The sequence below is a fragment of the Streptomyces regalis genome (assembly GCF_001509475.1).
In the GTDB taxonomy this organism is placed as follows: Bacteria; Actinomycetota; Actinomycetes; order Streptomycetales; family Streptomycetaceae; genus Streptomyces; species Streptomyces regalis.
This window is the reverse complement of record NZ_LLZG01000165.1, coordinates 1-86,998: the sequence shown is the minus strand read 5'-3', so window position 1 is coordinate 86,998 and position 86,998 is coordinate 1. Positions and strand designations below refer to the sequence as shown.

At 67.8% G+C, this 86,998-nt stretch carries 79 protein-coding genes and 1 pseudogene; 35 read left to right on the top strand and 45 right to left on the bottom strand.

Features of this window, described 5'->3' with window-relative positions:
* A partial coding sequence (locus ADL12_RS20755) for a hypothetical protein (RefSeq protein ID WP_159053232.1) occupies window positions 1–263 on the top strand: 263 nt, incomplete at its 5' end.
* A gap of 134 nt (window positions 264–397) precedes the next feature.
* On the opposite strand, the gene ADL12_RS20750 is transcribed toward ADL12_RS20755, so the two are convergent.
* Window positions 398–778: a DUF192 domain-containing protein gene (locus ADL12_RS20750; RefSeq protein WP_062704162.1), complete on the bottom strand. Its 381-nt coding sequence runs from the start codon at window positions 776–778 to the stop codon at window positions 398–400.
* Window positions 779–849: 71 nt separating this feature from the next.
* On the opposite strand from ADL12_RS20750, the gene ADL12_RS20745 reads away from it, so the two are divergent.
* The 3 genes from ADL12_RS20745 to ADL12_RS20735 all read left to right on the top strand — a co-directional run bounded on the left by ADL12_RS20745 (window position 850) and on the right by ADL12_RS20735 (window position 3,152).
* Window positions 850–1,734: an LLM class flavin-dependent oxidoreductase gene (locus ADL12_RS20745; protein WP_062704161.1), complete on the top strand. Its 885-nt coding sequence runs from the start codon at window positions 850–852 to the stop codon at window positions 1,732–1,734.
* Between the two features lie 76 nt (window positions 1,735–1,810).
* Complete coding sequence (locus ADL12_RS20740; protein WP_062704160.1) at window positions 1,811–2,314, top strand: GNAT family N-acetyltransferase; 504 nt, start codon at window positions 1,811–1,813, stop codon at window positions 2,312–2,314.
* 37 nt (window positions 2,315–2,351) lie between these two features.
* Window positions 2,352–3,152: a methyltransferase domain-containing protein gene (locus tag ADL12_RS20735; RefSeq protein WP_062704159.1), complete on the top strand. Its 801-nt coding sequence runs from the start codon at window positions 2,352–2,354 to the stop codon at window positions 3,150–3,152.
* 40 nt (window positions 3,153–3,192) lie between these two features.
* Here ADL12_RS20735 and ADL12_RS20730 read toward each other — a convergent pair.
* A pseudogene (locus ADL12_RS20730) lies at window positions 3,193–4,385 on the bottom strand (winged helix DNA-binding domain-containing protein).
* Window positions 4,386–5,139: 754 nt separating this feature from the next.
* Here ADL12_RS20730 and ADL12_RS20725 point away from each other — a divergent pair.
* From ADL12_RS20725 to ADL12_RS20710, 4 genes are all read left to right on the top strand, one after another.
* A complete protein-coding gene (locus tag ADL12_RS20725; protein ID WP_062704158.1) occupies window positions 5,140–5,913 on the top strand; it encodes an isoprenyl transferase in 774 nt (257 codons plus the stop codon).
* Between the two features lie 353 nt (window positions 5,914–6,266).
* Window positions 6,267–7,592 (top strand): RNA 5'-3' helicase PhoH2, encoded by a 1,326-nt coding sequence (locus ADL12_RS20720; protein ID WP_062704157.1) that lies wholly within the window; start codon window positions 6,267–6,269, stop codon window positions 7,590–7,592.
* A 418-nt stretch (window positions 7,593–8,010) separates the two neighbouring features.
* Entirely contained in the window at window positions 8,011–8,697 is a 687-nt protein-coding gene (locus ADL12_RS20715) for an aggregation-promoting factor C-terminal-like domain-containing protein (protein WP_167364417.1), read from the top strand.
* Window positions 8,698–8,943: 246 nt separating this feature from the next.
* The gene (locus ADL12_RS20710) at window positions 8,944–10,353 is read left to right on the top strand and encodes an AI-2E family transporter (protein ID WP_062704155.1); all 1,410 of its coding nucleotides are present in this window, start codon (window positions 8,944–8,946) and stop codon (window positions 10,351–10,353) included.
* Between the two features lie 24 nt (window positions 10,354–10,377).
* Here ADL12_RS20710 and ADL12_RS20705 read toward each other — a convergent pair whose 3' ends face one another.
* From ADL12_RS20705 to ADL12_RS54110, 6 genes are all read right to left on the bottom strand, one after another.
* A complete protein-coding gene (locus ADL12_RS20705; protein WP_062704171.1) occupies window positions 10,378–10,911 on the bottom strand; it encodes an alkyl hydroperoxide reductase in 534 nt (177 codons plus the stop codon).
* A 5-nt stretch (window positions 10,912–10,916) separates the two neighbouring features.
* Entirely contained in the window at window positions 10,917–11,486 is a 570-nt protein-coding gene (locus tag ADL12_RS20700; RefSeq protein ID WP_062704170.1) for a peroxiredoxin, read from the bottom strand.
* A gap of 212 nt (window positions 11,487–11,698) precedes the next feature.
* Window positions 11,699–12,595: a carbon-nitrogen hydrolase family protein gene (locus ADL12_RS20695; protein ID WP_244187989.1), complete on the bottom strand. Its 897-nt coding sequence runs from the start codon at window positions 12,593–12,595 to the stop codon at window positions 11,699–11,701.
* 505 nt (window positions 12,596–13,100) lie between these two features.
* On the bottom strand, window positions 13,101–13,310 hold the full coding sequence (locus ADL12_RS20690) for a DUF397 domain-containing protein (protein WP_062704153.1): 210 nt from the start codon (window positions 13,308–13,310) through the stop codon (window positions 13,101–13,103).
* Window positions 13,307–14,140 (bottom strand): helix-turn-helix domain-containing protein, encoded by an 834-nt coding sequence (locus ADL12_RS20685; RefSeq protein WP_062704152.1) that lies wholly within the window; start codon window positions 14,138–14,140, stop codon window positions 13,307–13,309. The genes ADL12_RS20690 and ADL12_RS20685 overlap by 4 nt, the downstream gene beginning before the upstream one ends.
* Before the next feature lie 527 nt (window positions 14,141–14,667).
* On the bottom strand, window positions 14,668–14,811 hold the full coding sequence (locus tag ADL12_RS54110; protein WP_159053231.1) for a hypothetical protein: 144 nt from the start codon (window positions 14,809–14,811) through the stop codon (window positions 14,668–14,670).
* Window positions 14,812–15,826: 1,015 nt separating this feature from the next.
* On the opposite strand from ADL12_RS54110, the gene ADL12_RS20680 reads away from it, so the two are divergent.
* The 5 genes from ADL12_RS20680 to ADL12_RS54105 all read left to right on the top strand — a co-directional run bounded on the left by ADL12_RS20680 (window position 15,827) and on the right by ADL12_RS54105 (window position 21,513).
* On the top strand, window positions 15,827–16,690 hold the full coding sequence (locus ADL12_RS20680) for a radical SAM/SPASM domain-containing protein (RefSeq protein WP_062704151.1): 864 nt from the start codon (window positions 15,827–15,829) through the stop codon (window positions 16,688–16,690).
* 284 nt (window positions 16,691–16,974) lie between these two features.
* Complete coding sequence (locus ADL12_RS20675) at window positions 16,975–17,856, top strand: methyltransferase domain-containing protein (RefSeq protein ID WP_341846368.1); 882 nt, start codon at window positions 16,975–16,977, stop codon at window positions 17,854–17,856.
* A gap of 186 nt (window positions 17,857–18,042) precedes the next feature.
* Window positions 18,043–18,510, top strand: a complete 468-nt coding sequence (locus ADL12_RS20670; protein ID WP_341846367.1) for an SH3 domain-containing protein — start codon at window positions 18,043–18,045, stop codon at window positions 18,508–18,510.
* Window positions 18,511–19,587: 1,077 nt separating this feature from the next.
* The gene (locus ADL12_RS20665; RefSeq protein WP_062704148.1) at window positions 19,588–20,052 is read left to right on the top strand and encodes a hypothetical protein; all 465 of its coding nucleotides are present in this window, start codon (window positions 19,588–19,590) and stop codon (window positions 20,050–20,052) included.
* 744 nt (window positions 20,053–20,796) lie between these two features.
* The gene (locus ADL12_RS54105; RefSeq protein ID WP_159053230.1) at window positions 20,797–21,513 is read left to right on the top strand and encodes a hypothetical protein; all 717 of its coding nucleotides are present in this window, start codon (window positions 20,797–20,799) and stop codon (window positions 21,511–21,513) included.
* A 94-nt stretch (window positions 21,514–21,607) separates the two neighbouring features.
* Here ADL12_RS54105 and ADL12_RS54100 read toward each other — a convergent pair whose 3' ends face one another.
* From ADL12_RS54100 to ADL12_RS20650, 4 genes are all read right to left on the bottom strand, one after another.
* Window positions 21,608–21,988: a 6TM ABC transporter family protein gene (locus tag ADL12_RS54100; RefSeq protein ID WP_159053229.1), complete on the bottom strand. Its 381-nt coding sequence runs from the start codon at window positions 21,986–21,988 to the stop codon at window positions 21,608–21,610.
* A 613-nt stretch (window positions 21,989–22,601) separates the two neighbouring features.
* Window positions 22,602–22,814, bottom strand: coding sequence for a hypothetical protein (locus tag ADL12_RS20660; RefSeq protein WP_062704147.1), 213 nt, complete (start codon window positions 22,812–22,814; stop codon window positions 22,602–22,604).
* Between the two features lie 507 nt (window positions 22,815–23,321).
* On the bottom strand, window positions 23,322–24,077 hold the full coding sequence (locus ADL12_RS20655) for a class I SAM-dependent methyltransferase (RefSeq protein WP_062704146.1): 756 nt from the start codon (window positions 24,075–24,077) through the stop codon (window positions 23,322–23,324).
* A gap of 225 nt (window positions 24,078–24,302) precedes the next feature.
* Window positions 24,303–25,094, bottom strand: a complete 792-nt coding sequence (locus ADL12_RS20650) for a GntR family transcriptional regulator (RefSeq protein ID WP_244187988.1) — start codon at window positions 25,092–25,094, stop codon at window positions 24,303–24,305.
* Window positions 25,095–25,352: 258 nt separating this feature from the next.
* Here ADL12_RS20650 and ADL12_RS50685 point away from each other — a divergent pair, with 258 nt between their 5' ends.
* The 7 genes from ADL12_RS50685 (at window position 25,353) to ADL12_RS20625 (ending at window position 30,144) form a co-directional block, all read left to right on the top strand.
* The gene (locus ADL12_RS50685) at window positions 25,353–25,724 is read left to right on the top strand and encodes a hypothetical protein (protein ID WP_079052171.1); all 372 of its coding nucleotides are present in this window, start codon (window positions 25,353–25,355) and stop codon (window positions 25,722–25,724) included.
* A 44-nt stretch (window positions 25,725–25,768) separates the two neighbouring features.
* Window positions 25,769–26,188 carry a hypothetical protein gene (locus ADL12_RS20645; protein ID WP_159053228.1) on the top strand — a complete coding sequence of 140 codons (420 nt, stop codon included), beginning with the start codon at window positions 25,769–25,771 and terminating at the stop codon, window positions 26,186–26,188.
* A complete protein-coding gene (locus ADL12_RS20640; RefSeq protein WP_062704143.1) occupies window positions 26,188–27,525 on the top strand; it encodes an FtsK/SpoIIIE domain-containing protein in 1,338 nt (445 codons plus the stop codon). The genes ADL12_RS20645 and ADL12_RS20640 overlap by 1 nt, the downstream gene beginning before the upstream one ends.
* Window positions 27,522–27,713, top strand: a complete 192-nt coding sequence (locus ADL12_RS20635) for a hypothetical protein (RefSeq protein ID WP_062704142.1) — start codon at window positions 27,522–27,524, stop codon at window positions 27,711–27,713. Before ADL12_RS20640 ends, ADL12_RS20635 begins: the two co-directional genes overlap by 4 nt.
* Window positions 27,714–27,778: 65 nt before the next feature.
* Entirely contained in the window at window positions 27,779–28,120 is a 342-nt protein-coding gene (locus ADL12_RS50680) for an SH3 domain-containing protein (protein WP_244187987.1), read from the top strand.
* Between the two features lie 108 nt (window positions 28,121–28,228).
* A complete protein-coding gene (locus ADL12_RS50675; protein WP_244187986.1) occupies window positions 28,229–28,573 on the top strand; it encodes an SH3 domain-containing protein in 345 nt (114 codons plus the stop codon).
* Between the two features lie 122 nt (window positions 28,574–28,695).
* Complete coding sequence (locus ADL12_RS20625; RefSeq protein ID WP_062704140.1) at window positions 28,696–30,144, top strand: replication initiator; 1,449 nt, start codon at window positions 28,696–28,698, stop codon at window positions 30,142–30,144.
* A 176-nt stretch (window positions 30,145–30,320) separates the two neighbouring features.
* On the opposite strand, the gene ADL12_RS20620 is transcribed toward ADL12_RS20625, so the two are convergent.
* Together ADL12_RS20620 and ADL12_RS57735 are read right to left on the bottom strand one after the other, a co-directional pair.
* Window positions 30,321–31,904 (bottom strand): recombinase family protein, encoded by a 1,584-nt coding sequence (locus tag ADL12_RS20620; protein WP_279617156.1) that lies wholly within the window; start codon window positions 31,902–31,904, stop codon window positions 30,321–30,323.
* A 181-nt stretch (window positions 31,905–32,085) separates the two neighbouring features.
* Window positions 32,086–32,214, bottom strand: coding sequence for a thioredoxin domain-containing protein (locus ADL12_RS57735; protein WP_279617157.1), 129 nt, complete (start codon window positions 32,212–32,214; stop codon window positions 32,086–32,088).
* A 135-nt stretch (window positions 32,215–32,349) separates the two neighbouring features.
* Here ADL12_RS57735 and ADL12_RS20615 point away from each other — a divergent pair, with 135 nt between their 5' ends.
* The gene (locus tag ADL12_RS20615) at window positions 32,350–33,345 is read left to right on the top strand and encodes a LysR substrate-binding domain-containing protein (protein WP_079052170.1); all 996 of its coding nucleotides are present in this window, start codon (window positions 32,350–32,352) and stop codon (window positions 33,343–33,345) included.
* Between the two features lie 123 nt (window positions 33,346–33,468).
* On the opposite strand, the gene ADL12_RS20610 is transcribed toward ADL12_RS20615, so the two are convergent.
* The 5 genes from ADL12_RS20610 to ADL12_RS20590 form a co-directional block, all read right to left on the bottom strand.
* Window positions 33,469–35,805, bottom strand: coding sequence for an ABC transporter permease (locus ADL12_RS20610; protein WP_062704138.1), 2,337 nt, complete (start codon window positions 35,803–35,805; stop codon window positions 33,469–33,471).
* The gene (locus ADL12_RS20605) at window positions 35,802–36,491 is read right to left on the bottom strand and encodes an ABC transporter ATP-binding protein (protein WP_062704137.1); all 690 of its coding nucleotides are present in this window, start codon (window positions 36,489–36,491) and stop codon (window positions 35,802–35,804) included. Before ADL12_RS20605 ends, ADL12_RS20610 begins: the two co-directional genes overlap by 4 nt.
* A complete protein-coding gene (locus tag ADL12_RS20600) occupies window positions 36,488–37,012 on the bottom strand; it encodes a PadR family transcriptional regulator (RefSeq protein ID WP_062704168.1) in 525 nt (174 codons plus the stop codon). The genes ADL12_RS20605 and ADL12_RS20600 overlap by 4 nt, the downstream gene beginning before the upstream one ends.
* A 105-nt stretch (window positions 37,013–37,117) precedes the next feature.
* Entirely contained in the window at window positions 37,118–37,384 is a 267-nt protein-coding gene (locus ADL12_RS20595) for a type II toxin-antitoxin system antitoxin (protein WP_062704136.1), read from the bottom strand.
* Entirely contained in the window at window positions 37,381–38,334 is a 954-nt protein-coding gene (locus ADL12_RS20590) for an SPFH domain-containing protein (RefSeq protein WP_062704135.1), read from the bottom strand. The genes ADL12_RS20595 and ADL12_RS20590 overlap by 4 nt, the downstream gene beginning before the upstream one ends.
* A 244-nt stretch (window positions 38,335–38,578) precedes the next feature.
* On the opposite strand from ADL12_RS20590, the gene ADL12_RS20585 reads away from it, so the two are divergent.
* Window positions 38,579–40,990, top strand: coding sequence for a transglycosylase domain-containing protein (locus tag ADL12_RS20585; protein WP_062704134.1), 2,412 nt, complete (start codon window positions 38,579–38,581; stop codon window positions 40,988–40,990).
* A gap of 59 nt (window positions 40,991–41,049) precedes the next feature.
* Here the strand turns inward: ADL12_RS20585 and ADL12_RS20580 are convergent, their stop codons facing one another.
* From ADL12_RS20580 to ADL12_RS20565, 4 genes are all read right to left on the bottom strand, one after another.
* On the bottom strand, window positions 41,050–43,191 hold the full coding sequence (locus ADL12_RS20580; protein ID WP_208614582.1) for a SpoIIE family protein phosphatase: 2,142 nt from the start codon (window positions 43,189–43,191) through the stop codon (window positions 41,050–41,052).
* Window positions 43,192–43,495: 304 nt separating this feature from the next.
* Window positions 43,496–44,191, bottom strand: coding sequence for a cytidylyl-2-hydroxypropylphosphonate hydrolase (fomD, locus tag ADL12_RS20575; protein WP_208614581.1), 696 nt, complete (start codon window positions 44,189–44,191; stop codon window positions 43,496–43,498).
* A 72-nt stretch (window positions 44,192–44,263) separates the two neighbouring features.
* Window positions 44,264–45,673, bottom strand: a complete 1,410-nt coding sequence (locus ADL12_RS20570; RefSeq protein WP_062704132.1) for a class II fumarate hydratase — start codon at window positions 45,671–45,673, stop codon at window positions 44,264–44,266.
* Between the two features lie 622 nt (window positions 45,674–46,295).
* Window positions 46,296–47,963, bottom strand: coding sequence for a fumarate hydratase (locus tag ADL12_RS20565; RefSeq protein WP_062704131.1), 1,668 nt, complete (start codon window positions 47,961–47,963; stop codon window positions 46,296–46,298).
* A gap of 152 nt (window positions 47,964–48,115) precedes the next feature.
* On the opposite strand from ADL12_RS20565, the gene ADL12_RS20560 reads away from it, so the two are divergent.
* Together ADL12_RS20560 and ADL12_RS50670 are read left to right on the top strand one after the other, a co-directional pair.
* Complete coding sequence (locus ADL12_RS20560) at window positions 48,116–48,841, top strand: DUF1707 SHOCT-like domain-containing protein (RefSeq protein WP_062704130.1); 726 nt, start codon at window positions 48,116–48,118, stop codon at window positions 48,839–48,841.
* Window positions 48,842–49,015: 174 nt separating this feature from the next.
* Entirely contained in the window at window positions 49,016–49,393 is a 378-nt protein-coding gene (locus tag ADL12_RS50670; protein WP_079052169.1) for a WhiB family transcriptional regulator, read from the top strand.
* Window positions 49,394–49,572: 179 nt separating this feature from the next.
* On the opposite strand, the gene glpX is transcribed toward ADL12_RS50670, so the two are convergent.
* Window positions 49,573–50,610 carry a class II fructose-bisphosphatase gene (gene glpX / locus ADL12_RS20555; protein WP_062704129.1) on the bottom strand — a complete coding sequence of 346 codons (1,038 nt, stop codon included), beginning with the start codon at window positions 50,608–50,610 and terminating at the stop codon, window positions 49,573–49,575.
* 128 nt (window positions 50,611–50,738) lie between these two features.
* On the opposite strand from glpX, the gene ADL12_RS20550 reads away from it, so the two are divergent.
* Window positions 50,739–51,266, top strand: a complete 528-nt coding sequence (locus ADL12_RS20550) for a DUF4245 domain-containing protein (RefSeq protein WP_062704128.1) — start codon at window positions 50,739–50,741, stop codon at window positions 51,264–51,266.
* 100 nt (window positions 51,267–51,366) lie between these two features.
* On the opposite strand, the gene ADL12_RS20545 is transcribed toward ADL12_RS20550, so the two are convergent.
* The 3 genes from ADL12_RS20545 to xseA form a co-directional block, all read right to left on the bottom strand.
* Window positions 51,367–51,957, bottom strand: coding sequence for a malonic semialdehyde reductase (locus tag ADL12_RS20545; RefSeq protein ID WP_062704127.1), 591 nt, complete (start codon window positions 51,955–51,957; stop codon window positions 51,367–51,369).
* Window positions 51,958–52,135: 178 nt separating this feature from the next.
* Complete coding sequence (locus tag ADL12_RS20540) at window positions 52,136–52,381, bottom strand: exodeoxyribonuclease VII small subunit (protein ID WP_062704126.1); 246 nt, start codon at window positions 52,379–52,381, stop codon at window positions 52,136–52,138.
* A gap of 9 nt (window positions 52,382–52,390) precedes the next feature.
* Window positions 52,391–53,623: an exodeoxyribonuclease VII large subunit gene (xseA, locus tag ADL12_RS20535; protein WP_062704125.1), complete on the bottom strand. Its 1,233-nt coding sequence runs from the start codon at window positions 53,621–53,623 to the stop codon at window positions 52,391–52,393.
* A 155-nt stretch (window positions 53,624–53,778) separates the two neighbouring features.
* Here xseA and ADL12_RS20530 point away from each other — a divergent pair, with 155 nt between their 5' ends.
* On the top strand, window positions 53,779–54,807 hold the full coding sequence (locus ADL12_RS20530; RefSeq protein WP_208614580.1) for a 4-hydroxy-3-methylbut-2-enyl diphosphate reductase: 1,029 nt from the start codon (window positions 53,779–53,781) through the stop codon (window positions 54,805–54,807).
* 29 nt (window positions 54,808–54,836) lie between these two features.
* Window positions 54,837–55,586: a polyphosphate--glucose phosphotransferase gene (ppgK, locus tag ADL12_RS20525; RefSeq protein WP_062704124.1), complete on the top strand. Its 750-nt coding sequence runs from the start codon at window positions 54,837–54,839 to the stop codon at window positions 55,584–55,586.
* A gap of 62 nt (window positions 55,587–55,648) precedes the next feature.
* Here the strand turns inward: ppgK and ADL12_RS50665 are convergent, their stop codons facing one another.
* Entirely contained in the window at window positions 55,649–56,053 is a 405-nt protein-coding gene (locus tag ADL12_RS50665; RefSeq protein ID WP_107119975.1) for a DUF6542 domain-containing protein, read from the bottom strand.
* A 680-nt stretch (window positions 56,054–56,733) separates the two neighbouring features.
* Here ADL12_RS50665 and ychF point away from each other — a divergent pair.
* The 3 genes from ychF to ADL12_RS20505 all read left to right on the top strand — a co-directional run bounded on the left by ychF (window position 56,734) and on the right by ADL12_RS20505 (window position 59,587).
* On the top strand, window positions 56,734–57,843 hold the full coding sequence (ychF, locus tag ADL12_RS20515) for a redox-regulated ATPase YchF (RefSeq protein WP_062704122.1): 1,110 nt from the start codon (window positions 56,734–56,736) through the stop codon (window positions 57,841–57,843).
* 416 nt (window positions 57,844–58,259) lie between these two features.
* Entirely contained in the window at window positions 58,260–58,778 is a 519-nt protein-coding gene (locus ADL12_RS20510) for a hypothetical protein (RefSeq protein ID WP_244187985.1), read from the top strand.
* A gap of 233 nt (window positions 58,779–59,011) precedes the next feature.
* Window positions 59,012–59,587, top strand: coding sequence for a hypothetical protein (locus ADL12_RS20505; protein WP_159053226.1), 576 nt, complete (start codon window positions 59,012–59,014; stop codon window positions 59,585–59,587).
* 119 nt (window positions 59,588–59,706) lie between these two features.
* On the opposite strand, the gene ADL12_RS20500 is transcribed toward ADL12_RS20505, so the two are convergent.
* Together ADL12_RS20500 and ADL12_RS20495 are read right to left on the bottom strand one after the other, a co-directional pair.
* Window positions 59,707–60,054 carry a hypothetical protein gene (locus tag ADL12_RS20500; RefSeq protein WP_159053225.1) on the bottom strand — a complete coding sequence of 116 codons (348 nt, stop codon included), beginning with the start codon at window positions 60,052–60,054 and terminating at the stop codon, window positions 59,707–59,709.
* Between the two features lie 316 nt (window positions 60,055–60,370).
* Window positions 60,371–61,213 (bottom strand): hypothetical protein, encoded by an 843-nt coding sequence (locus ADL12_RS20495; RefSeq protein ID WP_062704119.1) that lies wholly within the window; start codon window positions 61,211–61,213, stop codon window positions 60,371–60,373.
* Window positions 61,214–61,666: 453 nt separating this feature from the next.
* Between ADL12_RS20495 and ADL12_RS20490 the strand changes: the two genes are divergently transcribed.
* Complete coding sequence (locus tag ADL12_RS20490) at window positions 61,667–62,080, top strand: hypothetical protein (protein ID WP_062704118.1); 414 nt, start codon at window positions 61,667–61,669, stop codon at window positions 62,078–62,080.
* A gap of 30 nt (window positions 62,081–62,110) precedes the next feature.
* Here the strand turns inward: ADL12_RS20490 and ADL12_RS20485 are convergent, their stop codons facing one another.
* The 4 genes from ADL12_RS20485 to ADL12_RS20470 form a co-directional block, all read right to left on the bottom strand.
* On the bottom strand, window positions 62,111–62,374 hold the full coding sequence (locus ADL12_RS20485; protein ID WP_062704117.1) for a hypothetical protein: 264 nt from the start codon (window positions 62,372–62,374) through the stop codon (window positions 62,111–62,113).
* A 510-nt stretch (window positions 62,375–62,884) separates the two neighbouring features.
* Complete coding sequence (locus ADL12_RS57730) at window positions 62,885–63,502, bottom strand: hypothetical protein (protein WP_062704116.1); 618 nt, start codon at window positions 63,500–63,502, stop codon at window positions 62,885–62,887.
* Complete coding sequence (locus tag ADL12_RS20475; protein WP_062704115.1) at window positions 63,495–63,920, bottom strand: hypothetical protein; 426 nt, start codon at window positions 63,918–63,920, stop codon at window positions 63,495–63,497. The genes ADL12_RS57730 and ADL12_RS20475 overlap by 8 nt, the downstream gene beginning before the upstream one ends.
* Before the next feature lie 37 nt (window positions 63,921–63,957).
* Window positions 63,958–64,476 carry a hypothetical protein gene (locus ADL12_RS20470; RefSeq protein ID WP_062704114.1) on the bottom strand — a complete coding sequence of 173 codons (519 nt, stop codon included), beginning with the start codon at window positions 64,474–64,476 and terminating at the stop codon, window positions 63,958–63,960.
* 259 nt (window positions 64,477–64,735) lie between these two features.
* On the opposite strand from ADL12_RS20470, the gene ADL12_RS20465 reads away from it, so the two are divergent.
* Both ADL12_RS20465 and ADL12_RS20460 read left to right on the top strand, forming a co-directional pair.
* Window positions 64,736–65,833, top strand: a complete 1,098-nt coding sequence (locus ADL12_RS20465; protein WP_062704113.1) for an ImmA/IrrE family metallo-endopeptidase — start codon at window positions 64,736–64,738, stop codon at window positions 65,831–65,833.
* Window positions 65,834–65,844: 11 nt separating this feature from the next.
* A complete protein-coding gene (locus ADL12_RS20460; protein WP_062704112.1) occupies window positions 65,845–67,038 on the top strand; it encodes a hypothetical protein in 1,194 nt (397 codons plus the stop codon).
* Here ADL12_RS20460 and ADL12_RS20455 read toward each other — a convergent pair.
* The 10 genes from ADL12_RS20455 to ADL12_RS20410 form a co-directional block, all read right to left on the bottom strand.
* Window positions 67,023–67,634 (bottom strand): hypothetical protein, encoded by a 612-nt coding sequence (locus tag ADL12_RS20455; protein WP_208614579.1) that lies wholly within the window; start codon window positions 67,632–67,634, stop codon window positions 67,023–67,025. The genes ADL12_RS20460 and ADL12_RS20455 overlap by 16 nt on opposite strands.
* A 500-nt stretch (window positions 67,635–68,134) precedes the next feature.
* On the bottom strand, window positions 68,135–68,524 hold the full coding sequence (locus ADL12_RS20450) for a PIN domain-containing protein (RefSeq protein ID WP_027733428.1): 390 nt from the start codon (window positions 68,522–68,524) through the stop codon (window positions 68,135–68,137).
* Window positions 68,521–68,772, bottom strand: coding sequence for a hypothetical protein (locus tag ADL12_RS20445; RefSeq protein ID WP_062704110.1), 252 nt, complete (start codon window positions 68,770–68,772; stop codon window positions 68,521–68,523). The genes ADL12_RS20450 and ADL12_RS20445 overlap by 4 nt, the downstream gene beginning before the upstream one ends.
* Window positions 68,773–68,943: 171 nt before the next feature.
* The gene (locus ADL12_RS20440; protein WP_159053224.1) at window positions 68,944–69,645 is read right to left on the bottom strand and encodes an AbiV family abortive infection protein; all 702 of its coding nucleotides are present in this window, start codon (window positions 69,643–69,645) and stop codon (window positions 68,944–68,946) included.
* A gap of 1,133 nt (window positions 69,646–70,778) precedes the next feature.
* Window positions 70,779–71,306: a hypothetical protein gene (locus ADL12_RS20435; RefSeq protein ID WP_062704109.1), complete on the bottom strand. Its 528-nt coding sequence runs from the start codon at window positions 71,304–71,306 to the stop codon at window positions 70,779–70,781.
* A gap of 19 nt (window positions 71,307–71,325) precedes the next feature.
* On the bottom strand, window positions 71,326–72,615 hold the full coding sequence (locus ADL12_RS20430) for a NucA/NucB deoxyribonuclease domain-containing protein (protein WP_062704108.1): 1,290 nt from the start codon (window positions 72,613–72,615) through the stop codon (window positions 71,326–71,328).
* Window positions 72,616–72,670: 55 nt separating this feature from the next.
* Window positions 72,671–73,972, bottom strand: coding sequence for a hypothetical protein (locus ADL12_RS20425; RefSeq protein WP_244187984.1), 1,302 nt, complete (start codon window positions 73,970–73,972; stop codon window positions 72,671–72,673).
* Window positions 73,973–74,759: 787 nt separating this feature from the next.
* A complete protein-coding gene (locus ADL12_RS20420; protein ID WP_062704107.1) occupies window positions 74,760–78,071 on the bottom strand; it encodes an NB-ARC domain-containing protein in 3,312 nt (1,103 codons plus the stop codon).
* A gap of 1,203 nt (window positions 78,072–79,274) precedes the next feature.
* A complete protein-coding gene (locus ADL12_RS54090) occupies window positions 79,275–79,910 on the bottom strand; it encodes a hypothetical protein (protein WP_159053223.1) in 636 nt (211 codons plus the stop codon).
* 4 nt (window positions 79,911–79,914) lie between these two features.
* Window positions 79,915–82,065, bottom strand: coding sequence for an RNaseH domain-containing protein (locus ADL12_RS20410; RefSeq protein ID WP_244187983.1), 2,151 nt, complete (start codon window positions 82,063–82,065; stop codon window positions 79,915–79,917).
* On the opposite strand from ADL12_RS20410, the gene ADL12_RS50660 reads away from it, so the two are divergent.
* Window positions 82,059–82,334, top strand: coding sequence for a tyrosine-type recombinase/integrase (locus ADL12_RS50660; RefSeq protein WP_244187982.1), 276 nt, complete (start codon window positions 82,059–82,061; stop codon window positions 82,332–82,334). The genes ADL12_RS20410 and ADL12_RS50660 overlap by 7 nt on opposite strands.
* A gap of 1,072 nt (window positions 82,335–83,406) precedes the next feature.
* On the opposite strand, the gene ADL12_RS20405 is transcribed toward ADL12_RS50660, so the two are convergent.
* Window positions 83,407–85,707, bottom strand: coding sequence for an NACHT domain-containing protein (locus ADL12_RS20405; protein WP_159053221.1), 2,301 nt, complete (start codon window positions 85,705–85,707; stop codon window positions 83,407–83,409).
* Between the two features lie 363 nt (window positions 85,708–86,070).
* On the opposite strand from ADL12_RS20405, the gene ADL12_RS20400 reads away from it, so the two are divergent.
* Window positions 86,071–86,841 carry an IS5/IS1182 family transposase gene (locus tag ADL12_RS20400; protein ID WP_062704104.1) on the top strand — a complete coding sequence of 257 codons (771 nt, stop codon included), beginning with the start codon at window positions 86,071–86,073 and terminating at the stop codon, window positions 86,839–86,841.
* Window positions 86,842–86,998 lie beyond the last annotated feature (157 nt).

Sequence of the window (86,998 nt, the reverse complement as noted above, 5' to 3'; positions counted from 1 at the left end):
TCGACGCCCACCCCCAGGGTTCGCGGGACGCCCGCGCCCGGATCAAGGCGTACGGTGCACAGGACTGGGACGTCCGGTGGACCCGCACCTCGGAGTTCGCGGGCGTCTGGACCGTGGACGTGACCGGCACCGCGCGTGCCGAGCACAAGCCTGTCCGGGTCACCGAGACGATCACCTGGGAGGACGCGCACTGGGTGATGACCCCGCTGCCGGGCGTCGTACCGATGCCATCAGACGCGGCGGGGACGGAACCTCCGGGGTGAGCCCAGCCTCACCAGGCATATGACGTCGCCCGGAACACCGCGGGCGCCGGAAGGTCCTCCTACGAACCCTTCATGGAGCGGCCGGGGGACCTTCGTCTCACGGAGGCGGGGGAGCCTGTTGGTGCAGACGGGGCTCATGGGAGGGGAGCAGCAGAGCTGACGACCGTCACCCGCACCCCGACCAGCAGCCCCCACCCCGCCATGGCCCCGGCCTCGGCCTCCAGCACATGCCGCGCACGAAGCCGGGGCAGGCCCAAGCGCCCCGGCCTCATGGTGCGTACGGCGATGACGTTCAGCTTGCGGTCGAGGTAGGCGACGTCGATGGGGATGCGCATGCGGAAGGTGTGCACGCCACTCGCGGGCGTCAGCAGCATCGCCCCGTCGACGGAATCACGCCCCAGGAGCCCTTTCGTACGGGCCCGATAGGACGAGGCGACCTCCACGGGAACCGAGACCTCACCCAGCTCCCCGTGAACAACCAACGTCCCCCGCCCATCCCGCCACCGTCGTCCCACGCTCGGACACCTCCTGGGGGCCATTTCAAACTCTGTTGTCCGCCGGGCACAACCCGGGTAGGAAAGGTCCCATGACCGGACTAGGCGCAGTCTTCCGTCCCCAACTCGCCCCCGAACGACTCCGATCCGTCGCCCGACTCGCCGAGAGCGCAGGCCTCGAAGAGCTCTGGCTGTGGGAGGACTGTTTCCGTGAGGGAGGGATCTCCACGGCTGCGGCCGCCCTCGCCTGGACGGAGCGGATCAAGGTCGGCATCGGACTCCTCCCCGTTCCGTTGCGCAACGTAGCCATCACCGCCATGGAAGCCGCCTCGCTCCACCGTATGTTCCCCGGCCGTCCGATCCTCGCCGTCGGGCACGGGGTACAGGACTGGATGGGGCAGGTCGGAGCCCGGGTCGAGTCGCCGGTGACCCTGTTGCGCGAGCATCTCGACGTGCTGCGGGCCCTGTTGCGCGGGGAGCGGGTCACCACCGAGGGGCGGTACGTCACACTCGACGACGTCGCCCTCGACTGGCCGCCCGCCGAGCCGGTGCCCGTCATCGCCGGGGTCACCGGGCCCCGCTCGCTGCGGCTCGCCGGTGAGGCCGCCGACGGCACTCTGCTCACCGCCTCGGCTTCTCCCGACGTGGTGCGCAAGGCGCGGCAACTCATCGACGAAGGGCGGCAGTCGGCGGGACGCGCCGGTGCCGATGCCGAGCCGCATCGCATCGTCGTCTATCTGCTCGCCGCCACCGGGGCCGACGGTCCCGCCCGCCTCAAGGCCGAGCTCGCCGCGGAAGGGCTCGGCTCCGTGCCGGACCTCGGTGTCGCCGGGGACGCCGGCACCGTCGCGAAGGCCGTGCAGCGGCTCGCGGACGCCGGTGCCGACACCGTGGTTCTGCAGCCGACGGGGGATGAGCCCGACCCGGAGGGGTTCGTGCGGTTCGTGGCCGAGGAAGTGCGGCCGTTGGTGCCGTAGAGCGTCCGGGCGTTCGTGCGTTCGTGCGTTCGTCGGCGCGGTGGCGTTGTCAGTGGCTCCTGCCACACTCCTGGACATGCGCGAAGAACCGAACGACCAGGACCACGCAGACGTACGGCTCCGAGACGTGCGGGACGCCGACCTCGAGGCCTTCCTCGCCTACGAGCACGACCCGGAGGCCGTCCGGCGGTCGAGATTCGCGCCTCGGCCGCGCGACGCCTTCCTGAAGCACTGGAGGACGAGTGTGCTCGGGGACGAGACCTGCCTGGTGCAGACGGTCACGGTGGGGGACGACGTGGCCGGAAGCGTCGTCTCCTGGTGGCACGGCGACCGCCGCTTCCTCGGCTACTGGCTCGGACGCCCGTACTGGGGGCGGGGCATCGGCACCAAGGCCCTCGCTCTCTTCCTCGAACTCGAGCAGACACGCCCGCTGTACGCCGACCCCTTCCACGGCAACACCGCCTCCGTACGGCTCCTCGAACGCCACGGCTTCCAACGCGAAGGAACCCTCCGCCACGGCGACGACGAACACGTGCTGCTCGTTCTGCCCGCCCCAAGACCGTCCGCCGCAGGAAAATGAGCGGCGGCCACGGACCACGCCCTGAGACGATCACCGTATGAAGGAGCCGCGCCCGCAGCACAGCCGTACCTTCGAAGACCTCGTCGCCGAAGGCGCCGCCGTCCCCACCGAAGGCTGGGACTTCTCGTGGTTCGAGGGGCGGGCCACCGAGGCGCGGCCGTCCTGGGTATACGCCTCGTCCCTCGCCGAGCGGCTCTCCCACACCACCGCCGCCCTCGACATCCAGACCGGGGGAGGAGAGGTACTCGACTTCGCCCTGCGCCGTGCCGCCCCCAAGACACCCGTTCTCACCGTGGCCTCCGAGGGCTGGCCGCCGAACGTCGCCAAGGCCACCGCCCTCCTGCGCCCGCACGGCGTCGCCGTCGTCGCCTCACCCGAGGACGCCCCGCTGCCCTTCGCCGACGGTGCCTTCGACCTCGTCAGCAGCCGGCACCCGGTCAGCCCGCACTGGGCCGAGATCGCCCGCCTCCTCCAGCCCGGCGGCACGTACTTCGCCCAGCACGTCGGGCCCCGCAGCGTCTTCGAGCTGGTCGAGTACTTCCTCGGCCCCCTCCTGCAGGAGCAGAGCGCCGCCCGCCACCCGGACCGTGAGCGCGCCGACGCCGAGGCGGCCGGTCTGGAGATCGTCGACGTGCGGGCGGAGCGGCTGCGCATGGAGTTCTACGACATCGCAGCCGTCGTCCATTTCCTGCGCAAGGTGGTGTGGATGGTCCCCGGCTTCACCGTCGAGGCGTACCGCCCCCGACTCCGCGCCCTGCACGAGCAGATCCGGACCGACGGCCCCTTCGTCGCGCACAGCACCCGCCACCTTTTCGAGGCCCGCAAGCCCGACGCCTGAGCGTGCCCGACGCGATCCTCACACCTGTCCGGCACCGACCTCACGCATGCGGGCCGACCGTCACCTCCCCGACCACCAACTCCGCCTTCGCCTCCAGCACTTCGCCCACCCGCTCCACCTGCTCGCCCAACTCCCGCTCCTGCCGCGCCGACAGGCGCCGTCCGATCGGCTCCACCGTGACGGTCGTACGACGGCCCCGGCGGCGCTGATGCCAGACCCCGGCCACCACTCCGTCCACCAACAGCACCGGATAGTTCCCCGCCTGGCCGCCCGCGAGCGCCCGCCGGTACGCCGCCCCGGGGAACAGCGACTCCCGGGGCTGCGCGGCGATGGCGTACGCGTCGAAGTACGGCAGCAACCGCACGCCCCGCGCCGGCCCGACCGGGAACTCCGTGTCACCTGCCACCACCCAGGCCGCCGCCCCCTCGAACGCGACCTCCTCGACCTCCCCGGCCTCCGCCAGCTCTGTGAACAGGGCGACCGCCCAGCCTCCGGGCGCCGCCAGCCACTGGGCGAAGTGCTGGGGCGTCGCCGGCCCGTACGCGCGCAGATACCGGCGTACGAGCTCCCGCAGCGCCGCCTTCCCCGGCATCGGCCCCGGATCGAACTCCGGCGGCCGCGTGTACGTCACCTTCCGCCCCCGGTTCGGGCCGAAGCACAGCGCGCCCGACTGACCGGCCGTGGGGGTCCCCCCATGCCCTTAAGGCTATGGGGGAGAAGCACCTGCCGCCAGCGCGGCCACAGGTCCTGGAAGGCGGGCATCACCAGGTCACCGGCCCAGGAACCGGTGCGGGCGACCACCGCCTCGCCCAGCTCCTCCACGGTCAGACACACCCCGCCGAGGGCGTCCCCGATCGCCGCCACGATCTGCTCCGCCTGTTCCTCCGTCACCCGGACATCCGGTGGAAACGGGCTACGGCCCGTCGGAATCGCGGTCAGCGCACCGCACCACAGCGCCAGCTCGGCGGCGGGGAGCAGATGTACGGTTCCGCGCGGGCCGAACGTCTTCACCAGTGAGCGGTCGTCCCAGAGCGCGGCCCGTACGTCCGCCCGCGTCACCCCGGCGGCCCGAACCCCCACCGACACCTCGGCCGCGGACAGCACCTGCGCATGCGCGCCCAGCATCGCCCCGACCACATCGGCGACCGGCGTGCCGCGCTCGGCGGGACGGTCCAGGAACTGCCGCTCCAGCCGCCGCGCACTCGCCCGGCCCCACGTGACAGTGACGGTCATAGGGCGACGTTAGGCCGAACAGAGGTCAGATGCTGTCCGCTTGTGGCCTGCAGTGTGCCGTGCGGTGCAAACCGTGCATCCGTGGGCGAAGGCCCTTCACCTCCTGCGCATCAAAGGAGCCCCGACCTTTTCCACAATTGTTATGGCGGCCGACTCGCTTTCCCTCCGCCCCTCACTTAGGTTCAGACCAAGGTAATTCGCGTAAGCAAAGCTGCGCGACGGCACCGCGCAGCGGAGGGGGCTGCGCGGTGCTGTGCGCCGGTGCGCACCCCTGATGAACGCGCATCGCATCGGACCCGCGTCCGCCCCGCGCAGTCGTGTGCGACGTCAAGTGGCCGTTCGCGGTCGGGGTCACCCGGGCGAGGGAAGCGCGGACAAGTCACCGAGCGGGGCTCAAGATGCGGCAAACCCTCCGGATCCGGCCGGATCCCCCGCGTTTCCCCTGGGAATCGGCCCCCATCCCGTCGTGAATCCGCCACGAAAGCGCCCCGTCATGGCTACCGGGACGTCGCCGAGTGATTTCGGAGAGTGATTGTGGCACGCCGATGCGCGCAGCATCCCTTACGAAGGGTTATGGTGGAAGCCCCCCCTCGGGCCGGTCCGTCTCCCCCCCACGGACCGGCCCGTTTTTTGTGCTCGCACCAGCCACGAATCACCCGCAGCCGCCCACGCACCCCAAACACCGCCCCACCCAAGGCGCAGGGGTAAGCTCACGGCGCGGGGACCGTATCCGTACGGAGGGGCTGACAATCACGTGAACCTGCGCGACAAGCTGCGCGGCCTGCTGGTCAGGCTGTACGCACGCCGGGTGGAAGGCCACCTGGACCACGCTCAGGTGCCCAAGCACATCGGCGTCATCATGGACGGCAACCGGCGCTGGGCGAAGGCCGCGGGCTCCTCCACCGTGCACGGCCACCGGGCCGGGGCCGAGAAGATCGAGGAGTTCCTCGGCTGGTGCTCCGAGACGGACGTCGAGGTCGTCACCCTCTGGCTGCTGTCGACGGACAACTTCGACCGGCCGCAGGACGAGCTCGTCCCGCTCCTCGGCATCATCGAGGACGTCGTCCGTACCCTCGCCGCCGACGGTCGCTGGCGGGTGCACCACGTCGGGACGCCCGACCTGTTGCCCTCCGGGATGCAGACCACCCTCAAGGAGGCCGAGGAGGCCACCGCACACGTCGACGGGATACTGGTCAACGTCGCCATCGGCTACGGCGGACGCCAGGAGATCGCCGACGCCGTGCGGTCGATGATCGTCGACGCGCACGACAAGGGCACCTCGATGGAGGACCTCGCCGAGTCCGTCAGCGTCGACCTGATCGGCCGCCATCTCTACACCGGTGACCAGCCCGACCCGGACCTCGTGATCCGTACCAGCGGCGAGCAGCGGCTGTCCGGATTCATGCTGTGGCAGACGGCGCACTCCGAGTACTACTTCTGCGAGGTCTTCTGGCCGGCCTTCCGCAAGGTCGACTTCCTGCGCGCCCTGCGTGACTACGCGGCCCGGCACCGGCGTTACGGCGGCTGATCCCCCTTCGGCGCTCTCACCGCCGTATCCGGGCGCGACGAAACTCACCCTCTCCGGGACAGAAGTAACAAGGAGTTCACCAGCGCGCCGTCATATGCGCTGGCATGGCACCGCATGTTCGAGGGCATAAGCCAAGCAGGTCGACACCCGAACCACGGGTGTCGTATCTCAGCGGGCGGCGCCGGAGCCGTCCGCCCGGGAGGCCCTTTGCACCAGCCCTACCGTGCGGTCACGGCACGGAAGAAGCAGTGGAGGGCCGGTTTTCGGCCCGTGCATGGCGTGCAGGGCGGCCGACGACCGGTCCAGCTCCACTCCGTCGCTCCCCGACCTCATCCGAGGGGGTACGTCCTTCCGTGGTGACCAGCACAAAGCGCCACAAGCCAGACCGGCGCACTTACGTTCTCGACACCAGCGTCCTGCTGGCCGACCCGCACGCCCTGAACCGCTTCGACGAGCACGAGGTCGTGCTCCCCATCGTCGTGGTGACGGAACTGGAGGCCAAGCGGCATCATCCCGAACTCGGTTACTTCGCCCGGCAGGCACTGCGCCTGCTCGACGAGTTCCGGGTGAAGTACGGCCGTCTCGATGCCCCCATCCCGACCGGGGACCTCGGCGGGACCGTCCGTGTCGAGCTCAACCACTCGGACCCCAGCGTTCTGCCGACCGGCTACCGCCTGGGGGACAACGACTCCCGCATCCTCGCAGTGGCCCGCAATCTGCAGGCCGAGGGGTTCGACGTCACCGTCGTGTCGAAGGACCTGCCGCTCAGGATCAAGGCCTCGTCCGTCGGTCTCCTCGCCGAGGAGTACCGTGCCGAGCTCGCCATCACGGACTCCTCCGGCTGGACCGGAATGTCCGAACTGACCCTGCCCGGCGAGCAGGTGGACATCCTCTTCGAGGAGGGACACGTCTACGTCCCCGAGGCCGCCCGGATGCCCGTGCACACCGGACTGACCATCCAGTCCGAGCGCGGCAAGGCGCTGGGCCGGGTCACGCCCGAGGGTAACGTCCGCCTGGTACGGGGCGATCGGGAGGCCTTCGGCATCAAGGGCCGCAGCGCCGAGCAGCGGATCGCGCTCGATCTGCTTCTCGACCCGGACGTCGGGATCGTGTCCATGGGCGGCCGTGCCGGCACCGGCAAGTCGGCGCTGGCGCTGTGCGCCGGTCTCGAGGCCGTGCTGGAGCGCCGCCAGCACCAGAAGGTGATGGTCTTCCGGCCGCTGTACGCGGTGGGCGGGCAGGAGCTCGGCTATCTGCCCGGCTCCGAGGCCGAGAAGATGAGCCCCTGGGCGCAGGCGGTCTTCGACACGCTGTCCGCGGTCACCAGCCGCGAGGTCATCGAGGAGATCACCGCCCGCGGCATGCTGGAGGTGCTGCCCCTCACCCACATCCGCGGACGCTCGCTGCACGACGCGTTCGTGATCGTGGACGAGGCACAGTCGCTGGAAAGGAATGTCCTGCTGACTGTTCTGTCCCGAATTGGCGCTAATTCGCGGGTGGTTCTCACCCATGATGTGGCCCAGCGGGACAATCTGAGGGTCGGGCGCTACGACGGTGTCGTCGCCGTCGTGGAGAAGCTGAAGGGACATCCGCTCTTCGCCCACGTCACGCTGACGCGGTCCGAGAGGTCCCAGATTGCCGCCCTTGTGACCGAAATGCTGGAGGACGGGCAGATCTGACCCAAGTGCTCAACTTGCGGTAGCTACTCGTTGGTTGGCGCCGTTCGGAAAGGCAGGGAGCCTATCCGGGCGGCGCCTCGGCGTGTGCGGCTTTCCGTAAAACCCCTGGCACAAACAAGGTGTGAGCTTTCACACGCAACACAGAATTGCCTTGCGGCGTCCGGGTGCGGCAGAGTCTCTCTCCTGTCAGGCCCCGCATACGACACACCTGTACCCCCAGCGGTACGGCACCACAGCAACACCACAGCCAACTGCATAGCGTCGTCGTATGCCGCCCGAGTCTTCACGCGGCGCTCTCGTCATGAGAGTTGCCCACCGGGTCCGTGCCTCCCGTGACCCCGCAGTTGGGAGGCCAGAGCCAGGGGCACGATTGCGTCCGCCAGGGTCACCGAAGCGGGCGATGCTGGAAGGAAACCGTGTGAGTCCGATTTCGGTCAGGGGATTCGCAGTGGCCTCGGCCACCGCGGTCACCGCTGTCGGAAGCGTCGTCGGCGTTGCCTCGGGCAGCACCGCGCAGAACAACGACGCCGAGACGACGGCTGCCGATTCGACGCTTCTCGCGGACATACCCGCGGGCCAGCAGGCCCAGGTGCAGACCGAGTCCCTGACGGCGCAGGCCAACGTACAGGCCATCGCCGCGGACGTGAGCGCCAAGAAGGATGCTGAGGAGTCGGCCCGCAAGGCCGCCGCCCAGACGGCGATCGAGAAGAAGCAAGCCGCCGAGAAGGCGGCGCAGGAAGCCAAGGAGCGCGAAGAGGCCGAGGCGAAGGCCTCCCGGTCCTCCTCCGCGGACTTCCCCGTTCAGAGCTCGTACACCATCGAGCAGATCCAGGCGATGGCACGGCAGATGGTGCCGAGCGACCAGTTCCAGTGCTTCAGCAACATCGTGGACCACGAGTCCAGCTGGAACTACCGGGCCGTCAACCCCTCCTCGGGTGCCTACGGCCTCTTCCAGGCCCTGCCCGGTTCCAAGATGTCGTCCGTCGGCTCGGACTGGCAGACGAACCCGGCCACCCAGATCAAGTGGGGCCTGAACTACATGAACGAGCGGTACGACAGCCCGTGCGGTGCCTGGTCCTTCTGGCAGGCCAACCACTGGTACTAGGCGCTCCGCTGGTCTAGCCGCGATACGTCGTTATTTGTCTGCGGCGCCGTTGTGGCTTGTCGCGCCCGCGCGGCGGAGCCGCATATTCGACACAGCCCCGCGCCCCTTAGGGACGTTGCTCAACCCTGCGAAGCCTCTCACCGTCCTTGTGGTGAGGGGCTTTCGCTGTTCTCCGGCGACGCATGTACGGTCGGACGGACGACTCCAGGGGGAGTGGTGGGGAGAGACGGGGGAAGAGGACGGATCATGTCGCGAGTGCCAGGGTGGCTCGGTCGGGTCGGCGCCGGACTGACCGAGATGAGTGAGCGGTTGGACGAGCGCCGCGCCGCGGTGGAACGGGAGAGCGGCGAGCTCCAGCCGGTGCGGCGGTCCCCCGTCGAGGTCACGTCCGAGTCCTCCGCCGGCGACGCCGTCTCACCCCCCGCCGACCACGTCCCGCGGCCCCCCGACTACGCGCCCGCGGCTCCGCCGCCCCGGCCCGACCCCACGCAGGTCGTGCCGTGGGGGGTACGGGTCGCTGCGGAGGCAGGCTGGCGGCTGCTGGTGCTGGCCGGCACGGTCTGGGTGCTGATGCGGGTCATCAGCGCCGTCCAGCTGGTCGTGCTGGCGTTCGTGATCGCCCTGCTCCTCACCGCGCTGATGCAGCCCTCGGTGGCGTGGCTGAGGCGGCGTGGTGTGCCGCGCGGGCCCGCCACCGCCCTGACCGCGATCCTCGGGTTCGTCGTCATCGGGCTGATGGGCTGGTTCGTGACGTGGCAGGTCATGGAGAACATCGACAACCTCTCCGACCAGGTCCAGGACGGCATCGACGAGCTGCGCAACTGGCTGCTCAACAGCCCCTTCCACGTCACCGACAAGCAGATCAACGAGATCGCGGAGAACCTCCGGGAAGCGATCGGCGCCAACACCGACGAGATCACCTCGGCCGGTCTGGAAGGCGTCACGGTCGTTGTCGAGGCCCTCACCGGCATTCTGCTCGCCGCCTTCTCGACCCTCTTCCTGCTCTACGACGGCAAGCGCATCTGGGAGTGGACGCTGAAGCTGGTGCCCGCCGCGGCCCGGCCCGGTGTCGCCGGCGCCGGCCCGCGCGCGTGGGCGACGCTCACGGCGTACGTACGCGGCACGGTCCTCGTCGCCCTGATCGACGCCGTCTTCATCGGCATCGGCATCTACTTCCTCGATGTGCCGATGGCCGTCCCGCTGGCCGTCTTCATCTTCCTGTTCTCCTTCATCCCGCTCGTCGGTGCGGTGGCCTCCGGTGCCCTGGCCGTGGTCGTGGCGCTGGTGACACAGGGCGTCTTCACCGCGGTCATGACCCTCGCGGTCGTCCTCGCCGTGCAGCAGATCGAGGGGCACGTACTGCAGCCGTTCATCCTCGGCCGAGCCGTCCGCGTCCACCCGCTGGCGGTGGTGCTGTCGGTGGCGGCCGGCGGCCTGGTGGCGGGGATCGGGGGTGCGGTGGTGGCCGTACCGCTGGTGGCGGTTTCGAACACGATCGTGGGGTACCTGCGGGCCTACTCACAGGAGCCGGCCCCGCGACAACCAGCCCGTCCGGCCATTGAGGACGAGGCCGTTCAGGCCGGAGCGGGGTCTGCCGGGGGCCCGGCGTCCGGGGACGCCGACGAAAACGCCGAAGGCCCCGCCCACCAGGGGTGAGCGAGGCCCGCAGCACAGACCGGCCTACTCGGACAGCACGGCCTCGGCATCCAGCGTGACGCCGACCGCCTGGATCACGGACGCGATCTTGAACGCCTCCTGGACCGTCTCGCGGTCCACGCCCGCCTTGCGCAGCACCTGCTCGTGCGAGTCGAGGCACAGGCCGCAGCCGTTGATGGCGGACACAGCGAACGACCACAGCTCGAAGTCGACCTTGTCGACACCGGGGTTGCCGATGACGTTCATACGGAGCCCCGCGCGCAGGTTGCCGTACTCGTGGTCGGACAGCAGGTGCCGGGTCCGGTAGAAGACGTTGTTCATCGCCATCACCGCGGCCGCGGACTTCGCCGCGCTGTACGCCTCGGGCGTGAGGTTGGCCTTCGCCTCCGGCGCCAGCTCGCGCAGCACGATCGGGGAGCGCGAGGCGATCGCGGTGGCGAGCACTGTGCCCCACAGCTGCTGCGCCGGGAGGTCCGAATTGCCGATGACCGAGCCCAGGTTGAGCTTCAGGTCCTTGGCGTAGTCCGGCATACGGGACTTGAGGGAGTCGAGGGACATGCCGGTCACTCTCCCGCGAGGAGCTTGACCGGGTCCAGGGTGTCCTCGCCCTTGGTCCAGTTGCACGGGCACAGCTCGTCCGTCTGGAGGGCGTCCAGGACCCGCAGGACCTCCTTGGGGTTACGGCCGACGGAGCCGGCGGTCACCATGGAGAACTGGATCTCGTTGTTCTGGTCGACGATGAAGACGGCACGCTTGGCGAAGCCGTCCTCGCCCTCGATGCCGAGGTCGCGCATCAGCTCGTGCTTGGAGTCGGCCATCATCGGGAACGGCAGGTCGCGCAGGTCGTCGTGGTCCTTGCGCCAGGCGTGGTGCACGAACTCCGAGTCACCGGAGAAGCCGAGGACCTGCGCGTCGCGGTCGGCGAACTCCTCGTTCAGCTTGCCGAACGCCGCGATCTCGGTCGGGCAGACGAAGGTGAAGTCCTTCGGCCAGGCGAAGACCACCAACCAACCCTTCTTTTCCCGGTTGAGCTTAAGCCATTCGGCGTCGATCCGCTCGAACTCCTTGCCCTTCTCCAGGGAGACGCATGCCATGAGGTCGAAGTCAGGGAACTGGTCACCGACAGTAAGCACGTACAGGCCCTTCAGGTATTGCATGGGTTGGACAGGTGTAACCCTGTCAGACGCTGCTGTCACAGGTGAAATCGATCAATCTGGTCAAAGTGATCAGCAATGCCGATCAGTGCGGCATGCCGGGCGGACGGTTGGCTGAGACTGAATCCGAGGTGTTCGCGGCACCGGGAGCCATTCCGTGCGCGCGAACCCCTTGGATTCTGCTTTCTGAGCTAGAAGGCCGCCGTCCGGTCTTCGCTGCGCGGGTCGCTCACCTGATGCTCCGTGTAGATGCCCGAGCGCGCCTCACGACGCCAGGGACGCCCGTAGGTCACTGCGTCGGCGGCGGCATCGGAACTGTCGTCGAGGTTCACGACGGCTACCGATGGCGAACCGTCCGCGCGGCACCGCGCAAGCCAGTCGCCGTTGGGAGCGACGATTCCGGACGGTGCGCTGTGCTGTGAGGGCACTGACAAGCTGACCCAGTAGCTGTTGACTGTGGCGTGGCCTTGGGCTTGGGCAGCGGTGTTGCCCGGGGTGCCGCTTGTGGAGAACAGGACGCAGTCGACATCCAGCTTCTCGTATTCTGCGAACAACTCCGGGTAGTGGATTTCCATGCCGAGCAGGCAGCCGAAGCGCACACCGTCGACCTCGAAGGTCACCGGTGAGACGCCCGGCGAGTACATGTACGAGACCTTCGTCTTCGACATCAGTCGCTCGTCATAACGCGTGACGACCTCGCCGCCGTCGGAGATGACGTAGAGGCTGTTGTGCGGACGGTTCGGGCCGGTCAAGCGGTGTACCGATGCGATCACCGTCCACAACCGCAGCTCGCGGGCCAACTCGGCGATCGCAGCCAGTTCCGATTGGAGCACCGGCCACTGGCACCGATCCCAGTCCGCCGGGCCGACCACGGCCGGGCCGTCGACGGACATGACGAACTTGCTGGGAAAGCAGATCGCGCCTTCCGGGAAGTGCACGATCCTCGCTCCCTGAGCACTGGCCTCGCGCATCAGAGAACGGACCTCACGCCCGCTTTCGCGCAGCGCTTCAGCGTCTCGGGGGTCTTCGCGCACGGAGTTCTGCGCTACGGCGAGCCGCACGCTTTTGTGATTCCTTGCTTCCGACATGACGTCTCCTGATGGAGTCGGAAGGAAGTGCCGGAGGGCGGACGTGTAGGACTCGCCGGTCTTGGCGGCGCGGGCACGCACCTGGCGCTTGAAGTTCCTACGGGCTGTCATCGCGGCCTTCCACGCCTTGAGCGACAGCTCCCCAGCAACCTCGCCCGAGGCGATCTGGCTGCAACAACGGCCTGAGACGCTGGTCCCTTTGCCTCCGATAGGAGACCGTGCTGGGGACGGTCGCGGGAGGTTCGGCGTAGGCCACGCAGTCGGTCATCATGCCGTCACCCGCAGATTCCGTCAACATCCGTCAACACGTCCAGCGCACCGTGGAATGGCTGGCTGCTGGAGAGAAACACCTCAGTTCAACACGCTCAATTTGACAGAGAACGCCCCGGCTGCCGCGTCGCAGTCGGTGTCCGCGCTGGTCCGCCGGGACCGGGAAACAGCGAGATGCCCCACCGCAGTCTGCACGATGGGGCAGCCGTGTACCGGTGCATGCCGGAGAGGGCGGTCAGATGGCGTCAAGCTCTCCGGCCTTGACGCTTGCCACGAAGGACGAGAACACATCGGCAGGGAAGCCCAGAACTGGGCTGCTCGGAACCTTGGAGTCACGGACGGGGACCACGCCGCGCGAGGCGACGAGGTTTCCGGCGACCTCCACGCAGGCGCCGCCGTTGTCGCTGTAGGAGGACTTGAACCAACGAGGGGACTCGGTCGTCACGGGGTGCCCTTTCGCAACTGGTTGATCATGGCCACAGATGCCGCCTGCGAGCAGGCTTCGGCCTGTAGTTGATGGTAGGCCGCCAACAAGGGCAGTACGAACGAGCTTTCCCGCTCAAGATGGCCTCGGTGCGCGGACTCGGCGTACGACATGAGGGAGCGGTCCGGCATCGTCAGGATGTAGAGCGGCAGATTGAACGTGCGACGCGCCCCCATGTCGTACGGGGCGACCTGAAGCACGGTGTTCGGTAACTCGGCGAACTCGGCCAGACGCTCCAACTGGGCGTCCATGACGGGGGGCTCGCCGATGGGCCGGCGGATGCAGCTTTCATCCAGCATGACGAAAACCAGGGGTGAAGACGGGCGGACGAGTGCGGCTTGCCGTTCGGCGACGAGCGTCACCTGCTCGTGCGCCTGCTCGGTGGTGATCGCTCCTCGCTTGACGGCGCTGTCTGCAAGCACCTCTGCGTACTCGGGTGTCTGGAGGAGCCCGGGGATGATCCCGATCTCAAACAGCCGGATTTCCGCTGCTCGGCCCTCGTGCCCGACGTACTCGGGGAAGCCCTCCAGCAAGGAGCCCTGACGAAGTTCACGGAACTGCCGCTCGAACGTGTCTGCACCCTCGATGCCGAAGGCGTGGTCTGCACTACGCGAGAAACGAAGGGTTGGAGACTTCCGCCCAGTTTCAACCGCTGAAATATGCACACTGGAATATTCCATGCGTTCGGCAAGGTCATCTTGGGTCCAGCCGCGAGCTTCTCGCAGACTGCGTAAACGCGCCCCGTAAGCCGCTTGGGGTGAGGCATCGGGGTTCAACTCCTTGCGATTCAAGGGTGGTTGCACCAACCTTTCGTTCCTTTACGGCAAGTTGAAGTGTTCCCAGGTGTGGGCCACGCTGAACCTGCTTGGTAGTGGCGGCACTACGGAGAGGAGCGGTCGTGTCTAGTAGGCGCAATCTCAGAGAACGGCATGTATCCCCCGGCCTGCGGCCCCCAGCTGACGACGTGGCGGCGCTGGAAGCACACATAGCCGCCGGCGGGTTCTGGCGCCTGGCCCCGGACTGGGTACCGCGCGGCGGTTACGCCATGCGGACTCCTTCGCTACTGCGGGCGGTTGAGAACGGGCTCACCAGGAGGTTGAGCGATGAGCGGTAGCTCGCCGGCGCTCCGCACCTCGAAGCTTGAGCCGGTACCTGTGGAAGGCTGCCGCATCTGTCTGGCAGCCGCCAACAGACGCTCGGCGTCTCGCTGCCGTGGCGACATGGTCGGGATCCGGAACTTCAACGACATGATCCGGCAGCACCCCCACCGACGAGCCACGGACGGCAGGGGAGCAGAGGTGAACGCTGACTATCCGGGTTACGACGAGCCGCCGATCCGGTCGGCGCTGTGCTTCCCGCCGTGCCAGTGCGGCGTGGCGGAGTGTCCCGACGCGGAGTCCACCGTGGCGGACAAACCGCCGAAGTACGAGGGGCCTGACGACAGGTCATGCAGCCCGACCATGCAGCGGCTTCGCCCCAGCGTCGAGAAGGAAAACCGGCGTTGGGGGTGGGGGTGTTGACCGCTGATACGGCCGAGCAGACCACCGTGGATTTCAAACAGTTCCCCGCGTGCGCGTGTATGCGTGACGTGCTCGGCACGGCCGTTCTTTGGGTGACCCGAATGCGGCGGGCGACCTCGTGCGCGTCATGAATTCGCACATAGTCAACAAATATTCGAGGTGCGCGCGAACACGGGGGTGCATCAATGCGTGACGCCATTCAGTCCAAAATATCGGTCGGATCGATCGTCTACGACCGGCATTACGATATGGTCGCGCGGATAAGGGAAATCAACGGTCCGTTGATACTCCTTGCTCGTCCCAGCGGTCTCAATTGGTCCAGGCATAGGCGTTCCATTCGACTGGCCACGGAGTGGGAGCAGAAGCAGCTGCGGGCGCTTGCCAAGCTTCACGCACAGCGTCAACGGGGTCTGAAATCCCCGACCTAGACTCCCGTCCCTGCCGGACGTACCGAAGCCCTTCCTCCATGGCAATGCGGAATCTCGGCAGGGACGGGTATCACCTCCGCCCCGACTGCCAATAGCAGGAAGGCTTAGGGCGGTTGGGTCGGAGCAACAAATGCAGCCGATAAGGAACAGCAAGGAACGGTACCGAGTGGGCAAGAGCAAGAAGACCGTTGACGCCGCCAAGGGGCGCCGAGACCGAGACTCCAAGGAAGCTGGGGCACACACCCCGCAGGAGAAGCAAGAGATGGTGTCTCAGCCTCAGCATAGGAAGGGGGCCCGCGAAAATCGCTGGTACGCGGACTGACCATCGGCCCTTTACAGCTCAGTCAGGAAGAGCGCTGAACTCGCGCGTTTTCTCCAAAGGGCGACGCACACAGTGAGCCCGGTTCGAGCCTGGGCAAGGGCACTGATCGCCTTTGGTGGATCAATCCGCAACGGGCCTTAAGGCAGGTCGAGTGCCGCCAGGGCCCGACACGTTAGTGCACGACACGACGCGAAGGAGAGTGTGGCTGTGACAGTCATCATGGAGAGCCCTGCAAACGCCCCGGTGGCGGGGATCGAGTCTCTTGAGCTGGAGCTCACGGGTAAGTGCCAGCTCAGCTGTACGCACTGTCTGTCCGAATCCAGCCCGCAGGCCACGCACGGCTCCATGACCCCGGCGGACTGGCGCGCGGTCATCACGGACGCTGCAGCGCTCGGGATCCGAACCATTCAGCTCATCGGCGGGGAGCCGACTGTTCACCCGCACTGGCGGGAGTTCACGGAACTCGGACTCTCGCTCGGGCTGCATGTTGAGGTGTACTCCAACCTGTTCCATGTGGCGCCAGACTGGTGGGAGTTGTTCGAGAGGGACGGCGTGACGCTGGGTACCAGTTACTACAGTGACGACCCCGACGAACACGACAAGATCACCGGTCGGCGAGGGAGCTACGCCCGTACGCGGTGCAACATCCGGGAAGCGGTCATGCGTGGGATCACGGTTCGAGTGGGGATCGTGGACATTCTGCCGGGGCAGCACGTTGCCGAGGCTCGCGCGGAGCTGGAATCCATGGGCGTGAAGCACATCAACACGGATCGAATGCGCGCGGTCGGACGGGCGCAACTGCCTGGAGTCGTGCCGACGCTGGAGGAGATGTGCGGACGGTGCACCCGTGGCCGTGCGGCGATCCTGCCGAACGGGGACCTCGCCGGCTGTGTGCTGTCGCGCGACTTCCCGGCGGGCAACGTTCGGGAAATCCGGCTCGCCGACCTGCTCAGCGGCTCGAAGTGGTCGGAACTCGCCGCGCGTATCCCCGCCCCACGTGCTGCATGCGGCCCGGACGACTCGAACGACTGCGATCCCGCCAACACGACAGCATGTGACCCCGCGTACTGACCCCCGAAAGGCTCGGCAGCATGGAATGGAACGAGCAAGCGGAACGGCTCGCGCATCGGGTGGCCGACCCTGATTCCCGATGGCTGGCACCCGTGGCCCGTGTTCCTCGGCATGCGTTGGTTCCCCGTTGGTGGGAGATGAGGGACTCGGGCGGGTGGGTCCTGCGGGACGGGCCCAGTGATCCCGAGGCCTGGGAGGAAGCTGCCTACGCGGATCGCTCCCTGATCACCAGGGTCGGCACGCTCCATGCCGACTTGGCGAAACCTGGTGATCAGCCTTCGGGAATGCCCACGTCGTCCGCCACGCTGCCGAGCCTGGTCGTGCGCATGCTCCGCCACGCCAGGCTGGGGGACGGGCTGCCGCTCCTGGACCTGGGCACAGGGGCCGGCGGGCTCACCGCGTATGCATCGCATCGCATCGGGGACGGGTGCGTGACGAGTCTGGACGTGGACTCGTACCTGACGAGTGTGGCGGGGGAACGGCTCGCGTCCATGGGCTACCACCCGAAGTTCGTCACAGCGGATGCCACCAAGCATGTGCCCGGCACGTACGAGCGCATCGTGTGCACGGTGGCGCTTCCGCCTGGTCCTGGACTGCGGGCTGTCCTCGCGGCCCTGGTGCCTGGGGGGCGAATCGCGACAACCCTTGCGCGTACCTCCCTGATTGTCACCGGGTGGAAGCACACGAACGGGGATGTGATTGGGCGGGTAGAGCGGGACATGGCGGGCTTCATGCTCACCCGGTCCGGCGACGATTATCCGCCCGCTCTTGCAGAGCTGTTCTCCGTTGCCCGTGAAGCCGAGGGAGAACAGAGGTGCACCGGCCGCTATCCCGTGGTGGACGTGGCCAACGCATGGGAACTGCGATCCATGCTGGAAGTCACCACACCGGGCGTCGAACTCGGCTATGAGACACACGGCCGAACTCGCACCGCATACCTGGTGCACCCGGACGGTTCATGGGCTCGCGCCTCCGCCGAGTGGACCGACGCGCCGGAAGTGCACCAGGGCGGCCCGCAACGACTGTGGGAAGCACTGGAGCGCATCCGCAACAGGCTCAACGCAGAAGGGGCGTTGCCGCTGCTCGGCGCGCACGTCCGGATCACGCCCGATGGCGTCTGCCACCTGTCACGCGGGCGGTGGCACACATCCATGGGCGCCCTGTAAGGCCCGGCATACAGGAGTCTCTCTACCCTCCGGTGTGCCGGACGGCGGCGTTCCCCGAGCGTTGTCACACCGTCCCGTCCGTGCGCTTCCCCCTGTGGCGCGCGGGCGGGACTTCTGGGTCTCCTGCCATCACATGCCCGACCTCTCCAAACTCATCCGGATAAGTGGTTGACCTGTCCGCGTTACATGCCAGATGCTGGCAACTCATCCGGATGGGTTGCTGGGCTTCGCGCAGTGCGAAACCGGGGCTCTCATGCTGTTTCGAGCGAAGGGAAGTTGATCATGGGGCGTAAGGCTCTGCGGGCGCTGGTTGTGTCGGGTGCGATGGTGGCGGGTGTCGGCCTGGTGGGTGTGTCGGCGGCGTCGGCGGTGGTCCCGTCGGATCCGTCGGGGTCGAGTCGCGGAGGGGTCGTCTCGTCCGTGAACTACGCGACGGTGCGTACGGCGAGTGTGGATGGGCTCCGGGTGCGCCTGGGGCCCGGTGTCGGGTCGGGGATCCTCGGTCAGATATACGCGGGTGAATCGGTGCAGGTCATCACCTCTGCGCGTGACAGTGGAGGGCAGTGGTGGGATCTAGTCGTGTTGCAGTCCGATTCGGCTGGCGGCCTGCCCGGGGGTTACGTCGGGTGGGTCACTGAGGAGTACCTCTATTGATCCGGCACCCTGGGTGGTGAGGTGAGTGGGCGGCCCCCTCTCGGCTTCGGCGGAGAGGGGGCCTCTTCATGTCCTATGCCGCTGGCATGTGTGCGCCGGACGGGTGGGGCGTGTAGAGCACGTGTTGATGCAAGCGTTTTCCAGAGGTTGACGGACGGTAATGGTGCGTGCGCGAGAGGCTCGAAGTAGACTGCGTGTCCTGTTTTAGATTTGCACAAACGTTCGGCATGGCTGGGATGGCCGGTCGTATCTGACCAAGACGGCTGGGGCTGGGGTGAGTTGAGCAGTGGCAGAGGACTCGTCGCCGGAGGGCGGGGGATACGGCGACATTGAGGATGCCTTGTTCGTTGCGGGAGTTGACTACGTGTCACCGTGGCGGGAGGCGAACGAAGTTGCCGAGGAGCTGAACGCGGCCATGGCGGCGTTGGGCGTAGACGTGCGGCTGTTGCGGGCGGCGGCGCATGTGGGTCCGCGCGGTGAGCCGGTGGTGTGGCTGCGCCCGGAGGGTGCGCGGTGGGTTGCCCGGCGGCTGCGCGGGACGGGCGGTGTGGTCAGGTTCCAGCGGCTGGCGGACGAGAAGGAAGGGGAGTTACGGGCATGGGGCGGCGTGATGACTGGCGGACGGCGGCGGGCTCGCGCGTGTGGATCGAGACTGACAGGCGCGGGGAGTTCATCCGGTGTGAAGGGTGCCGAGGTCCGATCCTGATCACGGGTCTAGGTCCTGCACGGTTCGCGGCTCAGCAGCACGCGGACACCTGCCGGAGGTAGCGGTCAGCAGCACCCTGGGCGGCGTTCGCCGGCGCATGGCAGGAGGTCGGACCGGTACCAATCGACGGGGGAAAGGTGCTGGTGACGTGCGTGGTGACCTCACGCGCGCACGGATATGGACCACGACGAAACCCGCATTCGCGCGTGAGGTTGCCACGCTGGGCGGGGTCCAGGGGCGCGCTATAGCGCCCCTGGTACCACCGGCCGGAAGTACGTTGGCCTTGGTGACTTGAGGGGAGCAGCTCGCCGACCGGCCTCGGCCCTCACGAAGCTGCCTTCCGAGCTCAACATGCAAGGAAAGGGGAAACGGTGAAGTGGGGCAAGCCGAAGAAGAGCTTGGAGGACTTGCTCAAGGCCGAACGGGAAAGGGCCGTCGGGCACGAGGAGCGGGAGCGTGTACGGAAGGCCTGGGACGATGCGGCGAGGGAGGTCGCGCGCATGATCCGGCAAACTCCTATCGGAAGTTACGCCCGCCTGCATTGGGACGGCTCCACCCCGCCAGATGTCCCGGAGGAGAAGGGGTACATCGGGTGGGACCTCAGCCTACGGCTGCCTTTTACGCCGGACGCCGCTGGGCGCAAGGGCGTGAAGCGGATCCTCCATGATCTCGAGGATCTGCATGAGCGGCTGGGCGGGAAGGTGAGCGTCGAGGAGACAAGCAGTATCAGGAACTACGACTATCCGGATGAAGTTCAGTTCACCCTGGTGACTGTGACGATCACGTGCACGGTGCAGGACCGCCCGGTGCGAGTGACGGCGCGCTACTCCCGCTGAACGGTCCAACCGGTCCGTCAGTAACCACACGGACAGCCGCGCGTAGGTCGTGGCCACTGCTGACTGCTGTGTGATCGCGCGGAGTTGGCGCTCGTCCTTGGGGGAGTGCGGGCCTCGTCGGTCGTGTGGCTCGCTTCCCCGGTGACTGACAGGGCAGACGATAAAGCCCTCCGCGACGAAATCCGCGGGGGCTTTTCTGCTTGGTCGGGTGCGGTTGGTGGTGTCGGGCGGCTGGCCGTCCGGACGGGACCGGCCGGAGGCCGCACGCCCGGCCGAGGCGGCCGGAGCCGCCCGGCGCGCCGAAGGCGCGCCCTTGAACAAGTAAAGAGAAGTTACGCCGATCGGGCTCGACACGGGTCAGTGGCGGGCGGCGCGCATCGGAGGCTGCCGTCGTCGGCGCCATTACGAAGGCGAGCCGGTAGGTGGCGGCAGGGGTCTTCAGCTCCTCACACGAGTTCAGCGAAGTTGATCGAGATGCGCCAAACGAGTGACCGTGCTGTCCTGGAAGCAGAGCCCGGTACTGCGGCCTCGCTTCCTGAGCAGTCGATCGCATTCGGTCGGTAACGACCTCGGAGGCGTGATGAGGAACAGCAATCTGCGAAGTGTGCCTGGCCCTGCCAGCAAGCGCGAAACGATCAGGTTCTGTCGCGAACTTGAAGATCTGTGCTTGTAGTCGTAGCAAGACTCCAAATGCTGCCAGACCAACGTGGGGCCTCTCATTTTGGCGGAGAAGGTGAACCAGCTGTGAAGCGATCTATCGCAGGATTCACCGCCGTCTCCACCCTGACGGCCGTTGTCCTTATCGGGGGAGCTGGCGAGGCGGGAGCCACCTCTACGACCTTTGTATTGAGCTCGAAATCCGGCTGGGTGAGAGTTCCTCTGTCGCTGGAGCGAGGCCATGAGTATACGCTTAGCACCAGCGGCAGTTGGACGGTGGACCACCGAAACTTTCCCAGGGTTGAGTCAGGCGGCTACAGTGAGGGCACTGACGCCAAAATCTTCCAGGGCTGCAAGATTAACTCGAATCTCCCATATGGCATGCTCCTGGGTAAGTTTGGTGATGACGAGCCATTTGCAGCTGGGCCAGCAGGAACCTTCACCTATCAAGGTAGAGGGTCGCTTTTCGTTCGGATCAACGATGACGAACGCTGCTTCGGGGACAACGCAGGACAGATCACTGTCCGCGTGACTTCCCGCACCCTCCCACTCTCGGGTTCTGACAGGGCTCCGCTGATGACTCGGGACGCCCTCAACAGGGCCTGGGAATGTGGACTTTCCGCTGCTGAGACAAAGCTGCCGAATAATTTCCGGGTGCTCGTGAGAGCTGCGCAGGCCAGCCGCAATGCGTCGCAGGCGGTGGCGGCAGGCAACCTGATGGAAGCCTGGCTGAACATCGGCTTGCCACTGCTTCCGTTCAGCGAATGCATTGACCCGCTATTCCACCCACCCGAAGTCTCCTAAGGGTCGGTACTTCGGCGGTGGTGGCAAGGGGGATGAGGACGCGGCAGGCCCAGCGGGCGGCGGTCTCTGCGGGGCGTGGATCAGACGGCATCCTTTAGCTAGGCGGAGGCGGACAGTTCTCTTTGACTGCTGAGATCCACTTATCCAGTTGTTCCTGGCGATCATTCTTCTGCTTAATTACGAATGCCGTCAAACCACTTCCCGCCAGAGTTTCCAATACTGCCACCACGGCAAATACATAGTTCTTGTCCGGCACGGCGAATGCCATAACGATTAGAAAAATAAGCGCAATTACGGTGGCAATGGACAGTAGAAGGATGAGGGCTTTGTATCGCTTAACTTCGCGCGCTTCGTAGTTACGCTGTTGTTTAAGGAATTTGCAGTTGTCGTTGCGGTACATACTCACTGCGAGCTCAGGATCAGGATCGCCCAGCTCGGGAGTAAATTTGTCCGGCGTAGGGCCAGGCGTGCCCATGGGCGCCTCCAGGTATCGCGAATGTACTTCAATCATTCATGCTCGCGGCTACTCGGCGAGATTTGCTAGCCCACCTGAGTCACGTCCATCATCAGGAGTGTCCAGGCCTTGCAACGGAGTTGAGACGTCGAACACGTCCCTCAACGGCACGGGGGCCTTGTCCATTGAGGGATACCGGTCCCGTCACTTGGTCAGTGGCTACGCTGAAGATCCTCATTGAGTCCCATGACGAAACCTGGACTGGTGCAGGGTGCCAGCGCGTTCCCGAGCGGGGAACGCGCTGGCGGTGGAGACTGGCCTCTTTCGCACCGCCACTTGCGCGGCGACGGGGGCCAGGCGCGCCGACCGGGCTCCGTTGGAGACGTTCTTGCCGTAGCCGCTTGAGTTGTCCCTGCCGTAGCCGTTCGTGGTCGCAGTGATGACTGCGGTTGATGGTGGTGGGGTCGTGGCGGCGGGCGCCTTCGGCTCCTCGTACAGCAGGGGCGGCCCTGGTTGGCACCGGCGGTCACGTGGTGGGTGATCCGGATGAGCTTGTGACGTGATCGAAAATCAACAGCCCCCGACATGACACAGCATGCCGGGGGCTGCAAAGTATTGATGCTTCTCGTAACGATCAGAGTTCCGCCGGAGGGTTGACCGACTTCCCGTCGACCTTGCGCTCCTCCAGCGTGATCAGAACGTGGGTGCCTTCGGGGCTGTCAAGATCCCAGTACACCGAGGCGACGGTGTGTTCCTCGTGGTAGCGGTCGGGGCTCCATCCGATGTGGTCGCCCACGCGGGGAACTGCGGGCAGGGTGCGCTTGCACTCACGGTCGTTGGGAAGCACAAAGACAATGAGATCGTTTCATCTTGAACTCGCAGGTCGGGTCTCTGGCGTGGGTGGAGATTGACTCGCTCGTGCTGGTCTAGGACGTGATCATTAGCAGGTGATCGTCTGTCACGGGCCGGTTCGCGGGTTCTGGGGTGGTCCGCTTGAGGCGTCTCGTAGGTTCCGCAACGGGAGGGAGGCGCATGGTGGACGTGCTGACGTGGACGATCGAGCGGCGGATGCGACTGACTGAGCGGGCCGAGCTGCTGTGCAAGGAGCTGGCGGAGGTTGACGCCGAGCTGGGCCGGCTGGAGGCGGCCGAGGTGGTGTTCGGGCAGTGGGCCGAGGCGACGGACGGGGGACGGCGGCCATCGGGCATCGTGGAGCCGGAGCCGGAGCCGGAGCCGGAGCCGGAGCCGGAGCCGGAGCCGGAGCCGGAGCCGGAGCCGGAGCGCGTCGCGGCTGGGCCGGGTGAGCGTCCTGCGAGCAACCGCGCGGTCCTGCCAGGGACTGAGAGCCCGGTGTCTATACCTTGCTCGCGACCACCATGTAGTTCTCGGCCTCAAGATCGAACGTGCTCACTTCCGTCCGGAGTCCGACCCGGTGCAGCTCGACTTCGAGTTCCTCGTACCGGTAGGGCCAGCAGGACAGCAGTTCCGAGCGGACAAGAACCAGCCCAGTCGCATCAACTTGGGCGATCGCAATCTCGATGTGGTGCTCATCCTCCCAATGCGGCGCAATCTCCCAGCGGTAGACCACGACGGCATCGCGACCGTTTCGTCGGACGAGTCGGTCCCTGATGTCCAGCCGGGAACCTCTGGCCCTCACGAGTTCCCAAGTGCGGGATGTGAGCACCAAGCGCCCGCCAGGGCGCAGAAGCCGTGACATCGACTCCAGAGCAGCACCCCTGCCTGTCGCGCCCGCGGCATGGTGAAGCGAGTTGCCAACGCAGAACACCATGTCGAACGTGTCGTCCTCGAAATGATCGGGCAACTCTTCCCAGTTCGCCCGCACGGCCCGGACGGAGGCCCCGAACTCCTCAGACAGCTCTGTAGTCCGGCGAACCATCGCTTCGCTGGGGTCAGTTGCGACAACCTGCATGCCACGACCGGCGAGGCCAACCGCCAACTGTCCTGTTCCGCACGAACAGTCGAGGACGTGAGCGTTCGACGGCAGGAGACTGAGGACGTCATCGAACGACGCAGCGAACTCGGCGGGAGGCAACTTTGCATCCGAGATGAGCCATTCGTACACCTCGGCAAGCACGTCATATTCCGTCACAACCAGTACCTCCGTCACACAGCAGACTCACGGCGGGACGTCAGTCCATCGGAGGAGCAAGCCGGGCACCAATGGTTTTCGCAAGGACAACCCGTCCGCCCATGCCGCGGATAGCGCGAGCTGATTCAAGATGAAACGATCTCAATGGGAATCATTCATCCATCCTTTCTCTGATGTGGGCGGTGGCCGGGTTCCTTCTGAGGGGTTTGGTTACCCCGGTGAGGGTCACTTCCGGCCGGTGGGGCGCTTGGCGGCTGCCTTGGTCGGTGTCACGGGGAAAGTGAGCTGACAGGTGGCGGCGGGTGCCTTGAGCTCCTCACACAGAAGGGGGCGGTCCTGGTCGGCGTCGGCGGTCACGCGGTAGCTGATCAGGAGGGGGCTGGCGTCGTTGAGGCCGAGGGCGGCGCGCTCGTCCGGGTAGGGGGTGCGGGCGGTGACGTGCTCGGTGAACGACAGGCTGAGTCCGGCCTCGGCAAGCTGCCGGTAAAGGTCGGCTACCTCGGCGTCGGGCTGCTCGGCGAGAGTGGGCACGTCGGCGGCGGTTGCAAGCGGGATCAGCACACGGTGAGCCATCCGGGCGCCGGTCGCCGGGTCGTACAGCATGCGGTCGACGTTGATCGCGTCCTGGTCCTGCTGGTCCAACAGAGCTGCCGGCGGGCCGTCCAGCGTGCTCCTGCTGACGGCGGGCGCCCCAGTCTCCTTCGTCTCCGGCAGACGCCAACTCCCCTTCGTCGTCCGCTGGATGGACCGTTCAACGCGGGTGGCGGGGAGGACGCCGCCGATAGGAAGCACGATGCTGCCCTTGCCCTGCTTGGACTCGACCAGTCCCATGCGGCGCAGCTCGGCCACGGCAGAACGCGCGGTGTGCTTGCCGACCCCGTACATCTCGACCATCTGAGTCTCGGACGGCAGCACCTCACCGGCCTGGTAACGGCCGTTGCGGATGTCGTCGGCCATGCGCTGGGCAAGCTGCATGTACATGGAGGGGGCGCGTTCGATGGGCTCTCGCTCTGCCACGGCTGCTGTCTTTCTGGGTAGTTGAACGGGGCTCGACGTTTGCGGGGTGAGTCGTCGTGCCGCGTTGCTTGTCGGTGGGGCGTGGTGTAGGGCGCGCGTTGCACTCATGAGGATAAGTGGTTGGCTGCCTGGCGTATAGATCGAAACCACTCATCCGGATAAGTGGTTGACGTGATTCCGGTGTCGGGTGATGATGATCGCTCCAACTCATCCGGATGAGTGGCCGGGTGTGTGTGTTGTGGGATGAGGTGAACCCCCTTGGAAGACAAGCCGATTGATGTCGGACGGCTGGGCGTGATCCGCTGCCTGATCGCTCCGGAACCGCGTACGACGCTCGAAGGTGATCAGCGCAGGGACCGTGAGGGAAACCCGCTGTGGATCACGGGCCTGGTCGTACGCCAGCAGGAACGGCGGAGGCTGGAAGAGATCCACGTAACGACCAGTGGTCAGCCGCAGGGCCTCACGGAGGGCGGAGAGGTCAAGGTCACGAACCTGTGGGCTCGTGACTGGGCGCTGGAGGGCCGGACCGGTACAACTTACCGGGCTGACTCGATCACGCCCGTAACAGGCTCCGGTGGCGGCTCCGCTCCGGCGGCTGGGCCGCGAGGGAAGTCGGCTGGTGATTCCTGATGCCGCGCTATTTCTGGAACATCAGCGGCCCCAAGGGCGACGGCATGGCCTGCGTGGTGTGCGGCGCGAACTTCCTTGACGCACGGATCACGTCCGTGTCGGTGGGCCTCAATCCTGCTGACGAGTCACAGGTGTTCGCCTGCAAGGAACCGTGCGCCCTGGCGCTTGCCGAGGATGCCGAACGGATGGCCCAAGAGATGCGGGCGGCCGCCGGTTTGGATGACGCGGACGTGCCTGGTACGGACGACGATCCAGTGTTCTGCGTAGACGGTCACTTCGGCTCGCTCCTGCGGGATCTGCGGACGCTCGCGGGTACCGAGGCGCTGCTGACCACGTCCGACGACATCACCACCATCCGGTTCCTCCTCTCCCTGACAGCCCGTCACGCGGAGACGGCCATGATGCGCGCCCGGCTCGTGCTGGCGCGCACCAAGGCGCCGGACACCGAGGACGGTGACAACTGATGCCCGCCTCCCTGGTGGTGTGGATCCTGACCGCGCTCCTGATCGTGGGCGTGCTCACTCAGAAGTGGTGGGAACCGCGTCTGGAAGCGCGGGGAGTCCCGGTGCGGCGGTGGCCATGGCGCTGGTGGCTGGTGGGCTACCCCGGAACCGCATTGCGGATCGTGACGACCTGGCGGCGGCTGGCCTACCTCAACGGCCTGTCCGTGAGCATGTCGCCGAACCGTCGGGTGATCGGCCGTGACCTCGTGGTGCAGGGGCAGGCACTCAAGCCGAAGCCTCCCCGCCTGTCCTGGCCGGTGCCCACGGCAACGGGGCTGACGCTGAGGGTGCTGCTGCATCCGGGGCAGACTCCGGCGCCGTTCTACGCGGCGGCCCGTGCCATGGAACACACCTGGCGCGTGCACAGCGTGCGGGTCACCTCGCCTCGTCGGGGACAGGTCGTCATCGAGGTCACGGCCAGGGATCCGCTGGCCGATGACGCCCCTTCGGTGCGTGCGCCGGCTCACGTGCTCATGTCGGCTGACGTGGGCGTTTTCGAGGACGGCGGCCCGTGGCAGATCGACCTGCGGCGCACTCCGCACTGGCTGATCACGGGGGCCACACAGTCCGGGAAGTCCTCGCTTCTGGCGGCTCTGGTCCTCGCGCTGGCGCCTCAGCGGGTCGCCCTGGTCGGCATCGACTGCAAGGGCGGCATGGAGCTTGGCCTGTTCGGCGGGCGGCTCTCCGCGCTGGCGACCGACCGCACACAGGCGCTCGGCGTGCTGTCCGGGGTGGTCGATGAGATCCAGGCGCGGATGCGGTGGTGCCGCTCCTGGGGCAAGCGGTCCATCTGGGAGCTGCGCGAGGAGCAGCGGCCGGTGCCCCTGGTCGTGATCGTCGACGAACTGGCAGAGCTGTACCTGACGGACGGCTCCCGCGAATCGCGGGATGAGGCGGAGCAGTGCGGAACCCTGCTGCTGCGCATCGCCCAGCTCGGCGCGGCGCTCGGCGTCCACCTCGTCCTCGCCGGGCAACGGGTCGGCTCCGACCTTGGCCCCCGCGTGACCGCGCTGCGTGCCCAGCTCGGCGGACGCGTCGCCCACCGCGCCCATGACGCGGCGTCGGCCGAGATGACCTTGGGCGACCTCGACCCTGACGCCGTGGTCACCGCGCAGAACATCACCGAGGACGAGCAAGGCGTGGCGGTCGTCGCCATGGGCGGCCGGTGGATGCGCGCCCGCTCCCGCCTGGTCAACACCGACGACGCGGCCGAGATCGGCCGGAGTGATCCGCCGCAGGACCCGTTCCTGACCCAACCCGACCCCGTGACATTCGAGAAAGAGGGAGCAGTGGCATGACACAGACACATATCTGGGTCATCGACTCATTCCTGTTCCTGTACGTCGTCCTGACCGCGCGGTCACGGGAAATCCGGGCGTATCAGGCAACGTTGATCGCGCTGTTCGGATTCCTCCTGGCTGGTACGCCTTTCTCCTATCCGGTGTGGGCAATCGTGCAAGCCATCGGAAGCCTCTTTTTCGGCTGACCCCGGAAAAGGATCCAAGGAGCGGCGCAAGGCCGCATCGAAACTCTCACAAAGGAGAAAATGCAATGCAGATCCGTCAGACCCTCGTCCGCATTTCCGCTGCTGCCGCGACCACGGCTGTGATCGTTGGCGGAGCCGTGCTCACCGCTCCGGCCGCTTCGGCTGCATCGCTGCCCAAGTCGTGCACCTGGGAATGGGCTTGGCCGCAGAAGATGGAAATTACCAGCGATGTAAACCTGCGTAGCGGCCCCGGAAAGAAATACACCTCTCTCGGAATTCTGTACAAGGGCGCTCGATTTACTGAGTACTGCGACAAGAATCATTCCTGGAGTTATGGCAAGGTTACGAGCGGGCCGAACAACGGAAAATGGGGCTGGGTCAAGACCGATTACGTTGGCTGGAACTAAAAGGGGCAGCCCGCGCGGTCCTATTCACCTCCTTTTCGGCTGGCGCCGGAAAAGGAAGCAGTGAGGTGGCAAGAGGTTGCCTCAAAACTCTCTCAGAGGAGAAAACAAATGAAGCTCCGCCAGAACGTCGCCCGTTCACTCGCAGTAACCGCCCTCGGATTGAGCGTCCTCGGGGCCGGTATCACCACCGCCCCGGCCGCTTCGGCTGCCCCCCTGCCGAAGGGTTGCATTCCGACTTCCCATATCCCGAGCAAAACGACGGAAGCCGTGAACCTCCGCACCGGCCCCGGAAAGAAGTACAAGTCACTCGGGATCCTGTCCAAGGGAACCCGATTCAACGACTCTTGCATGACAAAGGATTTCGTCTGGTTCTACGGAAAGGTCGGAAGTGGCCCCAATAAGGGCAAGAAGGGCTGGGTCAACGGCCACTATTTGAAGGAAACGGGTTGGTAGCCCACACCGCCCCACTTTCCTTCTGGCTGATCAAAGCCAAGTCGCATTCATAGCTGAAACAAGCCAGAGCAGGCGTAGACCAATTGACCGCCGCGACTATCCCTCGCGAAAGGGGGCCTCCCGTGCATCCGATATCGGATGAGGCGCGGCGCTCAGTGCTCGATGAGGCTGAGCGTCTGCGCCTTCTTTCTCCCACCGAACGCGATCTTATCCGGCTCGTCCATGAGCCCGGATTCTCGCGCTGGCTCGAACAGATCAAATCTATAGGCGGGTGTGCCCACCCGATCTACCTCGCTGGACACACCACCACCCGTGACGCGGTCACCGGCGAGATGCTGCGTCGCTACTCCACCAGCGACGAACCCGGCGGCCGTATGCCGGTGCGCTGCCGCAACCGGCGAGAGACGCGCTGCGAACCGTGCTCCTACCTCCACGCGGGCGACACGTTCCAACTGGTCCGCTCCGGCCTCCTGGGCGGCAAGGGCGTCACAGACGGCGTGCAGCGCCACCCCCGGCTCTTCGTCACCCTCACCGCCCCCTCGTTCGGCGCCGTGCACCGTGCGAGCGGTCCTGACCGGTCCCTGTGCCGCCCTCGACGAGACGGCGGTACCTGCGAACACGGGCGGCCTCTCGGCTGCGGCCACCAGCACGCCGACACCGATTCCTTGGTGGGTCAGCCGCTCTGCCCGGACTGCTACGACTACGCCGGACACGTCCTGTGGCACGCTTCCGCCGGCTCACTGTGGAACCGCTATTGCCACATGCTCAGGCGGCATCTGGCGACTGCCGTAGGAATCACACAAACCCGCTTGCGCGAACACCTGACGGTGTCCTTCGCGAAAGTCGCCGAATACCAAAGGCGGGGGGCTGTTCACTTCCACGCGGTGATCCGGCTCGACGGTCCCGACGGCCCGTCATCGCCCCCGCCACTGTGGGCCACGACAGAACTCCTTGAAGGCGCCGTGAGGTCGGCTGCTGAACAAGTAGAGGTACATACGCCATATTCCCCGGCCACAGGTGAACGGGTCATCAAGTGTGGAAAACAGATCGACGTTCACCCCATCCGCAGCGATGCATTCACCGAATCCTCGGCGGTGACCGATAATGCCGTTGCGGCCTACGTCGCTAAATACGTCTCCAAGAGCGTCGGCGACGCGGGCGGAATCGACTACCGCATACAAGACTTCGACAGCATCCGCCTGGCTCCGGTAAGCCCCCACCTGCGCGCCCTCATGGCTGCCTGCTGGCGCCTGGGCGGCCTGGTGGAGCTGGAGGCGCTCAACCTGCGGGCCTGGGCTCACACGCTCGGCTACCGGGGCCATGTCCTCACCAAATCCCGCCAGTACTCCACCACTTACGGAGCACTCCGCGCCGTGCGGGCGGACTATCAAGGCGGCGGCCTGCTGGCCCTGGAAGACCGAGAAACCGTCACTGACTCTGCATGGCGATATGTGGGCTCCGGACACTCCCCGGCGGAAGCAGACTTCGCGTACGGCATCGCCGAAGACCTAGCCAGCCTCCGCGATATCAGAAGAGACATGATCGCCGAGGGGTGGAAGTATGCCGCGTGATTATCGCGTGGGATATGGGGGGCTTCCTTGACGAAGGAGGAATGGCTGGCGCGCGAGTTGGCCAAGATGCCCCAGCGGAGTGAGAAGTGGCGCGCGAAGGTGATGAGGACATGGGGCCTCAAGCCCCAAACGAATAAGGGGCAAGGCCCTCCCCCCAAGTGAGGGAGGGCTTCTCGTTATTCTGCGGTCGCTGCGGCCTTGGTCGCGCCAGTTCCCTCGTCGTCTTCCTCGCGCCAGACGATCTCAATGAACTCGGGGTCAAACCTCTTACCCCTGCCCATGGGGTGGATGATGACTGACTTGATGCTCTGTGTGAGGCGAGCCCGCTTCTCCGCCATTGAGAGTGTCGGCCATTCTCCTAGTGCGTCTGGAGAAAGGAGCTCTCTCTTCTTCTTCTGTTGGGAAAGGTTTCCCTTTTTCTTCTTGAGTTGATCACGTTCCTGTTCCAACTCCTCAATAAGGTCGAGGGCTTTGGACATGGAGATACGCCTAGCCTTGCGACGCTCATTCACCTGATCGATCTCGTCGTTGATCTCGCTTAGCCGCGCATCATGAATGGTCTCGTCAACCTCCTCAGCCGCCTTCTCGACGGCCTCACCAAGTCCCTGGCGGGTACCTGTGAGGAAGGCTTCCTCAACGAGGTCGTCGACGGGAGGACCGCACCGGGTGACACCCCCGCAGCCGCCTTGGTTCGTCAGGCAGGCATACCGAAAACCCCACTTCTCGTAGGAGCTGGTGCCAGGTGTGTAGGGGTTCGACCACATGGGAGAGAGGCACTTCCCGCACCGTGCGATACCTGAGAGGAAATACTTCACATTGGTGTCATGGACCTCGGTCTGGGTCCCCTCCTTGCGGTCGTCCTTACGCCGCTTGATCTCGTTGACGCACGCCCAGAACTCGTCAACGGAGCAAATACGCTCCCAGTCCCCCATGACGGGGTTGCCCTCGGGGTCGTTCACGATGAAGTCCGGCAGCCACAGACGGCCGGAGGAACGGCGTACGTCTTGCGGCACGTAGATGCGAAATCCGGCGTTGCGAGGGTTCGTCAGGATCTCCTCGGCAACACTGTGTTGCACCTCTCGCCGGCCTTCGCTACGGGAGTTCTTCTGGAGCTGCGGGGTGTATCCGAACTCAACGAGTCGCGTGCGGAAGGTTCCGACCTTGAGACCCCCGGGCACGGCTCGAACGTGCTTGAGCAGGAACGGAGCCTCCGTCTCGTGCAGGGTCTTCCTGTCGTCTCCCCAGCCAAACGCCCGGGGAGCGCTGTGCATAGCGCCCTTGCGGGCAATCCGGCCGTTGGTTCGTTTGGTTCGGCGCTTGATGTTGCCGATCTCCATGTTGCCCATGGTGGCCTGCATGACGAACATGCCTCGGCCTTCCACGGTCGAGAGGTCGACACTTCCCTCGACTGATCGCCCGATGTAGTCCGGGTTCATCTCGAAGACGCGGCAGATGCGGGCAGCGTCGTAGACGAGGCGGGCCAGGCGGTCGGAGTGGAGGAAGACGACGCCGTGAATCACTCCCGCTTCGAGATCACGAAGCAGTGCCTCGAAGTCGTCGCGAACGATGAACGGGTCTGATGCCGGTGTGTCGTTGTCGCAGTAGTCGCGGACGAGGACCCCGCCACGGCGCTGAAGCTCGGGATCGGTGGCGACGAGATGGCGGATTGCCTCGTCCTGCTCCTTGACCTGCTCCTCAACCTCACGCCATGTCGATGCAACGCCCTTGAGGGTCTTGTCCATTGAAACGCGGCGGTACATGCCGAGCGGCACACATGTGTCCGACTGGACGATGTTCCGTAGCACAACCAACTGCTTGCTCCTGGGTGCTCACTGCGCTGACGCAGTAGTCCTTGCTGGTCAGCGGTCTGAGCACCGCCCCCTCGGAGCGATGGTCGCATGTCTGTTCGGCAGGCTAAAAGGGTTTTTAGCTTGCGTTCGATCAGGCGAAGACGATCTTCCACTTGCCCTCGTAGGTCTTGTGGTTGATCGTCTCGAACTCCTTGCCCTTCTCCAGCGAGACGCAGGCGGTCAGTTCGAACTCGGGGAACTTGTCACCGACAGTGAGCACACGCTCTCCTTGCAGCGAAGAGACACCTGTTCGGTACAGGTGTCTCCCTTGGGTTGGACCTTACCGATCCTGGCACAGGCTGCATTGATACGGGAAATAGCTACACTCGGTCGGGTTGATCGGAGGGATCTATCAGTGACCGTGAGTAAGAGGAGGCAGCCCAGCCTCGCTCAGCTGCGGGCCTTCGCGGCCGTCGCCGAGCACCTCCACTTCCGGGATGCTGCCGCCGCGATCGGCATGAGTCAGCCCGCCCTGTCCGGTGCCGTCTCGGCCCTGGAGGAGTCACTCGGAGTGACGCTCCTGGAGCGCACCACACGCAAGGTGCTGCTCTCGCCCGCCGGCGAGCGTCTGGCCGTACGGGCAAAGGCCGTTCTGGCGGAGGTCGGGGCGCTGATGGAAGAAGCGGAGGCGGTGCGGGCGCCGTTCACCGGTGCCCTGCGCCTCGGAGTCATCCCCACTGTCGCGCCGTACCTGCTGCCGACCGTCCTGCGCCTCGTCCACGACCGGTATCCGCAGCTCGACCTCCAGGTGCACGAGGAGCAGACGGCCAGCCTCGTCGAGGGGCTCACGACCGGCCGTCTGGACCTGCTTCTGCTCGCCGTGCCGCTCGGTGTGCCGGGGGTCGCCGAACTCCCGCTCTTCGACGAGGACTTCGTGCTCGTCACCCCGCTCGACCACTGGCTCGGCGGCCGGGAGGGCATCCCGCGCGAGGCACTCAAGGAGCTGAACCTGCTGCTCCTGGACGAGGGGCACTGCCTGCGCGACCAGGCCCTCGACATCTGCCGGGAGGCGGGCCGCGCGGACGCGCCGGTCACCACGACGGCCGCCGGGCTGTCCACGCTCGTGCAACTCGTCGCGGGCGGCCTGGGCTGCACGCTGCTGCCGCGGACCGCCCTCAAGCTGGAGACGACCCGCAGCAGCCAGCTCCTCACCGGGTACTTCGCGAGCCCGGCGCCCACCCGTCGCGTGGCCCTTGCCATGCGGACGGAGGCGGCGCGTGGAGGGGAGTACGAGGAGTTGGCGTCCGCCCTGCGGGATGCCCTGCGTCCGCTGCCCGTTCGGGTGTGGGACTCGGGGACTCGGTGGCGTGAGCCAGGCGTGGGCTTCGCGGCCGGGGAGGGGCAGGGGTGACCGTAGGCCGGCCGGGCGGCTGCGTCCGAGGGTGGGCAGCCTCCGCGCGGGTCAGGCCGTCCGGATCGGGGCGGTCCGGACGGCCTGAGTCCGAGGGCGGGGTGGCAGGCGCGGGCGCCGTGCCTACTCCGTGCGCAGCCCGTCCGGCCGCATCAGCCGCAGCAGCGGCGGCAGGCTGAGCAGCGTCACCGCGAGGACGATGCCGGCACCGACGCCCAGCATCGACAGCACGCTCGTCCAGGCCACCATGATCGGTGTGTCCGTCATGCGCAGCAGGACCGCGCCCAGCGTCAGCCCCACCACCGAGGACAGCAGCAGGCCCAGGGCGATCGGGATCGCCGTCTGCCACAGCACCGACAGGCTCAGCGTGCGGCGCCGGGTGCCGAAGGCGACCAGGGACGACAGCAGCTTCTTGCGGTCGCGCAGCTGCTCCAGCTGGGAGACCAGCAGGCTCGCGCCGATCAGCGCCAGGACACAGACGGCGCCCACGAACAGGCCGGTGCGGATGGTGTTGTAGCGGTCGGCCGTCTGGGTGGAGAACCAGGTCATGGGGTAGGACAGCGGGTCCGCGGCCGTCGACGTGTTCCGCACGTGGTCGTACACGTCCGGCACGGAGCGGTCGAGCTTGAGGTACACCTGCCCCCGCAGCGCCGGCGCGGCTGCCGCGGGCAGCGCCTTCGGGGTGAGCAGGAAGCCGCCTCGCTGCCGGCCCATGAAGTCCTCGTGCGTCCCGGCCTTCTTCAGGTCCTGCGGCACGGTCCAGGCGATCTCCTGCCGCGGCGGGCCGCCGTCGTACGACGGATCCAGGTACACCGTCCGGCCCGGCTGCTTCACCAGCTCCCGGGTGTCCTCGTCGTACTCGGAGTTCGACACGTAGAAGATGTCGCCGTCCCGGCACGAGGGAAGCTCGGCGGCCTGGCGCAGTGACGCGCAGTCGCCGACGGTCATCTCGGCACCCATCTCCGGGTCCTTGCGCCGCTCGCCCAGGTAGCCCTCGGCGAACGCGTAGACCTGCTGGACGCCCTTGGTGTCCCGGAACTCCTCGACCGCCGGGTCGAGTGGGGCGTTCCGGGACAGCGACACCTCCATCTGAGCCCGCTGGGTGTCGTACCGGGACTGCTTCGTGTAGGAGCTCTCCACCCCCGCGAACAGCATCTGCAGCGCGATCGCCCCGGCGACCGCCACCGCGACGCCGTTGACCATGCGGGCCGCCGTGCCGCTGCTCAACTGGAGCCTGCGGACGGCGAGTTGCCAGGCGACACCGCCCGAGCCGAGCCGGGCGACGACCGCCTCGACGATCCACGGCAGCAGGGTGGTCACGCCGATGAGCAGCAGGAGCACGCCGCCGATGACCAGGTACTCGTTGAAGGTGCCGTTGTCGCGGCCCTGGCCGATCATCGGCCAGAGCATCGCGAGGCCGCCCAGCGGCAGCAGCAGCCGCCACCACAGCCGGCGTCGCGAGGGCTTCGCCGTACGCACCACGCCGAGCGGCTCGATCACCACCCCGCGCATCGCGAACAGCGTGACCAGCACCGCCGCCGCCGGGACCGCGAGGCCGACCAGCAGGGCCAGCGCGGGGGAGGGGTTGAGATAGCTCGGGAAGACGCTGACGTCGAACACCTCGACCGAGCCCGCGATCTGGCGGCCGATCAGGAAGAAGACCGTACCGAAGACCAGTCCCAGCACCGCGCCCGCCAGCGCCTCGCCGGCCGCGATCCGCCGGGTCATCCGGCTGTCGGAGCCGACCAGCCGCAGCGCCGCGAGCCGGCGGTCGCGCCGCTCACCGCCGAAGCGCACGGCCGCGGCGATGAAGACGGCGACCGGCATCAGCAGCACCACGAAGACGACGATGACCAGCAGGATCAGCACGGGGTCGGTCCGCGTCTCGACCGGGCTCGTGTCCCCGAACCGCTCGATACGGGCGACCCGGGAGCCGTCGATGTGCGGCGCGAGGCCGTCGCCGCCCCGGAAGAAGGCGAGTTCGTGCGAGCCGATCAGCCCGCTCTCCCCGATGGTTCCGACGATCCGCTCGGGCAGCCGCTCGCGCAGCAGCTTCGCGCCGTCCGACTCCAGCAGCCTCTTCAGCGCGGGGGAGACGACCATCTCGCCCACCCCCGGGAACTTCTCCACTCCCGGCGGCAGCGGCGCACTCGGTCCCTCGGGCTCCAGCGCCCGGCCGCGGATGTCCTTGTCCCGGAAGTCCGTGTCGACGTCCGCGACGATCAGGGTGCGGTCCGACTTCTTCAGATCCGTGTAGCTGTAGTTGAGGTCGGTGCGGGCGCTCTCCCGCTCCTGCCGGACCGTCTGCATGTTCGGGACCGCGGTCGTCAGCAGCAGCAGCGCCACCCCGAGCCCGACCCCGACGGCCGTCAGCAGGGCCCGGACCCAGCCCTCACGTCCGCCGGCGAAGGCGAACCGCACCCCCATGCCCAGATCCTTGGCCCACTGACCCATGCTCATACGACGCGCTCCATGTCCCGGGACTTGCCGTCCCGTACGACGATCTCGCGGTCGGAGTAGGCGGCGACCCGCGCCTCGTGCGTGACGAGGACGACGGCGGCGTTGGTCGACCGGGCGGCGTCCGTCAGCAGCTCCATCACGCGCTCGCCGTTGAGGGAGTCGAGCGCGCCGGTCGGCTCGTCGGCGAACAGCACGCGCGGGTTGGTGACCAGTGCGCGGGCCACGGCGACGCGCTGCCCCTGACCGCCGGAGACCTCGCCGGGCCGCTTCTTGCGCAGGTCGTCGACCTCCAGCCGCTCCATCCAGGTCAGGGCGGTCTTCTCGGCCTCCTTGCGGGAGGTGCCGTTCAGCCGCAGCGGAAGGGCGACGTTCTCGACGCAGGTGAGTTCCGGTACGAGCTGCCCGAACTGGAAGACGAAGCCGAACTCGGAGCGCCGCAGGGCACTGCGCTGGGCGTCGTTCATGGTGGCCAGCTCACGCCCGTTGTACGTGATGGACCCCGAGTCGGGCGGCACGATGCCGGCGAGACAGTGCAGCAACGTCGACTTGCCGGAGCCGGACGGCCCCATCACGGCGACGACCTCGCCGGGGTGGATGGAGAACTCGGCGCCGTCGAGGGCGACGGTCGGGCCGTAGGCCTTGCGCAGCTCCTGGGCCGCGAGCAGGGAACCGGGAGGCGGAGTCACTTGGTCACCACCTCGGCCAGCTTGTCGAGGCGCGCGGCGGTGAGTTCCAGCCAGCGCAGGTCGGCCTCGAGGTGGAAGAGGGCGTGGTCGCAGATGAGCTGATCGGCGAGGTCGCCCTTGCGCTTGCGGTCGGTGAGCATGCGCATCATGCGCAGGTGCTCGGCGCGCTGGTTGTCGAGGATGTCGGCCGCGTTGCGCCGGGTGAGCAGGGCGAGGACGACCTTCGTGTAGAGGGTCGACTGAAGGTACGGCTCCGGCTTCTCGGGCGTCGCGAGCCACTGCTGGACGTCGGTGATCCCGGCGTCGGTGATGGCGTACCGCTTGCGCTCGGGCCCGCCGCCGGGCTCGATCCCGTCGACCTCGACGAGCCCGTGCTTCAGCAGCCGGGACATCGTCGAGTAGACCTGGCCATAGTGCAGCGGCCGGTCGTGACCGAACTTCTCGTCGAAGGCCCGCTTCAGGTCGTAGCCGTGACGTGGGCCCGATTCCAGAAGCCCCAGGAGTGTGTGACCGATGGACATGGCCATGACTCTACACGGGGTGTATACGCCACATGTATACGTCGAGTGTGTAGCTCATGGCGCTAGGTAGGTCGGCCCAGGTGGGGGCCGATTGTCACGGTTCTGCTACTGAGGCTCGGGTGGATTCCCGGGAGGGCGGCCGCGGCGCGGAATCGGCTTGGCCTCGCCCGGCAGCCGTCCCGCCTCCGCGAGGGCGCGCCGCAGCAGGAACTCGATCTGGGCGTTGGCCGAGCGCAGCTCGTCGCCCGCCCAGCGCGCCAGCGCCTCGTACACCGACGGGTCCAGCCGCAGCAGCACCTGCTTGCGCTGCTGCGGCCGACGCCGAGGGGCTGAACCCGCGGAGTCCTCGGAAGGATCGGAGGGAACCGTCACTGGTAGAGCGTCCCGGTGTTGAGGACCGGCTGCGGGGACCTGTCACCGCACAGCACCACCATCAGGTTCGACACCATCGCCGCCTTCCGCTCGTCGTCCAGCTCCACGATGTCCCGCTCGGAGATCCGCGCGAGCGCCGCCTCGACCATGCCCACGGCGCCGTCGACGATCTGCCGTCGTGCCGCGACGACCGCCCCCGCCTGCTGCCGCTGGAGCATCGCGGAGGCGATCTCGGGAGCGTACGCGAGATGCGTGAAGCGCGACTCGATGATCTGTACACCGGCCGCCTCCACGCGCGCGTGCAGCTCGAAGGCGAGCTTCTCGGTGATCTCCTCGGCGTTGCCGCGCAGCGAGAGGCCGCCCTCGTCATGGGCGTCGTACGGGTACTCGATGGCGATGTGCCGCACGGCCGCTTCCGTCTGGGTGGCCACGAACTCGAGGTAGTTGTCCACCTCGAAGCTTGCCTGTGCCGTGTCCTCGACCTTCCAGACCACGACCGCGGCGAGCTCGATCGGGTTGCCGTAGGCGTCGTTGACCTTGAGGACGGCCGTCTCGTGGTTGCGCACCCGGGTCGAGATCTTCATGCGGGACGTGAAGGGGTTCACCCAGCGCAGGCCGTCCTGCCGGATCGTCCCCCGGTACCGGCCGAAGAGCTGGACGACCCGCGCCTCGCCCGGCGCGACCATGTTCAGCCCGCACATGGCCAGGAGCGCGGCTATGTTCACCAGGATGCCGGTGATGATCAGTGCCGCCTTGCCGCCGGCCCCGGAGACCGTGGTGGCGCCGACGATCAGCCCCGTGCCGACCAGCAGCCCGACCAGGCCCAGCAGCAGGGCGAGCCCGCCGCCGATGCTGTGGGCCGTGAACTCCCGCACGCGTGGTGCGGGCATCGCGGGTACGTCGGGTGCGTCGGCGGTGATGGATATGGCGTCCGTCTTGTCGCTGGACATGGGTGGTTCCCCCGTTTCCGTTAGCTCTGGTCTAGCTAAGTGATATCAGATTACCCCGTCCGGGCAACCCTATGCGTGCTTCAGCCGTCGGTTCCGGTGGGACGGGTGCTGATTGTCACGTCCGTAAAAGGCCGGATCGACCGGCCTTTGTCACAACTTCCGGTGTTAGCTTTCTGAGCTGACCTGAGCGGCGAACCTGTGTGGCAGAAGTGCCCACAAGAACGAAGCGGAGCGGAACGGACCCATGGGACGAGCGGAAGAGAGACGAGCGCGGCAGCGCGGCGGCCGCCGCGCGGCGCCCCGGCGTTCGTCCGGGACGCCGTCGAACACGGGGGCGGCCGAGTCGACCACCGTCATCGGCGCACCGTCGGCCGCGGTCGGCGGCCGGGCCGCGGCCCGGCGGGCGGCCAAGAGCGCGGGCAAGGGCGCAGGCTCGGGCGGTGACGGCAAGGGCCGAATACGCCGCCTGTTCACCTGGAAGAAGATCCTCGGCACGTTCCTCGGCTTCTGCCTGCTCGGCATCGGTGCCTTCATCGCGCTGTATCTGTACGTGGACGTCCCGACGGACAACGCGGCCGCCCGGGCCGCCCAGCGTCAGAGCAACGTCTACAAGTACAGCAACGGCGCGACGCTGGCCCGCGACGGCACGGTCAACCGCGAGATCGTGGATCTGTCCAAGGTGCCGAAGGAGGTCCAGTACACCTTCGTCGCGGCCGAGAACAAATCGTTCTACAAGGACAACGGCATCGACCTGAAGGGCACGGCCCGCGGTCTGCTCAACACGGTGATGGGCAAGGGCGCGCAGGGTGGTTCGACGATCACCCAGCAGTACGTCAAGAACTACTACCTCAGCCAGGAACAGACGGTCAGCCGCAAGCTCAGGGAGATGGTCATCTCCCTGAAGGTCGACCGCCAGATGTCCAAGGACGAGATACTCGCCGGCTACATCAACACCAGCTACTACGGCCGCGGCGCCTACGGCATCCAGGCCGCCGCCCAGGCCTACTACCGCGTCGACGCCGAAAGGCTCTCCGTGGCGCAGGGCGCGTACCTCGCCGCGCTGCTCCAGGCGCCGAGCCAGTACGACTGGCAGGCCGCGTCCGACACCGGCAAGAGGCTGGTGACGAACCGCTGGAACTACGTCCTCGACAACATGGTCGAGGAGGGCTGGCTGCCCAAGGCCGAGCGCCAGGACATGACGTTCCCGAAGCCGGAGGAGCCGAAGCCCGCCGCCGGCCGGGAGGGCCAGAAGGGCTATCTGATCGAGCTCGCCAACCGTCAGCTGGAGGACCAGCTGATGAAGGAGCAGGGCCTCACCCGCTCCCAGGCCGAGGCCGCGGTCGTCGACCAGGGCTGGACCATCACCCTGAACATCGACAAGAAGAAGCAGGCCGAGCTGGAGAAGGCCGTCAAGGCGCAGCTGACCAGCAAGCTGGACAAGAAGAAGCGGCCGGTCGACGCGGACATCCAGGCCGGCGCGGTCTCCGTCGATCCCAAGACGGGGAAGGTCGTCGCGCTGTACGGCGGCGTGGACTACTTCAAGCACTACACGAGCAACGCGACCCGCACGGACTATCAGCCCGCCTCCACGTTCAAGCCGGTGATCCTCGCCGCCGCGCTGGAGGAGAACGCCGAGACGCGGTCCGGCAAGCCGATCACCGCGAACACGATCTACGACGGCACCAGCAAGCGCCAGGTCGTGGACAGCAACGGCAACAAGGTCGGCTTCGCCCCGGAGAACGAGGACGACGAGGACTACGGGCCCATCACCGTGCAGACGGCGATGAACAAGTCCGTCAACTCCGTCTTCGCGCAGATGGGCGTCGACGTCGGCATGAAGAACGTCATGGACGTGGCGGCCAAGCTCGGCATGGACACCAGCGACGAGCAGGCCGTGCCCGCGCAGACCCTGGGCACCATGGGCGCGAGCCCGCTGCAGATGGCCGGGGTGTACGCCACTCTCGACAACCACGGCAAGAAGGTCACCCCGAGCATCCTCAAGAAGGCCGAGCACAACAGCCGCAGGGTCGAGCTCCCGAACCCGGTCGGCGAGGAGGTCGTCAGCCGCGAGGCCGCCGACTCGGTGACCTCGGTGCTGACGGGTGTGGTCTCCGACGGTACGGCGCGCAAGGCCGTGGCGGACAACCCCAAGCGCGACGGCCAGAAGGTCGCGGGCAAGACGGGTACGTCGGATGACAACAAGTCGGCCTGGTTCACCGGCTACACGCCCGACCTGGTCACCTCGGTGGGCCTGTTCGGTGAGGACGACAAGGCTCCGCACCCGCAGGTCAAGATGTACGGCGCGGGCGGCGAGGACCGCGTCAACGGTGGTGGCTTCCCGGCGCAGATCTGGGCGGCGTACATGTTCGGCGTGACGGACACGGACGCCAGGTTCGACCTGAACACCGACCAGGGCGCGGCCGTCCAGCCAACCTGGACGCCGACACCGTCGCAGACGCCGACGACCCAGGAGCCGACGGAGGAACCGACGACTCAGAAGCCGACGGAGACGCCGACGACCCAGGAGCCGACGGAGACGCCGACGACCGAGGAGCCGACGGAGGAACCGACGACCGAGCCGCCCACGACGGCGCCGACGGGCGAACCGACGGACGACGTCACCCTGGACCCGGTCAGACCCGGCGAAGACCAGTAGCGACGAGAAGGGCGCCCGGCATCACGCCGGGCGCCCTTCTCGTTGCGAATTTCAGACTTTCAGCTCCGGTTCAACTCGAACCAGACGACCTTCCCGGTACTGAGCCGTGTCGCCCCCCACCGCCGGGCCAGCCGATTGACCAGGTACAGCCCGCGCCCGCCCTCGTCCGTGGCCCGGGCCTGGCGCAGGCGCGGCAGCTGGGGCACGTCGTCCCCGACCTCACAGCGCAGCACGTCGGTGCGCAGCAACCGCAACGTCACCGGCCGCGAGGCGTACCGCACCGCGTTCGTGACGACCTCGCTGACCAGCAGCTCGACCGAGTCGGTCAGTTCTTCGAGGCCCCAGCGGGTCAGCGCCCGCCGGGCCAGCCGCCGGGCACGACCCGGTGCCGCGTCCTCCGGCTCCAGGAACCAGTACGCCACGTCGCTCGGCGCGATCCCGTCGAAGCGGGCGGCGAGCAGCGCGATGTCGTCGTCCCGGTCGCCCGGCCCGAGCATGTCCAGCACCTCGTCGCACAGGGCTTCCAGGGGCGGCGGATGATCGGGTCCGGTGAGCTGTGCGGTCGCGGCGAGCTTCTCGCGAAGCTGCTCTATGCCGGTCCACACATCGCGCAGGCGCGACTCGACCAGGCCGTCGGTGTACAGCAGCAGCGTCGCCCCGGCCGGTGCGTCGAGCTCCACGGCCTCGAAGTCGACGCCGCCCACGCCGATCGGCGCGCCCGCCGGAACACGCAGCACCTCCGCGCGGCCGCCCAGGTGCAGCAGGACGGGCGGCGGGTGGCCGGCGTTGGCGATGGTGATGCGGTGCGATACCGGGTCGTAGACGGCGTACAGGCAGGTCGCCATGCGGTCGGTGCCGAGCCGCTGGGCCTGCTCGTCGAGGTGGTGCAGGACCTCCTGCGGCGGCAGGTCGAGCCCGGCCAGGGTCTGCGCGGTCGTCCGCAGCTGGCCCATGATCGCGGCCGACGTCATGGAGTGGCCCATGACGTCACCGACGACCAGTGCCACGCGGCTGCCCGGCAGCGGGATCGCGTCGTACCAGTCGCCGCCCACCCGGGCCGTCTCGGCCGCCGGGAGATAGCGGGACGCCAGCCGCACGCCGGTCGGGCGCGGCAGCGTCTCCGGCAGCATGGTGCGCTGGAGCTCGTCGGCGATGTACGCCTCACGGCCGTACAGCACCGCCTTGTCGATGCCGAGCGCGCTGTGCGTGGCGAGCTGGGCGGCGACGAGGAGGTCGTCGGGCTCGAAGGCGATCCGCTCCGGGCGGCGCAGGAAGACCGCGGCGCCGATGACACGGCGCCGGCCGCGCAGCGGGGCGAGGATCGCGCGCTGGCCGTCGGGGATGATCAACTCGCCGTCGTCGCCGAGGAGTTCGGGCAGGGCGGCGCGGGCGGCGGGCGCGTCGGCGAAGACGGGACGTACGCCGCGCAGCACCTCGGCGAGCGCACCGCCGGGCCGCACCTCGCACAGTTCTGCGGTGAGGGCGGACAGCTCGGACAGCTCGGTCGGCTCGGGCTGCTGCGCCCCCGCGGCCAGGAAGCCGCCCTCGGTGTCCCGCTCCTCCGGGATCCGGTCGGTGCGGCGCAGCCGCAGCACGACGGGCCCTGTGGGCCGTTCGTCGCCGACCGGCAGCGGGTCGCGCAGATAGACGAGGATCGCGTCGGAGAAGGTCGGCACGGTCGCCCGGCACAGCCCCATCACGATCTCGTCCAGGTCGATGCCGCGGGCGATCCGCCGCGTGGCGGCGCCCACGAAGCGCAGTCGGTCCCCGTCCCGGCGCATGGGGGTGGGCCGCCCGGACGGCAGCCCTTGCCCGGTGCGCCGCTCGGCGGACGAGGGCGGCTGCTCGGTGCCGGGCTGGGGCGGTATGGCCTCCGGGACGGGCCGCGGCCGGTGTGTGTCTGGCTCGGCGGCGACGGAGGGCTGCGAGTGCTCGGGGCCGTTGCCGGCGATGTCTGAGGGCTCCTTGCTCGGGCCGGACGGTGCGGTGGTGCCCGGCGTGGAGGGGGTCTCTCCGGTGCGCGCCTGCGCGGGTAAGACGGTGCCCGCGCCGGCGCCGCCGCCAGGGGTGTGCGGCGGCGTGGAGTGGGCCGTGGACGGTGTCGAGGTACGCACGAGCGCCCCGCGGGGCTCCGCGGGGTCCACGCCCGTCTCGGGGCGTTCGAAGGAAGTCGGCTGCTCCGTCACGCCTTTCGAATCCATCCGTCCGGGGCTGCGCGCCATGCGTGCAGTTCGTCCCGCCGAAACTCCGATACCCGCAATAGGTGCCCCAGGAACGGAATTACCGCGTGACCGGAGGCAGTTCCTGTGCCGCCGGTGGACCGTCTGCCCCCAGAGCCGGCGTCGAAAGCACCGGCCCTGGCGGCGTTGCCCTGGTAACCCTCGCTCACGTCCTGCCGCCCCTCGGTGACGATCGGTCAAGCCCGGCGCGCAATCCGGTAGTTGTCCCTGCGCGCCCTTGCGGAGGACGATCCTACGTTTGTTGCCCGGGGGCGCATCAAGGGTCTCATGAGGACAGGTGCGCGGGCGTGCGATCCCAGTCCTCAGGCAAAGAAGGTACAGCCCAGGCGGGATCCGGGCGCCAGTGCTGCCAGCCGTCCGAGAAAGGCGGCCCCCAGGCGCGGATCACCTCCACCGCCTCGCGCCCCGCCTCCCGCACCTGTGCGGCGAGCCGGTCGTCCATCAGCCCGTCCCGCTGGGCCTGCGCGAACTCGTCCTCGTCCCGCCAGTGCCAACTGCGGTCCGGGTGCACGGAGATGTCGAGAAAGTGGTCCTCGGAGTCCACCCCGCCCGCCCAACGGGCCAGCGGCTCCTCAAGGTTCACGTACCAGTTCTTGAACCGCCACCCCGGCTCCCAGAACAGCCACACCGACCACGGCTCACCGGGCCGCGCGAGCTTCAGCACCCCGGTCCCGAACCACCGGTCGCGCTGGACGGTGCGCGGCTTGGTGTACCGCGTCTCGAGCGGTTCCATGTGCACGGAGGTCCCGTCCGCCAGCACGGGTTTGACGCACTCGGTCCCCGGAGCCAGCCACACGGCGAGGACCTCGGCGTCGTCCCGTACGACGGTGACGGGACGCGCAATGTGGAAGCGAGGCCCGGCGTTCTCCCGGTACCGCCACAGGATCTGCGTGCCGGGCGCCCAGAAGGCCGTCGATCCGCCCGCTTCCACTTCCGTCGTCACCGCTCCACCGTCCGCCATGCACAGATATTAGGTGCCACAGGCATACGACGCTGCGGCGCGCGTCACGGTTCACACCGCGGTGATCGTTGGTTACGGCCGTGTCATCCGCAGGACATCGAGGGCCTCGTCGAGCTGCTCGACGGTGAGGTCGCCGCGCTCCACGTACCCGCTCTCCAGGACGACCTGGCGGATCGTCCGCCGCTCGGCGAGCGCCTTCTTGGCGACCTTGGCGGCCTCCTCGTATCCAATGTACTTGTTGAGCGGCGTGACCACGGAGGGTGACGACTCGGCGTATTCCAGGGCGCGTTCGCGATGGGCGACGATGCCGTCGACGGTCCGGTCGGCCAGCAGTCGGGAGGCATTGGCCAGCAACCGGATGGATTCCAGAACATTCTTCGCGATGACCGGCAGCATCACATTCAGCTCGAAGTTGCCGGCGGCTCCGGCGGTGGCCACGGTGGCGTCGTTGCCGACGACCTGCGCGGCGACCATGAGGACGGCCTCCGGAATGACCGGATTGACCTTGCCGGGCATGATCGAGGACCCCGGCTGGAGGTCGGGCAGGGAGATCTCCGCGAGCCCGGTGCGCGGCCCCGACGACATCCACCGCAGGTCGTTGGCGATCTTCGTCAGCCCGACCGCGATGGTCCTGAGCTGCCCGCTGGTCTCCACGATCCCGTCCCGGGCACCCTGCGCCTCGAAGTGGTCGCGGGCCTCGGTGAGGGGCAGCCCGGTGGTGCGGGCGACCTCCTCGATGACGGCGGCGGAGAACCCGGGCGGGGTGTTGATACCAGTCCCCACGGCCGTACCGCCGAGGGGAAGTTCGGCGAGGCGGGGCAGGGAGGCGTGGAGCCGCTCGACGCCGTACCGCACTTGGGCGGCGTAGCCACCGAACTCCTGACCCAGCGTCACGGGCGTGGCGTCCATGAGATGGGTCCGCCCCGACTTCACGACATCGGCGAACTCCTCGGCCTTGCGCTCCAGGGACCCGGCGAGGTGCTCGAGGGCCGGGACGAGGTCACGGGTGACGGCGGCGGTGGCGGCGATGTGGATGGAGGACGGGAAGACGTCGTTGGAGGACTGCGAGGCGTTGACGTGATCATTCGGATGTACGTCCCGCCCGAGCCGCTCGGTCGCGAGGGTGGCGATGACCTCGTTGGTGTTCATGTTGGACGAGGTCCCGGACCCGGTCTGGAACACGTCGATGGGAAAGTGCTCGTCCCACCGCCCCTCGGCGACCTCGTGCGAGGCCTCCTGGATGGCCTCGGCGATGTCCTTGTCGAGCACCCCGAGCCGCGCGTTCACCTTCGCGGCGGCGCCCTTGATCCGGGCGAGGGCCTCGATGTGGGCGCGCTCGATGCGCTGGCCGGAGATGGGGAAGTTCTCGACGGCACGCTGGGTCTGGGCCCGCCACTTGGCGTCGGCGGGGACGCGGACCTCGCCCATGGAGTCGTGCTCGATGCGGTAGCCCTGGCCGGCGTCGTCGGCAGTCGTCGTCATTGTGGTACCTCCACGGGGGAGAGCGCGTGGCCCGTGGGGCCTATTCCCGTTTCAGGATCGCGCAGGCCGTCATCCCTCGCAGGGCGGTTCGTACGCCAGGTCCGGTGACACGTACTCCTTCCAGCGGGCCGGGTCCATGGCGTGCCGGGTCGAGGCGCACAGCATCGTCCGGGCACGGGCGGTGTCGGTCTGCCACAGGCGTACGGTTCCGTCCGCGCCGCCGGTGACGAGGTGGCCGCCGCGTGGGCTGTGGACCAGCGCCGGCGCGGACCGGATCGGAGACGTCCCCCAGCCGGACCTGGCCGATGGCGTTCCCGGCGGGGAGCATGGCGCCGTCGGGGGAGAAACCGACGCTGCTCGTGACCGGGACAGGTCCCACAGCCGGAGCAGCCTCGACCGGGTGCTGCCCGGCCCGGTGCCGCCGCTGACGTCTTCACGCCGGTCCGTGCATTTCAGCCCGTCTGGGGGTGCCCCCTCTGGGGGAGTTTGAGGACGAGGCCGTTCAGGCCGATGGGGGTCCAGGGGGCAAAGCCCCCTGGCGGGGTAGAAGGGGCGGAGCCCCTTCAGGATGGGACGGGTAGGGGCGGCGGGGGCGAGATCCGTCCCCGCCGCACCCGAGCCACTACGCCAGCCCCGGCCCCCGCACCGGAATCGACGTGAACGTCGGCGCCGGCGCCGGGTCCTGGAAGAAGTCGTTGCCCTTGTCGTCGACCACGATGAACGCCGGGAAGTCCTCGACCTCGATCTTCCAGACGGCCTCCATGCCGAGCTCCTCGTACTCGACGACCTCGACCTTCTTGATGCAGTCCTGCGCGAGGCGGGCGGCGGGGCCGCCGATGGAGCCGAGGTAGAAGCCGCCGTGGGTGCCGCACGCGTCGGTGACCTGCTTGCTGCGGTTGCCCTTGGCCAGCATGACCTTGGAGCCGCCCGCCGCCTGGAACTGCTCGACGTAGGAGTCCATGCGGCCGGCCGTGGTCGGACCGAAGGAGCCGGACGCGTAGCCCTCCGGCGTCTTCGCCGGTCCCGCGTAGTACACCGGGTGGTCCTTCAGGTACTGCGGCATGTCCTCGCCCGCGTCCAGCCGCTCCTTGATCTTGGCGTGCGCGATGTCACGGGCCACGACCAGCGGACCGGTGAGTGAAAGCCGGGTCTTGACCGGGTACTTGGTCAGCTCGGCGAGGATGGCGTCCATCGGCTGGTTCAGGTCGATCTTGACGACGTCCCCGTCCGACTCCAGGTGCTCGTCGGTCGTCTCCGGCAGGAACCGCGCCGGGTCGGTCTCCAGCTGCTCCAGGAAGACGCCCTCTGCGGTGATCTTCGCGACGGCCTGGCGGTCGGCGGAGCAGGACACGGCGATGGCGACAGGGCAGGAGGCACCGTGCCGCGGCAGCCGCACCACCCGCACGTCGTGGCAGAAGTACTTGCCGCCGAACTGCGCCCCGATACCGATCTTCTGCGTCAGCTCGAAGACCTTCTCCTCCAGCTCCTTGTCCCGGAAGCCGTGCCCGAGCGGCGAACCCTCGGCCGGGATCTCGTCCAGGTAGTGCGCGGAGGCGTACTTCGCGGTCTTCAGCGCGTACTCGGCGGACGTACCGCCCACCACGATCGCCAGGTGGTACGGCGGACAGGCGGCCGTACCCAGCGAACGGATCTTCTCCTCCAGGAACTTCATCATGGAGGCCTCGTTCAGAACGGCCTTCGTCTCCTGGTAGAGGAACGACTTGTTGGCCGAGCCGCCGCCCTTCGCCATGAAGAGGAACTTGTAGGCGCCGCCGTCGGTGGCGTACAGCTCGATCTGCGCGGGCAGGTTCGACCCGGTGTTCTTCTCCTCCCACATGGTGAGCGGAGCCATCTGCGAGTAGCGCAGGTTGAGGTTCAGGTACGCGTCGTAGATGCCGCGGCTGAGCGCCGCCTCGTCGCCGCCCTCGGTCAGCACGTTCTGACCGCGCTTGCCCATCACGATCGCCGTACCGGTGTCCTGGCACATCGGCAGGACACCCGCCGCCGCGATGTTCGCGTTCTTCAGCAGGTCCAGGGCGACGAACTTGTCGTTGCTCGACGCCTCGGCGTCGTCGATGATGCGCCGCAGCTGAGCCAGGTGCGCAGGCCGTAGATAGTGCTGGATGTCGTGGATGGCCTCCTCGGCCAGCTTGCGCAGCGCCTCGGGCTCGACCTTGAGGAACGTCCGCCCGTCGGCCTCGAAGGTGGAGACACCCTCGGCGGTCACCAGCCGGTACGGGGTGGTGTCCTCTCCCATGGGGAGCAGATCGGTGTACGCGAACTCAGGCATCTCAGCCCATTCCTCACTCGGCAGACGGCAGCCGCCTCCATTGGCGGCCCCATCAGCGTAGAACCTGTCCAAGCCCGGAAGCTTGTGAGGTAAGGCTCAGTTCGTCATCCACAGGGGTATCGCGATCTATCGTGTTTGGGTAATCTGCTGCCGTGGACCTTCAGAAGCGCCCCGCGCCCACCGCGCCCACCGTCTCCGCCGTGTCCGACGTGTCCGACGTGTCCGATGCGTCCGAGCTCCGCGCCTCCGACGCCGATCGCGACCGGATCGCCGACATCCTGCGCGACGCCCTGGCCGAGGGCCGCCTCACCGCCGATGAGCACGCCGAGCGCGTCGAGGGCGTGCTGGCGGCCAAGACGGTCGGTGCACTGGATGTCTTCATACGGGACCTGCCCGCAGCCCGCGAGCGCCGCGCACCCCATGTGCCCGCCCCCGGCCGCCTCGCCCCCGGCGCCATCCCGGCCGACCCCGACGACACCGTGGTCGCGGTCTTCAGCAGCGCGGTCCGCAGGGGCCGCTGGCGCGCGGGCCGCCGTATCCACGCATACGCGATCTTCGGCAGCGTGGAGATAGACCTCAGCGAGGCGCTCTTCGAGTACCAGCAGGTCGTGGTCCGGGCGATCTCGGTCTTCGGCAATGTCGAGGTCCGCGTCCCGGAGAACGTCTCGCTGCGCGGCACGGGCGGCGGTGTCCTCGGCAACTTCGAGGTGGACACGCTCGATGCCGAGGATCCCGCGGCGCCGGTCGTCCTTGTCGACGGCTGGGCCGTGCTCGGGAACATCGAGGGCCGGCCGAAGCGGGGGAAGATCGTCGCGGACATTCTCGATCGCGTGCAGCGCAAGGTCGACAGGAGTTTGCGCAAGCATCTGGATCATTGACGGTTGTGAATTCGACGTCTTCGTCCCGGCTCCGCAGCCGTCCCGGTCGCCGCACAGTGGCGCGCAGGACCCCCCGAAATCCAGCGCTTCGGAACTGACTGCATAGGCGCGCGCACAGCGGGTAGACCTTGCTGCATCGTCTCTCGCTCGCGAAGCCGTCGTCAGGAGTAGACCGTGCTGCAACCGCCGCATTCGTCCCTGCAGGTCGCTGCCGTTCCGGCCCAGCGGGTGCCAGTGCGAGACAGGGACCAAGACGCCCCGTGGCATACAGAGGCCGTGTGCCGCCGCGACGAGGCCGGCCTGTTCTTCGCCCCCTCAAAGGAGCCCACCGCGGCCCGCCTCTCCCGCGAGGAGGCGGCGAAGCGAGTCTGCGCCCGCTGTCCCGTCATGGTCGAGTGCCGGGAACACGCTCTTCTCCAGCCCGAACCGTACGGCGTCTGGGGCGGCCTCACCGCAGCAGAACGCCGAGTGGTCCTGGCAAGGCGCCGCCGCCGCGACATGGAACTGAAAAAGGCGGCGAGGGCAGCGAACCGCATAGCCCAGGCAGGCTGAGCAACAAAAAGGGCGCCCCCTCCGCACCGGGGGCGCCCTTTTTGACTCAGGGGAGTGGGCCAACCCAAGGGGCGCGGGGCTGTGTCGATATGCGGCTCTGCCGCGTGGGCGCGACCAGCCACACACCACCCGCAGTCGCCGACAATCCGCACTCCCGAGCTACTAGGCGCACGTGCTCCCTACTTCGCGCGGTCGAAGTCAATCGCGCTGTAGGCCCGCAGCTTGCTCAACCGGTGCTCGGAGTCGATCCTCCGCACCGTCCCCGACTTCGACCGCATCACGATCGAGTCGGTGGTCGCGGTCTCCGACCGATACCGCACGCCCCGCAGCAGCTCACCGTCGGTGATCCCGGTCGCGACGAAGAACACGTTGTCCCCGGCGACCAGGTCATCGGTGAGCAGCACCCGGTCGAGGTCGTGCCCGGCGTCGATCGCCCGCTGCCGCTCCTCGTCGTTCTTCGGCCACAGCTTGCCCTGGATGGTCCCGCCGAGGCACTTCACGGCACACGCCGAGATGATCCCCTCCGGCGTACCGCCGATGCCGAGCAGCATGTCGACGCCGGTGCCCTCGCGCAGCGCGTAGATGGACCCCGCGACATCGCCGTCGGAGATCAGCTTGATGCGCGCACCCGCGTCCCGGATCTCCTTGATGATGCCCTCGTGGCGAGGCCGGTCGAGGATGACGACGGTGACGTCCTCCGGCGTGGACCGCTTCGCCTTCGCGACCCGGCGGATGTTCACGGACACGGGCGCGTCGATGTCGACGAAGTCGGCGGCCTCGGGGCCGGTGACCAGCTTGTCCATGTAGAACACGGCGGACGGGTCGAACATGGATCCCCGGTCGGCCGCGGCCAGCACGGCGATGGCGTTCGGCATGCCCTTGGCGGTCAGGGTGGTCCCGTCGATCGGGTCGACGGCGATGTCGCACTCGGGCCCGGTGCCGTCGCCGACACGCTCCCCGTTGAAGAGCATCGGCGCCTCGTCCTTCTCGCCCTCACCGATGACGACGACGCCGTTCATCGACACGGTGGAGACGAGGGTCCGCATGGCGCGCACGGCGGCGCCGTCGGCGCCGTTCTTGTCGCCGCGCCCGACCCAGCGGCCCGCGGCCATCGCCGCCGCTTCGGTCACGCGGACCAGTTCCAGGGCGAGGTTGCGGTCGGGGGCTTCGCTGGGTACTTCGAGCTCGGACGGCAAATGATGATGATTCTCGGTCATCGAGGCGCACCTTTCTGATACGACGACGGCCGGATGAGGGTGACGAACCTGACTCTATCCTCGGGCACGCAGAATGAGCAGGGGGCCCCACGGATGAGCAGGCCAGGGCACCTGCGACGATAGGGGGCGTGGCAGGTTCGAACGGCAAGCAGAAGCAGAAGTCGGTCCGGAACATGGTCCTCTCCCTGGGAGTGACCGTGCTCGCGGCGGGAGTCATCTATCTCTTCGTCCCTCATGAGGACGGCGCTCCCGACCTCCCGCGGGTCGACTACCGCGTCGAGCTGCTCACGGCCCGCCGTGCCGCGTCCTACCCGGTGGTCGCGCCGCAGGGGCTGCCCGACACCTGGAAGGCGACGTCCGTCCGCTTCAAGGGCGACGACTTCGACGCCTGGCATCTCGGCTTTCACACCCCGGGCGGGGAGTACGTGCAGGTCGAGCAGTCGACCGAGAAGCCGGTGACGTTCCTGGAGGAGGCCACCCAGGGCGGGCGGGCGACCGAGGTGACCGAGCAGATCGGCGACCGGACGTGGACGCGGTACACGGGCGGCCGGTACGACGCGCTCGTGCACCAGGAGAAGGGCGCGACGACCGTGGTGGCGGGCACGGGGTCGTTCGAGCAGCTGACGCAGATGGCGAAGGCGCTCAAGGCGGAGTGACCGTCCGCGCACGAGCTGGCTGACGACGAAAGGCCCCCGGCGACATCGCCGGGGGCCTTTCGTGTGCGCGGGTTCGGCGCCCGCTGGGTGCTCGGGTCGGTCAGACGGTCGTGATGACCTGGTCGAACTCCAGGCGCGGGGAGCGCGGGTACCAGGCGTCGGCGCCCGGCTTGCCGATGTTGACGACCATCAGCGGGGTGTGGTCGTCGTCCAGGAACTCCTTGCGGACGCCCTCGAAGTCGAAGCCGGTCATCGGGCCGGCGGCCAGCCCGGCGGCGCGGACGCCGACGATGAAGTACGCGGCCTGCAGGGCGGCGTTCAGCGAGGCGGCGTTCTCGCGGGCCGCGCGCTCGCTGAAGAAGAGGTCCTTGGCCTGCGGGAACGCCGGGAAGAGGGCCGGCAGCTCCTCGTGGAACTCGTTGTCCGCGGACAGGATCGCGACCAGCGGGGCGGCGGCGGTCTTGGCCTGGTTGCCCTCGGCCATGTGCTGCACCAGGCGCTCACGGGCATCGGCGGAGCGGACCAGGGTGATGCGCAGCGGGGTCTGGTTGAAGGCGGTGGGGCCGTACTTGACCAGGTCGTAGATCGCCTGGACCTGCTCCTCGGTCACCGGCTCGTCGGTGAAGGTGTTCGCCGTGCGGGCCTCGCGGAACAGCAGGTCCTGGGCGGCGGAGTCAAGAACGAGAGACATGCGTGAACCTTCTCGGGATGTGCGGCGTGCGCTAAACGGACCGGGGACCGGTTGTCGTGCTTCGACGGTACGCGAGGTAAGTTCAAGCTTCAACAAAAGGCGGGGTGTGGTGATCCGCTTCACATCACATTGATGACGTCGCGACCTCACGACTTCACGACTTCACGACCTCACGACCTCACGAGTCGTCCCGGCCGTCTCCCTGCTCGGAGTCGGCCTCGGCCTCCTCGGCGAGTGCCGCGTCCAGCCGCGCCCGCGCCCCCTCCAGCCAGCGCCGGCACACCTTGGCCAGCTCCTCGCCCCGCTCCCAGAGCGCGAGGGACTCCTCCAACGTCGTACCGCCCGCCTCCAGGCGCCGTACGACCTCGATCAGCTCGTCCCGGGCCTGCTCGTACCCGAGGGCCTCTTCCACCTTGCTGGTCATTCGCCCACCCTATGCATCGGCCTGTGCGTCGACGCGTGCGTCGACTCGTACGGAGAACTCACCCTCGGCGACCCGCGCCCGCAGCGCCTCGTCCGCCGTCACCTCGCCCGGATCACGGACCACATGCCCGTCGGCCTTCTGCAGCACCGCATACCCGCGCTTCAGGGTCGCCGCGGGGGAGAGGGCCACCACGCGCGCGTGCGTGTGCGTCAGCTCCGACTCGGCGCGGTCGAGGTGGTGACCGAGGCAGCGGCGACCGCGGTCGAGGAGCGAGGCCACATGATCGGCCCGCTCGTCGATCATCCGGTGCGGATCCTCTATCGAGGGCCGCGCGAGGGCGTGGGCGAGCCCGCGCTCCTCCCGCTCGATGAACGCCTCGACACACCGCCGGGCCCGGTCGCGCAGCATCCGCACCCGCTCGTACTCCTCGCCCACATCCGGTACGACCTTCTTGGCGGCGTCGGTGGGGGTGGAGGCGCGCAGGTCGGCGACGTAGTCGAGGAGGGGGGTGTCGGGCTCGTGCCCGATGGCGGACACGACGGGTGTACGGCATGAGGCGACAGCCCGCACGAGCTGCTCGTCGGAGAAGGGCAGCAGATCCTCGACGCTCCCGCCCCCGCGGGCAACGATGATCACATCCACGTCGTCGATCTCATCGAGCTCCTTCACCGCCTGCACGACCTGCGGTACGGCGTGCACGCCCTGCACGGGGACGTTGCGCACCTCGAAGCGGACGGCGGGCCAGCGGTGGCGGGCGTTCTCCAGTACGTCCCGCTCGGCGGCGGAGGCGCGTCCGCAGACGAGGCCGATCAGCTGCGGGAGAAAGGGCAGCGGCTTCTTCCGCTCCGGCGCGAAGAGCCCCTCGGCGGCGAGGGCCTTCTTCAGCATCTCCAGCCGGGCGAGCAGCTCGCCGACGCCGACGGGCCTTATCTCGGCCGCGCGCAGGGAGAGCTGGCCGCGCGGGGCGTACCACTCGGGCTTGGCGAGTACGACGACCCGGGCGCCCTCACTCACCACGTCGGCGACGTCGTCGAACACCTGCCGATAGCAGGTCACGCTGACGGAGATGTCGTACGACGGATCCCGCAACGTCAGGAACACCACGCCGGCACCCGGCCGCCGCGACAACTGCGTGATCTGCCCCTCGACCCACACCGCCCCGAGCCGGTCGATCCACCCCCCGATGAGCCGCGACACCTCACCGACGGGCAGGGGCGATTCGGGCGACGTGTTCACAGCCATGCGCCGAGCGTAACGGCCGGGGCTGACAAATCAGCCCCTCCGGCGTTTGAGGAGCGGGGCGCCAGGGGGCAGAGCCCCCTGCAGGGGTGGAAGGGGCGGAGCCCCTTCAGGATGGGACGGGTAGGGGCGGTGGGGGCGAGGAACGCACCCTTACGATGGGACGCATGACTGCTTCGTCTGGCCGCCGTGTCCTGCTCGCCGCCCCCCGTGGCTACTGCGCGGGAGTGGACCGCGCCGTGATCGCCGTCGAAAAAGCCCTGGAGCAGTACGGGGCTCCGGTGTACGTCCGACACGAGATCGTCCACAACAAGTACGTCGTGCAGACCCTGGAGAAGAAGGGCGCCATCTTCGTCGAGCGGACGGAGGAGGTCCCGCCGGGCAACATCGTCATGTTCTCGGCGCACGGCGTGGCCCCCGTCGTCCACGAGGAGGCCGCGCGCGGCAAGCTCGCCACCATCGACGCGACCTGCCCGCTGGTCACCAAGGTCCACAAGGAAGCCGTCCGCTTCGCCAACGAGGACTACGACATCCTCCTGATCGGGCACGAGGGCCACGAAGAGGTCATCGGTACGTCCGGCGAGGCCCCCGACCACATCCAGCTCGTCGACGGCCCGGCCGATGTCGCCAAGGTCGAGGTCCGTGACCCGTCGAAGATCGTGTGGCTGTCGCAGACCACCCTCTCCGTCGACGAGACCATGGAGACCGTCGACGCGCTGAAGGAGAAGTTCCCGCAGCTCATCTCCCCGCCCAGCGACGACATCTGCTACGCCACGCAGAACCGTCAGCTCGCGGTGAAGCAGATGGGCGCCGAGGCCGAGCTGGTCATCGTGGTCGGCTCCCGCAACTCCTCCAACTCCAAGCGGCTGGTCGAGGTCGCCAAGCTGGCGGGCTCGCGCGAGGCCTACCTCGTGGACTTCGCGAGCGAGATCGACGAGGCCTGGCTGGAGGGCGTCACGACAGTGGGCGTCACCTCCGGCGCCTCCGTCCCGGAGGTGCTGGTCGAGGAGGTCCTGGAGTGGCTCGCCCAGCGCGGCTACGGCGACGTCGAACTCGTCAAGGCGGCCGAGGAGTCCATCACCTTCTCCCTGCCGAAGGAACTGCGCCGCGATCTGCGCGAGGAGGCGGCGGCGCTGATCGCCGAGCGCACGGGGGCCGATGGCGGCTCCGGCGACTCCGCGGAGTGACTGTCGGTCCTGCGTCGTAACGTAGGGCCATGCAGATCTTCGGCTTGGACATCGGTGGTTCCGGGATCAAGGGTGCCCCGGTGGACCTCGACAGGGGCGATCTCGCTCAGGAGCGCTTCAAGGTGCTCACTCCGCACCCGGCCACGCCCGACGGCGTGGCCGACGGTGTGAAGCAGGTCGTCGAGCACTACGGCTGGACAGGGCCGGTCGGGCTGACCTTCCCCGGCGTGGTCACCGACGGATCCACGATCCGTACGGCGGCGAACGTCGACAGAAGCTGGATCGACACGGACGCGCGCGCGTTGTTCAGCGAGCGCCTCGGCGGCCTCCCGGTGACGGTGGTCAACGACGCGGACGCGGCCGGCGTGGCCGAGATGCACTTCGGCGCGGGCCGCGACCGCCGAGGCACCGTGATCCTCCTCACCTTCGGCACGGGCATCGGCAGCGCGCTGTTCGTCGACGGCGCCCTGGTCCCCAACACCGAGCTGGGCCACCTCGAACTCCACGGCCACGACGCCGAGAAGCGCGCCTCCAGCAAGGCCAAGGAGGACGAGGAGCTGACCTGGGAGCACTGGGCCCACCGCGTCCAGAAGTACCTCGCCCATGTCGAGATGCTGTTCTCCCCGGAGCTGTTCATCATCGGCGGCGGGGTGAGCAGGAAGTCCCACAAGTTCCTGCACTACATCGAGGGCATCAAGGCCGAGATCGTCCCGGCGCAGCTGCAGAACAACGCGGGGATCGTGGGGGCGGCGATGCGGGCGGCGGAGAAGGACAGCTGAGGGATAGCGGAGGGACGGCTGAGGGACAGCGGAGAGACAGCTGAAGGGCCGCTGGGCGACGCTCACACCGACCGGCGGCGGGCTGCCGCCGCCCTGCGCACCATCAGGCGGACCCTTCGTACGATCACGATGAGACCGGTGATCAGCGTCCCCCCGTACAGCCACCCGGCCTGCGTGGCAAGGGCGGTCACGATCCCCATCAGGTGACCGCCGATCCCCCCGCCCTGGTCGGCCACCGGAACCAGCCCTACGGCGAAGGCGATCGGCACCACCACCGGCGCGGTCATCAGGTCGCCCCTGCGCACCCAGACCGCGGTCAGCACACACACCGGCAGGAACAGCACGCTGTACACCGTGAGCGACGACCCGAACAGCAGCGCGTCGAGGTGGCCGAGCAGGAACATCACGGCACCGCAGAACAGGCCACTGCCCAGCCCGGTGAGCCGGGGATTGGGAAACCGGCGCACAGCCTGCGGCGCGGAGGACGGCCCGGCGGGTCGCCGTACCGCCGCTGCCGCCGGGGCCGTACCCGGGCGGCGCTGGGAGACGGGCCGGGTCGACCGGGCGGGCTGGGCGGATCCGGCGGCTCGGGACGGCCGGGCCGGGCGGGAAGACCGTGCCGCGGAGGCGGACCCGGAAGACCGGGACGGCCAGACGGACCGATCCGAACCCCTCACACCGCGCACACCGCTCACCCCCCTCAAGCCCCCCACCCCCCGCACACCGCCCGCACCCCGCGCGAACTCTTCCGCGCCGCGCCTCGTACGACCTTCGCCCCGCTCCACACTGTCCCCGTCCGGCGCGAACCCGCGCTCACCCCGCGCGAACCCGTCCTCGCCCCGCCCCGCACCACCCCCACCCTGCGTCGCCTGCGGCGGCAACGGAGGCGGCGTACCGCGGCGCGAGTCGAACCCGGCAGGTCGCGCCCTGTCTTGCTCCACTGCACCAACCTAGGTCGGTTTATGTGGTGAATCGGCCCTCAGACACGCCCTGGGGTCGACCTTGGCCAGGTGTTCGATACGGCGCCGGGGCCCGGTCCGGTACGCCGTAGACTGGTGGATCGGCCCGTGCATCTGCATCGAAGAACGAAGAAGGACCGGGCCCCAGCCCAGCCCCTGAAGTCCTCTCACGTACGGGAAGTCGCAACGTGTCGCTCACGATCGGAATCGTCGGTCTGCCGAATGTCGGCAAGTCGACCCTGTTCAACGCCCTGACCAAGAACGACGTGCTGGCGGCCAACTACCCGTTCGCCACGATCGAGCCGAACGTCGGCGTCGTGGGCGTCCCGGATGCGCGCCTCACCAAGTTGGCCGAGATCTTCGGCTCCCAGCGCATCCTCCCGGCGACCGTCGACTTCGTCGACATCGCGGGCATCGTGCGCGGCGCCTCCGAGGGCGAGGGCCTGGGCAACAAGTTCCTCGCGAACATCCGTGAGTCCGACGCGATCTGCCAGGTCATCCGCGCCTTCAAGGACGAGAACGTCGTCCACGTCGACGGCAAGGTCTCGCCCAAGGACGACATCGAGACGATCAACACCGAGCTGATCCTCGCCGACCTCCAGACCATCGAGAAGGTCCTGCCCCGGCTCCAGAAGGAGTCGCGGATCAAGAAGGACGTCGCGCCCAAGGTCAAGGCCGTCGAGGAGGCCAAGGAGATCCTGGAGAAGGGCGACACGCTGTTCTCCGCGGGCATCGTCCAGGGCTCGGGCAACGAGGAACTCCTGCACGACCTGCACCTCCTCACCACCAAGCCCTTCCTCTACGTCTTCAACGTGGACGAGGACGAGCTGGTCGACGACGACTTCAAGAACGAGCAGCGCGCCCTGGTCGCCCCCGCCGAGGCGATCTTCCTCAACGCCAAGCTGGAGGCGGACCTCGCCGAGCTCGACGAGGAGGACGCGATGGAGCTGCTGGAGTCGGTGGGCGCCGACGAGCCGGGCCTCGCGACCCTCGCCCGCGTCGGCTTCAACACCCTCGGCCTGCAGACCTACCTGACGGCCGGCCCCAAGGAATCCCGCGCCTGGACCATCAAGAAGGGCGCCACTGCCCCCGAGGCCGCCGGCGTCATCCACACCGACTTCCAGAAGGGCTTCATCAAGGCCGAGGTCATCTCCTTCGCCGACCTGGTGGAGACCGGTTCGGTGGCGGATGCCCGCGCCAAGGGGAAGGCGCGGATGGAGGGCAAGGATTACGTGATGCAGGACGGGGACGTGGTGGAGTTCAGGCACGGAGGAACGTCTGGGAGCGGGAAGAAGTAGCTGCTCCACACGATCGCCCGGTGCGTCGAGCAGGAGGCCGACCCTAGCGCCGCCGCGCCGCTGCTCGCCGAGTACGAAGTCGCGTTCAACTAGAACCGCTCCGTCCTGCCCGACCAGCCCGACGAGGCCGCCGTCGAAGCATGGCTATGCCGCGTCCGCGCGCACTTCTACGAGCCGGACGGCACCCAGCCGCGAACCTGATCGATGGCCATGAAAAGGGATCCGCTGTGGCAGGGCCAGGTCATGTCCACGAGGCGGGCTACTGGTGGATCCCCGTCCGCGTGGTCTTCAACTACCGAATCGGCTGCGTTATCAGAGGGCGGCCACGTATCGAATCGGTGAACCTCACTTCGACAAGCGCACAGCAACATCACCCGGCAGTACGATCCCGACTCCACGCACTCCTGGGGGGGACCATGAGTAACGACATTCCGCCGCAACCAGAGACCCCGCCGCCTCCGCCCTCCGAACCGGCGAGACCACCATCCCCAGCGCTGGCGCCGGGGAAGAGACGACCCGGACCACTTGCCGCCGGTCTCATCGGCCTCGCCGTCGGCGCCGGAGTTGTCGGCGCTATCTGGGCCATCACAGCCACCAGAGGGCCTGACACGTTCACTCTCCAGGGAAATTTCGCCCTCACCGAGGACATCACCAGCGACGGGGAAGACGACGACTGCAAAGGGCGCTACGACTCTGGATACGACGACATCGCCGAAGGCACCAGCGTCACTGTGTACGGGGCGTCCGGGGATGTCGTCGCCACCGGGGAACTCGGCGACTCCACCTACGACTCGTACATCTGCACCTTTGACATCGCTGTGCCAGACGTGCCCAAGGGCGAGAAGTTCTACAAGGTCGAGGTCTCCCACCGCGGCACCGTGCAACTCTCGGCGGAGCAAGCGGAGAACGGCGAACTCGTAGCGAGCCTCGGATAGGCATGGGACGTCGGGGCTTGGCCGTGGCCGCGTCTAGGCGGTGACCCGCGCCGCCGTCGGCACCCCGACGCCCGCCATCTGCGCCGGGTTCGCGCGCCACCCCATCGGCCGCGTCCGCTCCCTCGCGCTGCGCCTCGTAGGCGCCGGAGCCGCCACGCTCCAGCTCATCACGCCACCAGGAAAGGAGCCCATCAGCCCGGCCGATTGTCATACCCGTGCGTCAGGATGAGCCCATGGACGCAACAGCCCTTATCGCATCGGCACTTCGAGGATCAGCCAGCGCGGCCACGAAAGCCCTCAGCCGCTACCGTCCCATCGGAGTGCCCCGAACAGGGAGCCCGGAGGATCGCGCAGGGGCCTACTTCCACTTCCTCGACACGACGACGAGACGTGTGCGCGCCACGATGCGCATCCACGACATCGTGCTGAGCGACGCACTCGATGGAGCACCCATGGGAGCCAGCACCGTCGCGTTGGATCTGCACAACCGGTGGAGCAACGCCGAGGATGAGTTTCTCAGCGCGATCATGGCCGTGCGGCTCTGTGGGACGTCCTACGTTACGGAGGCGGCCGACAACCTGTTCTCCATCTTGCAGAACATGCAGGCCAGCAACCACGACGAGGACAAGTACGAGGACGCCTATCAGGCTGCGCTGAAGGAGTTCCCGAAGGCGCTCAATGCCTTCCTCGAAGCCGCGCGGCATGATCTCGCTTACAACCCCAAGTGGTGGCAGCTTCCTCGGCGGTGGCGCGAACGGCAGTACCGCAAGGGGCGCGCGAGTGCCGAGGCCCCGGCGCTTTCTGCCTGAGGCTTACGCTGAGCGGGAGCCCTTGAAAGGGGCAGGCGTACCAGGCGGCCGTACACCGCCTGCGTTCCGGTGGGCCGCGCGAACCCGTGCGCCCGGATACGGGGAGTGCGTCTGCTGCGTCAGCGCGACGTGCGCCGCTTGGAGGCCCTGCGGTCGTAGTTCCACCGCTCGAACGAGGCGTAGGCGGCCGCGAGTCCGACACCACCGGCCAGCCATATGCCAGCTGTCTCGTAGCCAAGCGGGGCGCCAACCAGGGTGCCCACCAGCGCAGTCAGCGCAGCGAACCCTCCGAATCCGATGGAGGCTTTGTACCGCCACGTGTCCCGTTCTTCTGCCGCTACGCGCCACCGACCGTGCAGCTGCGCAGCCGCGCAGACCGAGCACACCATGAGGAGGTACGTGGACATGCCGACCGTGCCGACCTGGACGGTGGCCACGCCTTTGGCATTGTCGCACTCGTCGACCAAGTGACCAGGGTGAGCTATGCGGCAGGGGCACTGGCACTCGATCTCGCCAGCGCCTTGGCGAGCAAGCTCGAACCCAACCGGACTCCACTCCGTGCGGCGCCGCAGTGGCCCGTCGGAGCGCTCCGGCATGCTGTAGCCGTCAAGATCCCGTGGCATGGTTCCCCGCCCGATTGCGCCGTCGTGAAGGAAGTGAGCCTACTGCCGGGCGCGTGCCCGCACGTGGGATCCACTCCGAGGGTTAGCGCCAGGGGTGACGCGCAGGGAAGGGAGCCAGAGCACCCGGCGAGGCCGCCGCGAGCCTGAACCGCGGCACCTGTCACCCCACCCGCCGGCGAGGCCCAGGGCGCCACCACGGCACCCCGGGCCTTTCGTCCGTATCCCCTGAACGGTACGTGGGCTCGGGCAAGCGCTCCCCGCGCCGACGCGAGAGCCAGTACGTCCGCTGATGGGTGGGGTGCGACTCGAACTCCAAGGAGTCGACCCCGCTCTCCGTGTCGACCACCCAGATACCCGAGCGCGTCCTGTCCGGACGGACCGGGCAGCCAGTCAGTTCCAGCTCCCACGTATCGGTGACGCCATTATCCCGGCGCTCGTGGACGGTGACCGTGCCGGTCACGCGGTGTGGGAGAGGGCGGCCCTCCTGGCGGGCCTCGTAGTTCTCCGACAGCTCCTTGATCGTGAAGTCCTTATGCAAGAAGAGGTTTTGGCTCACGGTGCTTTTGCCGCTCGGCCAGAGCACCGCCGGCCTGACAGGCTGCCGACGGCCATCCTTCTCGCGGATCAGATTGCCGCCATACTCAACGGACACATACTGCTGCGGGGCCAGATTCTCGACTAGGACGCGGGCTTGCAGCACGATCCGCTCGCTCTCCTTCGCCGGGAAGTGCCACTCGTAGCCAGCAGGCCATTCGCCTGCGATCACGCCGAACTGCGACGCCCCGTGCGGCGGCCAGGCCGCGTCGGTGAGCCGAACGGTTACTGGAGGAGCTTGGGCGTCCAGCCGCGCGCGAGCAGCATCGATTGCAACCGCCTCGGAGGCGATGAGCGCGCGCTGCGCAACTTCGTTGCCCTGACGAATCCGGCGTGCCTGCCAGGCGACCGCACCGAAGGCGAGAGTGCCAGCCACCGCTTGACCGGCGATCCAAGGAGTATCGGACATGACGGCAATTGTCGTATCAGTCGGGTGCGAAGCGCCAACTGGCTGGTCAGAAGGGTGCTTTAACGGCGTTCACCGGAGCCGAATGGATGAAGTACCTCGGAAAAGGGGCCCGTTCCCGTCTGTCACAGATGCGCCACGAAGCATGCACACACCAGCGATAAGCCGCACAACACCCCCCATAATGACGGGGGGTCAGCATGTTCTTGGGGGGAACCAATACACGCCAGACGAACCGCGCTCGCCACCATCGTCATCCTCGCCGCCACCCTCAGCGCCTGTAGCGAGCCCACACAGGGCAAGGCCGAGCGCGCCAACGCCGCGAGCAGTTCGCCGGCCTCCAGTTCGCCCGACTGCGGGCCCGACTCCGAGCTGTCTCAAGCCGACTGGGCGGAGCAGTGCGCCAGCGACAGCCCGGCCGCCGCGACCGACGAGCAGCCGGACACTGAGCTTGCGGTGGGCGACACCTTCGCCTACACCGACGGCCTCAAGGTGAAAGTCGACAGCATCCGCACCATCACCAAGTACGGCGAGTACGACGACAAGCCCGACGCCGACCGCACCCCGTTCCGCGTCACCTTCACCATCACGAACGGCACGAAGAAGCCGTACGACATGGACAGCTTCGGGTACGACGCACAGGGCGCCACTACCGGAGGCCAGACAGAATTCCTGTACGTCGAGGTCGACTCCAAGCAAATGGGAGGCCGCCTCGCCCCCGGCCGCTCCGCCACGTTCACGTCCGAGTACTCGCTCGCCAAGAGCGACGGCAAGGACATCGTGTTCACCATTTCCCGCTCGGATGACGCGTGGCTGGAGAGCGGCAGCTTCCTCGGCGACGACCCGAACTGGACCGGCACCATCAAGTAGTCCTCTGCTGCCGCCACCGCCGGCCGCCCACTATCCTCGACGGTACATCTGCCACTTCTGCGGCAGGTACCAGAGGTCATCGCGGCAGACGTCTGTGAACTCGCGCTGTGCTTCGACGACCTTGTTCGTCGCCTCCATCACCTCGTCAGCGGTGCTTGACGAGGTGTGGTCGAACAGCTCGATGACCTGCTCCAGTACGGCGTCTGCCGCGCGCAGAGGCACAGGGTTGGCGACGAGGTGCAGGTCGAGGTATGCGTGGAGAACCTGGCCCTGGGCGTGCGCCAGCCTGTGCATGCCTTCCTTGGCGGCTCGCTGTGCCTTGAACGGCTGGCAGAGAGGGAGTCTGAGGCGTCCTGAGGGTGCGACCCGTGCCCCTACACCGACTAGTGGAGTTCCGGCACGGAGGAACCTCTGGGAGTGGCAAGAAGTAGCTGCCGAACCGGCGCCGCAAGCTGGCCCGGCGCGCAGCCGGATGCCGATGTGGAGCGCGAGCCCCGATGCCGCCCAGACCTTCACGTCGACCTGCTGCCAGCCGCAGGCCTTGAGTCGCGCGTGAACAGCCGAGCGCCAGCCCTTGCTCGACGGTGAGCGGCCCGCCGTCGGAGGCGGCGAGGAGGGTGGTGGACGCGTCGTCGAGGGTCACGGTCATGGCGGGCCTTGGCCTCTTGGTGCTCCGGGCGAGGGTGAGACGGAATGCACGTACGTGGGCGGTCAACTGCGGCCGGGGCGGGCCGAGTGTTGGTGAAGGCGCAGGTCAGGGGGAGGGAGAGGGGCTGGGGACGGGGGGCGTACGTGTATTTCGTCTCACGGCGAGCCGCCCGCGGGGCCGCCGGGAGCACCGGGGGCCGTCCCAACGGCTGGGGGAGCGGGCACGGGTGGGGGTGGCATGGCGCGGCGCGGGCGCGGGAGGAGGCGGCGGGCGCGGCCCCGGGGGCGAAGGTGCGCCTCCACCGCGGCCATGTACCGCTCGCGGACATCCGCCAGCGCCCGCAGGTCGACGACCGACGTCGGGATCACCATCGCCGTGTCGTCCACCACTGGGGGCGAGAGCCACGCATCCTTCATGCTCCGCCCGGCCACCGTCCGCGTGCGGGCGACGAGTTCGTCATACGCGGCGCCCACCTCCGGGGCCTCGAAGCGGACCCACGCCTCGTGCCAGGTCAGTCTGGCCTGGATCTCCCGCAGCTGCTCCGACAGGCGGACCCGCTCCTCGGCGGCGGCGTCCGCGCGGCGGCGCCGCACGGCGTACGCCATCTCCGTGTACTGGATGCTCACCTCGTACGCGCTCGCTAACAGTTCCTGCTTCCGCTCCCGCAGCTGGGCGCGGCGGCTGATCCGCGCCTGGACGCCGAGGATGAGGCCGGTCACGAGTGCGGCGAGAACGGCGGCGTAGGGGCCGAAGGCCTTGATCGCGTCAGCCAATGATTTGGTCCTGTTCGTCGAGGCCCGGCGAACCGTGGCCGTGGGGTGCTTCGAAGCCCGGCCAGATGCTGGTGGCGCGATAGGCAGACTCCCAGCGCAGATGGCGGACGATGATCGCGACGAGGAGCCGCCCGCCGTCACCGGGCGACCAGCGGCGCGAGGGCGCGTCCTTCGGGTACCAGAGGCACAGGGAACCGTCGGGGTTGCGGTGGGCGGGGCAGTCGGGTCCGCGTGCGTGGACGCGGGGGACTGCCGGATCGCCGGGGGCGAAGACGATGCGGAGACTGTGCGAGGGCACGATCCGCACGTGCGGGTAGACCTGGACGGTGAACCCGGACGCGAAGTCGGCGGGCCTGTCCACCTCGCGCACGTCGAGCCCCGTCGAGCGCATCCCGGTCAGCAGCTCGGCGCGGGCCATGGGACGGGCGAACCAAGGACGGCGCGCGGGACGCCGGTCACCGCTCAACGGCCGTGTCCTCCCGCCACGAGCGCGTCTTGGGCAGGAGCAGGCTCGCGCCCGCGAGACCGAGGCTGGCGGTGGTGCTCAGGGGAGTGGAGGCGGCGGAGAAGGCGCGCTCGCGTTCACGCATCGTCTTGGGGAAGAGGTGCTCCAGGACCTCCGCCACCGTGTCGATGTCGTCGGGGTCGGCGATGGCCTTCGCGAGCTTGTCGGCGGCGACCCGCAGCCGCCGCTCGGCGTCCGCGTCGGGGATCAGCGGCTTGAGGTCGGGCGAGACGGAGCGCGGATCCTTGGTCGGCTCGCCGCGCTGGAGGCGCAGGGCGGCCTCCAGCAGCACCGTGTGGACCGCGCCGACGAGGCCCATTCTCGGCTCGACGAACTCGTAGGCCCACACGGAGAGTTGGTGCGAGGAGAAGCCTGGCTTCGTGGCCTGAGCATTCCACGCCTTGAGGATGCGGATGGCGCGGCGCCGGGTGCGCAGCAGGGCGTCGGTGCCGGACGTCAGCAGCTCCACGTGGCCCTGGGGGTCGCTGGCACTCCAGGCCTTCTTGGAGCCCGGGGCCCGCTCCAGGTCGGGGATCCACAGCCCGCGCCCATTGGGGCCTTGGCATGCCGAGTGTGCCGCTGAGGCGAAGAGCCGAGCTGGACTGGCAGACCGTCGGGCGGATTGCCTCGGGACAGGGCCGGCGGCGCACCGCACTTAGATTTCGAGTGAGGAATATTTCGTGGTGCTATTCTGAGGTCTGATGTGAGGCTTTGAGGAGGTGTGAAGGATGGCCGATGCGCAGGCGAACCCGGGGATGCTCATGCTGTTGCGTGAGTCCCGCGGGATGACACAGGCGGAGGTCTCCACCGCCATGACGAAGGCCTCGGGGCCGGAACCGACGGTGGTCTCACAGGGATACGTGAGTCGTGCCGAGTCGGGCCGCCTGATGGTCACGGACGACCGCCTGGAGTGGTACGCGGCCGCTCTGGGCTACCCGTCCGGCCTGCTGTGCCTTGACCCGCAGGTGGGTGGGGTCGGCGTGGGGCTGGTCCACCACCGCAAGAAGGCCGCGCTTGCAGTCTCCGCGCTGCGGCGGGTGCATGCGCAACTGGCTCTGACGCGTGTGCAGGTCCAGGAGATCGCCGCGGCTGCCGAGAAGCCGCTCGAAGAGCACCGGTTCTTCCGCGTGAAGCTCTCCGCCCTCACGACCGCGAAGGACGCGGCCCGGCAGGTGCGCAAGGCCTGGGCGCTTCCGGCCGGCCCGATCCCGGACATGATCTCGGTCGTGGAGACGGCCGGAGCGGTGGTGGCCGTCCGTGACCTCGGCGGCGACCTGCTCGATGCGGTTAGTCAGTGGGACGGCGTCGGCGTCCCGCTGCTCCTCGTCAACGAGCTGGCGCCGGGGGATCGTTGCCGGTTCAGCGTTGCCCACGAACTGGGGCACCTCGTCATGCATGCGGAACCCGGCGCCGGTTCCCAGCAGGAGAAGCAGGCCGACGCCTTCGCGGCGGAGCTGCTGATGCCCGCCGCAGACATCCGGGGCGCCTTCGCGGGCCGGGTGGACCTGCTGAAGCTGATGGAGTTGAAGCGGATCTGGCGGGTGTCGATGAGCGCACTACTGCGCCGGGCGCTCGATCTGGGCGCGCTGACCGAATGGCAGCACCGCACGGTCATCATCGAGATGTCCGCGCTCGGCTATCGCATGGCCGAGCCCGTAGAGATTCCCCGTGAACAGCCCCGGGCCGTGCCCGCGCTCGTGCGCACCCTGCTCGACGAGCGCGGTCTCACCCTCGAATCGGCAGCGGCCTGCGCGCATCTGCTGCCCGAGGACTTTCAGCACCTGTACGTCGAAGGACCCCGCACCACGCCTCTGTCACCGCACTGAAGGAGCCGTCCATGACCGAGCCTTCCGCCGTCCCGCCTCCGCACCTCCCTTCCGCTGCGCATCTCACCGCCTTCGGCCTGGCGGCCCTGCGCGGCCGGATGCTGATCCAGACCCGCCCCGAACGGGTCGGCCAGGTCCAGGAGCACCTCGCTTCCGCCTCCAGCGGGCTGATTCTGAGCGGGGGCAATGCCACGGCGAAGGCCCTGCATCTGCGGGACGAGGGATACAGCGGGGTACTGCTCGCCGACCCGGCCCTCTACGAGAAGACTGCCGCGACCGAAGACGCTCCCTTCCCGCAGACGGAGCCGGACGGCTTCTTCCTCAACGACCCCCTCGAGCGGTCCCTGGAGCAGCAGCGCGCCGTGGGCGTCACGGCGCCACTCACGCCGACCGGCTACATCCAGGCCGAGGACTCGGACGCGCTCAGGGCCGCGGTCACCCGCATGACCGAACTCGACGATCCAGGCGTGACCTTCGTGGTGCCGATCGACGTGACCTGGCTGAGGAACGAGGAGTCCCTGGATCAGTTGATCGCCTATTTGCAGCTGGTCAATGGGCCGAAGGCGATCATCCTGGGCGGGCAGATGGACCCGCTGGCCCGGTACGCGAAGTCGGTACACCACCTCCGGCAGCTGATCACACAGGTACCGGACACCGCACTGCTGCGTACCGATCTCGCCGCCTTCGGAGCCCTGGCAGCCGGCGCAGCCTTCACCGCATTTGGTGCCACCAGCTCACTGCGGCACACCATCGTCCCCGGTGAGAAGGCCCAGACCGGGAAGAAGTCCGGCGGCCCCGGCTCGCCGCACGTCCTGCACCCCGAGCTCATGGACTTCTACCTTGGCGAGACGCTGGCGAAGAAGTACGCCGCAGCCGCCGAGCCGATCTGTGAGTGCTACGCCTGCGGACACAAGGCGCTCGACACGTTCACCAGCAACCAGTCCCCGCTCCCGGCAGAAGCTGCGGCGCACAACATTGCTGTGCTCATGGGATGGCTCCGCGACCTCTGCGCGACGCCGTCGGGCATCGCGCGCCAGCGCTGGTGGTACGACCGCTGCCGCATCGCCGTCGACCGGTACCCGCTGCTCAACGCCGCCCTCGAACAGCCCAAGGCGTTCCGGGCACCCGAGCAGCTCAAGTGCTGGGCCCTTGCCGACCCTGGCCCTGTCCCGGCCGAGCCCTCGCCCGCTCAGCGCACCCGCTGATACAGCTCCTCGACGAACGCCCAGGCCGCCGCGGTGTGCCGCTGCGGCCGGTAGGTCCGGGACTCCAGCACCATCTCCACCCCGTCGCCCGACGGGACGAAGACGCCGATGCCGTAGAAGTCCGCCTCCGCCAGTGATTCCTCCAGGCGTACCGGGCGCCGGTCGAGCAGCATGGCCCTTCGGCAGAACGGGGCGAACCGGCCGGCCCGCTCCAGCCCTTGCCGCCAGCCGGACGCCCGCACGACGGCCAGGTCGATCTGCAGTGGCCGCACCGCCCACCGCGTCACCACCTTGCGGTTACGGTCCGCAGCCCCGGCCGGCAAGGCACGTACAGCACGACGTTCCCGCTGATCGAGTGAGGCCAGTGGCACGGGCAGACCCACCGGAAGGGTCAGAAGGGTTTCCAGCGTGGGCAGCTTGTCCAGGCGCGCCGCGGAAACCTCACGACGGCGTACGTCCTCGGCAGAGTCCATGCGGTAGAAGAACAGCGCCTCCGTCCCCAACGCCGGGGCCACCACAGACTGCCCGTCCCGCCCCAGCAGTGACGCGGAAGCAGTCTGCACCGAACCGCCGATCACGGAACTCGCCAAGGTCATCATGGGCTCCACCCTGTCTCATCGGGCGCCGTCCGCAAACAGCACCCCCGCCATTTATCCAACCCGGTCGGCTCCGGCTGCCTCTGCCAAACGGCCCAAGAGGTCCGCCAGACACCGCCACAGTTCGGCATCGTCGCTGCGCCGATACCACTGCCGCCGCTCGCCGGGCTCCCGCGGAACACGCACAGCCAGGCCCGCGTCCACTAGAGCCTGTACCGGCGCCTGGTACACGCTGGGCGCAACACTTCGCAAGACCGCTAGATCCCCCAGACAGACCCCTCGGGAATCCGACATCGCCAGCGCCAGCAGCACCTCGGCCCGATAACGATTACCGAAGAGCTTTGCCGAGACCTCACGCAACCGTTCGGGCGCGCTTTGAACCATGATTCATGATTCGCGAATCAGAAAAGAGATGTCAACCACCCGGTGAATTCGGTGCACTTGGGGAAGCGCTGGGATCACATCCACTGGTGAAGTCCGCCCCAACCCGGGCGGATCGCTCAGGGAGTGAGGTCGAGCACCCGGACGTCGGCCCCGTCCCAGGCCTTGGGCTGGACGGTGGCGACGCGTGCCCCATCCAGGCGCTCGGGGCCGGGCATGGCCACATGGTGGGTGTGGCACCAGCCCAGAGACCGCTCGTGGCCCGAGGCGGCCAAGACTGCGGCGAGATCGAGCGGATGAAAAACCACCTGGTCGAGCATGCCGAGGTGGCCGGCGAGTCCGGTGCGTACCCGGTCCGCTTCGGCGAGTGCGGCCAGCGCGACGTGGACGCGCCAGGCCCCGGTCTCGGCGGCCTGGTACAGAAGGCGGGAGGCCAGGACGTTGCCTGAGCCCAGAGCGAGCAGCGCGCTGTCGTCGAGGACTACATCGACAGGGGCGACAGGGTTCACGCGGCGCTGCCGAGCCGGCGCGTGAGCTCATCGTCCGCTGCGCGGTCCTGCTCGGGATCCGGGGTGTAGCCGGAGAGCGCGTGCAGGACTTCGAGGGTCTTCGCGATCTGCTCGTCCCGCTCGCTCTGTGTGAGGGTATGGGTGGCGAATTCGCCGACGAGCCCCGCGATCGTGGTGTCCTTCTCGGCGGCCAGGATCGCCAGCCGGTCCCGGATGCTGCTCTCGACCTTGATCGTTGTGTGTGCCATGCCTGACAGAATACATCGGGTATACCCGCCCGGGGGAGGCGATTGAGGTAGCTGCTTGCGCCTCCTCGGTCAGGGGCAGAGGGGACGGCCGGTAGGTGTGATTCCGCAAGCGCGGCCCCGCAGTCCGACTCCTGAGCGACCTCCCTTCCACCGGCGTGCGTCCGGGGCCGCTCAGGCCTCTGTACCCTTGAAGTAGTCGCCCCGCCTGAACTTCTCCGACGCCTCGCTCCAGTCCTCGGGGTGGGAAATGGGCAGCAGCCGGTGCTGCTGCTCGTGAGTGCTGTCGTACGGCGTCTGCGCCTCGAGCTTCATCCTGCTGTGGTCCTTGATGAGGAGCATCTCGACGACCTGCGCCGCGGTCTGCAGATCCGTGTCGATGGACCCCGCCGAGATGTCGGCGGGGGAGTGGGCTGCGTCGTCGGACCCGTCGAGGTCGACGTAGAACCCGGCTATCTTCTCCTCGTTGGCGCGCTGGCCGGCGGTCTCCGCTTCGCTCTTCTTCTGTACGAGGAAGGTATTCCAGCCGTCCTGCGACTCGTCCTCCGGGTGCTCGATTGCCCCGTAGTCCCCCCAGAACGCGGCGAGCTCCTTGCCGAAGACGAAGGACTCCATGTACTTCACTGCGTGGCGGCGACCGTCCGACGCGAGCCGCGGCACCTCCCGCGCATCCTCGGATCCGGTGCTCCAGGCCTGCTCGAAGGCCTCGTAGATCCAAAGCGCCTTGCCCAGCTCCTCCTGCGCGAGGACCGTGAGTGAGCGGGCCCGGCCGAACGATCCCCGCTCGAGCAGGGCGTGGGCGTCCGCGATCAGCCCGGATGCGTTGTCCATGAGCGCCTTCCAGAACGTGCGCGCTGTGTTCGGGTGTATCTCCACAGGGCGATTCTCCCGCCGTGCAGCTCTGGTCAGTCACGCATCAAGATGATGCAATCGGCAGGACTCACGAGTTCCGGTTCAACCTTTGATCGAGTAGCGGTCTGACCTGCGGGAACACTCGCTTGCGAGCCGATGCGAGGTTCGCTCATGGCGGTCACGGCACGTGGTGGAGTTCCGCTTCAATGTATAGGCCACGCATTACCGTGGATCCGGCGAATTAGCAAACCGCCAGGTCAAACGGGGTCGACTCGAATTCGGGTCGACCCCGTTCGCGTGCCCGTGGCTGGATTTTGGCTGGATGAGCTGACGCTTCGTCACCTGTCGTCATCCGTCGTTCTCCATACGCTGGCTGGATCGCGGCTGGATGTAGCTGAACGGCGAGTCAGTTCGGAGGGGCGGCGCGTATGCCCACATGGGCCGAGCGTTTCGGGTAGTCGCGCCCTGGGGCCTGGATGGGGCGAACGGTCCTGTCGTCGCCCGCACGGGCCGGTTGGCCGGGCGTCATGGGGGTCCCGCGGACGTGCCTGGCCGCAGGTTCGAGTCCTGGGCGGGAGCCGCAAAACATGGGAAGCCGGATCGGCGCCGGTCGGGGGTGGGTCGTGGGTGGTGACGGCGACCGTCGCGCTCTGAACGTGGGGCCGTCGGGGGAATCGTGCCTCTGCGCAGGTTCGAACCCCCGGCGGGGGACCCAGAACATGGGAACGAGGGAAGCCGCCGGTCGGGGGTGGGCGGCTGGTGATCCAGACGGTCGTCCAGTTGAAGCGGTAGGACGATGTCGCTTGGCCGCAGGTTCGAGTCCTGTGGCAGGAGCCACAAAACATGGCTAGTCGTGCGTATGGCGCTGACTTGCGAATTTGCGCCACCGTGGCGGTTGAGGGGCGGGCGCGGCTGGTGCCGCTACCGCCGGGAGCGGTCCGGGCGGCTGCGGAACCCCCGCCCATGATGGACAAGTCGTCCGACCCGGGCTGATGCCCTCGATGGCTTAAGTTGTTAGTCAGGAAGACATGGTCGGGGCCCATTGGGCCAGTCTCGGTGCTGGTGCTGGTGCTGGTGCTGGTGCTGGTGCTGGTGGGGTGGCTGACTACCTGTGTCGGGCACCTTCGGGTGATCGACGGGCTGTCGGCAGACCCCTCTTACTGGTCTTCGTCGTCGATGGGTTCGGGTTCGCGGGTGTAGGCCAGGTCGAGGACGTAGCGTTCGGTGACGGGGCAGTTGTTCCAGGCTTCGGTGAGCTGGTCTTCGGGGGAGTCGTCGGTGAGCTGGTCGAGGGTGGTGTTGTAGTAGTCGGCTGCTGCTTGGCGGTTCTGCCACCAGGCGTGGCCTTCGTAGACGCCGGGACGGGGCAGGGTGATCTCGTCAGCGGGTCCGCGGTCGAGTTGGCCGATGACCAGGATGCCTGTTTCGGATTCGAGGCTGACGTCGGTGTGGCCCTCGACCTCGGCGGGCGGGGCGGGTGGGGAATCCCAGATGCGGATCGTCATCTGGACTTTCATGTCCGGTTGCAGGCTGAGGAGGTACAGGTGGTAGCCGTTGCCGGCCACCACCTGTGTCTCCGCGGCGTCCATGGCTGCTTCGTCGCCGAGGTAGGCGTCCGCGTCGTAGACCTCCAGCACGCGGCGGCCGGGGGTGGCGGTGACGTTGTGTTCGGCGAGAAGCGCCATGGTCAGTGGTGTCTTCCTGCTAGTTGGTGATCTTCACGTAGAAGGGGTCGCCGTCCAGGATGCGGTTGAGGGTGTACATCTCGTTGAGGCGCTCTCCGCCCTTGCGGTTGTCCTTACCGTCGATCAGCCGGACGGAGAAGCGGTTGTCGCCCTTGGTGGACCCTTCCTTGGTGGAGGCGAAGGGGTACTCGTCGCACTCCAGGCCGCTGCCGGCGTAGTCGCCCCAGACCTTCTTGCATTCCTTGATGGACTTCTTGCGATTGTCTTCGATCTTCTTCGGATCGACGACTCGGCGCAGGGGTTCCTTCGATCCCGGGACGCTCTTTCCGGGCCAGGAGGGGAAGGTGCGCTCGGGGCGGTTCAGGGCGTCGTAGATGTGCACGGCGCTTTCGTTGACCGCCGGGTCCTTCTGGCTCATCACGAGTTCCACACGGGCCTTGGTGAAGACGGTGCCCTTGTGCTTGCCCGCGACCGGTCCGGCGTAGTCGTAGCGGACGCTTGAGTTGTAGACGTTGCTTCCCTCGTTGAAGGGGGCGGAGTTGGGGGAGCTGGCGCTCAGGTCCATCGCGACGGTAGAGAAGACGCGCTGCTGGTTGCCCTGGTCGAACAGGGCGCCCTTGTCCGGGGAGGTGTAGGTGAGGCTCCAGTGGGGATTGGTGTCCCACACGCCGAGCAGTTCGTCACGGTTCACGGTCTGCGGCGCGGTCACCTGAGGGTCTGGATCGCTGCTGGAGGCGTTGACGCTGTGGTGGAAGTGCTGGCCGATCCGCCACTTGGTGGCGTCCTCGGTGGGTATCGGCTGGACCCATATGTTCTCGATGCTGGCGACGTAGTCGACGCGTCGGCTGCCGTCGTAGGCGAAGCCGAGGACCCATTGGTCGAACTTGAGGCGGCCGAGCGTGGTGGTGCCCCTGACGTCCCGCAGGACCAGGTCGAAGGGACGCTTCTGGCAGCTTTCGAAGCGTGACTTGAGCCAGCCGGTGGCGGTTTTGGCCTGCGCGGCGTGGTTGGCGCACTGCTGGCGCAGATCCTGTTGGTCGCCGGGAGCGGGGTCGGCCGCTGCCCGCGGCGCCACGGACTTCGATCCGTGGGATCGGGCGTATTCGGCGTACGGGATGGGCTGGTCGAGGCCGCGCAGTTCGTCGGCGGGGAGAGAGGCGGCGTCGACGAACACCGTGTCCTCGGGGGCCGGATCGTTCATGGTCGCCGCGGCGTGGGTGGCTGTGGTGGTGGCCGCGGTGACTAGTGTCAGGGCCGCCGTGGTGGCGGTGGCGCGGGCGAGACGTATGAGTGCGGTGCGTATGTTCACCAGGGGACTCCTTGCGGGCGTGCGGAAACGGCAGGGCATCTGCGGCACGTGGTGATCACGAGGCATCGCAGAGGTCGCCCCAGCACGCCTCCAGCAGTGAGCCGGTGTGTGCGGAGTAGCGGGCGGTGAACCCGTCGAAGCGGCGGTCGGTGCGCTGTAGTCCGGGGGTGGAGCTGGTGGAGGTCACCGTCCAGGCGGCGTCGCCACTGCCATCGGCCGCGTGCGGGTGAGCCTTCAGCGCGGAGGGTGAGGCGGGCGGCTCGACGGCGAGGGCGTCACTGGGGACGTCGAACGCGGCTGCGGCCCGGGCCCGGATGTCGGCGGCCGATACGTCAGCATCGGCCGCGGTGTCTTCCGAAGTTCCGCCCGACGGCAGGGCAGCGGCGTTGCAGACCCGCACGGTGACTACGCACTCCGACAGGCCGGGCACTGTGGCCAGGCAGCTGTCGGGGTCGTTCTCCAGGCAGGCTTGCAGAGCCTGCTGGTCCACGCCGTTGAACGTGGCGGACAGGCCGGCCGCGGCGGCGTCCCGACTGTGCGTCGGGGCAGCGGGGGCGGCAGCGGGGGCGGCAGTGGCGGCGACCTGCCGGCGCGGCTTGCTCACTGTCCACTGGGTGAACTTGCTGTTGTCGGTCAGCTTGGTGGTGAAGCAGTTCGGCGGCTTGTGGCTCGTGCTGCAGACGGGAAGCGTGACGGACTTCGCCACATTGGCCGTCGCCACCTGCTGCCACACCTTGTTCCCGGTCATGAACTGCATGCGGTTCGCGATCGAGGGGACGTTGATGTACTTCGGTCCCATCACCTCGAGACCGACGTCGATACGGTTGGTGTTGCCGCCCAGCACCTTGAGCTGTTTGGTGGTGGAGCCGACCTTGTTGAAGTCGTAGAGCACGTCCCACTGGTTGCCGCTGTCCTGGCGGACGGTCATGTAGGTGTGGTTGCGCTTGTCCGGCTTGGTCGGGTTGACCCCGGCCTTGATGGCTGTCGTGCGACCACCGCTGGTGGTCAGCTCCGACCAGCGCGGCCCGTAAGTGTGGGTGGTCTTCCCCGTCTTCTCCGCGTACAGTCCGATCTCGATGTTGGGAGCCAGCGGACTGCTCGACGTGTTGGGGCTGACGCGCAGGTAGTTGGCCACCTGCACAGTCGTAGACCCGGTGTCGACCTGATCAAAAGTGATCGGTATGTTGCGCCAGGTGGCGAAGCCGCCGATCATCGGCTCGCCCGGCTGACTGCACGTCATCGCCCAGAAGGTGATGCGGGCGTTGTAGAGGCCGCTACAGGCTTCCTTGGGTGCGGCGGCACTCGCCGACGGGGCGGTGCCGAGAACGGTGAGTGCGGTGACCCCAGCGCATGCCAAGGCCAAGAATCTCGCGCGCGAACGCGACAAGGTTCCCCCTAGGAACGATCAAGAATGGTCACGGAGGAACCTACAGTCACACCTTTCCCAACCCGTCCGTTAATAAGATGAGTTGACTCGATCTTGACGCGTGATTCGTGTCACGCAGTCACAGCAAACGCACAGGACTCCGGACGGACTCCGGTCCGCATGTGCTCCTTCTTGGCGACCCCTTCTCGTACCCCGGAGCGGTTGACCGCTCCGGCTTGTGCCTTGCTGAGATCGGGTGGGGAGTCATCCCTGCCTCCTGCGGGCGTATCCGGGAAGGCGAGTGCACTGCGGCGCCGTGGCCGGGCGGGGGACCCAGAGCGCGGGAGCGAGGGAATCCGCCGGTCGGGGATGGGCAGCTGGTGATTCATACCGCCGTCCAGTTGAAGCGGTACGCCAATGTCGCTTGGCCGCAGGTGCCAGTCCTGGGCAGGAGCCGACGACAAGGGCTGGTCGTGCCGATCCCCCGGTGACCCTGCGGAGATTCGCTGGTTGTGGCCGTGTCTGCGCATCTGCCGAAGACGCGGGTCGGGTGACACGGACCGCGCTTCTGCGATTTCCGCGCGCGACCTTCAGAGGGGTGCCGGCAGGGCACGGTACAGAGAAGGGGCAGGAATGACATGGGGGCTCTTGGTATCGGTGCTCGGGTTGTGGTGGAAGCGGCACCGTGTCGTAATCAGGCGGTTGTCGGCGACGGCTGAAAAGTGATCCAGAACCCACTTTGAGAGACCGCCGACGGTCTAAGACTTGTCAGGGCCATTCAGGGGGGCGAAACCCGCCGGAGCATGCCGGGAGTGAAGTCGAAGACGTAGAGGCCGCGTTCACCGCCGACCGTGAGGCTTGTACCTGTGGGGAACCACGTGATGTGGGTGAGCGGACCCCCGGTGCGGATCATGGCCAGGCACTCTCCCGTTCTGGCGTCCCAGACACGCAGTGCGTGGTCCTGCGCGCAGGTCGCCAGCCAAGCACCATCGGCAGAGACGGCCAAGGCGGTGACGCCCTGGGTAGCACGGGCGGCGCGGTTGTGAGGTGCTCCCGTTCCCGTGTCCCAGCGTCGGACGGTTCCGTCGTCAGAGCCGCTGGCGAGCCAAGTCCTGTCAGGGGCAAAGTTCAGGGCGGTGACGGCGCTGGCGTGGCCGGTCATGATGGCTCCCTGATCACCAGTCTGCGCGTTCCAAAGGCGTATGGTCCCGTCCTTGGCGCCGGCGGCGAGCAGGGTGTTGTCGGGAGCTGCGGCAAGGGCGGTGATGGGGGCCCTGTGGCCGTGGAATGACGTGATGCGGCGACCGGTTTCCGCGCACCACACATGTACGGCCGCGTCGTGGCCTGCACCGGCGATCCATGTGCCGTCCGGGGCGATCGCAAGGAGGCGCACCTTGCGGGAGTCGCGGAGGACAGCCCGCCGGCGGCCAGTGGAGCTGTCCCATAGGCGGACGGCCTTGTCGTCGATGGCACCGGCAGCCCATGCGCCGGGCGGGGCGAGCGCCGCCACCCTCAACCGTGCGAGGAGAGGCGCCGGTGGAGGGTCCTCGATAAGGCCGAATAGCCAGTCGTCGTCGGGTCTCCGCGTGGGGTATCCGGCACGGCCCTGGGACCGGGGCGCGCCTGTGACAGCGTCCCATCGCTGTACCACGCCGCCGTCGGAGACCGTGGCGACCATGGCTTCGTCGGACTGGACGGAGACAGCTGACACGCGCCCGACGTGGTACTCCGAGATGTCGGCGTCGGGTGTGGCGAAGGTATTCCAGAGATGCACGACGTTGTCGTCTCCCCCGCTCGCGAGCCAGGCCCCCGCAGGGTCGGCGGCGAGTGCTCGGACGGGAAGGCGGTGTCCCGACAAGACAGTACGGGTCTCGCCGCCGGGCCACTGCCACAGACGTACCTGTGTGTCTCTGCCGCCGGCGGCGAGCCAGGTGCCGTCCGCGGAAAAAACGAGGGCGTAGACCGGGTCGCTCTGGCGGCCGAGGGTACGCTGCGCAGCTCCGGTGCGGGCATCCCAGGTTCGTACGGCGCCGTCGTCGCCGCCGGTGACGAGCCAGGCGCCGTCGGGTGAGATGGCGACTGAGCCGACCGGGCCGTGGTGGGCGGTGAGCCGGAGGCGCGGTTCGGTGGTATCTGTGCCCCAGGCCCACACCGTGCCGTCATCGCAGCCAGCGGCGAGCCAGGTGCCGTCCGGCGCGAAGGCCACGGAGCGGATTATGGCGCCTGATCCGGCGAAGGTTCTCAGTCGTTGCCCGGTGCCCACGTCCCACAGGCGTATCCGTCTGCCCTGGCCTCCCTCGGCGAGGGCGGTGCTGTCCGGGGAGAAGGCAAGGGTCTGAATGGTGTTGTCGTGCCCAGGCAGCACCCGCAGTAGTCCGCCGGTGGCCGGGTCCCATAGTCGGATGGTCTCGCCGCTGGCGGTGGCAACCAGGGTGCCGTCGGGTGAGATGACAACAGCGCGCACTGCGTCGTGATGGCCGAGGAACTGTCGGCGGCGACGCCCGGTCGTCGTATCCCAGGCGACGGCCTTGTCGTATCCGGCGGAGGCTAGCCAACTCCCGTCCGGTGCAACGGACACTGAGCAGACAGGGGCACGGTGGCCGGAAAGAGTGCGACGCAGTGAGCCTGCGGGAAGGTCCGTCAGGGGCCAGCGGCTGGTGAGAGCGGGTCTGGTCAGCGCGGCTCGCCGGGCCGCGACCTGGGCGCTCCACCCGGGAGTGCGGCTGAGCCGTGCGTGCAGGGCGTCGATCAGGGCGTACGGAGGGTTGGTGGGGATCAGCAGATGGGCTGCTCGTGCGACCGCCGCGGCCATCACCGTGGCCCGCTCGCCAGGAATGCCGGCGAGATCGCTGTAGACCGCTCTTGGCCCGGCCCGCAGGAGCTGGGCCTCGGCCCAGCGCAGATCCCCGGCCACCGCTTCCGCCTCGTCGTGATGTCCGGCGTCGCGGAGGTGCGCGACAAGGTGCCCCGAGAGGTAATCGACGTGTTCGTCCAGTTCCCACCAGGCGCTCGCCGGGTGGGGATGCCCATCAGCCAGAGGGGTTCCGGGAGGAAGCACCCGAGACAGGGAGCTGACTAGGGCCGTGTTTGAGGAGGTGATACCCGCTGCACCGAGCTCTGCCCTGAGGTAGTCGCGGATGACGTCGTGCAGGGTAAGGGTGGTCCCGTCTTCGGAGAGAGAAGCCAGGGAGAGCCGCCCCAGCCTGGTACACAGGCGTCGGCCTTCGGCACGGTCCAGTCCGCTGGTGGCTTCCCACAATCGGAGGGCAAGGTCGACGGGGATCGGCTCGTCCTCTGCGAAGATACCCAGTTCGGCAAAGCGGTCTTCTCCTCCGGAGCCGAGCAGTTGGGTGCCCGCCCGCATGGTGGCGCTTACTGCCCGTTTTCGTTCGTCCGGTTCGCTTAGGTTGAGTGCAACGTGCTGGTCGCCGTCCACGGCCGCGGGTCCGTGGTTGAGCAGAGTGTGCAGGAGCCTGGCCGCTTCCGCGTTCACTTCGGCGGCCCGAGGGCCGACTTCGTGGAGGAGGCTGTTCATCAGACGAAGCAGGAGTGGCCAGCGTCCTGTGACCGCGAGGAGGTTGTCCGCCAGTTCGTCATGGAGCGTGGGCAGTTCCCAGGTCAGCAGTTGCCGTGCCTGGGTGTTGGACATCTGGTCGACTAGCACCGGTAGTGACCCGTCCGGCAGGGCGCTGGGGACGCGGGTGGTCACCAGGCGAGTACATTTACCCCCGCCGATGAGGAAGGGAGCGAGCTGGCTCTCGTCCCACACATCGTCGATGACCAGCAGGCAGCGCGGCCGCTGGTCCAGGAGGCGTCCCAGGTGCTCGCCCGCCCTGCGGGGGTCTTCGTGGGTAGGGGTCTGCCCGGTGATGGAGCCCGCCATCTCATTCGCCTTCGCTGCGATCGCGGCTCGGCTGCGGACATCGCGTCCAATCGTGATGTGGTAGATGCGCTGGTCAAAATGACTCCGCAGCTTCTGGTCGGAGCAGACCAGATCGGCCAGTGTGGTTTTGCCGAAGCCTCCTGCGCCGTGCAGGGCAGTGGTGATGCCGACTGCGCGGGAGCGTCTGCGCCGCAGGGCGGAGATCACCCGCCGCGCCTCAACTGGCCGGTCTACGACCCAACCGGGAATGGGAGGAAGGGGAGGCGGTGGCGGGTCGTCCGCGTAGAGGGTCTGCCTCTGCTCGGCGCGGTGCAGGAGTATCCCGCAAACGACGCATGCTGCAGTTGTCACAACCACGCCGGCCCAGGGGTGTCGGCGCACATTCTCCAGCCCGTATGGCCAGGGGCCTTCCATGGATGTTGCGACGTTGACCGCGATCGCGCCGATCCCCGATAACACTGGCAGGGCGGAGAGCAGCGCGTAGATCCCCAGCTTGGAGTGACGCGAGCGCAAGACCGTTCCCCTCGTCCCTTCGCATCAGGACGTCCGTCCCCTCAGTCGACCATGCCGACATCGCACCTTATCGCCGTACTGATCGTTGGGTGCAGTTCCGCTGCTGGACTGCTTCGGAGGATCGGCCTCGCATCTTAAGTTCGGCCATCGCGAACGGGTGCAGCTCTCCGGCGGGGAAGTACCTGTACTGGCGATGGGCGGAGGGCTGCACCGCGGCCCGCCGCCGGTTCCTGGAGATCCGTGAGCGCGGCTACTCAGGCGGCGAAGGGCGTCGTGCGCAGGTACATGCACCAGCTCCGCGAAGCCTTTGCCCACGACAATCCGCCCCGTGCGAGTTCGTCCGTGCGGGACGTGACCGGCTGGCTCACGCGCCACCCCGACCGCCTCGACGAGGATCAGACTTAGCGGCTGATGTCGATCCTCGCCCGCTGCCTGGAACTCGACCGGAGTGTCCAACACGACTGCTCTTTCGCTGAGTTGATGAACAACCGTCAAGGTCGGCAGCTGGATCGAGCGTGTCAGGGCAGACAACCGCCTGCCCTGCACGGCTTCGTCACCGGCCTCGGCCAGGACCTCGACGCGGTCGTCGCCGGGCTCAGCCTCCGCTACAGCTCCGGTGCCGTCGAGGGGCCACAACAACAGAATCAAGATGATCAAACGGCAGATGTTCGGCCGCACCAACTTCGACCTGCTCCGCAAGCGGGTCCTCCTCGCGGCGTGAGGCCGTTCGTGATCGCGGTTGTGGTGACCCTCCGTGGCTCCGGCATTGAAAGTGGTCCAGAACCTGAAAAGTGGACCATTAGCGGCGCTTGATTCGCGCGTCGCCGACACAGGCGGGATCTCGTTGCGTTTGCCGCCGGTGCGGACGGTCTGGTGGCCCGGAGTGTGTCGCCGGCGTCATGGTTGGGGACTCGGGGGCGAGTTCTTCAGTAGGGCGGTTCCTGCCACGGTGAGCTGGTAGGACCACGCTTGGCGTTCCTCGATGAGGTGGAGTCCGCGTGGGCCGAGTCGGTGTGCGGCTGCGCGTGAGATCTCGTACTTCGGCAGGCCGTCGGGCCCTGCGCGGGCGACGGTGGCGAGGGCTTCCATGAGCCATTCGGGAAGGGGTTGTGCGCTCGGGGTGGGTGGGGCGGGCTGGGCGGTTCGGGCGGTGGCGCGTCCCAGTTTGGTGAGTCGGATTTGTGTCTGGAGGCTTTGGCCCTCGGTCGAGCCGATGTCGATGTCTCGGAGGAGGATGAGGCCTCGGCGTGCCAGGGCGGCGAGTGTTGCGCCGGCGCCTGGGTCGCGCAGGCCGTCGGCTTCGAGAAGTTGTTGAGCCGGAGTGGGGTTGGCCAGTGGGGATCTGGTGGCGTACGGGATCCATCTCCAGGTTTCCGCCGGTTCGCGGGGAAGGTTCTGGTGCCAGCGGTTTTGCTGTTCTTGCTCGGCTTGATGGTCGAGTGCGTACAGGACCATGAGGTAGCGCTGTTGACGTGGGTTGAGCGACGCCCACTGGCTGTGGGCGTCGCGCGGGGCGGGGGACGATGGCGCCATGGCGCTAGCCGTCGTGTTCGGTGACGGGCTCGACGAGATGGGTGGGCAGGATGTGCTTGCTCACCGTGTATCCGAGGTGGAGGACTGCGGGGAGGACCAGGGGGTCGGAGAAGTGTGTTGCTTCGTAACGCTGTTGATGGGCGAGTGCTGCCCAGGCGGCCGGGTCGTCGTCGGGAGCATGGCGGGCGACGGCGATCTCCAAGAGCTGCGGGTTCCACACGTCCTGGCGGGTTTCGTGTTTCATGCCGTAGGTCTTGTTCTTGTCCTTGTCTCTGCCGGTGCAGGCCCAGTGGGCCTCGATGCGGGAGCCTCGGGGTGAGCCGCCGGCGGCGGTGGCGGGCTTTCTCGCGGTGCTGAAGTAGTGACGGGGGCGTCGGGGGTCGCGCCAGAAGTGGGAGCCGACGCCGACCTCTCCGGCCTCGTCTTCTCCTCGGTGGCTGTAGTGCTGGCTGGTCTCGTCGCGGAGGTCGGTGCGCAATCGTAGGTGGCGCAGTCCCTTGAGTCGGTGTTCGGGGAGTGGCTGCCTGGGATCGAAGGCGAGGGTGTCGGGTTGGAGCAGCGCGTTGTTGAGGCCCGAGCAAGCGGAGCGGATGTTCTGGGCGAGTGTGAGCAGCGCGATGTCGGAGCCGTCGGTGATCTCTTCGACGACCTCGCCGAAGAAGTTGCAGACTTGTTCGTCAGTCAGTCTGCGTTCGATGTCGTAGTCGGCCAGTGTGAGCAGTCCTTGGCCGAAGGGGACCCATGAGCTTGTGTGGGGTAGGCGGATGCGGGCGAATGGCTCGTCGGGCGTGTGGGCGATGGCCAGGGGGAGCGTCGCCTTGTGTGCTTTGGTGCGGCGTACGACCCAGAGGCCGACGGTCGTGACGTCGGTGAGCGGTGATGCCGGGGTGCCTGGGGAGTCCGGATGGCCGAGCAGGCCGGTCTGGCGGGTCAGGAGGTCGAGGACTGCCTTGTTGACGCGCTGGGTGCGTGTCGCCTTGGTCTCGGTGCCGGGGAGGGTGCCGGTCGGAAGGGGCGGGGTGACGTTCTGTGTCAACACGCCCAGGGAGGCGGCTGCGGACTTCACGGCCTCCTTGGGGTCGTGCTCCGCGCTCTGGAACGCTTTCGGCCCGGCCATCTCGACCAGGGCGAAGCGCGGCAGGCCTGCGATGTCCGGATCGTGCAGACGTTGCAGCGTGAGTGCACGACGGGGTGAAGTCGCCTTGAGGGCCCGGTCCTTGCGGCGCTTGATGCTGTGGTCGACTTGAAGAGGGGCCGCGATCTCCGCCACGGGACGGGGGCGGATGACGGTCGCCAGGTGAGCGGTGCGGACGACGTACTCACCTGGCACCGTGCCGTCCGCGGGGAGGGCGGGAGCCTGCTGGCCCAGGGCCTTGTGGAGTGCGGTGAGCAGTTCAACGAGCATGACACGCGTGTCGTACAGGACGTCGACGATGATGCGGGGCCCGGCGGCACGGGCGAGAGCCTCTTGGTCGATCAGCAGCAGGTCGTTGGCGGCGGGCCGGGGTCGGACTGGGACGGGGGTGCGCTGAAGGGCGTGGTCGGGCGCGGCGATGTCCTTGAGTCCGGAGGCGAGCTGCCGGAAGATCTGCCAGCGGTCGCGGGCCGATGCCCCGGTGCCCACGATGTGGTGGGAGTGTTCCCCGAGGCCGTCACGGAAGACCACGCCGGCCAGCCGTACTGAACCGTCGGGCTTGAGGAATTCGCCGGGGTTCGCCGCGAGGTCGGGAGCGGACGGGAGGAATGCGTGCGAGGTGAACCGAGCCATGGTGGCGGCGAGGACGTCGTCCCAGACCATCTTCCCTTCCCGCTTCCCCTTGGGGCCGGGCTGCCACTTCATCTGCGCGCGGCCGAACGGGCTCGCGTTGTTGGCCCAGGGGGAGGGAGTGAACAGGTAGGCACTGATGCCGCGTTGTCCGTCCCAGGCGTTTGAGCGGGCCCAGCGGCGTGTGCCCACGCGGGTATGGATCAGTGCGTCCTGCTCGGGGGAGAGCGCGTGGTTCTGGAGGGTCAGGCGGAGCGTGTACGACCAGAGGTATTCCGTTCCGTTGACGCTGAGGCACCCGCGAGGTGGCCAGGAGATGAGTTCGGCGCCGTGCTCGGTTGCCACCCGCCGCCAGGCCGAGACGCCGTACTTCTTGACGGTTCTTGTCAAACCAGACGGCAGCCCGAAGTACACCCCCCCACGGCCTACGGCACTTCTTCGCCTCCACCGCCCTGGCCCACGGCATCCCGATCCACGAGGTATCCCGCTGGCTCGGGCACCGCTCGATCAAGACCACCGTCGACGTGTACGGCCACCTCATCCCCGCTTCATGGGACCGCTGCCTAATGATCATGCAGAACGCCCTGCGGCCGGACACCCCTCCGGCCATGCGCCCCGGCGCTGTGCGGACCCCCGCCAACCCCACGGATCCAGCGTGAAACGGGGTCGCGGACCCGCCGATTCCGGCGGCTGGATCCTGGCTGGATCCACCCCGATTCTCCGGCGTTTTCGCAGGTCAAAACCCTGGCAACGATGTTCCGCTTCAATGTATAGGCCACGCTTTAGCATGGACCTGGCGAACTAGGCAAATATGCAGGTCAGGCGGGGCCGACCCGATTCTGGGTCGGCCCCGTTGGTGTACCCGCGGCTGGATGTTGGCTGGATGAACTGACGGCTCGTGACCTGTCGTCATCCGTCGTTCTCTGTACGGCGGCTGGATTCTGGCTGGAGTGGGCTGAACGGAGAGTCAGCGAGCCGGGATGTGCGGCGGGGTGGCGTCGTGCCGGTGTGGGGCGAGGATTTCGGGGCTCGCATGACAGGGGCGGGGGCGTGCCAGCGGCGCTGTCGCCGCCTGTGGTGGCCGTGTGCGGGGCGCCGGGCGTGGGGTGGTGGCGCGGTTGGCCGCAGGTTCGAGTCCCCGGCGGGAGCAGCAAAACATGGGAAGCCGGATCGGCGCCGGTCGGACGGGCGCTGCGCAGGTTTAAACCCTCGGCGGGGGACCCAGAACATGGGAACGGGGGAAGTCGCCGGTCGGGGGCGGGCAGCTGGTGATCCAGACGGTCATCCAGCTGAAGCGGTAGGCCGATGACGCTTGGCCGCGGGTCCGGGTCCTGGGCGGGAGCCGCAATCAAGGGCTGGTCTTGATGTAGGCCGGTGACCTGCGGAGATTCGCTTATCGCTTTCAAAGTCGAGGAACAGCATCGGGCTCTGGTTGTGCCCAAAGGGCATCTGCCGCAGTTGGTGCCGGTTCTGGACTGACAGCATGCGGAGCCCGTCACGCGGCTCCGCATGCTGTTTCGTCAGGGCGTGTTGGGGGTTCGGGCCGGGTATTTGCACGCAGTGTGTCCGCGGGAGATGAAGGGGCCCGGGCGCCCCGCTGCGGTGGGAGCGCCCAGACCGGAAGGAGGTGCTGCACCGCCAGGATCGCTGCGGTTGCCCGGTCGCGAGTGCAGCTCATGCACAAGGCCCTTGGCAGGGAAGCCGCTCCCTCGAACCCGTGGTCTGAAGTGCTCAGGACGACGTGGGCTCGGATGAGGGGGACCCGGGTCGCGCTGTCGCAGGGCGAGGCCCCGGAATTCGGGTCTGAGCGGCGAGGCGCTGCTGAAGGCGGGCGTGACGGAACTGGTAGACGGGCCCGACCTGTCGCAGGATGCCCAGGCGGTGCGCGTCGGCGAGGAACGCCTGCAGCCGCCACGGAAGTCGACCCCGGGCAGCCAACGACAGACGTGCGGCGGTGTAATGCGGCCACGAGCACGCGGCCAGGGCGAGCACCAGCCCGGTCGGCCCCACGCCCAGGAGCATGGCCGCCAGTTCCCGGACCACGTCGCCGGTCACCTGTCCTTGGGGGGTGACGTTTCCGAGGGCGGCGAGGATGCCGTAGGGGAGAGCGACAAGGAGAACTCCGGCACCACCGCAGACGAGAGTGACGAGTCGGTCGGCCCGCACGGCGGATGCCGGGGCTGTGAGATCGTGGGCGGTCGTCGTGCCACGCAGCCAGTAGAACAGGATCTGCACCACGCCGACGACGGCGCCGAGAGTCAGGCCGTATGCCCAGGGCAGCTCTGTTCTCTGGGACGAGTGGACTTTGGACGCTCCGGGCATCGGCCTCACGACCAGGGCGTAGATGTAGAGAGCGGCTGCGGTGAGGACGGTGGTTCCACAGAATATGGCTACCGCGCGCGGTAGCCGGTGATGCCAGCGCCACAGGGTGATCGAGCCCCGGCTCGGCATGGAGGGCGGAACAGGGAGCCCGGCGGTGTAGAGAACCAGCAGGAAGGCGAACCCGGTGACAGCTTCGCACCCCACGACGTACCAGCCGGGCGCCACATCCACGGGGTTGAATGTCATGCCCGGAACGGCGAACGCGGCGCCGCCGCACAGGGCAGTCAGCACTGCGCCCGAGAACCGGTGGGTGCTAAGGCGGGGGCGGACGGCGGCCCATGCCGCGAACCAGCACATGCAGGGCAGGGCGGCAGTCATGCCCTGCATGTACCAGACCATGACCCCCCGCTCGCGTGGGGGGAACCCGGGAATGGCGCCGTGCGCTTCGTAGCCCAGCAGCGTGAGGGCGATCAGGAGCGTGGTCCAGGCGGCGGGGCGGGACCAGGTATGGGCCAGGGTCGGCACCCAGCGGTGAAGTTGCCACCACGACAGGTTGTACGTGTCCTGGCGCTGCATGCCGGCGGCGAGGTGGATCAGGTAGCGGTGGGCCTGCTGCGGGCTCCAGCGGCGTCCGGAGGGGTCTCGCCGGTGGGCGCGGGCATAGAGGGTCGGGACGAGACTGTCGAGCAGGTGGTGCTCAACCATGGCAAGGGTGAGGAAGCGATCGGTGTCGGCGAGTTCGGTCGGGTCGCCGGGAGCATCGGCGTACACGGCCCGGGCGAGTGCGACCATGAGCGGGCTGGCCAGGGCCTGGGCAGCTGTCCCGTCTGGGTTCTGGTTCATGTGCTCAGCCAGAGCGTCCCAGCGTGTCTGGCGGGGCCCGGGTGGGGTAGCCAGGCGAAGCAAGGTGAGGGCGTCGTCGGGGCGAACGGGTGAGGGTGCGATGACTGCCGCGCCAGTCAGGACGCCGGCCTCGGTCACGGCGGTGGTGTAGTTGGCAGTGCGGCAGGTGAGCACCAAGGGAGTGTGCGGATCGAGGGTGTCGTTGAGAGCTGTGAGCACGGCGGCGCGGCCGGCCTCAGGGCGCTCGTCGAGAGCTTCGAGCACAGGCAGGACTCTGCCTTCTGCAAGCAAGTCCTCGATCGCGCTGGGCCCGTAGGTGTCGATGTCGGCCAGTACGGCGTAGTCGGCGGCGATCTGGCGTCGCAGCCATGCCTGAACACTGTCTCGGGACGGGTCGAAGGAGGCCAGCGAGAGCAGCACCGGGACCGGATCGTCCGGGTCACGCTGGCCAAGCAGGGCGAGGGTGAGCAGCACCGCGAGGGTGGTTTTGCCCGATCCGGCTGGCCCCAGGACGACAAGGCGGCGCCGAGGCAGGCTGCGGAAGGCGGCTGCCAGTTCCTGCGGTGCGTCGGCCCGGCAGGTGACCGGGGCACCGATGAGCTGTCGATGGTCGCTGACGTCAGGCAGAGGGCAATCGGACCACAGAACCGGAAGCGGCGCCGGATCGAAAAGCTGCCGTAGCACTGCCTCGTCCTGCCACTGCCGGCGGACCTGCCGGGCGAGCACCTGCGCGGCCTCCGCCACTTGTCCGGACGTCGACCGGCCGTGCCGCGGGCTGCGGCGCCATGCCCACACTGTTAGCACGCTGAACAGGCCGATCACGGCCGCCACCACCGAGGCGGCGTCCCCGATGTCCTTGGGTCTCACGTTCCACACGATGATCAGGCCGACGGTCAAGGCGGCACACAGCAGCCACGTCAGTACCCACCGCCACCGCATCCCAGCCCCACCCCACGGTTAATCCGGTCTCTGCTCGGATCAACGGCTGGACCAGCGAGGGGGCACTGTTGTGACTGGACATCCGGTTGCGAGGAGGCGCGTTTCGGCGCTCGCGGAGGTGAAGCTCAACTTTCGCTCTGAGCCCCGGCGTTCGGCGGTTGAGGTACGGGAGCGTGGGCCATGATGCTCGGCGTGAAGCCGAAGAAGACGAACCGGATAGTGGCACTCGCGATCCTCGCCCTCGTGTCCAAAGCGTGTTGCACAAGGCTCTGAGCTGGGCATGTCCTGTGTATGGCCGGGGTGTTAAGGGCTGAGCGGGTGTGGGTGGAGACCTTCGCGGGGCTGCAGGTGACGCAGTTTGCGCGTCTGTTGAAGGTGGTGTGGGAGAGAGGTGGCAACGGCACTTTGCGGGGCCGGCCGTGGTCCCTGCCGCTGGCCGAGCGTGTGCTGCTGGTGGCCGTGTACTACCGCACGAACCTGACGATGCGGCAGCTCGGCACGCTGTTCGGTATCTCCTCCTCCACGGTGTGCCGGGTCATCCAGCGGCTGGGCCCGATGCTCGCGCTCGAGCCCGTCTCCCGCCCGGCCGAGGCGGCGGACCGGCTGTGGATCGTGGACGGCACCCGGGTCCCGGTCCGTGACCGACGCGTGGGCGCCTCCAGTCGTAACTACCGCTTCTCGGCGAACGTGCAGGTCATCGTGGACGCGGACACCCGGCTGGTGATCGCAGCAGCTCGCCCTGTGCCGGGTACCACCGCGGATGCGCACGCGTGGCGGCGCTCCGGCCTGGCCGGGCATTGCGAAGGAGTGACGGTGCTCGGCGACGGCGCCTACCTCAACACCGGCCTGGTTGTCCCGCACCGCAAACGGCCCGGACGGCCGCTACTGAAGGGCGAGGAAGAGGACAATGCCGAGCACCGCAAGGTCCGTGCCCGCGTGGAGCACGTGATCGGACGGATGAAGAACTACAAGATCCTTCGTGACTGCCGACAGCGCGGCGACGGCCTCCACCACGCCGTCCAGGCCATCGCCCGCATGCCCAACCTCGCCCTCGCCGCATGATCGGATGCGTCAACAGCCCAGCTCAAGCTGCGTGATCACGGCCTTGTGCAACACGCTTTAAGGGCTTGCAGATCATTAACACGTCGTCTTGATCATGCTGTTGAGGTTGTTGGTCTGAGCTCGAACCCGAGCCTGGAGGGCTGTGAGGGCGGCGGGC

Excerpts from the sequence above, each read along its gene's own strand:
- ADL12_RS20745 (WP_062704161.1), top strand. The coding sequence starts at position 850 with ATGACCGGACTAGGCGCAGTCTTCCGTCCCCAACTCGCCCCCGAACGA.
- ADL12_RS20740 (WP_062704160.1), top strand. The coding sequence starts at position 1,811 with ATGCGCGAAGAACCGAACGACCAGGACCACGCAGACGTACGGCTCCGA.
- ADL12_RS20735 (WP_062704159.1), top strand. The coding sequence starts at position 2,352 with ATGAAGGAGCCGCGCCCGCAGCACAGCCGTACCTTCGAAGACCTCGTC.
- ADL12_RS20710 (WP_062704155.1), top strand. The coding sequence starts at position 8,944 with ATGTCGCGAGTGCCAGGGTGGCTCGGTCGGGTCGGCGCCGGACTGACC.
- ADL12_RS20705 (WP_062704171.1), bottom strand. The coding sequence starts at position 10,911 with ATGTCCCTCGACTCCCTCAAGTCCCGTATGCCGGACTACGCCAAGGAC.
- ADL12_RS20695 (WP_244187989.1), bottom strand. The coding sequence starts at position 12,595 with ATGTCGGAAGCAAGGAATCACAAAAGCGTGCGGCTCGCCGTAGCGCAG.
- ADL12_RS54110 (WP_159053231.1), bottom strand. The coding sequence starts at position 14,811 with ATGGTCGGGCTGCATGACCTGTCGTCAGGCCCCTCGTACTTCGGCGGT.
- ADL12_RS20675 (WP_341846368.1), top strand. The coding sequence starts at position 16,975 with ATGCCCACGTCGTCCGCCACGCTGCCGAGCCTGGTCGTGCGCATGCTC.
- ADL12_RS20670 (WP_341846367.1), top strand. The coding sequence starts at position 18,043 with ATGCCAGATGCTGGCAACTCATCCGGATGGGTTGCTGGGCTTCGCGCA.
- ADL12_RS54100 (WP_159053229.1), bottom strand. The coding sequence starts at position 21,988 with ATGGGCACGCCTGGCCCTACGCCGGACAAATTTACTCCCGAGCTGGGC.
- ADL12_RS20645 (WP_159053228.1), top strand. The coding sequence starts at position 25,769 with ATGGCCTGCGTGGTGTGCGGCGCGAACTTCCTTGACGCACGGATCACG.
- ADL12_RS20640 (WP_062704143.1), top strand. The coding sequence starts at position 26,188 with ATGCCCGCCTCCCTGGTGGTGTGGATCCTGACCGCGCTCCTGATCGTG.
- ADL12_RS20635 (WP_062704142.1), top strand. The coding sequence starts at position 27,522 with ATGACACAGACACATATCTGGGTCATCGACTCATTCCTGTTCCTGTAC.
- ADL12_RS50680 (WP_244187987.1), top strand. The coding sequence starts at position 27,779 with ATGCAGATCCGTCAGACCCTCGTCCGCATTTCCGCTGCTGCCGCGACC.
- ADL12_RS50675 (WP_244187986.1), top strand. The coding sequence starts at position 28,229 with ATGAAGCTCCGCCAGAACGTCGCCCGTTCACTCGCAGTAACCGCCCTC.
- ADL12_RS20620 (WP_279617156.1), bottom strand. The coding sequence starts at position 31,904 with ATGTACCGCCGCGTTTCAATGGACAAGACCCTCAAGGGCGTTGCATCG.
- ADL12_RS20610 (WP_062704138.1), bottom strand. The coding sequence starts at position 35,805 with ATGAGCATGGGTCAGTGGGCCAAGGATCTGGGCATGGGGGTGCGGTTC.
- ADL12_RS20600 (WP_062704168.1), bottom strand. The coding sequence starts at position 37,012 with ATGTCCATCGGTCACACACTCCTGGGGCTTCTGGAATCGGGCCCACGT.
- ADL12_RS20590 (WP_062704135.1), bottom strand. The coding sequence starts at position 38,334 with ATGTCCAGCGACAAGACGGACGCCATATCCATCACCGCCGACGCACCC.
- ADL12_RS20585 (WP_062704134.1), top strand. The coding sequence starts at position 38,579 with ATGGGACGAGCGGAAGAGAGACGAGCGCGGCAGCGCGGCGGCCGCCGC.
- ADL12_RS20580 (WP_208614582.1), bottom strand. The coding sequence starts at position 43,191 with ATGGATTCGAAAGGCGTGACGGAGCAGCCGACTTCCTTCGAACGCCCC.
- fomD (WP_208614581.1), bottom strand. The coding sequence starts at position 44,191 with ATGGCGGACGGTGGAGCGGTGACGACGGAAGTGGAAGCGGGCGGATCG.
- ADL12_RS20570 (WP_062704132.1), bottom strand. The coding sequence starts at position 45,673 with ATGACGACGACTGCCGACGACGCCGGCCAGGGCTACCGCATCGAGCAC.
- ADL12_RS20565 (WP_062704131.1), bottom strand. The coding sequence starts at position 47,963 with ATGCCTGAGTTCGCGTACACCGATCTGCTCCCCATGGGAGAGGACACC.
- glpX (WP_062704129.1), bottom strand. The coding sequence starts at position 50,610 with ATGACCGAGAATCATCATCATTTGCCGTCCGAGCTCGAAGTACCCAGC.
- ADL12_RS20545 (WP_062704127.1), bottom strand. The coding sequence starts at position 51,957 with ATGTCTCTCGTTCTTGACTCCGCCGCCCAGGACCTGCTGTTCCGCGAG.
- ADL12_RS20540 (WP_062704126.1), bottom strand. The coding sequence starts at position 52,381 with ATGACCAGCAAGGTGGAAGAGGCCCTCGGGTACGAGCAGGCCCGGGAC.
- xseA (WP_062704125.1), bottom strand. The coding sequence starts at position 53,623 with ATGGCTGTGAACACGTCGCCCGAATCGCCCCTGCCCGTCGGTGAGGTG.
- ADL12_RS20530 (WP_208614580.1), top strand. The coding sequence starts at position 53,779 with ATGGGACGCATGACTGCTTCGTCTGGCCGCCGTGTCCTGCTCGCCGCC.
- ppgK (WP_062704124.1), top strand. The coding sequence starts at position 54,837 with ATGCAGATCTTCGGCTTGGACATCGGTGGTTCCGGGATCAAGGGTGCC.
- ADL12_RS20510 (WP_244187985.1), top strand. The coding sequence starts at position 58,260 with ATGAGTAACGACATTCCGCCGCAACCAGAGACCCCGCCGCCTCCGCCC.
- ADL12_RS20505 (WP_159053226.1), top strand. The coding sequence starts at position 59,012 with ATGGACGCAACAGCCCTTATCGCATCGGCACTTCGAGGATCAGCCAGC.
- ADL12_RS20495 (WP_062704119.1), bottom strand. The coding sequence starts at position 61,213 with ATGTCCGATACTCCTTGGATCGCCGGTCAAGCGGTGGCTGGCACTCTC.
- ADL12_RS20485 (WP_062704117.1), bottom strand. The coding sequence starts at position 62,374 with ATGCACAGGCTGGCGCACGCCCAGGGCCAGGTTCTCCACGCATACCTC.
- ADL12_RS20475 (WP_062704115.1), bottom strand. The coding sequence starts at position 63,920 with ATGGCCCGCGCCGAGCTGCTGACCGGGATGCGCTCGACGGGGCTCGAC.
- ADL12_RS20465 (WP_062704113.1), top strand. The coding sequence starts at position 64,736 with ATGGCCGATGCGCAGGCGAACCCGGGGATGCTCATGCTGTTGCGTGAG.
- ADL12_RS20460 (WP_062704112.1), top strand. The coding sequence starts at position 65,845 with ATGACCGAGCCTTCCGCCGTCCCGCCTCCGCACCTCCCTTCCGCTGCG.
- ADL12_RS20455 (WP_208614579.1), bottom strand. The coding sequence starts at position 67,634 with ATGACCTTGGCGAGTTCCGTGATCGGCGGTTCGGTGCAGACTGCTTCC.
- ADL12_RS20445 (WP_062704110.1), bottom strand. The coding sequence starts at position 68,772 with ATGGCACACACAACGATCAAGGTCGAGAGCAGCATCCGGGACCGGCTG.
- ADL12_RS20435 (WP_062704109.1), bottom strand. The coding sequence starts at position 71,306 with ATGGCGCTTCTCGCCGAACACAACGTCACCGCCACCCCCGGCCGCCGC.
- ADL12_RS54090 (WP_159053223.1), bottom strand. The coding sequence starts at position 79,910 with ATGGCGCCATCGTCCCCCGCCCCGCGCGACGCCCACAGCCAGTGGGCG.
- ADL12_RS20400 (WP_062704104.1), top strand. The coding sequence starts at position 86,071 with ATGGCCGGGGTGTTAAGGGCTGAGCGGGTGTGGGTGGAGACCTTCGCG.